This window comes from Halomonas sp. AOP27-A1-41, from assembly GCF_052378605.1.
Lineage (GTDB): Bacteria > Pseudomonadota > Gammaproteobacteria > Pseudomonadales > Halomonadaceae > Vreelandella > Vreelandella citrativorans.
This window is the reverse complement of the sequence record NZ_JBQSXT010000001.1, coordinates 230685-344580: the sequence shown is the minus strand read 5'-3', so window position 1 is coordinate 344580 and position 113896 is coordinate 230685. Positions and strand designations below refer to the sequence as shown.

111 protein-coding genes, 1 other RNA gene and 1 pseudogene (2 of these 113 only partly in view) are annotated in these 113896 nt (G+C 54.3%); 39 read left to right on the top strand and 74 right to left on the bottom strand.

From position 1 onward, the window contains the following. The 17 genes from lpxC to rsmI form a co-directional block, all read right to left on the bottom strand. On the bottom strand, window positions 1–858 hold the 5' portion of the coding sequence (gene lpxC, locus ACT3TC_RS01515; RefSeq protein WP_444638880.1) for a UDP-3-O-acyl-N-acetylglucosamine deacetylase. 54 nt of this gene lie to the left of the window's left edge; 858 of the gene's 912 nt are visible here — the first part of the coding sequence; it begins with the start codon at window positions 856–858; the stop codon falls past the left edge of the window. A gap of 135 nt (window positions 859–993) precedes the next feature. Continuing rightward, a complete protein-coding gene (ftsZ, locus tag ACT3TC_RS01510) occupies window positions 994–2172 on the bottom strand; it encodes a cell division protein FtsZ (protein WP_172116350.1) in 1179 nt (392 codons plus the stop codon). A 34-nt stretch (window positions 2173–2206) separates the two neighbouring features. Further along, the gene (gene ftsA / locus ACT3TC_RS01505; RefSeq protein WP_193053782.1) at window positions 2207–3496 is read right to left on the bottom strand and encodes a cell division protein FtsA; all 1290 of its coding nucleotides are present in this window, start codon (window positions 3494–3496) and stop codon (window positions 2207–2209) included. A 301-nt stretch (window positions 3497–3797) separates the two neighbouring features. Then, the gene (locus ACT3TC_RS01500) at window positions 3798–4511 is read right to left on the bottom strand and encodes a cell division protein FtsQ/DivIB (RefSeq protein WP_193053783.1); all 714 of its coding nucleotides are present in this window, start codon (window positions 4509–4511) and stop codon (window positions 3798–3800) included. A gap of 9 nt (window positions 4512–4520) precedes the next feature. Further along, entirely contained in the window at window positions 4521–5459 is a 939-nt protein-coding gene (locus ACT3TC_RS01495) for a D-alanine--D-alanine ligase (protein WP_287077841.1), read from the bottom strand. After that, on the bottom strand, window positions 5456–6868 hold the full coding sequence (gene murC, locus ACT3TC_RS01490) for a UDP-N-acetylmuramate--L-alanine ligase (protein WP_444638952.1): 1413 nt from the start codon (window positions 6866–6868) through the stop codon (window positions 5456–5458). The genes ACT3TC_RS01495 and murC overlap by 4 nt, the downstream gene beginning before the upstream one ends. A 53-nt stretch (window positions 6869–6921) precedes the next feature. Beyond that, the gene (gene murG, locus ACT3TC_RS01485) at window positions 6922–8019 is read right to left on the bottom strand and encodes an undecaprenyldiphospho-muramoylpentapeptide beta-N-acetylglucosaminyltransferase (protein ID WP_444630104.1); all 1098 of its coding nucleotides are present in this window, start codon (window positions 8017–8019) and stop codon (window positions 6922–6924) included. A gap of 17 nt (window positions 8020–8036) precedes the next feature. Next, a complete protein-coding gene (ftsW, locus tag ACT3TC_RS01480) occupies window positions 8037–9221 on the bottom strand; it encodes a putative lipid II flippase FtsW (protein ID WP_444638879.1) in 1185 nt (394 codons plus the stop codon). Next, window positions 9218–10597, bottom strand: coding sequence for a UDP-N-acetylmuramoyl-L-alanine--D-glutamate ligase (murD, locus tag ACT3TC_RS01475; RefSeq protein ID WP_444638878.1), 1380 nt, complete (start codon window positions 10595–10597; stop codon window positions 9218–9220). The genes ftsW and murD overlap by 4 nt, the downstream gene beginning before the upstream one ends. 45 nt (window positions 10598–10642) lie before the next feature. After that, on the bottom strand, window positions 10643–11725 hold the full coding sequence (gene mraY / locus ACT3TC_RS01470; protein ID WP_444638877.1) for a phospho-N-acetylmuramoyl-pentapeptide-transferase: 1083 nt from the start codon (window positions 11723–11725) through the stop codon (window positions 10643–10645). Window positions 11726–11734: 9 nt separating this feature from the next. Beyond that, entirely contained in the window at window positions 11735–13093 is a 1359-nt protein-coding gene (locus tag ACT3TC_RS01465) for a UDP-N-acetylmuramoyl-tripeptide--D-alanyl-D-alanine ligase (RefSeq protein ID WP_444638876.1), read from the bottom strand. Beyond that, on the bottom strand, window positions 13090–14586 hold the full coding sequence (locus tag ACT3TC_RS01460) for a UDP-N-acetylmuramoyl-L-alanyl-D-glutamate--2,6-diaminopimelate ligase (protein ID WP_444638875.1): 1497 nt from the start codon (window positions 14584–14586) through the stop codon (window positions 13090–13092). Before ACT3TC_RS01460 ends, ACT3TC_RS01465 begins: the two co-directional genes overlap by 4 nt. A gap of 19 nt (window positions 14587–14605) precedes the next feature. Then, entirely contained in the window at window positions 14606–16315 is a 1710-nt protein-coding gene (locus ACT3TC_RS01455) for a peptidoglycan D,D-transpeptidase FtsI family protein (RefSeq protein WP_444638873.1), read from the bottom strand. After that, on the bottom strand, window positions 16312–16647 hold the full coding sequence (ftsL, locus tag ACT3TC_RS01450; protein ID WP_444638872.1) for a cell division protein FtsL: 336 nt from the start codon (window positions 16645–16647) through the stop codon (window positions 16312–16314). Before ftsL ends, ACT3TC_RS01455 begins: the two co-directional genes overlap by 4 nt. Window positions 16648–16649: 2 nt before the next feature. Then, complete coding sequence (gene rsmH, locus ACT3TC_RS01445) at window positions 16650–17606, bottom strand: 16S rRNA (cytosine(1402)-N(4))-methyltransferase RsmH (RefSeq protein ID WP_444638871.1); 957 nt, start codon at window positions 17604–17606, stop codon at window positions 16650–16652. Between the two features lie 64 nt (window positions 17607–17670). Continuing rightward, window positions 17671–18044, bottom strand: an RNA gene (gene rnpB / locus ACT3TC_RS01440) — RNase P RNA component class A. Window positions 18045–18076: 32 nt separating this feature from the next. After that, complete coding sequence (gene rsmI, locus ACT3TC_RS01435; RefSeq protein ID WP_444638870.1) at window positions 18077–18934, bottom strand: 16S rRNA (cytidine(1402)-2'-O)-methyltransferase; 858 nt, start codon at window positions 18932–18934, stop codon at window positions 18077–18079. Between the two features lie 111 nt (window positions 18935–19045). Here rsmI and ACT3TC_RS01430 point away from each other — a divergent pair, with 111 nt between their 5' ends. The 4 genes from ACT3TC_RS01430 to ACT3TC_RS01415 are packed head-to-tail and all read left to right on the top strand — an operon-like array spanning window position 19046 to window position 22151. Next, complete coding sequence (locus ACT3TC_RS01430; RefSeq protein WP_444638869.1) at window positions 19046–20536, top strand: penicillin-binding protein activator; 1491 nt, start codon at window positions 19046–19048, stop codon at window positions 20534–20536. Beyond that, on the top strand, window positions 20536–20907 hold the full coding sequence (locus tag ACT3TC_RS01425) for a YraN family protein (protein ID WP_087109372.1): 372 nt from the start codon (window positions 20536–20538) through the stop codon (window positions 20905–20907). Before ACT3TC_RS01430 ends, ACT3TC_RS01425 begins: the two co-directional genes overlap by 1 nt. 24 nt (window positions 20908–20931) lie before the next feature. After that, complete coding sequence (locus tag ACT3TC_RS01420) at window positions 20932–21525, top strand: phosphoheptose isomerase (protein ID WP_172116335.1); 594 nt, start codon at window positions 20932–20934, stop codon at window positions 21523–21525. Window positions 21526–21578: 53 nt separating this feature from the next. Beyond that, the gene (locus ACT3TC_RS01415; protein ID WP_172116334.1) at window positions 21579–22151 is read left to right on the top strand and encodes a BON domain-containing protein; all 573 of its coding nucleotides are present in this window, start codon (window positions 21579–21581) and stop codon (window positions 22149–22151) included. A 93-nt stretch (window positions 22152–22244) separates the two neighbouring features. On the opposite strand, the gene ACT3TC_RS01410 is transcribed toward ACT3TC_RS01415, so the two are convergent. From ACT3TC_RS01410 to zapE, 8 genes are all read right to left on the bottom strand, one after another. After that, window positions 22245–22730 carry a ClpXP protease specificity-enhancing factor gene (locus tag ACT3TC_RS01410; RefSeq protein WP_193053794.1) on the bottom strand — a complete coding sequence of 162 codons (486 nt, stop codon included), beginning with the start codon at window positions 22728–22730 and terminating at the stop codon, window positions 22245–22247. A gap of 62 nt (window positions 22731–22792) precedes the next feature. Continuing rightward, the gene (sspA, locus tag ACT3TC_RS01405; protein WP_172116332.1) at window positions 22793–23419 is read right to left on the bottom strand and encodes a stringent starvation protein SspA; all 627 of its coding nucleotides are present in this window, start codon (window positions 23417–23419) and stop codon (window positions 22793–22795) included. A 148-nt stretch (window positions 23420–23567) separates the two neighbouring features. After that, window positions 23568–24308, bottom strand: coding sequence for a cytochrome c1 (locus ACT3TC_RS01400; RefSeq protein WP_444638867.1), 741 nt, complete (start codon window positions 24306–24308; stop codon window positions 23568–23570). Continuing rightward, on the bottom strand, window positions 24308–25558 hold the full coding sequence (locus ACT3TC_RS01395; protein WP_444638865.1) for a cytochrome b: 1251 nt from the start codon (window positions 25556–25558) through the stop codon (window positions 24308–24310). The genes ACT3TC_RS01400 and ACT3TC_RS01395 overlap by 1 nt, the downstream gene beginning before the upstream one ends. Further along, window positions 25558–26157: a ubiquinol-cytochrome c reductase iron-sulfur subunit gene (gene petA, locus ACT3TC_RS01390; protein WP_444638864.1), complete on the bottom strand. Its 600-nt coding sequence runs from the start codon at window positions 26155–26157 to the stop codon at window positions 25558–25560. The genes ACT3TC_RS01395 and petA overlap by 1 nt, the downstream gene beginning before the upstream one ends. A gap of 235 nt (window positions 26158–26392) precedes the next feature. Continuing rightward, a complete protein-coding gene (rpsI, locus tag ACT3TC_RS01385; RefSeq protein ID WP_444621412.1) occupies window positions 26393–26782 on the bottom strand; it encodes a 30S ribosomal protein S9 in 390 nt (129 codons plus the stop codon). Window positions 26783–26795: 13 nt separating this feature from the next. Further along, a complete protein-coding gene (rplM, locus tag ACT3TC_RS01380; RefSeq protein ID WP_172116327.1) occupies window positions 26796–27224 on the bottom strand; it encodes a 50S ribosomal protein L13 in 429 nt (142 codons plus the stop codon). Window positions 27225–27409: 185 nt separating this feature from the next. Further along, a complete protein-coding gene (gene zapE, locus ACT3TC_RS01375; RefSeq protein WP_444638863.1) occupies window positions 27410–28591 on the bottom strand; it encodes a cell division protein ZapE in 1182 nt (393 codons plus the stop codon). A 201-nt stretch (window positions 28592–28792) separates the two neighbouring features. On the opposite strand from zapE, the gene ACT3TC_RS01370 reads away from it, so the two are divergent. Then, window positions 28793–29257, top strand: coding sequence for a ZapG family protein (locus tag ACT3TC_RS01370; RefSeq protein ID WP_444638861.1), 465 nt, complete (start codon window positions 28793–28795; stop codon window positions 29255–29257). A gap of 57 nt (window positions 29258–29314) precedes the next feature. Here ACT3TC_RS01370 and ACT3TC_RS01365 read toward each other — a convergent pair whose 3' ends face one another. Continuing rightward, a complete protein-coding gene (locus ACT3TC_RS01365; protein ID WP_172116324.1) occupies window positions 29315–30076 on the bottom strand; it encodes a Nif3-like dinuclear metal center hexameric protein in 762 nt (253 codons plus the stop codon). Between the two features lie 138 nt (window positions 30077–30214). Here ACT3TC_RS01365 and ACT3TC_RS01360 point away from each other — a divergent pair, with 138 nt between their 5' ends. Then, entirely contained in the window at window positions 30215–31459 is a 1245-nt protein-coding gene (locus ACT3TC_RS01360; RefSeq protein WP_444638860.1) for a Do family serine endopeptidase, read from the top strand. A gap of 18 nt (window positions 31460–31477) precedes the next feature. Here the strand turns inward: ACT3TC_RS01360 and hisD are convergent, their stop codons facing one another. From hisD to ACT3TC_RS01315, 9 genes are all read right to left on the bottom strand, one after another. Beyond that, complete coding sequence (hisD, locus tag ACT3TC_RS01355) at window positions 31478–32809, bottom strand: histidinol dehydrogenase (RefSeq protein ID WP_444638859.1); 1332 nt, start codon at window positions 32807–32809, stop codon at window positions 31478–31480. A 12-nt stretch (window positions 32810–32821) separates the two neighbouring features. Then, window positions 32822–33475 (bottom strand): ATP phosphoribosyltransferase, encoded by a 654-nt coding sequence (hisG, locus tag ACT3TC_RS01350; RefSeq protein ID WP_444638858.1) that lies wholly within the window; start codon window positions 33473–33475, stop codon window positions 32822–32824. Between the two features lie 28 nt (window positions 33476–33503). After that, window positions 33504–34766: a UDP-N-acetylglucosamine 1-carboxyvinyltransferase gene (gene murA / locus ACT3TC_RS01345; RefSeq protein ID WP_172116321.1), complete on the bottom strand. Its 1263-nt coding sequence runs from the start codon at window positions 34764–34766 to the stop codon at window positions 33504–33506. 10 nt (window positions 34767–34776) lie between these two features. Further along, window positions 34777–35028: a BolA family protein gene (locus ACT3TC_RS01340; RefSeq protein ID WP_444630089.1), complete on the bottom strand. Its 252-nt coding sequence runs from the start codon at window positions 35026–35028 to the stop codon at window positions 34777–34779. Between the two features lie 96 nt (window positions 35029–35124). Then, complete coding sequence (locus tag ACT3TC_RS01335; protein WP_441677039.1) at window positions 35125–35457, bottom strand: STAS domain-containing protein; 333 nt, start codon at window positions 35455–35457, stop codon at window positions 35125–35127. Further along, entirely contained in the window at window positions 35454–36110 is a 657-nt protein-coding gene (locus ACT3TC_RS01330) for an MlaC/ttg2D family ABC transporter substrate-binding protein (RefSeq protein ID WP_444638857.1), read from the bottom strand. Before ACT3TC_RS01330 ends, ACT3TC_RS01335 begins: the two co-directional genes overlap by 4 nt. Before the next feature lie 26 nt (window positions 36111–36136). Beyond that, window positions 36137–36601, bottom strand: coding sequence for an outer membrane lipid asymmetry maintenance protein MlaD (gene mlaD / locus ACT3TC_RS01325; RefSeq protein ID WP_444638856.1), 465 nt, complete (start codon window positions 36599–36601; stop codon window positions 36137–36139). A gap of 16 nt (window positions 36602–36617) precedes the next feature. Further along, entirely contained in the window at window positions 36618–37418 is an 801-nt protein-coding gene (gene mlaE / locus ACT3TC_RS01320) for a lipid asymmetry maintenance ABC transporter permease subunit MlaE (RefSeq protein WP_172116316.1), read from the bottom strand. Further along, window positions 37418–38239 (bottom strand): ABC transporter ATP-binding protein, encoded by an 822-nt coding sequence (locus ACT3TC_RS01315; RefSeq protein ID WP_172116315.1) that lies wholly within the window; start codon window positions 38237–38239, stop codon window positions 37418–37420. Before ACT3TC_RS01315 ends, mlaE begins: the two co-directional genes overlap by 1 nt. A 255-nt stretch (window positions 38240–38494) precedes the next feature. Between ACT3TC_RS01315 and ACT3TC_RS01310 the strand changes: the two genes are divergently transcribed. The 10 genes from ACT3TC_RS01310 (at window position 38495) to ACT3TC_RS01265 (ending at window position 45618) form a co-directional block, all read left to right on the top strand. Continuing rightward, window positions 38495–39481, top strand: coding sequence for a KpsF/GutQ family sugar-phosphate isomerase (locus ACT3TC_RS01310; protein ID WP_444638855.1), 987 nt, complete (start codon window positions 38495–38497; stop codon window positions 39479–39481). 36 nt (window positions 39482–39517) lie between these two features. Next, the gene (locus tag ACT3TC_RS01305) at window positions 39518–40060 is read left to right on the top strand and encodes a KdsC family phosphatase (protein WP_172116313.1); all 543 of its coding nucleotides are present in this window, start codon (window positions 39518–39520) and stop codon (window positions 40058–40060) included. Further along, the gene (gene lptC, locus ACT3TC_RS01300) at window positions 40060–40632 is read left to right on the top strand and encodes an LPS export ABC transporter periplasmic protein LptC (protein WP_444638854.1); all 573 of its coding nucleotides are present in this window, start codon (window positions 40060–40062) and stop codon (window positions 40630–40632) included. The genes ACT3TC_RS01305 and lptC overlap by 1 nt, the downstream gene beginning before the upstream one ends. Before the next feature lie 8 nt (window positions 40633–40640). Beyond that, window positions 40641–41132, top strand: a complete 492-nt coding sequence (gene lptA, locus ACT3TC_RS01295) for a lipopolysaccharide transport periplasmic protein LptA (RefSeq protein WP_444638853.1) — start codon at window positions 40641–40643, stop codon at window positions 41130–41132. Between the two features lie 9 nt (window positions 41133–41141). After that, window positions 41142–41891 (top strand): LPS export ABC transporter ATP-binding protein, encoded by a 750-nt coding sequence (gene lptB, locus ACT3TC_RS01290; protein ID WP_087109427.1) that lies wholly within the window; start codon window positions 41142–41144, stop codon window positions 41889–41891. Window positions 41892–42014: 123 nt separating this feature from the next. Next, window positions 42015–43424: an RNA polymerase factor sigma-54 gene (locus ACT3TC_RS01285; protein WP_444638852.1), complete on the top strand. Its 1410-nt coding sequence runs from the start codon at window positions 42015–42017 to the stop codon at window positions 43422–43424. A gap of 98 nt (window positions 43425–43522) precedes the next feature. Further along, complete coding sequence (gene hpf, locus ACT3TC_RS01280; RefSeq protein WP_172116309.1) at window positions 43523–43831, top strand: ribosome hibernation-promoting factor, HPF/YfiA family; 309 nt, start codon at window positions 43523–43525, stop codon at window positions 43829–43831. Between the two features lie 4 nt (window positions 43832–43835). After that, complete coding sequence (locus ACT3TC_RS01275; protein ID WP_193053810.1) at window positions 43836–44306, top strand: PTS sugar transporter subunit IIA; 471 nt, start codon at window positions 43836–43838, stop codon at window positions 44304–44306. Window positions 44307–44373: 67 nt separating this feature from the next. Continuing rightward, window positions 44374–45288: an RNase adapter RapZ gene (gene rapZ, locus ACT3TC_RS01270; protein WP_444638851.1), complete on the top strand. Its 915-nt coding sequence runs from the start codon at window positions 44374–44376 to the stop codon at window positions 45286–45288. A gap of 60 nt (window positions 45289–45348) precedes the next feature. Continuing rightward, on the top strand, window positions 45349–45618 hold the full coding sequence (locus ACT3TC_RS01265; protein ID WP_172116307.1) for an HPr family phosphocarrier protein: 270 nt from the start codon (window positions 45349–45351) through the stop codon (window positions 45616–45618). A 10-nt stretch (window positions 45619–45628) separates the two neighbouring features. Here ACT3TC_RS01265 and pmbA read toward each other — a convergent pair whose 3' ends face one another. Beyond that, window positions 45629–46969, bottom strand: coding sequence for a metalloprotease PmbA (pmbA, locus tag ACT3TC_RS01260; RefSeq protein WP_444638850.1), 1341 nt, complete (start codon window positions 46967–46969; stop codon window positions 45629–45631). A 96-nt stretch (window positions 46970–47065) separates the two neighbouring features. Between pmbA and yjgA the strand changes: the two genes are divergently transcribed. Continuing rightward, a complete protein-coding gene (gene yjgA / locus ACT3TC_RS01255; protein ID WP_444621400.1) occupies window positions 47066–47587 on the top strand; it encodes a ribosome biogenesis factor YjgA in 522 nt (173 codons plus the stop codon). Window positions 47588–47590: 3 nt separating this feature from the next. Here the strand turns inward: yjgA and tldD are convergent, their stop codons facing one another. The 7 genes from tldD to ACT3TC_RS01220 all read right to left on the bottom strand — a co-directional run bounded on the left by tldD (window position 47591) and on the right by ACT3TC_RS01220 (window position 57547). Further along, window positions 47591–49045, bottom strand: a complete 1455-nt coding sequence (gene tldD, locus ACT3TC_RS01250) for a metalloprotease TldD (protein ID WP_444638849.1) — start codon at window positions 49043–49045, stop codon at window positions 47591–47593. Further along, window positions 49042–52908 carry a YhdP family phospholipid transporter gene (locus ACT3TC_RS01245; protein WP_444638848.1) on the bottom strand — a complete coding sequence of 1289 codons (3867 nt, stop codon included), beginning with the start codon at window positions 52906–52908 and terminating at the stop codon, window positions 49042–49044. The genes tldD and ACT3TC_RS01245 overlap by 4 nt, the downstream gene beginning before the upstream one ends. Before the next feature lie 4 nt (window positions 52909–52912). Beyond that, window positions 52913–54376: a ribonuclease G gene (gene rng, locus ACT3TC_RS01240; RefSeq protein ID WP_193053815.1), complete on the bottom strand. Its 1464-nt coding sequence runs from the start codon at window positions 54374–54376 to the stop codon at window positions 52913–52915. A 74-nt stretch (window positions 54377–54450) separates the two neighbouring features. Then, a complete protein-coding gene (locus ACT3TC_RS01235; RefSeq protein ID WP_444638847.1) occupies window positions 54451–55053 on the bottom strand; it encodes a Maf family protein in 603 nt (200 codons plus the stop codon). Between the two features lie 2 nt (window positions 55054–55055). Beyond that, window positions 55056–55544 carry a rod shape-determining protein MreD gene (gene mreD / locus ACT3TC_RS01230; RefSeq protein WP_441677028.1) on the bottom strand — a complete coding sequence of 163 codons (489 nt, stop codon included), beginning with the start codon at window positions 55542–55544 and terminating at the stop codon, window positions 55056–55058. After that, complete coding sequence (mreC, locus tag ACT3TC_RS01225; RefSeq protein ID WP_444630078.1) at window positions 55544–56485, bottom strand: rod shape-determining protein MreC; 942 nt, start codon at window positions 56483–56485, stop codon at window positions 55544–55546. Before mreC ends, mreD begins: the two co-directional genes overlap by 1 nt. A gap of 24 nt (window positions 56486–56509) precedes the next feature. Beyond that, window positions 56510–57547, bottom strand: coding sequence for a rod shape-determining protein (locus ACT3TC_RS01220; RefSeq protein ID WP_441677026.1), 1038 nt, complete (start codon window positions 57545–57547; stop codon window positions 56510–56512). A 233-nt stretch (window positions 57548–57780) separates the two neighbouring features. On the opposite strand from ACT3TC_RS01220, the gene gatC reads away from it, so the two are divergent. From gatC to gatB, 3 genes are all read left to right on the top strand, one after another. Then, window positions 57781–58068, top strand: a complete 288-nt coding sequence (gene gatC, locus ACT3TC_RS01215; RefSeq protein ID WP_444638846.1) for an Asp-tRNA(Asn)/Glu-tRNA(Gln) amidotransferase subunit GatC — start codon at window positions 57781–57783, stop codon at window positions 58066–58068. Window positions 58069–58180: 112 nt separating this feature from the next. Continuing rightward, entirely contained in the window at window positions 58181–59641 is a 1461-nt protein-coding gene (gene gatA / locus ACT3TC_RS01210) for an Asp-tRNA(Asn)/Glu-tRNA(Gln) amidotransferase subunit GatA (protein WP_444638845.1), read from the top strand. Beyond that, a complete protein-coding gene (gene gatB, locus ACT3TC_RS01205; RefSeq protein WP_444638844.1) occupies window positions 59641–61095 on the top strand; it encodes an Asp-tRNA(Asn)/Glu-tRNA(Gln) amidotransferase subunit GatB in 1455 nt (484 codons plus the stop codon). The genes gatA and gatB overlap by 1 nt, the downstream gene beginning before the upstream one ends. A 77-nt stretch (window positions 61096–61172) precedes the next feature. On the opposite strand, the gene sixA is transcribed toward gatB, so the two are convergent. The 4 genes from sixA to ACT3TC_RS01185 form a co-directional block, all read right to left on the bottom strand. Further along, window positions 61173–61655: a phosphohistidine phosphatase SixA gene (gene sixA / locus ACT3TC_RS01200; RefSeq protein ID WP_444638842.1), complete on the bottom strand. Its 483-nt coding sequence runs from the start codon at window positions 61653–61655 to the stop codon at window positions 61173–61175. Beyond that, a complete protein-coding gene (locus ACT3TC_RS01195) occupies window positions 61648–62715 on the bottom strand; it encodes an NAD(P)H-dependent glycerol-3-phosphate dehydrogenase (protein WP_444638841.1) in 1068 nt (355 codons plus the stop codon). The genes sixA and ACT3TC_RS01195 overlap by 8 nt, the downstream gene beginning before the upstream one ends. A gap of 101 nt (window positions 62716–62816) precedes the next feature. Next, window positions 62817–64721, bottom strand: a complete 1905-nt coding sequence (gene htpG, locus ACT3TC_RS01190) for a molecular chaperone HtpG (protein WP_444638840.1) — start codon at window positions 64719–64721, stop codon at window positions 62817–62819. A 102-nt stretch (window positions 64722–64823) separates the two neighbouring features. After that, window positions 64824–65171, bottom strand: coding sequence for a YkvA family protein (locus ACT3TC_RS01185; RefSeq protein ID WP_444638838.1), 348 nt, complete (start codon window positions 65169–65171; stop codon window positions 64824–64826). Window positions 65172–65272: 101 nt separating this feature from the next. Between ACT3TC_RS01185 and ACT3TC_RS01180 the strand changes: the two genes are divergently transcribed. Beyond that, window positions 65273–67222, top strand: coding sequence for a transglycosylase SLT domain-containing protein (locus ACT3TC_RS01180; RefSeq protein ID WP_444638837.1), 1950 nt, complete (start codon window positions 65273–65275; stop codon window positions 67220–67222). 55 nt (window positions 67223–67277) lie between these two features. Here the strand turns inward: ACT3TC_RS01180 and ACT3TC_RS01175 are convergent, their stop codons facing one another. Then, window positions 67278–67934, bottom strand: coding sequence for a LysE family translocator (locus ACT3TC_RS01175; protein WP_444638836.1), 657 nt, complete (start codon window positions 67932–67934; stop codon window positions 67278–67280). Window positions 67935–68069: 135 nt separating this feature from the next. Here ACT3TC_RS01175 and ACT3TC_RS01170 point away from each other — a divergent pair, with 135 nt between their 5' ends. Further along, the gene (locus ACT3TC_RS01170) at window positions 68070–68273 is read left to right on the top strand and encodes a cold-shock protein (protein WP_441677018.1); all 204 of its coding nucleotides are present in this window, start codon (window positions 68070–68072) and stop codon (window positions 68271–68273) included. 61 nt (window positions 68274–68334) lie between these two features. Here ACT3TC_RS01170 and ACT3TC_RS01165 read toward each other — a convergent pair whose 3' ends face one another. The 4 genes from ACT3TC_RS01165 to ACT3TC_RS01150 form a co-directional block, all read right to left on the bottom strand. Beyond that, window positions 68335–69096: a hypothetical protein gene (locus ACT3TC_RS01165; protein WP_444638835.1), complete on the bottom strand. Its 762-nt coding sequence runs from the start codon at window positions 69094–69096 to the stop codon at window positions 68335–68337. A gap of 43 nt (window positions 69097–69139) precedes the next feature. Then, window positions 69140–70099, bottom strand: coding sequence for a lipid kinase YegS (gene yegS, locus ACT3TC_RS01160; RefSeq protein WP_444638834.1), 960 nt, complete (start codon window positions 70097–70099; stop codon window positions 69140–69142). A gap of 38 nt (window positions 70100–70137) precedes the next feature. Next, window positions 70138–72768, bottom strand: coding sequence for an aminopeptidase N (gene pepN, locus ACT3TC_RS01155; protein WP_444638832.1), 2631 nt, complete (start codon window positions 72766–72768; stop codon window positions 70138–70140). 98 nt (window positions 72769–72866) lie between these two features. After that, on the bottom strand, window positions 72867–73352 hold the full coding sequence (locus tag ACT3TC_RS01150) for a YajQ family cyclic di-GMP-binding protein (RefSeq protein ID WP_444638830.1): 486 nt from the start codon (window positions 73350–73352) through the stop codon (window positions 72867–72869). A gap of 216 nt (window positions 73353–73568) precedes the next feature. Here ACT3TC_RS01150 and cobO point away from each other — a divergent pair, with 216 nt between their 5' ends. After that, on the top strand, window positions 73569–74168 hold the full coding sequence (cobO, locus tag ACT3TC_RS01145) for a cob(I)yrinic acid a,c-diamide adenosyltransferase (RefSeq protein WP_444638829.1): 600 nt from the start codon (window positions 73569–73571) through the stop codon (window positions 74166–74168). Between the two features lie 86 nt (window positions 74169–74254). On the opposite strand, the gene ACT3TC_RS01140 is transcribed toward cobO, so the two are convergent. From ACT3TC_RS01140 to ACT3TC_RS01090, 11 genes are all read right to left on the bottom strand, one after another. Continuing rightward, window positions 74255–75553 (bottom strand): adenylosuccinate synthase, encoded by a 1299-nt coding sequence (locus ACT3TC_RS01140; RefSeq protein WP_193053829.1) that lies wholly within the window; start codon window positions 75551–75553, stop codon window positions 74255–74257. Continuing rightward, entirely contained in the window at window positions 75553–76746 is a 1194-nt protein-coding gene (locus ACT3TC_RS01135; RefSeq protein ID WP_172116284.1) for an ATP phosphoribosyltransferase regulatory subunit, read from the bottom strand. Before ACT3TC_RS01135 ends, ACT3TC_RS01140 begins: the two co-directional genes overlap by 1 nt. A 184-nt stretch (window positions 76747–76930) precedes the next feature. Next, window positions 76931–77827, bottom strand: a complete 897-nt coding sequence (hflC, locus tag ACT3TC_RS01130; RefSeq protein WP_444638828.1) for a protease modulator HflC — start codon at window positions 77825–77827, stop codon at window positions 76931–76933. Then, a complete protein-coding gene (gene hflK, locus ACT3TC_RS01125) occupies window positions 77828–79102 on the bottom strand; it encodes an FtsH protease activity modulator HflK (protein WP_192526309.1) in 1275 nt (424 codons plus the stop codon). It lies immediately after the preceding gene. A 126-nt stretch (window positions 79103–79228) separates the two neighbouring features. Next, the gene (gene hflX / locus ACT3TC_RS01120) at window positions 79229–80539 is read right to left on the bottom strand and encodes a ribosome rescue GTPase HflX (RefSeq protein ID WP_444638827.1); all 1311 of its coding nucleotides are present in this window, start codon (window positions 80537–80539) and stop codon (window positions 79229–79231) included. A gap of 37 nt (window positions 80540–80576) precedes the next feature. After that, a complete protein-coding gene (gene hfq / locus ACT3TC_RS01115) occupies window positions 80577–80825 on the bottom strand; it encodes an RNA chaperone Hfq (RefSeq protein WP_009099947.1) in 249 nt (82 codons plus the stop codon). A gap of 150 nt (window positions 80826–80975) precedes the next feature. After that, a complete protein-coding gene (gene miaA / locus ACT3TC_RS01110) occupies window positions 80976–81914 on the bottom strand; it encodes a tRNA (adenosine(37)-N6)-dimethylallyltransferase MiaA (RefSeq protein ID WP_444638825.1) in 939 nt (312 codons plus the stop codon). Window positions 81915–81989: 75 nt separating this feature from the next. Then, window positions 81990–83921: a DNA mismatch repair endonuclease MutL gene (mutL, locus tag ACT3TC_RS01105; protein WP_444638824.1), complete on the bottom strand. Its 1932-nt coding sequence runs from the start codon at window positions 83919–83921 to the stop codon at window positions 81990–81992. A gap of 8 nt (window positions 83922–83929) precedes the next feature. After that, on the bottom strand, window positions 83930–85405 hold the full coding sequence (locus ACT3TC_RS01100; RefSeq protein WP_172116278.1) for an N-acetylmuramoyl-L-alanine amidase: 1476 nt from the start codon (window positions 85403–85405) through the stop codon (window positions 83930–83932). Further along, window positions 85399–85893: a tRNA (adenosine(37)-N6)-threonylcarbamoyltransferase complex ATPase subunit type 1 TsaE gene (tsaE, locus tag ACT3TC_RS01095; protein ID WP_172116277.1), complete on the bottom strand. Its 495-nt coding sequence runs from the start codon at window positions 85891–85893 to the stop codon at window positions 85399–85401. The genes ACT3TC_RS01100 and tsaE overlap by 7 nt, the downstream gene beginning before the upstream one ends. Before the next feature lie 11 nt (window positions 85894–85904). Beyond that, window positions 85905–87398, bottom strand: a complete 1494-nt coding sequence (locus ACT3TC_RS01090) for an NAD(P)H-hydrate dehydratase (RefSeq protein ID WP_444638823.1) — start codon at window positions 87396–87398, stop codon at window positions 85905–85907. Window positions 87399–87514: 116 nt separating this feature from the next. Between ACT3TC_RS01090 and queG the strand changes: the two genes are divergently transcribed. Next, window positions 87515–88597: a tRNA epoxyqueuosine(34) reductase QueG gene (queG, locus tag ACT3TC_RS01085; RefSeq protein WP_444638822.1), complete on the top strand. Its 1083-nt coding sequence runs from the start codon at window positions 87515–87517 to the stop codon at window positions 88595–88597. A gap of 14 nt (window positions 88598–88611) precedes the next feature. Here the strand turns inward: queG and orn are convergent, their stop codons facing one another. Next, the gene (orn, locus tag ACT3TC_RS01080) at window positions 88612–89193 is read right to left on the bottom strand and encodes an oligoribonuclease (RefSeq protein ID WP_444638821.1); all 582 of its coding nucleotides are present in this window, start codon (window positions 89191–89193) and stop codon (window positions 88612–88614) included. 88 nt (window positions 89194–89281) lie between these two features. On the opposite strand from orn, the gene rsgA reads away from it, so the two are divergent. The 3 genes from rsgA to asd are packed head-to-tail and all read left to right on the top strand — an operon-like array spanning window position 89282 to window position 92085. Beyond that, complete coding sequence (gene rsgA, locus ACT3TC_RS01075; protein ID WP_444630060.1) at window positions 89282–90301, top strand: small ribosomal subunit biogenesis GTPase RsgA; 1020 nt, start codon at window positions 89282–89284, stop codon at window positions 90299–90301. A gap of 17 nt (window positions 90302–90318) precedes the next feature. Then, the gene (locus ACT3TC_RS01070; protein WP_444638820.1) at window positions 90319–91161 is read left to right on the top strand and encodes a sulfurtransferase; all 843 of its coding nucleotides are present in this window, start codon (window positions 90319–90321) and stop codon (window positions 91159–91161) included. A gap of 51 nt (window positions 91162–91212) precedes the next feature. Beyond that, window positions 91213–92085 (top strand): archaetidylserine decarboxylase, encoded by an 873-nt coding sequence (asd, locus tag ACT3TC_RS01065; protein ID WP_444638819.1) that lies wholly within the window; start codon window positions 91213–91215, stop codon window positions 92083–92085. Between the two features lie 2 nt (window positions 92086–92087). Here the strand turns inward: asd and epmA are convergent, their stop codons facing one another. Both epmA and efp read right to left on the bottom strand, forming a co-directional pair. Further along, window positions 92088–93068, bottom strand: a complete 981-nt coding sequence (gene epmA / locus ACT3TC_RS01060) for an EF-P lysine aminoacylase EpmA (RefSeq protein ID WP_444627239.1) — start codon at window positions 93066–93068, stop codon at window positions 92088–92090. A 147-nt stretch (window positions 93069–93215) separates the two neighbouring features. Beyond that, window positions 93216–93782, bottom strand: a complete 567-nt coding sequence (gene efp / locus ACT3TC_RS01055; protein ID WP_172116269.1) for an elongation factor P — start codon at window positions 93780–93782, stop codon at window positions 93216–93218. A 138-nt stretch (window positions 93783–93920) separates the two neighbouring features. On the opposite strand from efp, the gene epmB reads away from it, so the two are divergent. Then, on the top strand, window positions 93921–94940 hold the full coding sequence (epmB, locus tag ACT3TC_RS01050) for an EF-P beta-lysylation protein EpmB (RefSeq protein ID WP_444628272.1): 1020 nt from the start codon (window positions 93921–93923) through the stop codon (window positions 94938–94940). A gap of 9 nt (window positions 94941–94949) precedes the next feature. On the opposite strand, the gene ACT3TC_RS01045 is transcribed toward epmB, so the two are convergent. From ACT3TC_RS01045 to dapA, 6 genes are read right to left on the bottom strand one after another with little or no spacing between them, the layout of a single operon-like run. Beyond that, entirely contained in the window at window positions 94950–95618 is a 669-nt protein-coding gene (locus tag ACT3TC_RS01045) for an SDR family NAD(P)-dependent oxidoreductase (protein WP_444638818.1), read from the bottom strand. 30 nt (window positions 95619–95648) lie between these two features. Continuing rightward, window positions 95649–96419, bottom strand: coding sequence for a DeoR/GlpR family DNA-binding transcription regulator (locus ACT3TC_RS01040; protein ID WP_444638817.1), 771 nt, complete (start codon window positions 96417–96419; stop codon window positions 95649–95651). A gap of 25 nt (window positions 96420–96444) precedes the next feature. Beyond that, window positions 96445–97335, bottom strand: a complete 891-nt coding sequence (locus ACT3TC_RS01035) for an NAD(P)-dependent oxidoreductase (protein ID WP_444638816.1) — start codon at window positions 97333–97335, stop codon at window positions 96445–96447. Then, entirely contained in the window at window positions 97335–98369 is a 1035-nt protein-coding gene (pdxA, locus tag ACT3TC_RS01030) for a 4-hydroxythreonine-4-phosphate dehydrogenase PdxA (RefSeq protein ID WP_444638815.1), read from the bottom strand. The genes ACT3TC_RS01035 and pdxA overlap by 1 nt, the downstream gene beginning before the upstream one ends. Before the next feature lie 45 nt (window positions 98370–98414). Further along, window positions 98415–99659 (bottom strand): four-carbon acid sugar kinase family protein, encoded by a 1245-nt coding sequence (locus tag ACT3TC_RS01025; RefSeq protein WP_444638814.1) that lies wholly within the window; start codon window positions 99657–99659, stop codon window positions 98415–98417. Between the two features lie 17 nt (window positions 99660–99676). Continuing rightward, complete coding sequence (gene dapA / locus ACT3TC_RS01020) at window positions 99677–100552, bottom strand: 4-hydroxy-tetrahydrodipicolinate synthase (protein WP_444638813.1); 876 nt, start codon at window positions 100550–100552, stop codon at window positions 99677–99679. Window positions 100553–100862: 310 nt separating this feature from the next. Here dapA and ACT3TC_RS01015 point away from each other — a divergent pair, with 310 nt between their 5' ends. The 4 genes from ACT3TC_RS01015 to ACT3TC_RS01000 all read left to right on the top strand — a co-directional run bounded on the left by ACT3TC_RS01015 (window position 100863) and on the right by ACT3TC_RS01000 (window position 105859). Beyond that, window positions 100863–101804: a Bug family tripartite tricarboxylate transporter substrate binding protein gene (locus ACT3TC_RS01015; protein WP_444638812.1), complete on the top strand. Its 942-nt coding sequence runs from the start codon at window positions 100863–100865 to the stop codon at window positions 101802–101804. 73 nt (window positions 101805–101877) lie between these two features. Continuing rightward, window positions 101878–103149 carry a tripartite tricarboxylate transporter TctB family protein gene (locus tag ACT3TC_RS01010; RefSeq protein ID WP_444638811.1) on the top strand — a complete coding sequence of 424 codons (1272 nt, stop codon included), beginning with the start codon at window positions 101878–101880 and terminating at the stop codon, window positions 103147–103149. A gap of 10 nt (window positions 103150–103159) precedes the next feature. Beyond that, window positions 103160–104665 carry a tripartite tricarboxylate transporter permease gene (locus ACT3TC_RS01005; protein ID WP_444638810.1) on the top strand — a complete coding sequence of 502 codons (1506 nt, stop codon included), beginning with the start codon at window positions 103160–103162 and terminating at the stop codon, window positions 104663–104665. A gap of 21 nt (window positions 104666–104686) precedes the next feature. Continuing rightward, complete coding sequence (locus ACT3TC_RS01000; protein ID WP_444638809.1) at window positions 104687–105859, top strand: sialidase family protein; 1173 nt, start codon at window positions 104687–104689, stop codon at window positions 105857–105859. Window positions 105860–105942: 83 nt separating this feature from the next. On the opposite strand, the pseudogene ACT3TC_RS00995 reads toward ACT3TC_RS01000, so the two are convergent. Together ACT3TC_RS00995 and ACT3TC_RS00990 are read right to left on the bottom strand one after the other, a co-directional pair. After that, window positions 105943–106299, bottom strand: a pseudogene (locus ACT3TC_RS00995) (transposase); the annotation flags it as partial. Window positions 106300–106447: 148 nt separating this feature from the next. Continuing rightward, window positions 106448–107479: a LacI family DNA-binding transcriptional regulator gene (locus tag ACT3TC_RS00990; RefSeq protein ID WP_444638808.1), complete on the bottom strand. Its 1032-nt coding sequence runs from the start codon at window positions 107477–107479 to the stop codon at window positions 106448–106450. Between the two features lie 111 nt (window positions 107480–107590). Here ACT3TC_RS00990 and ACT3TC_RS00985 point away from each other — a divergent pair, with 111 nt between their 5' ends. The 7 genes from ACT3TC_RS00985 to ACT3TC_RS00955 form a co-directional block, all read left to right on the top strand. Beyond that, window positions 107591–108595, top strand: coding sequence for a TRAP transporter substrate-binding protein (locus tag ACT3TC_RS00985; RefSeq protein WP_444638806.1), 1005 nt, complete (start codon window positions 107591–107593; stop codon window positions 108593–108595). 3 nt (window positions 108596–108598) lie between these two features. After that, window positions 108599–109099, top strand: coding sequence for a TRAP transporter small permease (locus ACT3TC_RS00980; protein ID WP_444638805.1), 501 nt, complete (start codon window positions 108599–108601; stop codon window positions 109097–109099). Beyond that, window positions 109090–110364, top strand: a complete 1275-nt coding sequence (locus ACT3TC_RS00975; protein WP_444638804.1) for a TRAP transporter large permease — start codon at window positions 109090–109092, stop codon at window positions 110362–110364. Before ACT3TC_RS00980 ends, ACT3TC_RS00975 begins: the two co-directional genes overlap by 10 nt. A gap of 8 nt (window positions 110365–110372) precedes the next feature. After that, window positions 110373–110918, top strand: a complete 546-nt coding sequence (locus ACT3TC_RS00970; RefSeq protein ID WP_444638803.1) for a VOC family protein — start codon at window positions 110373–110375, stop codon at window positions 110916–110918. Further along, window positions 110915–112162 (top strand): RuBisCO large subunit C-terminal-like domain-containing protein, encoded by a 1248-nt coding sequence (locus ACT3TC_RS00965; RefSeq protein WP_444638802.1) that lies wholly within the window; start codon window positions 110915–110917, stop codon window positions 112160–112162. The genes ACT3TC_RS00970 and ACT3TC_RS00965 overlap by 4 nt, the downstream gene beginning before the upstream one ends. Before the next feature lie 2 nt (window positions 112163–112164). Then, a complete protein-coding gene (locus tag ACT3TC_RS00960; protein ID WP_444638801.1) occupies window positions 112165–113376 on the top strand; it encodes a four-carbon acid sugar kinase family protein in 1212 nt (403 codons plus the stop codon). A gap of 440 nt (window positions 113377–113816) precedes the next feature. Continuing rightward, on the top strand, window positions 113817–113896 hold the 5' portion of the coding sequence (locus ACT3TC_RS00955) for a hypothetical protein (RefSeq protein WP_444638800.1). Its footprint extends 280 nt past the window's final position; 80 of the gene's 360 nt are visible here — the first part of the coding sequence; the start codon lies at window positions 113817–113819; the stop codon falls past the right edge of the window.

Below are 113896 nucleotides of genomic sequence, written 5' to 3'. Positions count from 1 at the left end.
AAACGTCACGATTTCATAAGCATCAGGCTGTGCCATCAATTCGCGGCAAAGCTGGTTATTCAGCGCATGGCCAGATTTTGTACCGTGAAACTCACCAATCAGGCTGTAGCCTAACTGATACAAATCGCCGATCGCATCCAGCACCTTGTGCTTGACGAACTCATCTTCGTAACGCAAACCGCCTTCATTGACGATGCGATAATCATCAACCACGATCGCATTATCCAGACTCCCCCCCAGGGCCAGGTTATTAGAGCGCAAAAACTCCAAATCCTTCATAAACCCAAAGGTGCGCGCCCGAGAAACTTCTTTCACAAAAGAAGTCGTCGAAAAATCGATAAGCGCGGTTTGTTTCTGCTGTTCGAAAACCGGGTGGTCGAAGTCAATGGCAAACGAGACCTTGAACCCTTGGTGCGGAAGGAAAACGGCTTCTTTATCGCCATCTTTAACCGCGACGCGACGCTTGATGCGTATAAATTTCTTTGCTGCATCCTGCTCAAGAATACCCGCCGATTGGATTAAAAACACAAACGGGCTGGCACTACCGTCCATAATCGGCACTTCGGGAGCACTTAGGTCAACGTAAGCATTATCGATGCCTAGTCCTGCAAACGCTGACATCAAATGCTCAACCGTTGCCACTTTCACACCTTCGTGTGAAAGCGCGGTGCAAAGTGTTGTGTCTTCCACTAACTCTGCGCGTGCGGGTATATGTACCACAGGCTCCAGATCGGTTCTAACAAACACAATCCCGGTGTTTGTCGGCGCCGGACGCAAAGCCATGTGGACTTTTTTGCCGGAGTGCAGACCCACTCCAGTGGCGCGGATGACGTTTTGTAGGGTGCGTTGTCTGATCATGGGCAGTGGTCGAACTCTAATGACGGTAGTACCGTAGGGGAAGGAAAGTTATCAAACAGTGTTCACTTTAACAGCAAACGAGCGTTTTAACCAATAAAACACTCGTTTGCTGGCCCGGTAAACCTATAGAAACAATCAATCGGCCTGACGGCGCAAGAAAGCGGGTATGTCCAGATAGTCGTCAGCATCGGCTGAGCGACTCTTTTCCGGACGCGGTTTGGGCGCGTGTTCAGGCGCCTCTGCACGGGCAGTTGCTTGCTGACGCATTACGGTAGGCTGCTGTAGCTTACGGTAATCAGAAGAGTCAGCAGAAGAGCGACGTGCAGGTTCACGTGTCGTCGCTTTGGCAGCTTTCGCGCCATCTAATCCAGCAGCAACAACAGTAACACGCAGCTCATCAGACATTTCCATATCGATGGAAGTTCCCACGACAATGGTCGCTTCTTGTGAAGCAAACTCTTGAACGGTGGCACCTACATCGTTGAACTCGCCAATCGACAGGTCCGGGCCTGCCGTAATATTGACCAGAATGCCTCGCGCACCATGCAGATCGATATCTTCCAGAAGCGGGCTACGGATAGCTTTTTCAGCTGCTTCGCGGGCGCGGTTCTCGCCGGTAGCACCGCCCGTACCCATCATCGCCATGCCCATTTCAGACATAACAGTACGCACATCAGCAAAGTCGACGTTGATAATACCAGGGCTTGTAATCAGCTCGGCAATACCTTGAACAGCGCCAAGCAATACATCGTTGGCAGCGCTAAACGCAGTTAATAGCGTCGCGCTTTTACCCAGTACGGATAAAAGCTTTTCGTTGGGTATGGTGATCAGCGAATCAACATGTTGAGAGAGCTCTTTCATTCCCTCTTCGGCAGCGCGCATACGCTTGGGGCCTTCAAACGGGAAAGGCCGCGTAACGACAGCTACCGTTAAAATACCCAGTTCTTTGGCAACTTGCGCAACCACTGGCGCGCCGCCGGTGCCTGTACCACCGCCCATACCAGCGGTAATAAAGACCATATCGGCGCCTTCAAGCAGCTCAGCGATTCGGTCACGATCTTCCATCGCGGCCTGACGACCTACCTCAGGGTTGGCGCCAGCACCGAGCCCCTTGGTGATTTCACCACCTAGCTGTAATACTGTTTTTGCGGATACGCGTTTAAGCGCCTGGGCATCGGTATTGGCGCAAATAAATTCAACGCCTTCAATGTTACTTTCAACCATGTGATTGACGGCATTGCCGCCACCACCACCAACACCGACTACTTTTATGACCGCACTACTTGAGGGTGCGTTATCTACCAATTCAAACATAAGCCCCGTCTCCTGAACCGCGCTTGCGGCCCTGTCAGAAATTTCCTTTGAACCAGCCCTTGATTCTGGCCAGCGCCGAATGGTCTTCCTTGATATCACGTCGAGAGAGCTCGTTGCGACCTTTATGAGGTGCAATGACTCCCCCGTGGCTTTCTAGACCCTGCCCATGCCGCGCTTCTTGCAGTGCATAGTGCAATAAGCCGACACCTGTCGCATAAATGGGGTTTCGCACGACATCCGCTAAACCTTTAACGTTTTGCGGACAAGCAATACGAACCGGCATGTGGAATATCTCTTCCGCCAGTTCGCCGACCCCTTCCATACGTGAGGTGCCACCAGTGAGCACAACACCAGCGGCAACCATGTCTTCATAGCCACTGCGACGTAATTCGTCTCTAACCAGTGTAAATAGCTCTTCATAGCGTGGTTCGACCACTTCTGCGAGCGCCTGACGCGACAAGTCGCGTGACGGACGATCACCCACGCTAGGAACCTTAATCATTTCATCGCTTGCGGCCAATTGCGTTAAGGCACAAGCGTATTTAACCTTGATCTCTTCTGCGTGCTGCGTCGGTGTACGTAGCGCCATGGCAATATCGTTGGTGACCTGATCACCAGCAATTGGTATAACGGCCGTATGTCGAATGGCACCTTCAGTAAAGATGGCCATATCAGTGGTTCCACCACCGATATCCACCATGCAAACGCCTAATTCACGCTCGTCTTCGGTCAACACTGCCATGCTGGATGCCAGCTGCTCCAGGATAATTGAGTCGACGTCCAAACCACAGCGTCGAACACATTTCTCAATATTCTGTACCGCGTTGAGTGCTGCCGTTACCAGATGAACTTGCGCTTCTAAACGTACACCGGACATGCCCAAGGGCTCGCGAATACCGCCTTGTGCATCAATTGCAAATTCCTGGGGCAGTACATGTAAAACGCGCTGACCTTCTGAAACCGCCCTTGCCCTCGCTGAATCAATAACGCGATCAATATCAGAAGGAGTAACTTCACGCTCTTTAATAGCGACCACGCCATCTGAATTCATCGAGCTAATATGACTACCCGCAATGCCCACATATACCGAGTGAATATCGCAGCCAGCCATAAGCTCGGCTTCTTCCACAGCGCGCTGAATAGATTGAACGGTTGATTCAATATTAATGACAACGCCTCGCTTCATACCCCGTGACGGATGCGAGCCGATACCAGCAATTTCAATGCCGCCATCATCGGTAGGTTGACCGACAATTGCGACGACCTTGGACGTTCCAATGTCCAGCCCGACCACCATATTCGATGCATTGGGTGAGCCTGCCATGAGTCGGGAATTCTCCTTGTAAACTTTTTAAATTAAAATAAATAGGGATACTTAAACCAACTTATTCTTTGCCTATTATAACTTGCAACCGGTAAGCGCTGATAGCTCAATAGCGCTGTACGCTGATGTGAAGTTTAAATCTACAAAATCACCGATATCCCATAGTATAGAAACAATTGGCATAATACGACCAGCCCAAGCCCACAATAATGGGCTTGAAGTGTAATTTAAACCCCATTAATGCGTTTTTACGCGCTGTCGGCGACTTATCATGGCTAAAGCGCGTTAATTAAAACTTGAGTTAGTCTTCTGATGCCTCAAAATCGCTCTGACCATGCCAGGCAACAGCGACACCGTTAGGATAGCGCAGATCAATATAACGAATATGCTCACTATACCTTGATAATTCGCGCTGCCAGGAGGCCGCTAAGCGTGCCAAACGCACTTCATGCTCGCGCCGGCCCAGCATAATCCAGGTACCGTTACTTAGCTGTACACGCCATGCACCGCGCGGCTCTAATCGAAACTGAGTAAGTGCCAACGACAAGTTTGCGAAATAAGGTGTTAGGCGATGATAGTAATTTAGCACCTCTTCACTGCTTCCGCTGGGGCCCGCAAGATCAGGAAGACCTGAAGGCACCGCCAGAGGTGCAAAAGCAAAGGGCTCGCCTTTCGGGTTAAGCAAAAAGTCATCATTCCAGCGCGCAACGGGCACTTGTTCCGCCAGTTCAAACACCAGCGCATTCGGCCACTCACGAGAAATACGTACTTCTTTAAGCCAGCCAATCTCCAGGGCCCGGTTACGCAGCACGCCTAAATCAGCCGATAACCAAGTGGCACCTTGAACCAAAGGGGCAAGCTGAGTGCGTAGGTAGTCTGCGCTTACGTAATCCCACTCCCCACGGATGGAAACACGCTCGATGGGCCGATCCAGCCATAGCCATAGCGCGCGCCCTCCTGCCACTAACAGTAACGCCAGAAGCAGGATACCAAACCAGGCATTACGCCTTTTCATAAGGCCTCATCATGATGCGTTCTGCTTTCCGGCAGAGTGGAGTATCTGCACCACCAGGTCATCAAATTCGATGCCCGCATAGGCAGCGGCTTGAGGCACCAAACTGTGATCGGTCATGCCAGGCACGGTATTAACTTCCAATAGCCAGAACTGGCCATTGGCATCCCGCATCACGTCCACACGCCCCCAGCCTTCACAACCAATGGCCGCAAACGCGTGCTGGCACAGCGTTGCCAGCTGCGCTTCCTCTTCTGCGGTAAGCCCACAAGGAAGATGGTACTGGGTCGTATTGGAAACGTATTTGGCTTCATAGTCGTAGAATCCGCCAGGCACTTCGACCCGAATAGCGGGCAATACACGCTCATCCAGCAGCGCCACCGTGTACTCCTCACCGACCACAAAGCGCTCGGCCATCACTCGGGCATCAAATTGTGCCGCTTCGCGATAGGCGGCCTCAAGCGCCTCCTGGCTTTTAACTATACTGATCCCAAGCGTGGAGCCTTCATGTACTGGCTTAACCATCATCGGCAACCCAAGCGTGGCGACCACTCCGGCCCAGTCTGCATCAGCCGTCAGCATAATGCTTTCCGGCGTGGGCAGCCCAATGGCTTGCCAAACCTGCTTGGTGCGCTGCTTATCCATTCCCAGTGCTGACGCCATAACGCCACTACCGGTATAGGGAATACCCAAGAGCTCAAGCGCGCCCTGCAGCGTCCCGTCTTCACCACCACGACCATGCAGAGCGACAAATATCGCCGATGGCGCCATAGCCTCAAGTCCGGCTAACCCCTTATCGCGTAAGTCATAGCCTTCTGCGTTAATCTTTTGGCGTTTTAGCGCCTCAAGTACAGCGGCACCACTTTTAAGGGAAACCTCACGCTCAGCAGAAGAACCGCCGTAAACCACCACCACACGTGAGCAATCAATATTGACGTCTTTCAGGCTCACAGTTCCACCTCACTCATTTGCAGCTTCGCCTTGGCCAAGCTGAGCGAGATACCACCTACGTCGCCCGCCCCCTGAGTAATTAGGATGTCGTCGGGTCTCAGTACATTGGCCAATAGCGCTGGCAGCTCCTGCTTATGTTCAACAAAAAGCGGGTCTACCTCACCGCGCTGACGAATCGAACCTGCAAGCGTGCGCCCTTCAGCGCCAAGGATAACCGCCTCGCCCGCGCTGTATACGTCTAAAAGTACCAGCGTATCTACCTGGGACAGTACTCGAACGAAATCTTCATAGAGATCCCGAGTCCGGCTGTAGCGGTGGGGCTGATAAAGCATCACTAAACGACGCTCAGGCCAGCCAGCGCGGACTGCTCTGATGACCATATCCACTTCGCGCGGATGATGGCCATAATCATCCACTAACATAATCTTGCCGGGCGCTTTAGGCGCAGGGAAATGGCCATGCACTTGAAAGCGCCGCCCTACCCCAGCAAACCCCGCCAGACCGCGCAAAATCGCCTCGTCACTCACGCCTGCATCCGTAGCAACAACAATCGCTGCCATCGCATTAAGCGCATTGTGCTGACCAGGCATGGCAAGCCGCACGTTTAAGGGCGCGGCCTGACCAGGCCGCAAAGCCGTAAAGGAAACTTCACCACTTTGCTGCACAAAATCGGTAATCCGATAATCGGCATCGTCTTCAAAACCGTAGGTAACGAACTGGCGCTTAATCTGAGTTCGCAGTGCCCGTACATGCGGGTCATCGATACACAATATAGCCAACCCGTAGAACGGCAGGTTGTGCAGAAATTCGATAAAGGTATCTTTTAACCGTTCGAAATCGCCACCATAGGTGCTCATATGGTCAGCATCAATATTGGTAACTATCGACACCATTGGCTGTAAATGCAGGAATGAAGCGTCAGACTCATCCGCCTCTGCAACCAGATAATCCCCTTCACCCAGGCGCGCATTGGTACCGGCACTGGTCAACTTCCCACCAATGACAAAGGTCGGGTCCAGGCCGCCTTCGGCTAACAGTGTCGCCGTTAAGCTGGTCGTGGTTGTTTTTCCATGGGTACCGGCAACCGCAATGCCGTGACGAAATCGCATTAACTCTGCCAGCATCTCGGCACGACGCACCACGGGGACACGGTGCTCATGTGCCCAGCGAATTTCAGGGTTGGTCGTATCAACGGCGCTTGAAACAACCACAACGTCGGCCCCTTCGACATTCTCCTCGGCATGGCCAATCTCAACCCGAACACCACACACGCGAAGCCGCTCAATAACCGAAGAGGCTTTCATATCACTGCCACTGACGCTGTAACCTTGATTGGCCAATACTTCGGCAATACCACACATGCCCGCGCCACCGATACCGACGAAATGAATATGCTGAATACGGCGCATACCCGGGCCGCTTGAGCTTATGCGTTGCAGCGACGATGGGGTTACTGAGTCGGTCACACGTTTTCTCCTTTGTGTAGTATCGCCAGGCATCCTTCGGCTAATCGCTCTGTGGCATCCAGGTGCGCAGCCTGGCGTGCACGGGAAGCCATCAGCGCCAGCGTAGCGGGCTCTAATAGGTCATTTAAATAGTGCGTTAAACGCTCAGGCGTCAGCGCGGATTGCACAACGCATAGCGCAGCACCCGCATTAACCAGTACATTGGCATTGACTCGCTGGTGATCATCGACCGCAAAAGGAAACGGAACAAGAAGCGAGGGCTTTGCCGCAGCCGCCAGCTCTGCAACCGTTAACGCCCCCGCTCGACAAACCACCAAATCAGCCCAATCATACGCTGCGGCCATATCATCAATAAACGGGGAAACATCGGCCTGTATGCCATGTTCGGCGTACCCTTGTGCCGTTTGAGCGTCCCGCGACTTCCCGGCCTGGTGGCGTATTTCCGGGCGCTTACCGGGTGGTAGCGCAGCAATCGCTTGAGGCAAGCGTTCATTTAATGCCACAGCACCTAATGACCCCCCCACCACTAACAAGCGCAGCGGACGCCCCTGTAATGCCTCGACCGTACGCGGCACTTGGCCAAGTGTCGCTATATCTTCACGCACGGGGTTGCCAATGACGTCTGCCCGCGTACCGAACGCTTCAGAAAAGGCAGCATAGCTGCGCGTCGCCAAGCGAGAAAGCACGCGGTTGGTTAAGCCGGCAACTGCATTTTGCTCATGAACGACCAGCGGAATACCCGATAGCCACGCAGCAAGCCCGCCCGGACCACTGGCAAAACCACCGAGGCCAACCACCAGCTGCGGCTTAAAGCTTTTTATGACGTCACGTGCCTGCCAAATAGCTCGACTAAGGTTCACAGGCGCTTTAAACCAGCCGGCCACACCATTACCGCGCAACCCGCTAACAGCAATGGTATGCAGCTTAATACCGGCCTCGGGCACCAGCCTGTTTTCAATACCTCTGGGGCTACCCAACCACTCAACGTCAATGTTTTGCGCCATAAGCGCACGCGCAAGGGAAAGCGCGGGGATCACATGCCCGCCCGTTCCTCCTGCCATGATTAAAACACGCCGATGTGCGTTCACCGTCACAAACGACTCCTTGAAAATTATTTCGATAACCGCGGCTCATGGCGCGGTTTATAGGGGGTTGGCGCACGGCTCGGCCGCTGTCGTGTTTCTGCGTCAACCCGCAAAAGCAGACCAATCATCATGCCAATAACCAGTAAGCTCGAACCACCATAACTTATCAAAGGCAAGGTCAGTCCCTTGGTGGGCAGTAGCCCCGAGCTTACCGCCATATTGATAAATGCCTGAGAGGCAATAACAAAACAAATACCGTAACTTACGTAAGCACCAAAAAGATGGCCCGCAAGCTCAGCCTTCCGACCAATCCACATGGCGCGACTAATCAATAGAGTAAACAGCAGGATAATCGCAATAGCGCCAATCATGCCCAGCTCTTCGGCAATAACGGCAAAGATAAAATCGGTATGCGCCTCGGGTAAATAGTGCAGTTTCTGGACACTATTACCTAACCCGGTGCCTGTAACATGCCCACGACCAAAGGCAATCAGCGCTTGGGTCAACTGATAGCCGGTTGCGAACTGGTCTGCCCACGGATCCAAAAAACTGGTCCAACGCGCCAGACGATAAGGCTCCAGCGCCACCATCATGACCGCACCAAATCCCAAAACAGTACCGCTGCCAATAAGTAACACGAGCGATGCACCACTCATCATTAACATGCCAATGACACACGTGGTGTAGACCACCATGCCGCCAAAGTCGGGCGCTAAAAACAGCAGTCCTGCGGGTAGCGCCAACACCGCAATGGGACGCCACATGGTAAAAACACGGCGGCGTAAATCATAGGTAAAACGCGACATAAACATCGCCATGTAAAAGATAAGGCCTATTTTACCAAGCTCAGATACTTGAAGACTAGGCAGCGGGCCCGGCAGCGCTATCCAGCGCTTACTGCCGTTAATTTCCTGACCAAACAGCAACACGCCTACCAACAATGCTATGCTTATTAAAAAAATCAGTGCCGCATTCTGGCGCCATACTTCAAGGGGTACGCTAAGCATAAACAAGCAGCCTAACGTTGAAATGAGCAAGAAAACCCCATGCTGCCGAAAATAGTAGAAGCTATTCTCCAGAAGTCCTATTGAGGCCGAGCTAACCATCACCCAGCCAATGCCTGCAAGCGCCACAGCAGCTGCAATGAGCCAGATATCACAGGGGAAGTTTCGCGTCGTTAATACAGTATGCAAGCGCTGTAATCGGCTCATAAGGATACTCCCGCCGCACTGCTTTCCACCCAGCGACGAAAAGCATCACCTCGAACCTGGTAGTTGGGAAACTGGTCCAGGCTTGCACAGGCAGGCGACAGCAACACACAGTCGCCAGGCTCTGCTTGGCTAAATGCGGCCTTCATTGCCTGCGTTAAGTCATTTACCTGCTGGACCGGCACATGCGCCGCTACCGCGTCTGAAATTCGCTCACTATCAGCACCAAATAGCAGTGCCAGCCGCGCGCAGCGCGCCAACGGCACCGCTAACGGCGAAAAGTCAGCGCCTTTACCTACACCACCCGCCAACCAAATCAAGCGACCTGTTAACGTAGCGCCCAACCCTTCAATAGCGGCTAATGTTGCCCCAACATTGGTGCCTTTCGAGTCGTTTATCCACGTCACCCCATTAATACAGGCCACTGTTTCGCTCCGGTGAGGCAACCCCGTAAAGGCTTTTAAGGCTTCTACCATGGCAAATGCATCAAGCGCCAACGCCTGCCCCATTGCCAGTGCCGCTAATGCATTCGTATAGTTGTGCTGGCCAGCCATTTTCAATTCACTTGCCGAAACCCATGGCGTCTGCCCCTGCATGAGCATAAGCTCGGCCCCTTGCCATACCAGCCCCCAGTTGGTGTCTATGGGCGGGTTCGCTGAAAAGCTGACAATGCCTGGCCCTGCTTGAAGAGGCCAGGTCAGGGGGTCGTCCTGATTGACAACCGCATACTGCGCGCCGTTAAAAATACATTGTTTTGCCAAACGATAGGCCGACATATCACCATGCCTATCCAAATGGTCTTCGCTCAGATTCAAGAAAGCCGCGACTTTTGCACCCAAGACAGGCGTGGTTTCAAGTTGAAAACTGGAAAGCTCAAGAACATACAGCTCTGCATCCGGCTGCTCGACCAATAAATCCAGCGCGGGCGTTCCCAGGTTGCCGCCAACCGCCACTCGCAAACCAGCCGCCCTGGCCATCTCACCCAGTAGAGTGGTCACCGTGGATTTCGCGTTTGAGCCCGTGATAGCCGCAATGGGGACTTGGGTCGCGCGAACAAACAGCGCCGTTTCACCAATCAGCACAGGCTCGCCTGTATGCGGATTAACGCGCCCAGCCAGGCTTTCAAGACCCGGCGAATCAGGGCCAACGCCTGGGCTAAGCACTACTTCATAAGCGTCCGTAAAATCGAGCGACGTCAGAGGGCCGCAGATGACGTCAACGTTTGGATGGGCTGCATAAAAAGCGTCAATCCTCGGCGGCTCGCTGCGCGTATCGACGACCATAAACGGCGTATGCGTGCGTGCCAGGTGGCGGCATATTGCTCGACCTGAAAGGCCCAAGCCAACGACCACCGTGACACCCTTGGGTACTCGCACCATCTCTGGCTCCTTTGCGGTTTACGCTTAAGGCGATAACGCTACCGATTAACGAACCTTGAGCGTCGCGAGGCCCAGCAACACCAGCACAACGGTAATGATCCAGAAGCGCACAATAACGCGTGGCTCAGGCCAACCTTTTAACTCGAAGTGGTGATGCAGCGGCGCCATACGGAAAATACGCCGACCCGTCAGTTTGTAAGACCCAACTTGCAGGATCACCGACAACGTCTCCACTACGAAGATACCGCCCATAATAAACAGGACGATCTCCTGGCGAACGATGACCGCCACAACCCCAAGCGCCGCCCCCAGGGCAAGCGCACCTACATCTCCCATAAACACCTGGGCGGGGTACGTGTTAAACCATAAAAAGCCGAGACCCGCACCTGCAATCGTGGCGCAGAAAATAGCCAGCTCACCGGTGCCGTTTATAAACGGGATATGCAAGTAGTTGGCGAACACTGCATTACCGCTAGCGTAGGCAAACACCGACAATCCCATCGCTACCAGCACGGTTGGCATAATGGCCAAGCCATCCAGCCCGTCGGTTAAATTCACGGCGTTAGAACTACCCACAATCACCAGGTAGGTTAATACGATATAGAACACGCCAAGCGGCAGTGCGACGTCTTTAAACAGCGGCACCAACAAGCTGGTTTCAACGGGCGTGGTTGCGGTGAAAAACAGCACTAACGCAGCGCCAAGACCTACCACCGACTGCCAAAAGTACTTCCAGCGTGCCGGCAGGCCTCGCGGGTTCTTTTCTACCACTTTCCGGTAATCATCGACCCAGCCTATCGCACCAAAGCCCAGCGTAACGGCCAATACCACCCACACATAGCGGTTGGTTAAATCACCCCATATGATGGTGCTGATGCCGATGGCCAGCAGGATCATCACCCCTCCCATAGTAGGGGTGCCCGCTTTTGATAGATGTGACTGCGGGCCATCATCACGCACGGCCTGGCCTATCTGGCCTTCCACAAGCCGGCGAATAACCCACGGCCCTAGCCAAAGGCAAAGCATTAATGACGTTAACGCGGCAAGAATGACGCGCAAGGTGAGATAGTTAAAAACCTGAAAGCCCGTATAGTACTGAGCTAAAAAACTCGCCAAGTAAAGTAACATGAACGGCGTTTACCTTATTTCATCCGAGCACAGCGCAGTAATGATCTTTTCCATACCGGCGCTACGCGACCCTTTAACCAACAACGTGGCATTGGGCGGCAAAGTATTAATGACATGACGCACTAGCGTCTCGTGGTCGTCAAAATGCTGCCCGCGACCGAAGGCGTCACAAGCTGGACGCGCGTTATCACCCAACGTCAACAGCCCGTCGATGCCAAGCTCAGCCGCGTAGCGGCCCATCTCAGCATGCAGTTTTTCCGTTTCGTCTCCCAGCTCACCCATGGCGCCCAGCGCGCACCAACGCGGCGCGGGGAAACGCATTAACGTCTCCATAGCGGCTTTGACCGCCCCAGGGTTGGCATTATACGTATCGTCTAACAGCGTGGCACCATTAAGCCCCAAAACGATACTTAGCCTTCCCTTCAACGCGCGTAGGGTCTGCAGACCTTCAATCACATCCGTGGGCGTTACGCCTATCGCTAATGCGGCCGCAGCCGCGGCCAGCGCATTGCTCACGTTGTGCTTACCTGGCATGGCAATCTGCACATCGCCCAGCGGTTTGCCATGTTGAACAAGCGTGAAAGCATACCGCCCCTGAGAGTCACAGGAAAGCGCCGAGGCATGAACATCCGCAGTACTATCAAACCCAAAACTGATCACACGGCGCGGCGACGCACAGGCAGCCCAAAAGGGGTAGTAACGATCATCGCGATTGAGCACCGCGATGCCCTGCTCACTTAGACCGTTCAGCAGCTCGCTTTTGGCTTGGGCAATATGACCCATGCCTCCAAACTCGCCAACATGCGCGCCCGTTACGTTGGTGATCACCGCTACATCCGGTACGGTTAATCGACTAGACCAGGCGATTTCGCCCAAGTGATTTGCGCCTAGCTCAATCACGCCTGCTTGATGCTCGGGCGCTAAGCGTAAAAGCGTGAGAGGTACGCCAATATCGTTATTAAGATTGGCTTTGGTGGCCAACACGTTACCCAACGGCGATAACAGCGCAGCCGTCATCTCCTTCACCGTCGTTTTGCCACTATTTCCCGTGATACCGACTAACGGAATCCCGCACTGACGGCGCCACGCGCCCGCTAAAAGCCCAAGTCCCAAGCGTGTATCAGGGCATACCAACTGAGTCAGTGGACTTTCAACAGCGGACTCAACCAGTGCCGCCGCCGCGCCTTTGTCGCGGGCCTGTTCGATAAAATCATGACCATCAAACCGCGGCCCTTTAAGCGCGATGAATAAGCAGCCAGGAACAATCTGCCGAGTGTCCGTCACAATGGAGGTAAATGCGCGCGATGCATCGCTGACGGGCACCATAATTCCCAGCACTCTGGCGGCATCGGCCAGTGTCCAGTTCATTGTGCACTACCCCGCAATGCAAACGCCTTCATGACTTCATCTTCATCGTTATAAGCGTGACGGACGCCGTTGATCTCCTGGTAGGCCTCGTGGCCTTTCCCAGCGACCAGAATCACATCGTTTTGAGCTGCCTGTTGAATCACTTGGCTGATCGCGTGACGACGGTCCGCTATTTCGAGCAGTGTTGCCGTTGAGGCGAGCCCGGCAATAATGTGCTGACGAATCTGCGCTGCTGACTCGCCCCGTGGATTATCGTCAGTCACCACTACCACATCCGCCAGCGCCTCCGCCGCTTTTGCCATTTCTGCGCGCTTGCCTGTGTCGCGCTCACCGCCACAGCCAAACACACACCACAGCTTGCCCGCCTTGCTTAAATGGGCGCGCAGCGCTGTGAGCGCATTGTGTAACGCATCAGGGGTATGGGCATAGTCAATCACCACGCCCGGAACGCCTTTTGCGTGATAAAGCGCCATACGGCCAGGCACCGGGGTAAGCGCAGCGGCAGCCTCGAAAAGTGAGTTAATCGAATGGCCCCATCCATAAAGCGTCGCCATGGCCAACAACACATTATCCAGGTTGAAACGCCCGACCAGACCCAGCACTAACATGCGCTCGCCTTCGGGCGTGGCAATAAGTGCTTGCTGGCCTGTTTCGCTTGTCTGAACGTCCATCACCCGTAGCGTTACGGCCTCATCCTGACCGACCGCCAATACGCGAACGCTTTGATCACAACCAGCCAGCATCAATCGCGCTAGGGGGTCATCGGCATTAACCACTGCAAGCTCAAGCTCGCTACGTCTGAATAGCTTCGCCTTGGCCGCGGCATAAGCCGCCATGCTGCCATGATAATCAAGATGATCTCGCGTTAGATTGGTAAACACGCCCACCTTTATATTGGCAGCATCTAAACGATGCTGGTCAAGGGCATGGGAGGAAGCCTCAAGCGCTACTCGCTTAATGCCCTGAAGCGCCAGCTCTCCAAACGCCGCCTGCAGGGCTAAAGGCCCCGGCGTGGTGAGCCCAGTATCCACTAGCTGGCCCGAGCGGCCTACACCCAGCGTTCCTACCACACCCGCCGGAACACCTAGCGCTTCGCTAAGTTCTGCAATGTAATGAGTAACGGAGCTTTTACCATTGGTACCGGTGACGCCAATAACCTCAAGGTCATCCGGAACATTAAAAAGTTGTTTACCCAGCGCTCCCAAACGGACAGCCAGATGTGGCAAGTAGAGTACACGCCCATCCCAGGTCGCATGGTGCTCCGTGGTATGCGCCAGCACCAGCGAAGCGCCTTGCTCAAGCACTGCGCGAATAAAATCGCGCCCGTCACGCTGACTACCTGGAACAGCTACAAATATATCGCCGACTTCCAGCGCGCGTGAGTCGGTGGTCAGACGTAAAGACGCGGGTAGTTCGGGAAGCGGCTGCTCAAACGAAGCACCCGGCCATACTTTGCTCAGCGCACTCCATACATCGGTGGGAGCCAACGTCATGCCATCTCCTTAGCCATTCTTACTCGTCAACTTCATGGTCTGGCGGTACGTCCAACAAGCGCAATGCGTTGCCTGTCACGCTTGAAAAGACCGGAGCGGCCACTGCACCGCCATAAAATTCACCCGCTTTAGGGTGATCAATCATCACCACGGTCACAATACGCGGGTCGGAAATAGGCGCAATGCCTGCAAATACGCTGCGATAAGCATCCGTGGTATAGCCGCCCTGCCCCGACTTACGCACAGTCCCGGTTTTGCCTCCCACACGATAACCTTCAACGCGTGCGCGCCGACCACCGGTATAGGCGGCAACGGATGTCTCCAGAATATTCAGCAAATCATTGGCGACGGCGGGCTCAATGGCAGGCAGTCCTTGGGGCGGTTCAGAAAGGCGCAACAATGAAGGCGGTAAGCGCATGCCACCATTAGCCAGTGCGGTATAAGCACTGGCTAATTGAACAGCCGAGACAGACAGGCCATAGCCGTAAGAGAGCGCTGCCCGCTCACTACGCGACCAGCGCACCGGGGCCGGAAGACTACCCGTTGACTCCCCTGGAAAACCCGTCCCTGGGGATTGCCCCAACCCTAGCTGGTTATATTTTTCCCACATAGCCGTATCGCTTAACTGCAACGTTAAACGGGACATACCCACGTTGGATGAGTGCTCCAAAATACCGGCAAGCGTCAACTCGCCATAATCGCGAAAGTCACGAATGGTAAATTGATCGAGACGCATCCAGCCAGGCGACGTATTCACAACCGCATCGCGATCAACAATGCCGCTTTCAAGAATGGCAGCCATGGCCAGCGGTTTCATAACAGAGCCTGGCTCAAATACATCAACCAGCGCCTGGTTACGCAACCCACGGGGATCAAGCCCGGCACGATTATTAGGGTTATAAGAAGGCAGGTTAGCCATCGCCAACACCTCACCGGTGCGGGCATCCATAGTGACAAGCACGCCACCATCCGCTTCATGCTCAGCCACCGCCGCTCGAAGCTCCCGGTACGCCATATATTGAATGCGCTGATCAATTGAAAGCACCAAGTCGCCGCCTGGCTGCGCTTCACGTATGACGCCTAGCTCGCGCACCAAACGCCCACGTCGGTCTTTAATGACGCGGCGCTGGCCAGGATGACCGGCCAGGAAAGGCTGATAAGAGAGTTCCAACCCCTCCTGCCCCCTATCATCTACATTGGTCACGCCAAGTATCTGTGCGGCGACCTCGCCAGCAGGGTAGTAACGCTTGTGCTCGCGCTGGGGATACACGCCGGGTGTGCGTAAATCCAGAATCCGCTGGGCCGCTTGTGGCGTCATCTGGCGGCGAAGGTACATAAACTCACGGCTGCTATAAAGTTCAACCCGCGCCTCAAAGTCATCCGGCGACATGCCTAGCGCCTGCGCCAGCATTACGCGCTGAATACCATCTTCGGGTAGCTCTTGAGGATTGGCCCACAGCGTAACAACCGGTGTTGAGATCGCGAGCGGCTCGCCGTTTCGATCCGTGATCATGCCACGGTGCGCAGGGATCGCTTCATGGCGAAGTGTTCGCGCATCTCCTTGGCTCTGTAGAAAGGGTCGGTCAATCACCTGTAGCAGTGTGATGCGCCCAATAAGGATGCATGCCACTACGCAAAATACGATCAATATAAAGTAAAAACGACCGCTACCTAACGGGGGGGCAACAGGTAGGTGGCGGGGCATCCCTCCCCGACGTTCGCCTCTCATGGTCGTATCACCTCAACATCGTGCACATCAGGAATACGCATATCCAGGCGCTCCGTCGAAATTTGCTCAATACGAGCGGGTGTCGACCAAGCGCCCTCTTCCAAAAGCAACTGCCCCCATTCGGTCTGCAACTGATTTTTCTCCTGCCCAAGCTGTTGCAACTGAGCATACTGAACGCGCGTTAAATGAGTAACAACAACGGTAGCTAAGCCACTAACAATGCAGGCAAAAAAAAGCAGGCAAATAACCAGCGGCCACGTGCGAACACGTAGTTTAAAGGGCCATTCGGTGCGTAGCGTTGAGCTCCAACGCTCAATCCGATCCATGCTCATGGTTATACTCGTTTTCGGGCAGCCCGCATAACGGCGCTGCGCGCACGTGGATTGCCGACTACCTCTTCATCACTAGGGCGTACGCCTTTGCCCAACGCTTCAAGACGGCGATTTAACTGATCATCTCGGATAGGCATACCACGCGGTAGATGCGAATCGCCACGCACATAATGACGTATAAAGCGTTTTACACGGCGATCTTCCAGCGAGTGGAAACTGATAACCACAAGATGACCACCGGGCGCTAGCGCTTCAAGGGCTGCGTCTAAGGCAGCATCAAGTTGATCTAGTTCACCATTTAGATAAATTCGTAACCCTTGAAATGCTTTGGTCGCAGGGTGCCGCCCCTTTTCCCAAGCAGGATGGGCTTTTTTTAGCACCTCGGCCAGGTCGACCGTATGCGTAAACGGCGTTTCGACACGCCGCTCGACCACTGCACGGGCCAAGCGCTTTGCATAGCGCTCTTCACCGTAGGCTTTAAACACGTGAGCGATATCCGCCTCTTTAGCACGTGCTAAAAATGTGGCTGCACTTTCGCCTTGCGTCGGGTCCATACGCATATCCAGCGGACCATTGCGCATAAAGCTAAACCCACGCTCAGGGTCATCCAACTGCGGAGAAGAAACACCTATATCCAACAACACGCCAGACAGCTTGCCAAACACACCCTGCTCACGCGCATAGTCAGCCAGGTGGGCGAATTCACGCTGGGTAATTTGAAAACGCGCATCATCGATTTCAGCGGCAGCAGCAATAGCCTGGGGATCGCGGTCCATGCCCATCAAGCGCCCTTGGTCGCCAAGGCGAGACAGGATTAACCGTGAATGACCGCCACGACCGAAGGTACCATCTAAATAAATACCGTCAGGAGTATGTACAAGGGTATCAACCGCCCCTTCCAGTAATACGCTGGTATGGCGAAAGGGTGAAACAACCTGGTCAGCGTCAGGAGAAGGCATGTTACTCTCACACAAATCTCATAGAAAAATAAAAGGGGCTCGCTACTGCGGGCCCCTTATGGAAATGGGGAGTCGGCCGATAAGCCGGGTTCTGTCGTGGACAGTCATTCCTCTAGGCACTGCGTCACCACAGCGCTCAAGCAACCTACCCGGACCCAGCGCGGGCCACGCCTTTGGGTCCCTATTTGGTCTTGCTCCGAGTGGGGTTTACCATGCCACGCACTGTTGCCAGGCGCGCGGTGCGCTCTTACCGCACCCTTTCACCCTTACCGGCCCTTTGAGGTTTATTTCAAGAGGCTTAGGCGGTCTACTCTCTGCTGCACTTTCCGTCGGCTTACGCCGCCCAGGCGTTACCTGGCACTCTGCCCTATGGAGCCCGGACTTTCCTCCCCCAGCCCATCAAAAAGATGGGCTAGCGGCGACTGTCTGGCCAACTCCGGCGGCAAGCATACCAGCGCCCTCGCTTCGCCTCAATGCTCAGTTTTAATTGCCTGCAACCTTGCATACCACTCTTGTTTGCGACCGCCCAGCATTCGAGCCACTATCGCTGCTCCTTGCTTGACACCTACGCCCTCATCCAGCAGCACTTTCATCAACGCATCTGCACCAATATTCTGATGTTCGCTTTGAGTGACGGGCGGGGCGCCTGCCACCATCACCACAAACTCGCCTCTTGCCTGGTTAGGATCTTCTGTTAGCTGCGCCAGCAGGGCTTCCGGAGTGCCCTGAAGAAAGGTCTCAAACGTTTTAGTCAACTCCCTGGCCAATACCACGCTACGTTCAGGCATTTGGTCACGCAGCGCCTCTAGGGTATGCACAATGCGGTGTGGGGATTCGTAAAACACCAGCGTTTCTTCCCGAGCTTGCCACTGCTCCAGCGCCTGGCGGCGCGGGCCTGGCTTGGCGGGTAAAAAACCGCAAAACGTAAAGCGATCAGTCGGCAGACCCGCCCCAGAAAGCGCCGTTACAAAGGCACAAGGCCCGGGCAGCGCCACCACATGACGGCCACGCACGCGCAGCTCTCTCACCAGCACAAACCCTGGGTCACAAATAAGCGGCGTTCCAGCATCACTAATCAATGCGATGCTTTCACCTGCCTCCAGATAAGCATCCAGGGTATCCACTCGGCGCGCCTCATTATGTTCATGAAGCGACAGCATGGGTGTACTAACCCCCAAATGCGCCAATAAGCGGGCGCTATGACGCGTATCCTCTGCCGCTATGCGCGATACTTCCGCTAATACCCGAGCTGCACGCGGCGATAAATCGTCCAAATTCCCAATTGGGGTGGCAACCACGTACAATGTGCCCGGATTGTGGTGTGTCATCGTGACTCCCGATTTGTTAATGGCTTGCTCTGACGGTGCGCTATGCTTGTGCTATGCCAACCTACCCACTGACATGCGGCGACAGCGCAAATGAAAACTAAGGAAGGATACATGAAACAGTCTCTGCGTGGCGTACTCGCCACAGGCCTCTTGGCACTTCTTATGACTGGCTGTGCGGTGCAATCGCCCAGCGTAGTCGACCGCGCGGACGATCAGGAAGCGGGCCGTTTGCTCAATCAGGCAGAACAGCAGGCCCCGGATCAAGCGGCTAAAACTCGTCTCGAAGCAGCCACCATTTTTGCCCAACAAGGGCAGCGGCAACGTGCTTTTGAGACAGCCGATGCGCTTGAGGAAGTCAGGCTTTCAGACACGGATCGCGTTCGCTGGGCACTGCTTTTCTCTGAATTAGCGCGCGGCATGGATGATCCACGCGCTGTGCTGCGTGCCACACAAGTGCTCAACGACGACCTACCCATTCAGGATGATCAACGCGAAACGCTGACAGAGCGCCAGCGCTGGGCGCGTACCGCGCTTGATGAACCCGATATGGAACAACTGACACTACCAAGCCTTGAGGGTCAGGACATAAGCCGCATCATTGTGGCCCTGCCCGAATCTGGCCCGCTTAGCGGCGTCGCCAATACGCTATCGACCGCCATGCGTCGCCATCACGAGATTCGCGGTGACAATGTACATCTCAGCTTCATCGACGCATCACAATATTCGATGGATGAGATTTATAGCCGTGCAGGACAGATGAACGCGCAGCTGATTATCGGCCCCCTCGCCAAAGACGAGGTTAGCCAACTCGAACAACGCAATAGCGTACCGCTTCCCACCCTTGCGCTGAACTATGGAAGCGGCGAACAGAACCGTGCCGCGGGTCTTTTCCAGTACGGTCTTTCCGCTGAAGATGAGGCCCACCAGGCAGCACGCCGCGCATACCAGGACGGACATCGCCAGATGTCGGTAATGGTGCCGGATAATGACTGGGGACGCCGAGTCGGCGAAGCATTCTGGAATGAGTTTCACGGCCAGGGTGGCGAAGTGACGACGGCGGTACGCTATAACCCGAACAGCGCGGTCACCAATGCCGTACAAACCGCCTTAAACGTGAGTGGCGAACGTGCCCAACTGGGCAATATTGATGCCTTGTTCCTACTGGCCTTGCCTGACTACGCTCGCCAAGTCCCGCCCACCATGGATTACTACTACGCGCCCAACCTGCCTATTTACGCTACCTCCCACCTGCATGAAGGGCACTTACAAGCGCGTCGTGACCAAGACCTTGACGACGTCATGTTTATGGATATTCCATGGCAAATTCCTGACGCCGCTGTCGGTGGTGAAGAAGTACTTCCGTTCTACCCTACCTACCAGCGCTTGAGCGAAGAGTCTGACGCTTCCATGTTCCGCCTAATGGCCATGGGCGTAGATGCCTATGAAATTGCGACCGAGCTTTCAGACATTTCAGCGCTAAATGGCCTACGTGGCAGCACAGGAACGCTCTACCTGACGGGCGACGGCCGCATATATCGCGAACTGCCGTGGGCGAAGTTTCAAAACGGTGTCCCGGCGCCCATCTTAATCCCTGGGCAATAATGGCAAATAACGCCCAAACCGCCCGTAAACGCGGCGCAGCCATTGAGCAGTTAGCTGCTCAATGGCTGCAGCAAAGGGGTCTTACCCTCGTTACCCAAAATCATCACGTAAAGGGTGGCGAGCTTGACCTGGTGATGCGCGACGGTGACACACTGGTGTTTGTTGAAGTAAAGCACCGGGTGACTACGCGATACGGACACCCTCTGGAAACCATCACGCCGACAAAAAGAAAGCGCCTAATTCGGGCCGCTCAGCTATATCTTGGCAATTTCGGCCTTACATCGCCTTGCCGCTTTGATATTCTTGCCATTACGGGCGCTCCGCCCACTCTCGAGTTCCACTGGGAGAAAGCGGCTTTTGATGCCTACTAATTCCATTTTAACCAGGAAGCCCTAATGGACTTTCAATCGCGCATTCTTAACCACTTTAACGCCAGCATAGACACCAAAACCTATGCGAGCGAAGTACTCCCCCCCTTTATCGAAGTCGCCAGTCAAATGATGGTTCAGTGCCTGGTTAATGAGGGAAAAATTCTGGCATGCGGTAATGGAGGCAGTGCGGGCGACAGCCAACACTTCTCTTCTGAACTGCTCAATCGGTTTGAGCGGGAACGGCCAAGCTTGCCTGCCCTTGCGTTAACCACCGATACATCAACGTTGACATCCATTGCCAACGACTACAGCTATAACGAAGTATTTTCCAAACAGATACGCGCCCTGGGGCAGCCAGGCGACGTATTGCTGGCGATCTCTACCAGCGGTAATTCGGCTAATGTCGTGCAGGCGATCCAGGCAGCTCACGACCGTGAAATGACGGTTGTAGCATTAACCGGGCGAGACGGTGGCAACATGGCTTCCTTGCTGGGTCAGGATGATTGCGAGATTCGCGTCCCTGCCACATCAACAGCAAGAATCCAGGAGATTCACCTACTGGTCATTCACTGTTTATGTGACCTTATTGATGAACAGTTATTCGGCAGCGCTGACTAACGGGGCAGTACCCTACCACTCATCATTTTCATTAAGATAAGGAGTCATCCAACATGGCCCTGCGCTTTTTCTCTCGTCCGTTATTAGTTGCGACACTAGTAGCTGCTGCTCTGATCAGCGGCTGCGCCACGCACAGTGCTTCCAACCCCTCTAACTATGGGCAGCTCAGCAAGGACGTTAAAGCGGTCGATGCGACCATTGAGCGCGAATCCAAGCGTGCGCTGGACCAGGCCGATGCTCGACTGGCCGATGCCCGCATTCGTACGCACAGCTATAACGGTACATTATTATTGGTAGGCCAGGTCCCCAGCGAAGAACTACGCACGAAAGCGGGTAATGTTGTGCAAAACCTGCGTGGCGTTAATCAGGTGCACAATGAGCTCACCATTGCGGGCAATCTGCCCGCCACCCAGCGCCTAACCGACACATGGATAACGACCAACGTTGTAAGCACACTCGCCACCAACGACCGCATCGACTCCTCCAAGATCAAAGTGACCACTGAAAATGCCAATGTTTACTTGATGGGCTCGGTCTCCCACGAAGAGTCTGATCGAATCGTTGCTGCGACCTCTTCAGTTGGCGGTATTCAGCGCATTGTCAAAGTATTCGAATACATTGATTAACCGGCTCTTGGGCCTATAAAAAAACCTCGCATAGTCACTATGCGAGGTTTTTTATGGCCTGACCTTTTATAGCCTGGCCAGATAGCACTGGCGCTATTTTACGACGCGCAGCGTTGGCTTCTTCTTGGACGTCGAAGACGTTGAGGACGCTTCAGAAGCATCTTCAAGGTTGCCGCCAGAAACAGGCTCCGTCACCGTCAATTCAGGCTTGGAAGGTGAGTCAGGCGCCTCATCAAACTGCTCCTCTTCATCCCCTTCTTCAGCAAGCTCAGGCTCGTGACCAAACACCATGCCCACACCATTTTCACGGGCATAAATAGCAATCAGCGCAGGAATGGGCACCATCACCTGCATGGGCTGACCGCCAAAACGTGCGTTAAAGCCAATTGCCTGATTCTCCATAAACAAATCACGCACGGCTGTTGGCGCCACGTTCAACACAATCTGACCATTCTGTACAAACTGGCGCGGCACTTCGACCCCGGCCTGCGTCGCATCAACGACCAGGTAAGGGGTTAGTTCATTATCCAGCAACCACTCATAGAGCGCTCGGGCGAGATAGGGGCGACTCGATTTCATAAGACTCCCTCCTCCTGACAAGTAAGACCCCAGCCCTTACCGGGCGATGGGGCCATGTAAATTCAAGTACGCATCTCTTTTTCGCGCTCACTCAAAGATGCTTTGAACGCTTCCCGCTCAAACACTCGCGACATGTAGCTTAAAAGTGGCTTAACCTGCTTTTCAGGCAGCTCAATATTAAGATCTGGCAAACGCCACAAGATCGGCGCGAGACAGCAGTCCACCAGAGTGAACTCTTCGCTCATAAAGAAAGGCATATCTTCAAAGATCGGTGAAATACCAATCAGGCTTTCACGCAGCTCTTTACGCGCCTTGTCCGCCTCTTTCTTCCCACCGCTACGGATCTGGTCGACCTTGGGGCACCACTCTCGCTCAATGCGGTGCATCCAAAGACGGCTCTGCGCACGGGCCACAGGGTAAACTGGGAGTAACGGTGGATGCGGGAAACGCTCATCCAAATACTCCATCATGACTTTTGACTCATAGAGCACTAAATCACGATCCAACAACGTGGGCACACTGTTGTACGGGTTGAGGTCTGCTAAATCTTCGGGCGGCTGCTCTTCGTTAACATCAACAACATCAACGGCCACCCCCTTCTCAGCCAGAACAATGCGCACACGATGACTAAAATGATCATCACTACCTGAGTAAAAAATCATCGACGACCGCTTGGCCACAACACCCATGAAAGCATCCTCGCATTAAAACAATTATGGATAATAACACGCCAGAGCCACCTTATGGTAAGGCAGCCTGTTTTGGGTTACCGCTTAACAACAACGCAACCGCCATGTGATTTACACGATGGCTTAACTCTATTTTTAGCATTCGACGCTAACGGATATCTTTCCAGTACTCACGCTTCAGCAAGTAAGCAAATACGCTAAAAATAAATATAAAAAACAAAACTTTAGGACCAATACTCTGCGCCTTCAGCCTAGAAGGCTCGCCAACATAGGCTAAAAAATTGGTAATATCGTATACGGCTTTTTCAAACGCTTCGGGCGATAGCTCTCCAGGCGCCGCCACGCTTAATTGCTGACACCGCCCGCCACCTAGTGCTAAAGGCCGAGCCTGACGACAGTCGAGCTCTTGCACACCTTGAAGAGGCTCAAGCACATTCGGCATTGCCACCGACTCATAGACCGTATTATTGACGCCTGTAGGGCGCGCGGGATCTCTGTAGAACCCCAACAGAAAGCTGTACACCCAATCGACCCCACGCACACGTGTCGTTAGGGATAAATCTGGCGGTGCAGCGCCCCACCATTGCGCGGCATCGTCGTCGCTTAGCGCATTATGCATAGCGTCGTTAAATGAAAGACCTGATGAGAACATAACACTATCTTTCATCAACGCCTCAGGAATACCCAGGTCGTCCGCAGTGCGCGAAAATCGCTGATAACTCAGCGTATGACACCCAAGACAGTAGTTAACATAAAGCTTGAGACCATTTTGCAGAGACGCTCTATCCTGCAAGTCGGGCGACATTGAAGTCACGTTACGTGCTTCTTCTTGCGCCGTAGCCGTCATCGGCAATAGCCATAAAAACAGAGCCATTACGTATTTTTTCATTAGCCAGTCACCCTTTTCGGCACGGGCCTGGTTTTTTCCAACCGGGTATAGAGCGGCATCAATAAAAAATACGCAAAGTACAGCACGGTAAATAGTTGCGCCAATCGTGTCCGAACAGGGGTAGACGGCAATACACCCAACACGCCTAACGCGACAAAGCTTGCAACAAACACGACCAGCATCAGCTTCGACATCCAGCCTTTATAGCGCATGGATCGCACCGGGCTACGGTCCAACCACGGCAAAACAAACAGCACTGCAATAGCACCACCCATAAAAACAACGCCCAAAAAGCGAGCATCCAGACCCAACAGCGAGAAGTTCACTCCCCGTAAAATGGCATAGAAAGGCGTGAAGTACCAAACAGGCGCAATATGGTCGGGCGTATTAAGCGGATCAGCCGGCGCAAAGTTCGGCTGCTCAATAAAAAAACCGCCGCCTTCCGGGAAGTAAAACACAACGCCACAAAAAACGAAGAGAAAGATGGCCACGCCAACCAGATCTTTAACGGTATAGTAGGGATGAAAGGGAATACCATCTACCGGCTTGCCCGCAGCGTCTTTCAACGCGTTAATTTCAATACCATCAGGATTATTCGACCCCACCTCATGCAGCGCGACAATGTGCAGCACCACCAGCCCAAGAATCACCAGCGGCAGTGCAATGACATGCAGCGCGAAAAAACGATTCAAGGTAGCCCCTGACACCACATAATCGCCGCGCACCCACTCGGCAAGCCCGGGGCCGATACCTGGAATAGCTGAAAAAAATGAGGTAATTACCTGCGCTCCCCAATAGGACATTTGCCCCCACGGCAGCAAATATCCCATAAACGCTTCGGCCATCAGAATCAAATACAGCGCCATACCGAACACCCACACAAGCTCACGCGGCGCTTTATAAGAACCGTACAAAAGCCCCCTAAACATGTGCAGATAAACAACAATAAACAGAGCGGATGCGCCCGTTGTATGGAGATAACGAATCAACCAGCCCCACTCAACGTCGCGCATTATATATTCGATGGACGCAAACGCCTCTTCAGGAGAAGGACGATAGCTCATGGTCAACCAGATACCGGTCAACAGCTGATTGACCAGCACCAGTAGCGCAAGCGATCCAAAGACGTACCAGATATTAAGATTTTTAGGTACGTAGTAGTTGGCCAGATGGTCGCGCCATAGCCTGCTTACTGGAAACCGAGCATCCAGCCAGCCCAGCAAACCGCCCGACTTCTCGCGCACCGCCATCAAACAGCCTCCTTATCTTCGCCCACCACGATAATAGTATCGTTCAGATAATGATAAGGGGGCACTTCTAGATTCGTCGGTGCAGGCATACCGGTATATACGCGCCCCGCCAAATCAAAACGCGAACCGTGGCACGGGCAAAAAAAACCACCTGACCAGTCATCATCACTATCGGCCTGTGCGTCTGGCTCAGGCCGATACAGCGGCGAACAGCCAAAATGCGTGCAGAGGCCAATCAACACCCCCACTTCCGGCTTAATCGAGCGAAGCGCTCCTTGCACATAGACAGGTTGCTGAGGGTGATTTGAATCAGGGTCTGCCAAGCGCTCTGTCGCCACGATTTCAGTGCGCGCTATCATTTCAGGCGTTCGGCGAATGATCCATACGGGCCTGCCCCGCCACTCAACGGTCATACGCTGACCAGGCTGCAGCTTGGATATATCCGCTTGAACCGGCGCACCCGCCGCTCGCGCCCTCGCACTGGGTTGCCACGATGCCACAAAGGGAACGGCCACGCCGACCATGCCTACTGCTCCTATAACGGAGGTAGCGCCAATAAGGAAACGTCGTCGACCTTTATTGATGCCGTGCTCTGCCATGCAAGGCTTCTCCCATTAACGTGATACGTGGCCACCCGATACATAAAAGAACGAATCTGCGAAATACTATACGATAAATAGAGGGATATCTTTGACAGCCGTCATGCTGCTCCAGGACCGCCAAAATAACTTGATGCTAATATAATTTGATACTAATGCATTATGATTTTTGATTTTACAATAAAAAACGCCCAGGCCGATGGCCTGGGCGTTTTGCCGCATAAGCGTTGAAAAATTAACGCTTGGAGAACTGCGGACGACGACGTGCTTTACGCAGGCCGACTTTCTTACGCTCAACTTGACGCGCATCACGCGTTACGTAGCCAGCGGCACGCAGCGTAGGACGCAGGTCTTCGTTATAGCTCATCAGGGCACGAGTAATGCCGTGACGGATAGCGCCAGCCTGAGAAGAACCACCGCCACCAGCGACAGTGACAAAAATGTCGAACTGGCTCAGGGTTTCAGTCAATTCCAGCGGTTGACGAACCACCATACGACCAGTAACACGACCGAAATACAGGTCGAGTTCTTGGTTGTTAACGGTGATTTTGCCAGAGCCCGGCTTCATAAACACGCGAGCGGTGGAAGTCTTGCGGCGCCCGGTACCGTAATACTGCTGTGTCATGGCGAAGATTTCCTCAGATGTTCAGTTCAAGCGGCTGCTGGGCAGCATGCGGATGCTCGGCACCGGCGTACACTTTTAACTTGGTATACATGGCACGACCCAACGGACCTTTCGGCAACATGCCTTTAACGGCAAACTCAATGATGCGCTCGGGCGCATGATCAAGCATTTTGTCGAATGTCATGGTGCGCAGGCCGCCCGGGTAACCGGTGTGGCGATAATAGGTCTTAGCCTTCGCCTTGTTGCCAGTCACTTGGACTTTCTCAGCGTTGATGACAACGATGTAGTCGCCAGTATCAACGTGAGGAGTAAATTCGGGCTTATGCTTGCCACGCAGGCGGCGAGCAATCTCGGTTGCCAGACGACCGAGCGTTTTGTCCGTAGCGTCGACAACATACCAGTCGCGCTGGACGGACTGCGGCTTAGCACTGAACGTCTTCATGGATGAAATCACCAGATTAAGTGTATTGGGTGGCTAACACCGTCAAGCGGTGAAGCACCTTCCCTATTTTTTTTGGTTGCCAAGCTTAGCCTGACAACATGTAGCGAGGCGGCATTCTACAGTATGGCACGGGACAAGTTAAGCCCTAATCGTGGCTTTTCTTAACGACTGGGCCATAAACCTCATCACGGCTTATGGGGCAGCGCCAAATATTCACGCGACTGCATTTCCTGAAGGCGCGACAGCGTACGCTGAAACTCAAAGGTTAGCTTACCGTCACTATAAAGCTCTTCTACCGGCACCTCTGCTGACATTAATAGCTTTACCCCGCGATCATAAAACTCATCGACCATATTGATAAAGCGGCGCGCCTGATCGTCATGCCTGGCTTCCATCCGCTTCACATTCGACACAAGCACCGTATTGAAGCTACGCGCTATTTCAATATAGTCATTCTGGCTACGCGGCCCATCACAGAGCTCCAGGAATTCAAACCACGCCACATTTTCATGCAGCCTGCGCGCTTTCAGCACCCGATGATTGATTTCCAACGGCGCATCCGTCTCACCCTCGTGACCAGCAATCTCGCGAAAGCTACGCGTAAGCTCCAGCTCGGCCGCCTCATCCAGCGGTGAGTGAAATATCTCCGCGCGCTCCAAGGCGCGCAGCCGGTAGTCGACCCCGGAATCAACATTGACTATTTCACAGTGACGCTTGACCAGATCGATGGCAGGGAGAAAGCGCGCCCGCTGCAGGCCATCCTTGTACAGGTCATCCGGCACGATGTTGGAAGTAGCGACTAGCACAACACCCCGCTCGAACAGCGCCTCAAGCAGGTTGGCCAGAATCATGGCATCCGTAATATCCTTGACGAAGAACTCATCAAAGCAGATAACCCGAGCCTCTGAGGCAAATTTACCAGCAATCAGCGTGAGAGGATTCTTCTCACCCTTATAGTGGGTTAACTCGTTATGCACCCGCTGCATGAAACGATGAAAATGGGTGCGCATCTTTTCAGGAAAGGGCAGCGACTCAAAAAAATTATCAACCAGATAGGTTTTACCACGCCCTACACCGCCCCAAAAATAGAGGCCTTGCACTTGGGGCAACGTCGGCTCGTTTGACGATGAGGCTTTACCGAACAGGCCCTTCATTTTGGCCTTCAAGCCGCCATGTGCCAGTACGGCCTTGGAAACCGTGGTGGGCGTCGCCATTAGGTCGTCATAAAGGCGCTGCAAATGCTCAACCGCTAACTCCTGCGCCGCATCATGCTGAAAGTCCTCGCGCCGTAGATCTGCACGATAGCGCTCCATGGGCGTTGGCCGAGATGACGAACCTGCCTTTTGGTTTGCAGAAGTAGCTGACATTTACTCGCTCCAATGCGTATTACGACGGCCCTCTAAATCCGACCAGCCGCCTTCAAAAAGCTGGGATTATACGCTGCACATCGTCTAAGCGCATGGTTGGATTGACCTAACCTGCCAATCGACGCCTATAATGAGGCTTGATCCGTTCGCAAACCGTCCACTCAAGCGTGACGGGGCGCTCCAAGTATCAGGGAGAAAACTGTGGAAGCAAGCTCGCCTTATACCTTTGCCATCATTGGCATTATTATTGGCTTCATCCTCGGCTTGGGATGCTATCGGCTGTTTAGTAAAGGAGAGCGTCATAACGCGTCTTTACGCCAAACAGTGCTGGAACGAGAACATCAAATCGCCGAGCTTAAAAAAGGCATGGGAGGCCATTTAGAGGGTGTCTTCGAGCATTTGAAGTGCATTCTCGCCGAGGCCGACCAGCTTGAGCAGAAAATCATCGAGGATGCACAGCAGTGGCATTTGGGCAGCAACACGCCTGCGGCCATCAAAGAGCGACAGCAACCAGCGCAGCATCAAGCCGCCACACCCACAGGGCCTGATTCGGAGGGTAGCCTGGCCACCCCCCGTGACTATGCGGATGGTAAAAATGGCACGCTGGCAGAAAACTTTGGCTTAAAAGGCGATAACGCCGATACGCCCCAACCGCCTCGCTATTAAGCCTGCACCTCACGCCATCGCCCGTTACCGGTGATTTTCAACCCCGTCGTCAAAAGGTCAGGCGGGGTTATCGATATCGACAAAGCGGTGCTCAATATCGTACTCATCGGCCAGCCACTCCCCCAGCGCCTGCACGCCATAGCGCTCGGTTGCATGATGACCCGCGGCAATGTAGTGAATGCCCAGCTCGCGCGCCAAATGGGTAGTACGTTCAGAAATCTCACCTGACACAAACACCTGTGCACCTGCTTCAAAAGCAGCTGTAATCATGTCTTGCGCGCCCCCTGTACACCAGGCGATCCGCTCAATATCCCCCATGTTCGGCGCCTCAATCACCAAAGGCGCACGTTGCAAGACATTCGCCATTTGTTCTGCCAACGCGGTCACGCTTTGTGCTTGAGCCAAGCGCCCCGACCACAAAAACCCCTCTCCCAACTCACCATCCAGACAACCCTCTACCCGCCAGCCCAATCGCCTGGCAAGCTCTGCGTTATTCCCCATCTCGCTATGGGCATCAAGCGGAAGATGATAGGCAAGCAAATTGATATCGTGGTTAATCAGCGTTTTTATACGCTGATGCTTCATGCCTGTAATGGCCACTGGCTCATTTTTCCAGAAGTAGCCGTGGTGAACCAACAGCATGTCGGCCTGCCAAGCGACTGCTTCCTCCAGCAACGCCTGGCACGCAGTGACCCCACTCATTACGCGCTTAATATCCGGCCGCCCAGCGATTTGCAGGCCATTGATCGTAAAGTCCTTAAACGTTGAAGCACGCAGCTGATGGTCGCAAGCAGCTACGATTTGATCGCGATGAGTCACAAGGGCTCCTTTAATGATTCGTCGACTATCATGAGGATGAGCATCAGAAAGTGTTACCATAATGCCATAGTAAAACCCGCTTCGTGTGATCGCGAACCTCACGTTTGACAAGACCACTACCCGCTGAGGAATTTTTGCATGCACCGCTTTGTGCTGCCTTATTTATGGCCTATTTTGACCGGGGTATTATTAGCTGCCCTGCTACTGTTTGCATTCCCGGACACGCTGCCCAATCCCTTTACCAACGCGCCCTCCACGACATCACAAGCACCCACCTCCCCTCTGGTGAATGTCAGCGACGAGGTTAGCAGCCGCCCGGCCCCCGAAACTCGCCAGGCCGCTCCGCTTTCGCGTGACCAAGGGCCTGCCAGCTATTCAAGCGCGGTCAGCCAGGCAGCGCCTGCCGTCGTTAATATCTACTCATCGCGTATTGTCGAGCGCGATCAACACCCGCTGATGTCTGACCCTTTTTTCCAGCAGTTTTTCAGCGGTGACGATGCGACAACCCACCAGCGCATGCTATCCAGCCTCGGCTCAGGGGTTATTATCAGTCACGATGGCTACGTACTAACCAACCATCACGTGATAAATGGCGCTGATGAGATTCAGGTGGCACTGCGTGATGGGCGTGAGACACTCGCCGAGGTCATTGGCACCGATCCCGAAAGCGACCTCGCCGTATTGCATATCGACCTTGAGGATCTTCCGGTCATTGAAATAGCCGACTCAGCGGATGTGGCCGTTGGGGATGTTGCGCTGGCCATCGGCAATCCATTTGGTGTAGGGCAAACCGTTACCATGGGCATCATCAGCGCGACCGGCCGTAATCATTTAGGCTTAAATGCCTATGAAGACTTTATTCAAACGGACGCGGCAATTAATCCGGGTAACTCAGGCGGCGCACTGATCAACCCCGACGGCGCCCTGGTGGGCATCAACACAGCGATTTTCTCACGCTCCGGCGGCTCGCAAGGCATCGGCTTTGCGATCCCGGCCAACCTGGCGCACAGCGTTCTGGATGAGCTAGTGACTCAGGGGCGGGTTATACGTGGCTGGCTGGGAATTGAAGCGCAAGCGCTGTCACGCGAACTCGCTGCCTCGTTTGGGCTACGTACACCTCAAGGGGTTATTGTTGCGGGTGTGACGAGCGGAGGCCCAGCAGACAAGGCAGGGCTAGAGCCTGGCGACATCCTGTTCTCGGTTAACGGCCAAACCGTGCTGGACGCTCGCGCTACGATGAGCAATATTGCCTCTATCCCCCCCGGCACAACGCTGCCTATCACCATTGTTCGTGGCGGCGAGCGCATCGATATCTCGCTTGAAGTGGGCGAGCGCCCGCTGATTCCCAACGCACCATTGGGCGAGCGACCTAAAGAATCCTAGCACTCGCCCGCAGGCTAATTACGGCTTAACCCGATACTCCGCTGACCGCGCATGCGCGGTCAGCGACTCTCCGCGAGCCAATACTGACGCGACCTCGCCCAATGCTGATGCCCCCTCACGCGAGCAGTGAATAATGGAGGAGCGCTTCTGGAAGTCGTAAACCCCTAAGGGAGATGAGAAGCGCGCCGTACCGGACGTGGGCAGAACATGGTTTGGGCCTGCGCAGTAATCCCCTAGCGCTTCTGCCGTGTAACGCCCCATAAAGATCGCACCGGCATGACGTACGTCAGCAAGCCAAGTGTCCGGTGCATCGACAGAAAGCTCAAGATGCTCGGGCGCGATACGGTTAATAATATCAACCGCCTCAGCCTTGCTCTGACAAAGCACCAACGCCCCCCGCCGACTCAGCGATTCACGCACGATTGATTCGCGATCAAGCGTGGGCAACAAACGCTCAATAGAGGCGGACACCGCATCCAGGTGTTCACTATCCCAACTGACCAGAATCGCCTGAGCATCTTCGTCATGCTCCGCCTGTGAAAACAGGTCCATGGCCAGCCAGTCCGGGTCGGTCTGCCCGTCGGAGACCACTAAAATCTCGGAAGGCCCCGCAATCATGTCGATACCGACCTGACCGAATACTGCCCGCTTAGCCGTCGCGACATAAATATTGCCGGGCCCAACAATCTTGTCCACTCTCGGCACGGTTTCTGTGCCGTATGCCATCGCAGCGATAGCCTGAGCGCCACCAATAGTGAAGACGTCATCGACCCCCGCCAAATGCGCCGCCGCCAATACCAACTCATTGACCACGCCGTCAGGAGTAGGAACGACCATCACAATTTCGCGCACGCCCGCCACATGGGCAGGAATCGCGTTCATCAATACAGAAGAAGGATAAGCCGCCTTGCCCCCCGGGACATAAATACCCGCGCGATCAAGCGCCGTAACCTGCTGCCCCAGCACCGTGCCATCAGCCTCTTCATACTGCCAAGAGGTTGGCTTTTGCCGCTCATGATAGAGCCGAATACGCTCGGCGGCGCTGGCTAACGCATCGCGCTGCACTGCGGGCAAGTTTTCGAAAGCGTGCTTTAGCTGCTCGGGTTTTAAACGCAGTTCGTCCATGCGTTCAACCGAAAGCCGATCAAAACGATTGGTCGCTTCAATAACCGCTGCGTCGCCGCGCTTTTTAACATCCGCCAGAATTTCATCAACCCGTGCTTTTACCGCCGTATCCGAGACCCCCTCCCAATCCAACAGCGTATCAAGGTGGTCATCGAACGAGGCATCAAGCGTTGAAAGCCGGGCGATCATGGGCGTGGAGCCAACCGCTGAAGACATAGTGCTCATAAAGACCCCGCGTTATGTGGAAGGCTGTGCTTGGCGTTTTTTCACGGCGCACTCCAAGCGCGCCAAAAGCGGCTTGATACGCTCATGTTTCATGGTCATGGCGGCCTTATTCACGACCAGGCGTGTGCTGATATGAGCAATTAACTCACGTGGCTCCATGCCATTGGCACGCAGCGTATTGCCCGTATCGACAATATCAACAATTTCATCGGCCAGATTCATTAAAGGCGCTAATTCCATTGCCCCATAAAGCTTAATGACTTCGGCTTGAATACCCTGTTCGGCATAGTAGCGCCTGGCAATATTCACAAACTTGGTAGCTACGCGCCGACGCGCATGAGCAGGCCGCTCCCCTGTCACCCCGGCGGTCATCAGCTTACAGCGAGCAATATCCAGGTCCAGCGGCTCATAAAGACCTTCAGCACCATGCTCCAATAAAACATCTTTCCCCGCGATACCTAGATCAGCTGCGCCCAGCTGTACATAGGTCGGCACATCGGTGGCACGAATAACCACCAGTTTTACATCGGGCAGGTTGGTATCAAACAACAGCTTACGGCTCTTGCCCAAATCTTCTGCCGGTGTAACACCGGCATCAGCGAGTAACGGCAGCGTCTCATCCAAAATACGCCCTTTGGAAAGGGCTAAAATTAGTTGCTTACTCATTATAATGGCCAATGGTTAATAGCATGGCTTAGCCAGGAATACGGCGAATACGTGCACCCAGCAGCTGCAATTTCTCTTCGATACACTCGTAGCCACGATCAATATGGTAGATACGGTCAACCAGCGTTTCGCCTTCCGCCATCATGGCGGCAATCACCAGCGACGCGGAAGCACGCAGATCAGTGGCCATCACAGGCGCGCCTGAAAGCTTTTCAACACCGTTAATTAATGCGGTGTTACCTTCAAGGGCTATGTCCGCCCCCATGCGGTTAAGCTCTTGCACGTGCATGAAGCGGTTTTCGAAGATGGTTTCCACTACGCGTGAATGGCCAATGGCGACGGCGTTCATGGCCACAAACTGGGCCTGCATATCGGTAGGGAACGCCGGGTACGGCGCGGTGCGGATATTAACGGCCTTGGGCCTTTTACCGTGCATATCCAGCGCGATCCAGTCATCACCACTGGTAATCTCGGCGCCCGCTTCTTCAAGCTTGGCAAGCACGGCTTCCAAAATGTCCGCACGGGTGCGCTTTACTTTCACCCGCCCACCGGTCATGGCGGCTGCCACCAGGAAGGTGCCGGTCTCAATACGGTCGGGCATAACATCGTGGTGACAGCCATGCAGCTTCTCGACACCTTCAATCACAATGGTGTCAGTGCCGTGGCCACGAATATTGGCGCCCATTTTGATCAAGCATTCGGCCAGATCAACAATTTCTGGTTCACGCGCCGCATTCTCAAGGACAGTCTTACCCTCGGCAAGGGTGGCGGCCATCAACAGATTCTCAGTGCCAGTTACCGTGACCGTATCGAAGAAAATAGTCGCGCCTTTCAAGCGACCATCAACGCGAGCACGGATATACCCGGCTTCAACCCGAATGTCCGCCCCCATGGCCTCCAGGCCACGGATGTGCAGATCAACAGGCCGAGAACCGATGGCACACCCGCCGGGCAGCGACACATCTGCTTCACCGAAGTGGGCAAGCAAGGGGCCTAGCACCAGAATGGAGGCACGCATTTTCTTCACTAACTCATAAGGAGCGTGACAGTGCGTGACTTGAGAGCCATCCAACTGAATAGTGAGCCGTTCACCCATGACAGGTTCAACGCCCATACGGCCCAACAACTCAAGCGTCGTGGTAATATCCTGAAGATGTGGCAGGTTGCCGACAACCACCGGGCCATCGGCCAAAAGGGTGGCACATAAGATAGGCAGAGCCGCGTTTTTGGCGCCGCTTACCCAGACCTCACCATCCACCGACCCATTGCCGGTAATAATTAACTTATCCATGCAGGCGCCGTTATTGAGCGTTTTCCGACGCAGTGGACCACTGCGCCGGAGTGAACGTTTTAATACTGATGGCGTGTAAAGCGCCCGAGGCAATTTCATCACTTAATGCGGCGTAAACCAGCTGTTGGCGCTTAACCGGAGAGAGGCCTTCAAAGGCGTCACCCACCGCAATCACCTGAAAATTACAGCCTTCGCCCTGGATATGAAAGTCACATCCGTCGATACGGGATTCAAGCAGTGCTTTTACCTCATTGGGTTGCATGAGACAGGAAACTCCTTCAGGTCGATGTGAATAGTACTAATAAGGCAACATAATAAAGAAAAGCGACACGCTTGGCGATGCCAAGGGTGCCTCCCCCTAACGGGCGAGGGTTGGCGGATGAATAAGGGATTCAATTTCTGAAAGAAGCGCTAAGCGTTCAAGGGGCGCTGAAAGGGTCACCGCATTGACGGTAATGCTGCGCGACTGGCAGGTACGCATCCATTCAAACAGCACGCTTATAACCGCACTACTGGCTTTATGGACGCCATTAAAATCAAACGTAACATCACGTTGCTCTGTCGCCTGGAGCCATTTTTTACCCGCGGCGGCAAGCTCTGCCGCCGCGTCCATGCCAACATCGCCCGTAACGCACAATGTATTTTGCGAAGCCTCGAGGCTTAGCTGGGGCAGTGACAGTAAACGTGTCACGCATCGCCCCCCTGCTCCAGCTCGTCGACACCAATTTCAGGTGCCCAGCCACGAATAACCGCATCATAATCACGATTGTTTTCACGCATTGCTTGGTCAAACTGGTTGCGGAACGTCAGGCCCAGGTTAATACCGTTAACAATCACGTTCACTACGCGCCATTCACCGTCAGACAGGCGCAGGCTATAGCTCACCGGATAGACCTGTCCGTTATTGGCCACCACTTCCATATCGACACTTGCCTGGTCTTCGTAACGCTGACCGCGCTGATTATTCAACACCCGCAGCTCACGATAATCGAACGTTACCAAGCCACGTGCATACGTATCAATCAAGGTCTGGCGAAACACGTTTGCAAAGCGACTGCGCTGCTCCGGGGTCGCGTTACGAAAGTAGCTTCCCATCACGCTGGCACCGATATAGCGAAAGTCCGCCACGCCTTCAAGGCTAGTGTCGACCAACGCTTCAAGCTCACCCATATGATTGGCGTAATACTCCCTCTTGCCCTCGATCTCTCCCATCAGAGCATTGACGTTTTCCCGAACCATCGCTTCAGGCGACTGGGTTTGCGCATGCGCCTGAAGCGGTAAGACCAGTACCAACATCATGAACGCAAAAAGCCAGCGCATCGGCGTCAGTGTCGTGTTTCGCATTACATTCACCTCTACTAATAGAATGTTTAATTACTCGCCATATTGGATACAAATTGCTGGATTAGTTCTTCAAGCACCAGCGCAGACTGGGTGTCACGAATGGTATCGCCATCTTCAAGCACTTCAGGGGCGCCACCCACGCTTAAGCCAATATACTGCTCGCCCAACAGGCCGGAGGTTAAAATGGCGGCTGTTGTGTCTTCGGAGAGCTGCCCTTCCAAGTCCTTATCCAGGCGTAGCGTGACCCGAGCGTCAAACCAGTCGGTATCTAAATCAATCGACTCCACGCGCCCAACGGTCACGCCCGCCATGGTGACTCTAGAGCGCGGCTTTAATCCGCCAATATTGGAGAAATTGGCGTCAAGGTGAAACGTTTCAGAAGAGCTAGCAAGGCTTAAACCACTGACGCGCAGGCCCAGAAAAATCAGCCCAACAATCCCCGCCAGCATAAATAGACCCACGCCAAATTCCATTGTTTTACTGCGTTTCATGAAACCACTCCACCTATTAAAGGCCGCCGAACATTACGGCGGTTAATACAAAATCAAGCCCCAATACTGCAAGCGATGAATAAACGACGGTGCGCGTTGTGGCCCGCGAAATCCCTTCAGACGTCGGCATTAAGTCATAGCCTTGAAACACCGCGATCCAGGTAACAACGACGGCAAAGACAAGACTCTTGATGATGCCGTTACCTACATCGCCGATAAACGATACGCTGGCCTGCATGTTGCTCCAGTAAGAGCCTTCAAAAACGCCAAGCCACTCCACACCGACCAGGTAGCCACCCCAAATACCCACGACGCTAAAGCCAACCGTTAGAATGGGCAGCGAAACGAACCCAGCCCAGAGCCTGGGCGCAATAATTCTACGCAGTGGGTCTACGCCAATCATTTCCATACTGGTTAGCTGCTCGGTAGCTTTCATTAAGCCAATCTCAGCGGTGAGTGCCGACCCTGCCCGCCCGGCGAACAGCAGCGCAGCGACAACCGGCGCCAATTCCCGCAGCAAGGAAAGCGCAACCATTTGCCCTAACGCCTGCTCCGCGCCAAAGTCGACCAAAATAGTGTAGCCCTGCAGCGCCAGCACCATGCCAATAAAAAGTCCCGATACGATCACAATCGCCAGCGAGAGCACGCCCACAAAATGCATTTGACGCAGCCAGAGGCTCCACCCTTCACGAGACGGCACGCCGACCGCTGACTGGCCAAGAAATAGCCCGGCACGGCCCAGCGCTTCCATTACATCGCACCCTTTACGCCCCAAACGGGCGATATAGCCGATGCCTTGTTCAAATTTCGACTGCATTACCCTGCCCTTGTCGCGGTAACGGGGCCAAGAATATCGCTGTACAGCGTCTCGGCGGGATAGTGAAATGGCACCGGACCGTCTGGCTCGCCATGCACGAACTGGCTAACGCGTGGGTCCTGATTGGCATTCAGCGTTTGCGGTGTACCCTCAGCGACGACCTGACCATCAGCGAGAAGATAGAGATAATCGGCGATGCTTAGTGTCTCTTTAATATCGTGAGAAACCACCACCGAGGTAAGCGCTAGTGCCTGGTTAAGCCGTTTAATCAACTGCACCAGCACGCCCATGGAAATAGGATCCTGCCCGACAAAAGGCTCATCATACAAAATGAGCTCCGGGTCTAACGCTATTGCCCGAGCCAGCGCCACGCGCCTGGCCATACCGCCCGAAAGTTCTGCAGGCGTTAGATGACGAGCCCCGCGCAGCCCCACCGCTTGAAGCTTTAGCAATACCAGATCTCGAATCATGGCATCGGGCAGGTCGGTATGGACGCGCAAGGGAAACGCGACGTTCTCGAACACATCCAGGTCAGAAAACAGAGCGCCGCTTTGAAACAGCATGCCCATACGTTTACGCAATGCAAACAGCGCTTTTCGCGACAGCCGATGAACGTCCTGGCCATCGACGATAATACGTCCACGATCCGGCGTTAGCTGACCACCAATGAGTTTTAGCAAGGTTGTCTTGCCGGTACCGCTAGGCCCCATAATGGCGGTGACGTTACCCTGAGGAATAATCATGCTGATTCCACGAAAGATCTCATGGCTCCCACGTGAAAAATGCACGTCTTCAATTTCGATGAAGGGAACGTCTGTCATGGGTTCGTTGACTCCCATTGTTACTTAATAGTAGCGGGTGCGTTTATCGGTTGGATATTCTACCGTTTAAAAACAGCGTTTTCTAAATATTCTCGAACATCAAGCTTGGCTTCAATGGCACTTATGGCAAGACGTGCGTTCCAACCCACCCTAAAAACCCGTTAAAGCGCTATGCTTATAGATGCCCACAAAATGGTATTCTTGTCAGTTAATCGCACTACGTTTGCACTGTATTTCTATTAAAACGAGATGTTCATGCCCCAGCCCTCACCCACTGTTAGCCCGTTGCGTGAAAGCGCCCTACGCACGCTGCAAATAGAACAAGCCGCCATTGGCGGTCTTCAAGGCAAGCTTGATGAAAGCTTCGACCGTGCATGTGAATTGATGCTGGCGTGTCAGGGCCGGGTCGTCGTGACGGGAATGGGCAAGTCTGGCCATATAGCAGGAAAGTTGGCCGCCACGCTTGCCAGCACCGGCACACCTGCTTTTTTTGTTCACCCAGGTGAAGCTAGCCACGGCGACCTGGGGATGATTACGCGCAACGACGTGGTCCTGGCACTTTCAAACTCCGGAGAAACCGCCGAAGTGACGGCGCTACTGCCTCTGTTAAAACGGCTAGGCACACCGTTAATTAGTATGACAGGCCGCCCTGGCTCAACACTTGCCAAACATGCGGATGCTCACCTGAACAGCGGTGTTGAACGCGAAGCGTGCCCTCTGGACTTGGCCCCCACAAGTTCCACGACGGCCGCCCTTGCCCTGGGCGACGCGCTTGCCGTTGCGCTACTTGAAGCACGCGGATTTACCGCTGATGATTTTGCCTTATCGCATCCCGGTGGCAGTCTGGGAAAACGACTGCTATTGCGCGTTAAAGACCTTATGCATAGCGGCGCACGCTTGCCGCAGATAGCACTAGGCAGCCCGCTGCGTGATGCGCTCTTGGAGATTACCCGCCAAGGGTTGGGATTTACCTGCGTTGTCGACAGCGAAGGGCGACTTGCAGGTGTTTATACCGATGGCGACTTACGCCGCACCCTCGACCAGTTTCATGATCTGCGTAAAGTAACTGTGGACGATGTAATGACCCGACCCGGCAAACGCATTGGCCCCGACCTACTGGCCGCCGAAGCGGTGCGCATCATGGAAGATAGCCGTATTACTGCGCTAGCGGTCGTCGATGACGAACAGCGCCCCATCGGGGCGCTCCATATGCACGACTTGCTTGCCAGCGGCGTTATCTAACCACTTTACCCAACAGTTTACTGACAAGGAGTCTCTATGGCCCTCCCCACTGCGCTACTTGACCAGCTTCGCCATGTGCGACTACTTGCCCTCGATGTTGACGGTGTGCTCACCGATGGACGGCTATACTTTCAAGCCGATGGTATCGAGATCAAAGCCTTCCATACACAAGACGGCCATGGCTTAAAGTTGCTTAAACGTGTGGGCATTCATGTGGCGTTAATTACAGGACGCGACTCCCCCATGGTGAGCCAGCGTGCTGCGGCGCTGGGAATTAACCTTGTCCATCAGGGCTGCGAAGATAAGCTCACTACTTTGAAAGCGCTGTGCGAGCGCCTCAATCTGAACCTAAGTCAGGTGGCTTACTGCGGCGATGACTTGCCTGATCTTGCGCCTATCAAACGCGCAGGCGTTGGCATTACGGTACCCAACGCACCCGATTACATGCATACCCACGCTGACTGGATTACCGACCGCTTGGGTGGTCACGGCGCCGTACGTGAAATTTGCGATACATTGCTTGAAGCGCAGGGCCACTGGAGTACTGTTCTTGAGTCGTATTTGAATGGTCGCGTGTAATGTTTCAAAGAACCAAGAAACGCGTCGGGTTAGCGGCCCTGGTGGTCGCTTTAGGGGGGCTGCTGGTATGGCTGGACCCACGCGGCCCGGAAGACCGGCCCGTTGACGAAGAAGCGCAGGCTGAAGAGCCTAGCCACGTGCTGGAAAATGCCGAGATCACGCTGTTTGGTGAAACAGGGCATATCCAGCAGTCGCTGTCCGCGCCTTTATTGGTTTACATACCACAAAGCACCCAGGCCGAAGTCACTCAACCCGAAGCGACGCTGTTTGATAGTGATAACCGAGAGTGGCTCGCTCACGCCAACGAAGGCGTTCTGAACACGGCCACCCAAGCGCTAACACTGTCTGGTGATGCACAGCTTCTGGCGCCTACAGAAGGCTGGCAGCTTGATACTGAGTTATTACATTATGATGGGGTAGCGCGTCATGCCTGGAGCGAGGCGCCCGCCGTGTTTCAGCAGCCACCTCAACAAATGAGCGCATCACGTATGGATGTTTGGCTTGATGATAGCCAGGTCCGACTAACCGATAACGTCCGCGGCCATCACCCCCCCGCAACACAAAATCCTTAGGAGTCGCTATGAACGCTTTTATTCGCACCGCGCTTTTCGCCCTTGCGGTGCCGCTATCGGCAGCGGCCCAGACAAGCCAAGCTCCCATTGAAGTAGAAGCCGACCAGCTAGACCTTGATCAGCGTGCAGGCACTGCCGTTTATTCAGGCGATGTCAATATTCGCCAAGGCAATATGCAGCTACGTGGGGATCGCGTTGAAATTATCCGTAACGACGCGGGTGAGCTTTCTCGCGCTATTGCCACCGGAGAGCGCGCCTATCTACGCAATCAACTCGATGATCAGGACACTCCGATGGAAGGATGGGCACGACGCGTGGTTTATCACGTAGCAGAGCGGCGTGTAGAGCTTATTGACCAGGCCGAACTGACCCAGGCGGGTGATCAGTTTACCGGTGGCCGCCTGGAATACTTCATTGACCGCGAAGTGGTGCAGGCACGCTCCGATGCAAACGGTAGCGAGCCGCAGCGTATTCGCATGACGCTTCAGCCAGCGCAATAGGAGCCAACCATGTCTATTGCGGAAGCACCGCCCATAAAAACCCTTTACGCCAATCACTTGGCAAAAAGCTATAAGCGCCGCCGCGTGGTTAAAGACATTAGCCTGGAGATTGCTCAAGGCAGCGTGGTAGGCCTGCTTGGCCCTAACGGCGCGGGCAAAACCACATCGTTTTATATGATTGTGGGCCTGGTGAAGTCTGATGCGGGTACGGTGCGTATCGACGAGCAAGACTTAACCCGCGTTCCCATGCACGAACGCGCGATGGCCGGCATTGGCTATCTACCCCAGGAAGCGTCTATTTTTCGCAAGCTATCGGTTGCGGATAATATTATGGCGATTCTGGAAACCCGCAAAGATCTGGACAGGGCAGGACGAGAGCAGCGGCTTGAGGCCCTGCTTGACGACTTTCATATTACCCACATCCGTGACAGCTTGGGCATGAGCCTTTCCGGCGGCGAGCGGCGACGCGTCGAAATTGCCCGCTCCTTGGCCACAGAGCCCGCGTTTATCTTGCTGGATGAGCCATTTGCAGGTGTCGACCCCATCTCGGTTGGTGAAATCAAGAGCATTATTCGCGCCTTAAAACAGCGCCACATTGGCGTGCTAATTACTGACCATAACGTCCGAGAAACACTGGATATTTGCGATATCGCCTATATTGTCGGTGACGGCCACATCATTGCTGGCGGCAGCCCTCAGACTATCCTTGATAACCAAAAAGTGAGGGAAGTTTACCTGGGTGCTGATTTTCGCTTATGAATTTAATTTCACCGCTAAACAGTGATCTGCAGTAAAAATTTTATCAGTGGCATGCTTATTGCACTTGCACAACAACATGACTCGCACTAGGGTGAAGCTTTCCGATTAACGAGTGGTTCTCAGATGGTCATGAAAGCTTCTCTCCAATTGCGTATCGGTACGCAGCTGACCATGACACCTCAGCTGCAGCAAGCGATTGCACTGCTACAGCTATCGACATTGGATCTACGTCAGGAAATTCAGCAGGCACTGGATGCCAACCCAATGCTGGAGCAGGAAGACGAGTTCGGCGAGCAGGCGACCGTCGAAACACCCGACGAGGAGTGGTCAGAAAGCATTCCCGAGGAACTGTCTGTCGATAGCGACTGGTCTGACACTTACCAGGACATGGGTAGCTCTGGCAGCGAAGGCCCTGATTTTGAACGCCAGGCCGCGGAACAAAGCCTGCATGGACATCTCCTTTGGCAGCTGGCGATGACCGATTTTACGGCTCGTGAGCAGCTAATCGCCGAAAGCCTGATTGATGCACTGGATGCCAATGGCTACCTGACGCAGCCGCTCAACGATATCCGCGATGGGTTACGTGCTCAAAGCATCGAAGGTCTCAGCCAGCGAGAGTTGGAAACCACTCTGATGCGCTTACAGCAGTTCGAGCCAACGGGCGTCTTCGCCCGTGACTTGCGCGAATGTTTGATGCTTCAGCTTGCAACGCTCCCCGACGACACGCCCCTACTGGTTCCCGCGCGCCGATTGGTTCGCCAGTTTCTTGAAGCGCTGGGCAAAAATGACATGCGCCTATTAAAGCGCCGCCTAAGCCTGGACGATGAGCAGCTAGACGATGTGATCGGTCTGATCCGAAGCCTGGACCCACGCCCAGGCAGCGCTTATGGCGTCACCGACGATAGCTATATCACGCCCGACCTGGTCGTACGTCATGATCATGAAGGCTGGCACCTGGAGCTAAACCCTGAAGCCCTGCCCCGGCTGCGTATCCAGCCCGACTACGCCAGTTTAATCAAGCGTGCAGACAAGAGTCAGGATAACCAGTTTTTAAAAGAGCACTTGCAAGAAGCGCGCTGGCTAATCAAAAGCCTGTCCAGCCGCAACGACACGCTTCTACGCGTAGGGCGCGAGATTATCACTCGCCAAATCGGTTTTTTAGAGCACGGTGAAGAAGCGATGAAGCCGTTGATTCTTGCCGATATTGCCGAGGCGGTTGAGATGCACGAATCAACCATTTCTCGGGTCACCACACAAAAATATATCCATACCCCACGGGGTGTCTTCGAACTTAAGTACTTTTTCTCAAGCCAAATTAGCGGGCAAGATGGCGCAGACAGCCACTCAAGCACCGCGATTCGCGCCCGGCTTAAAAAGTTGATTCAAGATGAGCCTCCCGGCAAACCTCTTTCGGACAGTCGTTTGGTGACATTACTGGGAGATGGCGGCATCACAGTGGCACGCCGTACGGTGGCGAAATATCGTGAGTCGCTGGGCATTCCCTCATCAAGTGAACGTCGTCGTTTGCGTTAGTCGTTACAAGAGAAATGGCAAAACTCGCGACAGGGGCTTTGCAACACCGTAAAAAGGGTTACAATCGAAATTCAGTCCGATGGATAAGGAGCACGTCAATGCAAGTAAATATCACGGGTCATCATGTAGAACTGACTGACGCCTTGCGTGACTACGTTAATGAAAAACTTGAACGCATCGAACGTCATTACGACCACATCACCACGGTACAAGTCACCTTATCTATTGAGAAGGAGCGCCAACATGCCGCGTGCACCCTTCATGCGGCAGGCGCCGACTTACATGCCGACGCCGAAGATGTCGATATGTATGCCGCTATTGACGCCTTAGCAGACAAAATTGATCGTCAACTCGTTAAGCACAAGGAAAAAGCACAAGCTCGCGCCCAAGGCGCTGGCGTGCGTTAATTCAATGACGTTGGAAACCATCCTCCCCCCGGAGCGCGTACTTTACGACGTGCCCGGGGGCAGCAAAAAGCGGGTGCTGGAGTTTTTCAGCACCTTTATCGCTCAAAATACACCCAGTCTGGATAGCCAGGAAGTTTTCAGCCGACTGATCGGCCGGGAACGTCTTGGCAGCACGGGGATCGGTAACGGCGTCGCCATCCCCCATGCGCGCAGCCCACATTGCGTTACGCCTATTGCGGGTTTTTTAAAATTATCAGAACCTATTGATTTTGATGCTATTGATGGCGACCCGGTCGACCTCGTCTTTGTGCTGCTTGTTCCCGAAGAGGCTGACGACACGCATTTGTCGCTTTTGGGCCAAGTGGCCACCATTATGAATGATGCGAGCACACGCCAGGCATTACGCAAAACCAGCAGCCAGCACGATTTGCTTGACCTGCTAATGGGCAAGATTCGCGAACAGGCCGCTCCATAATCGCCCATAACGACTAACACATTTTCATGCGTTATCCCTTTTATACGTTCAATCAGAGAGAGCCACTATGCAACTGGTGATTATTAGCGGCCGCTCTGGCTCTGGCAAATCAATCGCATTACAAGCGCTGGAAGATATTGGCTATTACGCCATTGATAATCTCCCCGCCATGTTGCTTGGTTCTTTGGTTGACGAACTCCGTGACGAGGGTGAGCGCACGCATCTAGCGGTCAGTATTGATGCCCGCAACCTGCCAGCGGCGCTTGAGCGCCTTCCCGCACTGCTTGAAGAGCTGCGCGCGCGGCCTATAGATTGTCAGGTTATCTATCTAACCACCGATTCACGTATTTTACTGGAACGCTATTCTGCGACACGGCGACGCCATCCGTTAACGCGCAACAGTGATATGACGCTTGAAGAGGCGATAGAGAAAGAGGAAGAGACGCTCAACGAAATACGTGATTTGGCCGACCTGCGGATTGATACATCACGCTTATCGGTCCACGACCTGCGTCGGCGCATTTCAGACCAGGTAGCCCACCAGCGCAAAGACCAGCTAACACTCACCTTTGAGTCGTTCGGCTACAAGCATGGCGTACCCATGGATGTAGATTTAGTCTTTGATGTACGCTGCCTGCCCAACCCTTATTGGGACCCAACGCTACGCCAGTACACAGGACGTGATGCCACGATTATTGCGTTTCTGCGCGGCTACCCGATTGTCGAAGAGATGAGCCATGATATTCAGGCAATGCTTGAGCGCTGGCTGCCTGCTTACCAAAATAGTCAGCGCAGCTATATGACGGTGGCTATTGGCTGTACCGGCGGGCAGCACCGTTCTGTGTATATTGCCGAACAGCTGGCGCAAAAGCTGGCACCGCTCATCGGCGAAGTCCAGTTGCGTCACCGAGAACTGGAGCTGCAATACACGCTACGAGGAACCCGGGCAGAGCCACCGACGGCTCCTCCATTTTCCGAGTAGACGCCCAGCCCTACGTAAACGCTTATGCCTAATGACACCACTCGGAAAAAAGGAACCAGGGTGCCAGAAAGAACCTTAACGCTTACCAATCAGCGCGGCCTACATGCCCGCGCCGCCACAAAACTGGTGAAGTGCAGCCAGCACTACTCCGCCAGCATACAGGTGTATAAACAGCAGCAAATGGCTGATGCAGCCAACATCATGTCGCTATTGATGCTGGCCGCACCCTGCGGCACCCAACTGCGGATTTGTGCGGAAGGCGAGGATGCCGAACAAGCGCTTGATGCAATCCAAGCGCTGTTCGACGCCCGCTTTGACGAAGATCAGTAGTGCGGCTTTTTTAGCTACCGGCGACGGTCATCGCATCCACTAACCAGCTGCCCGTATGAATGCTGCCGCGCGTATCGATATCACTTCCGATACCAACAAGGCCTGAGAACATACGCTCAAGGTTTCCAGCGATGGTAAATTCTTCAACCGGATACTGGATTTCTCCATTCTCGACCCAGAAGCCCGCCGCACCACGCGAGTAATCCCCGGTTACGCCGTTCACGCCTTGGCCCATTAGTTCGGTAACCCAAATGCCTCGACCCATCGTTTTAAGCAGCGCATCACGCGTCTGCAAGGGTGCGTCTAAACGCACGTTGCGGACACCGCCAGCATTCCCCGTGGTTTGCATGCCCAAGCGACGGGCACTGTAGGACGAAAGCATATAGCTTGCGATACGCCCCTGTTCGATAAAGCGGTTATTACGTGTCTGCACACCTTCTCCATCAAACGGCGTACTGGCGGTCGCTCCTATTTCCATAGGGCGCTCTTCCAGACTAAACCACTCAGGAAATAACGGCGTGCCCAAACGGTCACACAAGAAAGAGGATTGACGATACAGCGCGCCACCCGCCAATGCGCCCAATAAATGCCCAACCAAACCACTAGACAGCGAAGGATCAAACAGAATGGGAAAGGTGCCGGTTGGCGGCCGCTTGGCACCTAACCGGCGCAGCGTACGGGCCGCAGCCTCGCGCCCTACTTCGCTCGGGTCGCGCAAATGCTGAGGATTACGCGCAGAGGTATAGTCGTAGTCCCGCTGCATACCGTCTTCATCCTGAGCAATGAGCATGCATGAAAGGGAGTGACTACTGCCTTTTTGGGTACCTAAAAAACCATGGCTGTTAGCATAAACCCGTACGCCCTCACCGCTTGAAAGCGACGCGCCTTCTGACTGACTAATACCCTCAACGTCGCGACCCGCCTGCTCGCAGGCAAGCGCAAGGTCGATTGCTTGCTCAGTTGTCAGCGCCCACGGGTAATGAACCTTAAGGTCCGGCAATTCGGTCGCCATCTGATCGGCATCCGCCAAGCCAGCCACCGGGTCTTCACCGGTATAACGCGCAATGGCTAATGCTTTCTCAACCGTTGCTTGAATCGAGGCACTGCTGGCGTCACTCGACGATGCACTTCCTTTGCGCTTGCCGACGTAAAGCGTGACGGCAATGCCCTGGTCTCGTGAAAGCTCAACCGTCTCCACATCGCCCAAGCGCACGCTAACGCCCACGCCCTGGTCAACGCTTGCACCCACTTCCGCCGCATCGGCTCCCAGGCGCTTGGCCAAGGTCAACGCCTCTTCTGCACGCGCGGTTAGCAGTGCCTGCTGCGAGGATGCATCAAATGCCTGTGCCATATAGCCTCCTTTTTCGTACGAATCTCATCGCCGAATCAATGTTCTTGTCGCAGCCTGATATAATGCTGCCAACGAATCTTGTCTGTGAGCCTTACTATGCCGAAGAAACGCCCCGAGCCCCTTGATACTCAAGAACCCGAAGAGCGCCCCAGTAAGTCGCAGCTCAAACGCGAAATGCATGCGCTCCAAGCACTCGGCGAAACCTTAATCGCCATGAAACCTGCTGAGCGTGCCCGCTTTCCTCTCTCCGACGACATGCTGCGTGCCATCGAAGAGACCTCTCGTATTCGCTCCCACGAAGGGCGCCGCCGTCATATGCAGTATGTCGGCAAGCTGGTTCGCAAAGAGGACCTGACCGCGATTCAAGGTGTCTTTGACTCAATTGAGCAGGAAAAAGAGCAGCGCGACCATGCCTTTCATCGTCTTGAAAAGTGGCGGGACCGGCTTATTGGAGAAGGCGATCCTGCCATTGACCAGTTTATGGCAGACTATCCCAATGCGGATCGCCAAGCGCTACGTCAGCTAGTTCGCAACGCTCAGCGTGAGCGCGATCAGGACAAGCCGCCCGCCAGCTCGCGTAAGCTGTTCAAACTTCTCCGCGACACGCTGGCGCTTTAATACTTACGAGGACTGCGTACCGCCAACGGTTAGCTCATCCAGTTTTAGTGTGGGCTGACCCACCCCAACCGGTACGCCTTGACCCTCTTTGCCACACACGCCAATGCCTGTATCCAGCGCCATATCGTGGCCGATCATGGAGACACACCCCATCGCCTCCGGCCCATTACCAATCAGCGTGGCACCCTTAACGGGCACCGTAATGCGACCATCCTCAATCAGGTAGGCTTCGCTGGCGGAGAATACAAATTTGCCCGAGGTGATATCCACTTGTCCGCCACCGAAGCTAACAGCGTAAATCCCTTTCTTGACGCTTTTGATAATATCCTCGGGTGCATCCTGACCTGCCAGCATGACCGTATTGGTCATGCGCGGCATGGGCAAATGCGCAAACGACTCGCGGCGAGCATTACCGGTTGGCGCCATGTTCATTAATCGAGCATTCAGCTTGTCCTGCATATAGCCAGTAAGAATGCCGTCTTCGATCAACAGCGTGTTTTGCCCGGGCGTGCCCTCGTCATCGACACTTAACGAGCCGCGACTATCAGCAATCGTGGCATCATCGACCACCGTCACACCCTTGGCAGCGACGCGTTGCCCCATACGACCCGAGAATGCCGAACTGCCTTTACGGTTGAAATCACCTTCCAGCCCATGGCCGACGGCTTCGTGCAGCAAAATACCCGGCCAGCCAGAAGCCAGTACCACCGGCATTTGCCCGGCTGGCGCATCGACCGCTTCAAGATTGACGAGCGCTTGGCGTACGGCCTCTTTTGCGTATCGCTCGGCAACACCTTCATTACGCAGGCGAGCCATGGAGTAGCGTCCGCCACCGCCTGCACTGCCGCGCTCTCTGCGGCCATTTTTCACGGCAATTACGCTAACGTTAAAGCGCACCAGCGGGCGAATATCCGCGGCCAAGGTACCATCACTGGCACGCACCAGAACCACTTCGTAAGTGCCAGAAAGCGAGGCGCTTACCTGAGAAACGCTAGGGTCAGCCGCGCACGCGATGCGATCAGCTTCTTTTAGCATGGCGACCTTCTCTTCAGCAGTCAGCCCCGCTAAAGGATCAACACCAGCGTAAAAAGGGGCCACTGAAACCGGCTGAACGGCTTGCCCAGGCAGACACTTGCCACTACGCACAATGCCTGACGCCGTGCGCCCGGTATCGATCAGCGCATCCGCACTAATCTGATTGGAGTAGGCAAAGCCGGTTTTTTCTCCGGCCAGGGAGCGGACGCCCACACCGCCATCAATGTTGTAACTTGCCTCTTTTACCTCCCCATCTTCCAACACCCAGCCCTCTGTCCAGGTGCGCTGAAAGTAGAGATCGGCGTAATCCACACCCGCGCCCATGGCGTACTCAAGGCCTTTATCAAGCCCATCAAGGTCCAAGCCACCCGGCGTAAGAAGAATGGAAACGGCGGAGTCTATATCGCTCTTAAATGCGGTCATTCGGAGCCTTCTAAAGTAACCTGCGGCGAAGTCCAGGGGCCTCGCGCGCGATAATGAATGGTCGTCGCTCGGTCCAGAGCGCTGCCAAAAAGCTGATCAGCAATAAATAGTGCGCCACCTACAACAGGAGCGCCCACCGCAATGGCGGCAATGGGCAGTGTTTGCGTCACCGGCATCACAACGCCAAGGCGCAAATCAAGCTCTCGATGAAGCAAGTTAACATTACCGGTTAGGGTTAAATTGGCGGCAGGTGCTTTAATTTGCAATGGCTCGCTCAACGCAAGCTGGCCATTTTCGACATCTGCCGTGCCGTCAACGCGATCAAAAGCGGTGCCCGTGCCGGTGACGTCAGAAAAATCCAACCGCAATCGACGCAATATATTATCGAAATTCAGCAGGCCAACGAGACGCACCGGTGCAGAGTCCAGATGCATAAAGCGCCCATCCTGCACGTCGATGCCTATGTCGCCCTGCGCCTGATTTAACGAGAACTGCCATGGTGCGCCCGCCCAGCCAAGATTGGCGGTTGCGGTAGTACGTCGGCTGCGTAAGGCAACGGGTTGATCCATGCGCTCAAGAGCGGTACCTATATCGCCGCCTTCGATGGAAATATTGGCCTGGGTTCGACTGGTCGAGGCATCGCCCTCCCAATAGAGTTCACCACGAGCAGAAAGTTGCCCAAGCGTTAACCCAACCGGCATTAGCGAAAACCGGCCTGGTTCAGTGTGCCAATAGGCGGATAAAGGCCCGAAACGGCTTTCCCCCATGCTCATTTCCGCCAACCGAAGTCGCCCATCGGGTAGCTCAGCCAGCCACTCAGGAATAGCCGCAGGCACTGTGCGCTGCGTCTCCACTTCACCGAGCCAGGAATCCGGCGAGGTCGTTTCTGACTCACTACTCGCACCTGCCAAATTAGTCAGCCGATCCAGTGCTAACTGGCTAATGGTGATATCCAGAGGGTGCTGAGCTGCTTGCTGATAGCGAAGATGCCCCGCCACCAAGTCGCTCTCAAGCGCTGCGGTAACTGTGCCATTCTGTACACTGCCGATTAATGCCGCACCACCAACGCATGCTTGCTGATAGACAAGGCAAGCGGTATCCAGGGAAAACTCCAACGGCGGATGCTGACCGGATAGTTGAGCGGTTAGATCACCGCTCACACCCTGGTCGCCTCGAAACAGTGGAGCGACGGCTTGTTGCCACGCCATCGGGTCAATGCGAGGAAGGTTTGCCTGTAAGCGAAAGCCTGACTGCATCGGCCACTCGGGTGCGCTTACCTCAGCATCCGCCACATGCAGGTTTCCTGACACGTCATCTAACCGATCCTTTAAGCGTAAATGCGCGATATCGGCCAAGCGACTCTCCACCCGGCCACTGTCGAAATCAGCATTAAGCGTCCAGGGCCAAGGCTCGCCTACAGCCTTGGCAAAAGGTTCAGGCAGATCAAGCCGCACCCCTTCAAGCTGGCTTTCTAGAGATAGCGCAGGGCTTGGCTCAAGCGTTACGCGCCCTTGCCACTGCATCGTTCCATCAAGCAGCTGCTTGCCTTGCTCGGCAGGTATATCCACCAATGAGAAAAGTGACGCCACCGGCGTTGTCCCCCGCAAGCGGATACCGTCTCGCTGGGTATGCATGTCAGCACTAATATCGCCGCCCAATAGCTGTCCATCGACACTGCCTATTAGCGCCATGCTGTCACCGTACTGCTGCCAGGTTAACTGGCCCTTTACCGCCCGAAGCGCCTCGCCCACGGGGGCGTAAGCGACACGGGTGAGCGCAGGGACTGCATTGACTTCCAGCTGGAAATTATCTGGCGCTTCCAGAGGAAGCAATATGGCTAAATCAGCCTCTACCTCGCCTTCAGCCTGAAGGTCGTTGAGAATATTCATATCGACATCAGGTATCGATGTTAAAAATGCAATCAGGGCGGAGCCATCGCCATGCAGGTTACCCGACACATTGAGTATCTCATCTTGCATGGTCAGCTCGCCTTGTGAAGCGGTTATACCGCGACTCTGGGCATGCTCAACCCGCGCTTCAAGCACCTGATTTTGCCACGTTAAACGCCCTTCAACATCCTCCAGGCGAGGCCAGCCGGGGGCAATAGGCAAATGCCCTTCGGTTATCTTAAGTGCCAGCGTTGCGGATATATCATCAGCGCTAATGTCGCTCTCGATAGGCAGACTCAGTTTGAGCGAACCATTAGGCACCTTGCCGCCAATATCATCTAACAGCCAGTCACGCAGTTCCTCATCGAATACATGCAAGGGCAGCCATTGACCCAGAGGGCGCTCAAGCGCATCGACATTGGCAAAATCGATATCCAGTCCGAACCGACCTGTCTCCTCTGCAACCACTAACCCAAACCCACCGCTTATCTGGGCATCGTCCCAATCCACGTTAATTTGACGGCCGCTGACCATCGTATTAGGTCCATCGTAGACCCACTCTACGATGCCCTCAGCCTGCTGAAGCTGCATGGATTCGGTGAACAAGTCGGGGAAATAGAGCGAACTGTCACCGGCACTATTAAACGTCACCCGGCCACGGGAGTCCCGAGCTTGAACCCAGGCATCCATGGGGCCGCCACCTGGTGCGCCTTCCCAGGGCGATACTTCGACGCTGGTTAACGCCGCATCGACCTCCCAGCTACCCTCCTTCTGGCCTAAGCTCAGCCCTTGCACCCGCCCCCTCGGAGCCAGCGTTTCCAGTACACGCGTCACGGATTCGGGTAACAATACGTAGTCTCGCCAAGCAGTGAGCGAAGCCAGCTCAAAAGCACTGGTACGCAGCGCCCACTGGCCTGGCCGATGAGACAGGTACCAGTGATGCGGCAGTGCTGGGCCCTCTATCGCCTCGCCAGGTTCGGCCCAATCAACACTCTCTGCGTTACCGCTTAACCACGCTTCACCGCCCTCTCCTTCGCGTTGCCACTCACCCTGTGCTTGTATGTTTCTTAGCACGGCGAACTGAATATCCTGGCGCAGCACTAGCTCAGGGATATCGATGGCAAGGCGCACCTCCTGAAGCCCGCCTTCATACCAGCGGCCCCACACGCGTGCATCGCCTCCGGCCTGCTCCAGGTTCGGCACATGTTCTGGCCGAAACAGCTCAACCAGCGTCAGTAACTGATCAAACTGGGCCTCCAGCTTCAACGTGGCAGAGAAGTCGTTCAGGCCATCTCGGCCCGGCTGCATTTCCGCTAGTAGCTGTACAGCGGGTATTGGTGGCGCTTCGCTACGCTCCGAATCAAGAACGTCGACCGTACCCTGAAGTTTTGCCCCTTGCTGATTGCCGGCTAATAACAGCGCAGGAGCTTCGAGCATGACGCGCTCTTGCTTGCCGTGCAGCACAACACGCGTGTCATCAATCCAGATTTGCTGGCGCAATACCCATTCCGTCCAGGCATCAATGGTTGGCAGGTCAACATCCTGCTCTGGCGCTATATGCACCGGCAGCTTGGCAGGGTCGGGCCACTGCCAAACGTCGTCCACTCCTTGATAAAGGTGAAATTCGGTTTGATGTAATCTGATATCGCTAAAAATAGGCAAGAGATTACGTAGCGATGCGCCAATATCCAGGCGCAGCTCGGCTTGGCGCAGTGAAAAAAGCGGCTGACCGCTCGGCGTTTCGGCCCCAAAGCCTTCAAGCTCCACGATCAGCTCACTGCGCGCCATTGAAAAGGAGAGGTTTTCAATCGTGACCGGCACACCAATCTGAGCTTCCAAAAAAGCTTCAACATGCGGCGTCAAAGTATCTGCCTGACTGACCATGAGCCGGAAAAGCAGCGCTACTACCGCAATACCGCCCAGTCCCCAGGCAAGCAGAAGTAAACTCCAACGCGTCAGCGAGCGGATCGTCATGGCATCACATCAACACAATGTCGTACTGCTCTTGTGAGTAGTGTTGCTCCACCTGAAAACGAATCGTTTTATTAATAAACGTTTCCAAGTCTGCCACTGCCGCCGACTCCTCATCCAGCAGCCTATCAACGACGGCCTGGGAAGCAAGCACGGTATACGTTTCAGGGCTATAGGCGCGTTCTTCACGCAGAATCTCGCGGAAGATCTCGTAGCACACCGTTTCAGGGGTTTTGAGCGTGCCGCGTCCGCTACACGTAGGACAGGCATCGCACAACGTTTGCTCGAGGCTCTCACGAGTACGCTTGCGCGTCAGTTGCACAAGCCCTAACTCGGTAACACCGGTGCATTTGGTCTTGGCATGATCACGCTCCAGCGCTTTTTCAAGCACACGAATAACCTGGCGCTGATGCTCTACCTCCGCCATATCGATAAAATCGATGATGATGATGCCGCCCAGATTGCGTAACCGAAGCTGGCGGGCAATGGCCGTTGCTGCCTCAAGGTTGGTCTTGAAAATGGTCTCTTCGAGGTTGCGGTGCCCAACGTACCCCCCCGTATTGACATCAATGGTTGTCATCGCCTCGGTCGGGTCAATGACCAGATATCCGCCTGACTTCAGTTGCACCTTGCGGCCCAGCGCCTTCTGAATCTCATCTTCTACACTATAGAGATCAAAAATGGGCCGCTCGCCTGGGTAGTACTCAATTCTATCCACGGCATAGGGCATAAACTCTTCGGCAAATTCGACCAGCTTGACAAAATTTTCCCGAGAATCGATACGCACTTTCTCGATGTCATCACGCATCACATCGCGCAAAGTACGCATAAACAGCGGCAAGTCGTCATAAATGACGTTGGACGGCGCCGCGCTAATTTTGCGCTCGGTAACTTTACGCCAGATACGCAGCAAAAAGTGCATATCGCCCGCCAGTTCCTCATCACCGACGCCTTCAGCGGCCGTGCGTACGATAAAGCCGCCGGTAACTTCCAATGTTTGCTCAGTAATGCTGCTATCCAGCAGGGCCTTCAGGCGCTCGCGTTCACGCTCATCTTCAATGCGCTGTGAAACTCCATGATGAGGAGAGTCGGGCATATACACCAGATAGCGAGAGGGAATAGAGAGGTGCGTGGTAAGACGCGCCCCTTTCGTACCAATGGGGTCCTTGGTTACCTGTACGACCAGCGCTTGCCCCTCGTGCAATAACTGCCCAATGGTTTGCTGCTCATCAACGGGCGTGCCGGAGGGCATAACTTCATGGGCATGGATAAACGCCGCGCGCTCAAGGCCAATATCGACAAAGGCAGCCTGCATGCCAGGCAATACGCGAACCACTTTGCCTTTGTAGATATTACCTACAATGCCACGTCGTCGTGAGCGCTCTATAAGCGCCTCTTGCAAAACGCCATTTTCAACGAGCGCAACCCGTGTTTCCATGGGCGTTAAATTGATGAGGACTTCACCGCTCATGCAAAATTCCTTCTCGGTTCACGTATATCACACCCGTTACAGGGGGCATGAGACGACGAATAAGTGTGCGAGTATTAATGCCCCATCCAAATAGGCACTCCCTGCTGGCCAAGCAACTGCGCCGTTTCATAAAGCGGCAAACCCACAACGGCAGAGTGGCTACCCTTGATTTCTTCGACAAAAATGGCGGCCAAGCCTTGTATGGCATATCCGCCCGCCTTGTCCGCTGGCTCACCCGTTAACCAGTAATCGCTAATTTCCTGAGCGGTGACCTGTCGCATCTTGACGTCCGTCGTTACGCAACAACACAGCACCCCCTTGGGCCCCGTAACAGCCACCGCCGTCAGCACCTGATGTGTCCGATCCGACAACTGCCTCAGCATGGCGGCGGCATCGTCTGCATTAACCGGCTTGCCCAGAATAGTACCGTCTACCACTACGGCGGTATCCGACCCAAGCACCGGTAACAGCGTCTTCGGCGCAGCGGCCAAGGCCTTGGCAACCGCAAGACGCTTTACATAAGCCGCTGCTGACTCTCCCGGCTTTGGCGTTTCATCTACATCGCTGGGTATAACACTCACCGTCACCCCAATGGACGCCAGCAGGTCTCGCCGCCTGGGTGAAGCAGACGCCAAACAAAGCATGGGCGATGATGTAGTAGCCAGCGTTGACTGCATGCCTAAGCCCCCAGTAAGCGTCTTTCCAGTGCCTTAAACATGGTAGCTAACCATGGCCATAAAAAGGCACTGATTAACGCCGACATCAGGAAAGAGAGGTGTATTGAGAACTCCCCGGTTAAGGTACGTAACCACTGCTCGACTAACTGCACCAGGCCAAGCAGCACCAGCACCAGCAGCGACTGTTGAACCAGTGAATACGCTCGAAAGCGCGGATACACCAGGGCGCATAGAAACGCTAATAACGACAATATCAGCGCATGTTGGCCAAGCGCCGTTCCCTCTATCAGATCAAGCAGCAGCCCAAGCACAAAGCCATGGAAAACACCGACTCGGTCAGGTGATCGCATACACCAGTAAATCAGCATCAGCCCGATCCATTCAGGCCGATAAACTTGCCACCCCTCGGCCAGTGGCATGACTTGCAAACACAGCGCCAGAATCAAGCTAAACCACACCACTACCAAAGGTACAACAGGTGCGCGCGCCATTAGCGAACCTCCTGAGGATCAGCAGGTACCGTTGGCGCAAGGCGCTGGGCTGCATGTATCGCGCTGGCTGAGATATCCATGGACTCATCCCAAATTGAATCTTCGATGTCTTCGCGCGGCGGTGGGAAAAGCAGCAAGAAATGACGAGCACGCTGCAACTGGGCAGTAGGTTCAGCCGTTACATGCGCAAATGGCTGGCCGGGGTCATGATAAACGTTGGTAACGCGCGCAACGGGGTATCCTGGTGGAAAACGACCGGCAATCCCTGAGGTGGTGAGCAAGTCGCCTTCCCGAATATCCGCCGTGTCTGGCACGTGTAATACATTGACGCTGCCATAGCGACCAGCCCCCTGGACAATAAAGCGCAATCCGTTACGGTTAATCTGAACAGGCAGTGCATGGCTTGCATCTGCCAGCAACAGCACACGACTAGAGTACGCTGAAACGGCTGTCACTTGGCCTACCAGCCCCGACGCATCAATCACAGGCTGCCCAACATACGCCCCGTTACGATGCCCACGATCAACCACCATTTGATGGCTAAACGGGTCATTATCCAGGGAAAGCAGCTCTGCACTGATATAAGGAATTTGGCGCCGTTCTGCGGCGTTTAATAGATGACGAAGCTCGGTATTTTCAGCCGTCAGGTTGGCCATGCGCTGCCCACGATGAGACAGCGTCAAAATTTGTTCGCGCAGTCGGCGGTTTTCGTCCACCAATGCCTGCTGATCAGACAGCGCGAGCGCGCCCCAATTCAATAGATCGCTAGGCACGCTAACAATCCATTGAACAGGCGCAACAACCATCGTCATTTGGGCGCGCACGCCTTCCATGCGTGTAAACCGGTGGTCGGCAAACATCAAGGCGCTTGCCGCCAGCACGCAGAAAAACAGCCGGTAGCCCGGCAGCGACCCGTGTGAAAATAGCGGTTTAATAGGCAATCCCCCGCGATAAACCGCTAAAAATTAGTCGCTTGAGAGCAGCTCAAACGTGTGCTGATCGATCATTTCAAGCGCTTTACCGCCGCCTCTTGCCACACAGGTAAGTGGGTCTTCGGCAACGATGACCGGCAATCCCGTCTCTTCAGCAATCAGCTGATCGAGGTCGCGCAGCAACGCGCCACCGCCTGTTAACACCAAACCGCGCTCCGCAATATCAGAAGCAAGCTCTGGAGGCGACTGCTCAAGTGCGCTTTTAACAGCGGCGACAATCGAGCCAAGCGTTTCCTGCAGCGCTTCCAGAATCTCGTGCGAGTTCAACGTGAAACTGCGCGGTATACCTTCCGCTAAATTACGCCCACGGACGTCGATTTCACGCAGCTCACCACCGGGGTAGGCGCAACCAATCTCTTCCTTGATTCGCTCAGCCGTGGCTTCACCAATCAAGCTGCCATAGTGGCGGCGCACGTACGCGGTGATCGCCTCATCAAAACGGTCACCGCCTACGCGGATCGATTCTGAATACACCACGCCATTAAGCGAAATAATGGCAATTTCGGTGGTACCACCACCAATATCTACCACCATCGAACCTTGTGCTTCCTCAACTGGCAGCCCAGCGCCAATCGCAGCAGCCATTGGCTCTTCGATCAGGAACACTTCACGGGCGCCAGCCCCTTCAGCCGATTCACGGATCGCTCGCCGTTCAACCTGCGTTGACATGCACGGTACGCATACCAGTACGCGCGGGCTAGGCGTCAGGAAGGTGCTTTGGTGCACTTTACGAATAAAGTGCTGAAGCATCTGCTCGGTGACCGTAAAGTCGGCGATGACGCCGTCTTTCATGGGCCGGATGGCGGTAATATTGCCAGGCGTACGCCCCAGCATACGCTTTGCGTCGGCACCTACCGATGCCACGCTACGCATACTGCCAGACTGGCGAATGGCGACAACGGACGGCTCATCGAGCACGATGCCACGACCGCGAACATAAATCAGTGTGTTGGCCGTACCCAGATCGATCGACAGATCGCTGGAAAACAGCCCCCTCAAACGTTTGAACATGGATGTTGTTACCTAGTGCAGACCGGGAACCCTGTGCGGATGCAAACGGTATCACCGCAACCCCTTGGCAGCAAGCACGAGTCGCGCTGAACACTGCCCGCGGGGGTCAAAATGTGCTACCTTTTGCGGCTATTTTCCACGTCTGCTACACAAGACGTTTTTTCGATGACTGATTGTATACCGTATAACGCGGAATATGTTCCATCTCACGTTTTAGCGAGGAATTTTCGATCATGGCGCTTGAAGAATCTCATGTGCGCCGGGCTGCGCACCTGGCCCGACTCGCCGTCAGCGATGACCAGGCTATTGGCTTTGTAGACGATCTAAGCCGCATTTTGGACATGGTCGACCAATTACAAAGCATTGATACTGAGGGGATTTCTCCGCTTTCACACCCATTGGACGCCACCCAGCGCCTGCGTGCGGACGAAGTAACCGAAACCAACCAGCGCGACACCTTTCAGCGTTGTGCTCCGGCAGTGGAAAACGGCCTATATCTGGTCCCCCGTGTCGTTGAGTAAGAAAGCCGTGTTTTTAAGGCTGTTTTAACGACAGTTTTAATGACGGCTTTAAAGACAGTTTTAGCGACGGTTTCCACACTTTTCATACGTTCTCGAACGGAGCTTTCGGGTCATGCTTGATAAAACGTTAACGCAACTCACTGCCGCCTTAAAAAGTGGTGAGTTTTCCAGCCGCGAGTTAACCTCGCACTATTTACAAAAAATTGAAAAAACAGATAGCAAGATCAACAGCTTTATTACCGTGACCGCTGAACAGGCGCTTAATCAGGCCGAAGCGGCCGATAAAGCACGCGCAGCCGGTAATGCCGGGCTGCTTACCGGCATTCCTTTGGCGTTAAAAGATATTTTTTGTACACGCGATGTAAAAACCAGCTGTGGCTCCAAAATGCTGGATAACTTCATCGCGCCGTATGATGCCACCGTCGTAGAGAAGCTGAATGCGGCCGGCACCATCAGCCTGGGTAAAACCAATATGGATGAGTTCGCCATGGGCTCCTCCAATGAGAATAGCTACTACGGTGCGGTTAAAAACCCTTGGGATTCAACCGCTGTTCCCGGCGGCAGTTCCGGCGGAAGCGCTGCAGCAGTCGCCGCCGGCCTTGTGCCTGCGGCCATGGGTACCGATACCGGCGGCTCTATTCGCCAGCCGGCGGCTTTTTGCGGCATTACGGGCTTGAAGCCCACTTACGGGCGCGTTTCGCGCTACGGCATCATTGCCTACGCATCCAGCCTGGACCAGGCAGGTCCAATGGCCCGTTCGGCTTCCGACTGCGCGCATTTGATGAACGTGATTGCGGGTCACGACGTACGCGACTCCACTAGCGTCGCTCGCGGCGTGCCGGACTACACCGAAACCCTCAATGCGCCGCTTTCAGGTCTAAAAATCGGCCTACCAAAAGAGTATTTTGGTGATGGGCTAGACCCCGAGGTCGAAAAAGCCGTGCGTGACGCGGTAAGCGTGTATGAGTCACTGGGTGCGACGGTACGCGAAGTGAGCCTTCCGCATACTCACTATGCGATTCCGGCCTACTACGTCATCGCCCCTGCGGAAGCTTCCTCCAACCTGTCGCGCTATGACGGCGTGCGCTTTGGTCACCGCTGCAATGAGCCGGTCGATTTAGTCGATCTTTACATGCGCAGCCGTGCCGAAGGCTTCGGTGAAGAGGTCAAACGACGCATTCTGATTGGTACGCATACTCTTTCTGAAGGCTTTTTTGACGCCTACTACACCAAAGCGCAGAAAGTTCGCCGCTTGATTCGCCAGGATTTTTTAGACGCGTTTGAAGATGTTGACGTCTTGATGGGCCCGGCCTCACCGACGCCGGCCTTTGACCTGGGTGCCAAAAAAGATCCGGTCTCGATGTATCTGCAGGATATTTATACGATTGCCGTGAACCTGGCGGGCATCCCCGGCATCAGCGTACCCGCAGGCTTTGCCGGCGGCCGCCCAGTAGGCTTACAGATTCTGGGTACGCACTTTGCTGAAGCGCAGCTTTTAAATGTGGCGCACCAGTATCAGCAAGCGACCGACTGGCACCTTCAACTTCCTGCTATTGCCGAGGAGCACGCCTAATGCAATGGGAAACCGTAATTGGGCTGGAAGTCCACGTACAGCTCGCGACTCGCTCCAAGATTTTCTCTGGTGCTTCTACCGCGTTTGGCGCCGAGCCAAACACTCAGGCGTGTGCAGTTGATTTGGGCCTTCCAGGAACGCTGCCTGTGCTCAACGAGCAGGCCGTGGCCATGGCCGTTCAGTTTGGTCTAGCGGTCCATGCGGATATTGCTGAAGTATCGGTATTTGATCGCAAAAACTACTTCTACGCGGACCTACCCAAAGGCTATCAAACCAGCCAGATGTATCAGCCCATAGTGGGCCCTGGGGACGTGGAAATTACCCTGGATGACGATACTACCAAGCGTATTCGCATTCACCATGCGCATCTGGAAGAAGACGCTGGCAAGTCGCTGCACGAAGACTTTTTAGGCATGACCGGCATCGATTTAAACCGTGCAGGCACCCCGCTGCTAGAGATCGTTTCCGAGCCGGATATGAGCAGCGCCAAAGAAGCCGCCGCGTATCTTAAGGCGATTCACTCCATCGTTACGTACCTGGGCATTTCCGACGGCAATATGGCCGAAGGCTCAATGCGCTGCGATGTAAACGTGTCCGTGCGCCCGAAAGGTCAGGAAGCCTTTGGCACTCGGGCAGAGATCAAAAATGTTAACTCGTTCCGCTTTGTCGAGCGGGCGATTGCGTTTGAAGTAGAGCGCCAGATTGAGCTCATCGAAGACGGTGGCACCGTTGTCCAGGAGACACGCCTGTTTGATCCTGAGCGCGATGAAACCCGCAGCATGCGGACCAAAGAGGAAGCCAACGACTACCGCTACTTCCCCTGCCCCGACCTACTGCCCGTCGTACTTGATAACGCTTACCTGGACCACTTACGCAGCCAACTGCCTGAACTGCCCGCCGACAAGCGTGAGCGCTTCAAGAGTGAGCTAGGCCTTTCTGCTTATGACGCCTCGGTGCTGTCTGCCAGCCGTGAAATGGCCGAGTTCTTTGAGGAGGTTCACCAAGGTTGCGGTGATGCCAAGCAGGCCGCAAACTGGGTACAGGGCGAGCTTTCCGGGGCGCTTAACCGTGAGAACCTCGCCATCAACAGTAGCCCGATATCGGCGCGCCAGCTGGGCGAGCTACTTAGCCGAGTGATTGACGATACGATCAACGGCAAAGCCGCTAAGCAGGTCTTCCAGGCGCTTTGGAATGGCCAGGGCGAAAGCGCCGACGCCATCATCGAAGCCAAAGGGCTTAAACAGGTCACTGATACCGGCGCGATTGAAGCCATGATCGACCAGGTGATTTCTGAAAGCCCGGCTCAGGTCGCGCAGTATCGCGACGCAGAACCTGAAAAACGCGGCAAGATGATTGGCTACTTTGTGGGTCAGGTAATGAAAGCCTCGCGCGGCACGGCTAACCCCCAGCAGGTTAACGGCGTGTTAAAAGAGAAGCTCGACGCGCTGCTGTAAGCATCAACGTTTGGCTCGTGCAGCAACGCGAACGGTGGCCCAGGGGCCGCCGTTTTTATTACCTTAAAACGGTTCTTTCAAGCCAACTGACCTGGCGACATATAACGCGCTAACTGAGCGCAGCCTGCTGCCCATACATCTGCCTCTAACTCCGCAATGCCCGCGGTGTCGAACCCCAGCCCCTGGCCCGGCCTGCCCTCCACCAGCAGTTCCGTCAGATTACCCACCAGCGGCATATGGCTGACCAGCATTATCGGCGCGCAGTCTGGCTGTGTTAACAACCAATCGCTTACCTTGGCCGGGTCATCCTCTGGGGTTATAAAGTCCAGCGTGCTTAGCGAACAGCCTAATGCCTCAGCGACAATACGTGCCGTTTGTTGCGCACGGGCGTAGGGGCTTGCATAGAGAACCGGTACGAAAAGCTCCCCTTTTGCCAAGCGTGCAGCCAGCCATTGCACCATCATGGCGGCTTCGCGCTCCCCCTGCGGGGTGAGCAGCCGTTTGCTATCCGGAAAGCCGGGCGCGGCTTCTCCGTGGCGCATAATGAATAAGCTACTCATGCCAGCCTCGATTATCCAAATGAGCCTGCTGAACTGCCTCGCGGGGCAGAATAAATTCTACATCACTGCTCTGCTCGCCCATCATCAGCGTACGCGCCATCTCCTGGGCAGGCACACCGCCGAAGAGAACATGGGAGAGGCCTTCGGCAAGCGGCATATATACGCCCATTTCCTGCGCCTTGGCACACACCAGCTTAACCGTATTGACACCTTCAGCCACTTGGCCAAGCGCGGAAACAGCCTCTTCAAGGCTGCGCCCCTCGCCCATGGCATACCCCACGCGATAATTACGCGACAGGTTCGACGAGCAGGTCACAATCAAGTCGCCCACCCCGGCAAGGCCAAGGAATGTCATGGGGTTAGCCCCCTGGGCCACGGCAAAGCGGCTCATTTCAGCCAGCGCCCGAGTCATTAGCATGCTGCGGGTATTTTCCCCCATACCCAACGCAGCGGCCATGCCCGCCGCAATGGCGTAAATATTCTTAAGTGCACCGCCCAACTCCACCCCGTGGCGATCATTGCTGGCATAAACACGAAAGTAGCGACAGCCCAATGCTTGCTGTACACGGGTGCGCGTTAGCGCATCGGCACTGGCAATCACTGTCGCCGTTAGCTGCTTATCGGCTATTTCTGAGGCAAGGTTGGGGCCTGCGATGACGCCAATATGGGAAAAGCCGGTTTCATCCGCTAACACCTGACTCATCAGCAGAAAGCTATCCGACTCAATACCTTTGGTGGTACTGACCAGAATTTGGCTGGCCTTTAGCCAAGGTTTCGCGGCCTGCACCACGCTTCGAAACGCCTTTGAGGGAATGGAGATAAGCACAAGCTCGGCATCGTCCAGCACCGTGTGCAGGTCCGTTGAGGCTTGAACGGCAGGATTCATCGCATAGTGAGGCAAGTAGCGACCGTTACGGTGCTCTTGATTAATTTGTGCGACCAGCGCTTCGTCTCGCATCCATTGACGCACATGGGCACCGTTATCCGCCGCGATGCTGGCAAGCGCCGTACCGAAACTGCCACCTCCCAGCACCGCGACCTTGATTTGCTGCTCAGCCATAAGGATGTCCTGAAAAAATCACGCGAAAAGTAACAGCTACTTTATCAAAACAAACGGCCCGCTTGGGAATCCAAACGGGCCGTGAAAGGTAGCAACGACGATTAAGCGGTCAGTACGCTGTTTAGACGCTTCACATAAGCGGCTGGGTCGTCCAGATGACCGCCCTCGGCGATAATCGCCTGGTCAAGCAGGATATGCGCTAGCTGTGTGAAGATCTCGCCTTCTGCTCCTTCCAGGCGTGTTACCAGTGGGTGCTGCGGATTGAGCTCTAAAATGGGCTTAACGTCCGGCATTTTTTGCCCGGCGGCTTCCATAATGCGGCGCATTTGAAAGCCCATCTCATGCTCAGGCAGCACGACGCAAGCCGGAGAGTCGGTCAAACGATGGGTAACCTTGACGTCCTGAACGCCATCGCTAAGCGCTTCTTTAACACGCTTCAACAGATCTTCTTTCGCCTTGGCTGTCTCTTCCTGAGCCTTTTTCTCGGCTTCGTCTTCGACATCACCAAGGTCCAGCTCGCCTTTGGCAACATCCGCAAAGGATTTACCGTCAAACTCGGTCAAATGGCTCATCAGCCACTCATCAATACGGTCAGACAGCAGCAGAACTTCGATACCTTTCTTGCGGAAGATCTCCAGGTGCGGGCTGTTTTTCGCCGCATTGAAGCTATCTGCTACCACGTAGTAGATCTTCTGCTGGCCTTCTTTCATGCGCTCGACGTAGTCGGCAAGCGATTGATCCTGGGTAGCTGTGTCGCTGTGCGTCGACGCAAAGCGTAAAAGACCGGCGACTTTCTCGCGGTTGGCGAAATCTTCGCCTGGACCTTCCTTCAGCACGCTGCCGAAGGTATTCCAGAAGGTTTGGTACTCTTCGCTGTCCTTGGAAAGCTTTTTAAGCATATCCAGCGCACGCTTGGTCAGCGCCCCTTTGATCTTGTCGACCTGCGGGTCCTGCTGCAAAAGCTCGCGGGAAACGTTGAGCGACAGATCGCGCGTATCCAATACGCCTTTGATAAAGCGCAGGTAGAGCGGCAGGAACTGTTCAGCGTCATCCATGATAAATACGCGCTGCACATAAAGCTTAACGCCGCGAGCGCCATCACGCTCATACATATCAAAAGGCGCCCGGCCCGGCACGTAGAGTAAACTAGTGTACTCAAGTTTGCCCTCTACCTTGTTGTGGCTCCAGGCAAGCGGGTCGCTAAAGTCATGGGCAACGTGCTTATAAAACGCCTTGTACTCGTCATCAGAAACATCGCTCTTGGGGCGCGCCCAGAGTGCAGTGGCTTCGTTAACGGTTTCCCACGTGGTGACTTCGCTGCCTTCGATGTCGTTGCCTTCATCATCCTTGGCCGTTTCGGTCTTGGGCATGCGCACGGGCACTTCAATATGATCAGAGTACTTGCGCACCAGGTTTTGAAGGCGGTAATCGTCAGCAAACTCTTTCGCGTCTTCTTTCAGATAAAGCGTAATTTCGGTGCCGTGAAGCTCGCGCTCAATATCAGCGACGGTAAACTCACCTTCGCCTTTAGAGCGCCACTCAACGCCTTCAGAGGCGGCCGTCCCGGCTTTGCGGGTACGCACTGCCACTTCATCAGCCACAATAAAGCCTGAGTAGAAACCTACACCGAACTGGCCGATCAACTTGGCATCTTTTTGCTGCTCGCCTGACATCTGCTTTAAAAACTCAGCGGTGCCTGAGCGGGCGATGGTGCCCAGATTAGCGATAACGTCTTCGCGGTTCATACCAATACCGTTGTCGCGCAACGTAATGGTATTGGCTTCTTTATCGTGCTCAATTTCTACCCGAAGCTCGCTGTCGCCTTCGTACAGCGCATCGTTATCTAGCGCCGCGTAGCGCAGTTTGTCACAGGCATCCGCGGCGTTAGAGATAAGCTCACGCAGGAAAATCTCCCGGTTGGAATACAGGGAGTGAATCATCAGGTTGAGAAGCTGCTTAACTTCTGTTTGAAAGCCTAACGTTTCTTCGTGGGTCGCTGTTGACATTCGCCTAGCCCTCATCAATCACGTTTGTTTAGAGTTCCTGCCTCCCAATGAGACAGGAACGAAAAAATGTGTGAGTTGGATATGGGGATAAGCAGAGCGATTTCAAGAAGGTGAGTGTTGAGAAGTAGCGATATCAATATCGCCGTACTTCCAGACGCGGTAATCTGCCAAGCGCTGGTCGATACGGTTGAGAAGCCAGCCAACGATAATGACATCGTCAATCAGACCTATGAAAACGAGAAAGTCCGGAATTAAATCGAACGGCATTGCAAGGTAGGCAAGCGCCAGTGCCATCATGCCAAAGGCAGCCCAGGGCACAGGTCGAAAGCGACCGCTCAGGACATCAGACGTCATGGGCACAAACAGTTTCAGTGCGCGTCCGATACGTTTTACAGCCCAGAGGCGGGATTTAAGTCGACGAAATAGCCACAACGTGGATAATCGAGCCATCGTAATTGAATCCTCCAAGTGTCACGATTGTCTGAACACTATTTGCCCATTTCGTTCACTATTAGCGGTTGCCAATCCGTTAGCGAGAAAGAGAGAAAATTATGCAGGCATCGCCATTCAGATCCCCTTTTCGCACTTTATGCGCGGCAATCCTGGTGGGCTTACCCACTGCCTCATGGGCCGCTTCTGATACCGCTATGCGCGATGCGTTAGAAGCCGCTCGTCAACAACAGTGGAACCACATCGACGAGCGCGCTATTGAAGGTCATGTGCTGAGCGGCTATGTCGATTACCACCGATTACGCAATCAACTACCCAACGTCTCGACGGCCCAAGTACAACGCTTTATTGACCAGCATAACGACTCTCCGCTTTCTGAGTGGCTACGCGGTCAGGCCATTGCCCAGTATGGCCACGCGGGGCGTTATAGCGATTTGCTGGCCGTTGCCGATGGCGAACCTGCAGGCACCGCTCGCCAGTGTTATTACTATACGGCCATACTGGATTCACAGCCCCAGCAGGCCGCCGAGGCAGGCCTTGCACTTTGGCTTGAAGGCAGCTCTCAGCCCGATGCGTGTGACCCCCTGTTTGACCGCCTGTGGGCTAACGGCACGATTGATGCAACGGCTATCTGGGAGCGAAGAATGCTCGCTTGGCAAGCCGGTGAGGATCGTCTCTCAGCCTATTTAGACGGGCTGCTCAGCGGCCAGTGGCACACCGCGATTGAAACCGCCGACCAAGTGAATACCAATACCCGCGCGGTCACCTCAGCGCCCGCTTGTCTTGGTCCTGAATGCGCGGCAACCGCCAGTTTCTACAAAGCTGCGATGCAACGGTTCACCCGTGAAGATACCCCGGCCGCATTGAGTAGCTGGCAAACCATCGCGCCCAACTTGAACCTTCTACCCAGTGATCAGCAAACCATTGAAGAAGAGCTGGCTTTCTATGCACTGGTACGCAATGTACCCGGCGCCTTAGGCTGGGTAGATGACGTTCTTCCCTCCTTGGATAGCGAGCGCGTGCTTGAGCTACGCGTACGCCGTGCATTGGCAGACCGGCAGTGGCAGGAGGTGATTCACTGGATTGCGGAAATGCCCACCAGCCAACAAGAAAACAGCCGCTGGCAGTACTGGCTGGGGCGTGCCAACGAACAGCTGGGCAGCCAGGAGGCAGCCACCGCTCGCTACCGTCAGGCGGCGACCGACCGCAGCTTTTATGGGTTTGCGGCCGCTGAACAACTTGGCCAGCCTTACCAACTCAATCTTGAGCGCAATCATTTTGATGAGGCTTCACGCGAACGCACTGCACGCCTCCCCGTTGTCCAGCGTACCGAAGCGCTGCTACGCATTGGCGAAGACGGCCTTGCCAATAGCGAATGGCTGTATGCGGTGAAAAATGGCACGCCCCAGCAGGCGCGCGCCCTGGCCGATTATGCAGCCCATCAACAGTGGCATGCACGCCTGGTACAGACCACGATTGCTGGCAGCATGTGGGATGCGCTTGATTGGCGTTTCCCCGAGGCTTACCGGGAGAGCTTTATGCACTGGGGCCACCAAACCGGTGTAGACCCGTATATGCTAATGGCGATTACCCGTCGTGAAAGTGCCTATAACCCAGTAGCACTCTCTCCAGCAGGCGCCCGCGGTTTGATGCAGTTAATGCCCGGCACGGCAAGCCTGGTAAGTCGCCAACTGGGTATTAGTGACCCAGGGCCTTACGGCATTCTTGACCCTGAACTTAATATTCGCCTGGGCAGCACTTATCTGCGCGACAAGCTTAACCGCTATCAGGGTAACCGACTTGCCGCCGCTGCGGCCTATAATGCTGGTCCTGGGCGTGTTGATCAGTGGCTGGGAAGCGGTATGGAGTCATTTGATCTGTTTGTGGAAAGCATTCCCTTTAAAGAAACACGCGATTATGTGCAGGCGGTGCTTAGCTATCGGGTAATTTTTGAAAGTTTGGCCAACGGTGGTAACAGCGAAGGTGTTTCACTGTTGAGTGATAGTGAACAACAGGTACGTTACGACCGCGCTTTGCTGGCTCGTCAATAAGCGTACAAAGGTAATCACGCTTACTGCCTGGTCAGTTTACTTACCAAGCGCCCAGTTATACTGGGCGCTGCTCCATCGCCAAACGAAGCCCAAACGCGACCAGCACCGCGCCTGTCGCGGCATTTAACACCTGCGCAAAGCGCACGCTGGCGAGCCACTTGCTGGCGCCTCCCACCATGAATACCACGCTGATTTGCCAGATATTGGCAATGATAAAGTGGACACCTGCTAGCCACAGGGACTTGACCAACGCCGGATCACCCGGCGCAATAAACTGAGGCAAAAAAGCCATATAAAAAATAATCGTTTTTGGATTCAATACATTGGACAGCAAGCCTTCCTTAATGGGCTGCCAAAGCGGAACAGGAGAAGCAGCACCGATCACCCCTTTGACCGGTAATGGCTGGCCACGCCTTGCGGCTAACAAACTGGTGCCCCCTAGCCATACCAGATACCCCGCCCCGACCAACTTTAATAGATGAAATGCCCAGGCCGACTGAAGCAGAATCAGTGAAATACCTAATGCCGAGATGGTCGCGTGTACAAACAGACCGCAGCAGATCGCTAAGCTGGTGGCAATGCCGTCCCGAGTCCCGCCTCGGGCAGTGTTACGGATAACCAGCAAGGTATCCACGCCAGGCGTAATCGACAACAGCGTAATAGCGACCAAAAAGGCCACAAACTGAGAATCTACAAGCTGTATTGACAACATATACGTGGCTCAACAAAAGTTAAGAAACATTAGATTGTTACTGGACGACCCATTTTTTTGCATCTACATTGATTTTGGCGGGCGAATCCTATGCAGGTTCGCTTGATCATTATAGGCACGTTAAGGAAACGACTAATGGCAACTGGCACCGTCAAGTGGTTCAACGATACGAAAGGTTACGGCTTCATCTCACCCGATGATGGCAGTGACGACCTGTTTGCGCACTTCTCCGAAATTCAAGCGGAAGGCTTCAAGACCCTGCAAGATGGTCAAAAAGTCAGCTTTGAGGTAACGCAGGGTAAAAAGGGCCTTCAGGCTTCTACCATTCGCCTTGCTTAATCATGGCCGAATGTAGCGAGGCCCGCCAAGGCGGGCCTTTTTATTGCCTGCTCAACGCGCCTTATTGATGAGTAGCGTTAGTATTATCGCTGCCTGCGTCTTCATTCAGAATAACCCCACGGCTACTACTGCCATTATGTTCACGCTCGATTTCCTGAAACTGCTCTTCAAGGCGCTTTTGGGCTTCCTCAAAGCGGCGTTCGGTATCCTCAATCAATGCATCAACATCGGTAGCTTCCCGGTTATCTTCCAAGCGAGGGCTTTCGGGTAGGCTGCTCTGTGTTTCCCACTCATTGGACAATGCTTCTTGCTCAATAGCATCGTACTCTTCGGCTTGTTGCTCTGCTTCTTCAAACTGCTCATTTAAGCGCCGTTGGGCTTCCTGAAAGCGCTGCTCAGTCTCTTCAATCATTTGATCGACGTCGGAGCGCGTTGCCTCTCCTGGCAATGCGCCACCCTCTTGCAGTATCTCATCAGGGTCCGCCGCCAGAGTGTCTTCGCCTGCCGTTACCTCTTGGGCCTCTTGGGCCTCGGACTCGTCAGCGTTGACCGCATCATCTTGCATGTCATCACGCAGCGCCTCGGCCTGCTCTAGCTCTTCAGCGGCCTGGCGCGCCTCAACGTCATCCTCTACCTCCGCAGGACTTGGCATATCCGCGGCATTTTCAGCGGCGGCCGGCGCTTCTTCCTCTTGCACAACGTCTTCATCAGAAACCGATGAAGGCTCATCCGGTGTCGCATCAGTCTCTTCTTGAGAGTCACCACATGCGCTTAGCAATAGTGCCAAGGTGGCAACAACCGGTATCCATAAACGGTTTACCATTAGATTCCCCTTCTTAAATAACGCTTTTAAAGACAGACTACGATCAGTGTCGGTCATTTGCTGACAGTAACGAGCAACCCTCAGGCAATAAAACGTGCAGCGCCAACGGCACCACTTCAACGCAAAAACGATCATACTGACACATTTCGCCGTCCAGCGTTAAGGGCCAAGCGGGATCATCTTTCTGAGTTGTGACCGTCAGCTCAGTCGCTGTGAAATAGCGTACATACTGCCCATCAGAGGGAAAGCTCTGAAGCTCGCTAATCAGCGTCGGCAGTTCCGTTACGGAGCTAAAATCCTTCACCAGAAGAACATCCAAGCGGCCATCATCAAGCTTGGCACGTGGGGCGAGCACCTGTCCGCCGCCTGATTGCCGGCCATTACCTAACGCCAATAACAGCAGCGAGACATCCTGCTCTTTATCGCCCCAGTGAAGCGTGCCACGATAGCTGCGATGCCGCCAGGCTTTAAGCGCTCCCATTAAGGAGTACGCACCTCCGCCTAACAAGCGTTTCAGCGTCTTCGGTGTTGAAGAGGTAATTTCCGCCCCAAATCCGCCCGTGGTCATGTTGACGTAGTACTGAACGACGGTTTTATTATTAGCCTCAGCCGTTACTCGTACGACATCAACAGGGTATGCGCTTAGTGTCCTTGCCTCTGCCAGCGCAGGGCTTGGCTCCAACGGTAACCCCGTGGAGGTAGCAAAGTCGTTGGCACTGCCCAGCGGCACAACGCCCAAAGCGGGACGCTTATCATGAGCGACACGCATTAGCCCGTTAACCACTTCGTTAACAGTGCCATCGCCGCCGCAGGCGATGACATGGGTGATGCCCATATCACATGCCTGCTCGGCAAAGAGAGCGGCGTCACCGCCCTCCCATGTTGAGCGCACGGTAATCGGCATCCCTGCCTCACGCTGCTCTTCAACGGCTTCACGCAGTGCCGGGTTCCCGGCTGATTTACCATTTATAATCAGTAAAAAATGCGGTTGTGAATCGTTCACCAATGGCTTCCCTTTCATGGTTGGAACGCTAGGAGTGCTTACGCCAGCGCTTTTTCAACTACTTCATATACGTTCGAAGATAGCGGCTCTTTTTTGATACGTTGCAACTGCGCATGCATTAAGGCCTGGCGCGCTTCGTCAAAACGCTGCCAGCGTGTTAGCGGGGTAACCAATCGCGCGGCAATTTCCGGGTTTAGCCGATTAAGCTCAATCACCACATCGGCAAGCAGCGCGTAACCCTTACCATCCAGGCGATGGAAATTAACCCGATTTTGCGTAAAAGCACCCACTAGCGCACGTACTTTGTTTGGGTTCTTGATTGAAAATGCCGGATGCTGCATCAAGAACTCGACACGCTCCAGCACATCAGACTGCGGCCGCGTCACTTGAATCGTAAACCACTGGTCCATAACCAGCGAATCATGCGCCCATTTTTCACCAAACGCTTTTAAAGCGGGTGACGACACGTCATCACGTTCGCTATGCACCAGCAGCGTTAGCGCATGGCGCACATCGGTCATATTGTGGTCAGCGGCAAACTGGGCCTGACAAAATGCAATCGCCTGCTCATCCTCAATCGACATCAAATAGCTAAGCGCTATGTTTTTGAGACTACGCTGGGCGATTTGCTCAGGCGTTGGCGCGTAAGCCTCCTCCGAGCGATTGGCTTCAAACGTGGCCACAAATTCAGCGCGAAGTGCTAACGCCAATGATTGGCGCACAAACTCACGCGCCGCGTGAATCGCATCGACATCGACAATAGGCTGCTGCTCGGCAATGTAGGCCTCAGAAGGTAGGGTTAGCATCTCGGCAAGCACCGCCTTGTCAGACGTCGAGCTTGTCAGCAGCGCTCTAAAGGCTTCCGTAACGCGGCCATCCATGACTTTTTCAACGCCATTACGATGCGCCGCGATCAGATCGTCCAACGCCAGCATGGCCAAGCGCTGACCGGCATCCCAGCGGTTAAAACCATCACTATCATGGGTGAGCAAAAATGCCAGTTCTTCACGTGAATAGGGGAAATGTAGCTTCACTGGCGCCGAGAAGTCACGCAGCAGTGACGGTACTGGCGCTTCGGCCACATCGGTAAAGACAAAGGTCTGCTCGTTATCGCGTAAATGGATCACCGCATCCTTGCCCAGTACTTCCCCGGCCATGGTCAGCGTTAAGTCCTGACCAGACTTGGTTCCCACCAGCCCCATCCGCACAGGGATATGCAGTGGCTGCTTCTCGGTTTGGCCGGGCGTGGCAGGCGTGCGTTGCCGAAGCGTTAGCCTGTATTCACTATGTACATAGTCGTATTCGCCGTGGACATCAATCTCTGGCGTACCTGCCTGCGCGTACCAGCGCATAAATTGATCAAGTGTTTGGCCCGACGCCTCTTCCATACAGCCAACAAAGTCTTCAATGGTGACCGCCTGACCATCAAAGCGCTCAAAGTAGGCATCGGCCCCTTGGCGGAAATTTTCCCACCCCACCAGGTTACACAGCATACGCACTACTTCTGCACCCTTTTCATAAATAGTCAGGGTATAGAAATTGGTGATTTCAATGTAGTGGTCGGGGCGCACAGGATGCGCAGTGGGCCCTGCATCTTCTGCAAACTGCGCCGTACGGAAAAAAGACACATCTTGAATACGCTTAACCGGCGCCGAGTTGGTATCAGCGGAAAAACACTGGTCCCTAAAAACGGTAAAGCCTTCTTTCAGCGATAGCTGGAACCAGTCACGACAGGTCACTCGATTGCCGGACCAGTTATGAAAATATTCGTGGGCCACAATGCCTTCCACGTTTTGAAACGTGGCATCGGTAGCGGTATTGGGATGCGTCAGTACAGCGGCAGAGTTGAAAATATTCAGCCCCTTGTTTTCCATCGCTCCCATATTGAAATCGTTAACGGCCACGATCATAAACAGATCAAGGTCATATTCGCGGCCATAGGTCTGTTCATCCCACGCCATGGAACGTTTGAGCGAAGCCATGGCGTGTTCGGTTTTATCCAGATTTTCCTCCTCTACCCAAATTTGCAGCGTGACATCACGGCCGCTCATGGTAGAAAAGTGGTCCTCAACCTTGTGTAAATCACCCGCTACCAACGCAAACAGGTAGCACGGTTTAGGATGCGGATCTTCCCATTTCACGAAATGGCGACCATTTTCCAATATACCGCTGTCCACGGGGTTGCCGTTGGCCAGCAAAACGGGTTCGTTGTTTTGATCACCAATGACCGTGACGGTAAAGGTGGCCATCACATCCGGGCGGTCTGGGTAGAACGTAATGCGCCGAAAACCTTCCGCTTCACACTGGGTACAGTACATACCACTCGACTGGTAAAGTCCCTCCAAAGCAGTGTTAGCACCAGGCGCAATTTCTACCTCACTTTCAAGGCTGAACGTTGCCGGCACCTGCATAATACGCAGGCTGCCCTCATCCAACTGGTAATCCGCTTCCGCTAGCGGTGTGCCATCAATGGCCAACGAGATTAGCGACAGCTGCTCGCCATTCAGCACCAGAGGCGTTTGGGCGTCTACGTTTTCGTTACGTTCAATCAACAATCGTGCTTTTACACGGGTGGCAGCAGGGTCAAGATCAAACGTCAGCTCGGTATGGGTGACCTGGTAGGCGGGCGGCTGATAGTCGCTTAAATAAACCGGCTGCGGATCAGACATAGTGCGTTAGCTCCTGTAATAAACGATGGTTGCGAGTAGACAAAAAGAGTGGCAAAAAATGGGGCAGCGCATAGACACCGCCCTACACGTGATAAGGCTTAATCGCGGAAATTATCAAACTGCAGAGGTAGTTCAGGCCCCTCTTCACCCCGTAAAAGCGCCGTGACGCCTTGTAAGTCGTCACGTTTTTTCCCGGTCACGCGAACTTTTTCACCTTGAATTTGCGCTTGGACTTTAAGCTTACTCGCCTTGATACGCTTTACCACATCCTTGGCTTCTGCCGCATCAAGCCCCTGCTTCAAAACGACTTCCTGACGCGCCTTCACCCCGGAAAGCTCGGGGTCTTGAACATCCATGCAGCGCGCATCAATGCCTCTGGCAATTAACCGACCGCGCAGTACATCCAGCATCTGCTTGAGTTGAAAATCGACCTGGGCCTCTAACTGCACTTTTTCGCCTTCAAGGGCGAAGCTTGCGTCAACGCCTTTAAAATCAAAACGCGACTGCACTTCACGATTCGCCTGGTCAACGGCGTTAGACGCTTCGTGCTGATCAAATTCCGACACAATATCAAAAGAGGGCATGGCATTTTTCCTGACAAGTTATGAAGGGTTATTTTAGAGCAGTAAGCTGCCTATCGGCCAATTCTGTTATTGATTAGCCACAAAAACCTCGATTCCTACGGAAAAGCTTAACAACTGTATAAATTTTATTCACATTTAAGCCATCATCACGGCATTGCAAGCTCTATATGGCGTAGGCTAGAAATCTTCATGCAGCCTTTTAAGAGGAAAGCGACGGTGAAAGACCGCGATACACGCCATAAAACGTCGATGGAAAAACTCAAAGCCCGCGTGGATGAAAAAGTAGCCAGCGCTACAGAACAGCGCGGACTGCTGCTGGTGAATACCGGGAATGGTAAAGGCAAGACCACGGCCGCCTGGGGCACCGTCACCCGTGCGTTGGGCTATGGCTATCACGTGGGGGTTATTCAGTTTATTAAAGGCTTATGGGAGTGTGGCGAACGCAACCGTTTGGAAGATGACCCTAATCTTGACGTCGCAATTATGGCAACGGGCTTTACCTGGGACACCCAAAACCGTGAAGCCGACACTCAAGCCTGCTTGGCCGTTTGGAAAGAGGCTGAGCGCATGCTGGCTGACCCAAACACTTACCTGGTCGTGCTGGATGAAATTACCTACATGCTCAAGTTTGGCTACCTGGATATCGCCACCGTTAAAGCGGCGCTTGAAAATCGCCCCAGCGAGCAGACGGTAATTATTACGGGGCGTAATGCGCACCGTGAACTGATAGCCATGGCGGATACCGTCACCGAAATGCAGGAAGTTCGCCACGCCTTTAATAATGGCCTACAGGCACGTCGCGGCATTGATTTTTAATCAATATTTACCAAAAAGGGGCGCCAAGGCACCCCTTCTCATACATCCGACGATATTCTCAGCGAGTGTTATTCGACGACAGCGGATTATTCGCCGTCAAACGGATTGCGCAGTACGATGGTTTCAACACGGTCTGGACCCGTTGAAATAATATCAATACTGGTGCCCACTTGCTCTTCCAGGAAACTGATGTAAGCGCGGGCATTGGCCGGCAAGTCGTCGACGTTTTTAGCACCCAGCGTCGACTCTTTCCAGCCTGGTAAATCCTGATAAAGCGGCTCTATGGCTTCGTAGCCTTCAGAATCAACCGGGTTGTCCAGCACGTCACCATCTTTACTGCGATAGCCCACGCACACCCGAATATTTTCCAGACCATCGAGCACGTCAAGCTTGGTCAGGCAGATGCCGGATATTGAGTTAATTTGTACCGCATGACGCAGGGCCACAGCATCAAACCAACCGCAACGGCGTGGACGACCCGTGGTGGCGCCAAATTCGTGGCCACGCTCAGCCAGGTGACGGCCATGGTCGTCGAACAGCTCAGTAGGGAACGGCCCCGAGCCCACGCGCGTGGTATACGCTTTGGTAATACCCAGCACGTAATCCAGGTAAAGCGGGCCGACACCAGACCCCGTGGCCGTGCCGCCAGCCGTGGTGTTGGAGCTGGTAACAAACGGGTACGTGCCGTGGTCGATATCCAGTAGCGAGCCTTGGGCGCCCTCAAACAGAATATTCTCACCCGCCTTGCGCAGGTCGTGAACCATGCTCACGGTATCGCATACCATCGGACGAAGCTCATCAGCCATTTGCATGGCGCTGTCCAGCACTTCCTGGAAGTCGACGGCGGGTTCACCGTGGTAGTTAACCAATACGAAGTTGTGGTAATCCAGCACTTCGCCCAGCTTGGAGGCAAACCGTTCCCGATGAAGCATATCGCCCAAGCGCAAGCCACGGCGTGCCACTTTATCTTCGTAAGCCGGACCAATGCCTCGACCCGTTGTGCCAATCTTGGCAACGCCACGGGCTTTTTCGCGGGCCTGATCAAGGCGCACGTGGTAAGGCAAAATCAGCGGGCAGGCGGGTGAAAGGCGCAGGCGCTCACGCACCGGTACACCTTTATCTTCAAGCTCGCGGATCTCTTTGATCAGCGCTTCAGGCGAAAGCACCACCCCGTTGCCGATTACGCAGGTTTTACCCGGACGCAGGACACCCGACGGAATGAGATGAAGCACCGTTTTTTCACCGTCGATTACCAGCGTGTGGCCCGCATTATGGCCACCCTGAAAACGCACTACCGCCGCCGCTGACTCGGTGAGCAGGTCAACAATCTTGCCTTTGCCTTCATCACCCCATTGGGTGCCCAGGACTACGACATTCTTACCCATTATGCACTCGTCTCTTGTGTCAGGGCCGTTGTCTGCCAACAGCCATCGATAAACTCAAGACGGCGGTCACACTTGTGCTCCGCCGGCCCAGTACGCTGCCCAGGCAGCGCTTGAATAACGCGTTCTCCCTGCTCTCGCAGTGCAACTATGGCAGCGTTGAGAGACTCTTCCTCTTGGGCAGGCGCCCAAATGGCGCCGTTGCCTGGCGATGCCAAGGCCAATGATGCCAACTGCTTTAAATCCATCGAAAAGCCAGTAGCCGGACGTGCACGCCCAAAGGCGCGCCCCGTATCATCATAGCGGCCACCCTTTGCAAGCGCATGGCCGTAACCTGGCACATAAGCGGCAAACATCATGCCTGTGTGGTATTGATACCCACGCAACTCGGCAAGATCAAAATAGAGCGACACGTCAAAGCGAGCCAACACGCCCTGATACAGCGCACTTAACTGATCAAGCGCGGCGGTTACAGAGGCCGGAGCACCTGCAAAGCGCTCGCGTGCTTGCTCAAGTATACTGGCGTCGCCGTGCAACTCACCTAGCGCCATAAACATATCGGCCAGTACCGGGTCGCTGACGCTTGCGTTAACTTGCTCCGCCAATTGTCCCGGCGACTTGAGTGCCAGTGCCTCAAACAGCGTGCTCTCCTGCTCATTATTAAGCGCGGCAGCGTCTACCAAACTACGGTAAATGCCGATGTGCCCAAGAGCCAGATGTATTTCACCTGCGCCTGCGGCTTTTAAACTGGCGAGCGCCAAATGAATGATTTCACTATCGGCCTCTAACCCAGCATGGCCAAACAGTTCGACGCCGACCTGAACAGGGCTGCGTCCGCCCTGATGCTGATCAGCTTTAGCGCGCAGTACGTTCGTGCAGTAGCACAGCCGAACGGGCCCTTGGCGTTTGAGCGAGTGGGCATCCATACGCGCCACCTGCGGCGTAACATCTGCCGAGGCGCCCATCATACGGCCGGTTAATTGGTCTGTTAGCTTAAAGGTTTGCAGATCAAGGTCAGTACCGGTACCGGTCAACAAGGAGTCTAGAAACTCCACCGGTGGTGGCATGACCTGGTCATAGCCCCAGCAATGATAAAGATCAAGCAGCGCGCGGCGCAGCTCTTCCATGCGGCTTGCCTGAGGCGGTAGCACCTCATCCATGCCGTCGGGCAACAGCCAGCGGTCAGCGATGGTCATGTAAACAATCCTGCAAGACGATGAAGGCCCTGGAGTCGATGAATACGCGCTTGACGCATTAACGTTAAATGAGGGCCACAAAAAAACCGGGCGACGCCCGGTTCAATTAAGTCTACCACGTTTGCTCAAGGGATGAACCCCGCCATGCGTTCTGCTTCATGGCAAAATTCACCCCTATGCCAACTTACTCTTCTCCGCCTGCTTGCCCGTTAGGATTAGCACTGCGCAGGTAACGGAAAAAGTCGCTGCTGGGGTCTAATATCAGCATATCACCGTCGCCCGAGAAGCTGTCGCGGTAAGCATTCAAGCTACGCCAAAAGGAGAAAAATTCCTGATCCTGGCCATACGCTTCAGAAAAGATACTGGCCGCCTGAGCATCACCTTCACCGCGCAGCGTCTCTGCACGCTCATTTGCCTGAGCGATAAGTACGTGGCGACGACGGTCAGCATTAGCGCGAATACGCTCCGCTTCTTCCTGCCCCTGGGCACGCCATTCGCGGGCTTCGCGCTCACGCTCAGAGCGCATCCGCTCAAAGACTGCCGCTGATACGTCTTCAGGTAAATCAATACGCTTGATGCGAATATCGCGGATAGCGACACCCAGCTCATCACGCATCAGGCTATCCAGCTCTTCGGTAGGGCCAATCATCAGGTCATCACGGCGCTCGGCAATGATTTCCTGCAGATTAAGACGGCCAAACTCGTTACGTAAGCTCTCGTCAACACGTGGCTGAATAAGGCGGATCGCCATCATTTCATCGCCTGCCGTTGCCTCGTAGTAGCGGGTAGGATTAACCACCTGCCATTTAACGTAGGAGTCGACGATAACCGCTTTTTGCTCAAGCGTCAGATAACGGCTGGTATCGGTATCCAGCGTCAGCAGGCGCGTATCAAACTTACGGATCGTTTGAGCAACCGGTATTTTGACATGCAGGCCAGGCTGAATATTCTCTTCAATAACCTCACCAAAGCGCAGTTTTACGGCACGCTGTGTCTCATCAACAACATACAGCGAATTACTTGCCAACCACGCGACAACAGCCAAGCCACCAACGATCAGCAGGGATCGATTATTAATCATTTACCGGCCCTCCCTGCGAATAGAGCTACTACTTGAAGATGAAGAATTCGTCGTTTGGCTTCCACGTAAACTTTCTACAACACGCGGATCCAACTCCTCACTGCCTGAGCCACTGTCATTAGCGCTTGATGCGCTATTGCTGCGCCCACTATTGCCACGCATTTGATCAAGCGGCAGATACATTAGCGGTGCATTTTCACTTACATCCATGAGTACCTTGGGCGTACCGCCGTAGACGCTTTCAAGCGTATCCAGGTACATCCGCTCACGCATTACCTCTGGCGCATTTTGGTACTCTGTTAACAAGGCATTGAAGCGATTCGCTTGACCCTGAGCTTCGGCCACGACTGACTCACGATACCCTTGGCCTTGCTCAACCACGCGTTGGGCTTGACCCTGAGCGGCCGGGATAATGGCGTTAGCGTAAGCCATGCCTTCGTTAATGGTACGCTGGCGGTCTTCGCGAGCACGAATTACGTCATCGAATGCGTCGATAACCGGCGCAGGCGCGGAAGTCGACTCAATGTTAATGGTTTGTAAACGGATACCCGCTCCATACGCATCAAGATAGGACTGCAAGCGGCTAGCGACCGAGCTGCCCAGGATTTCACGCCCTGAGGTCAGGATATCGATCATGTCTGTGCCACCTACAACGTGACGCAAAGCAGAATCAAGCGCATTTTCCATGGACAGTGCAGGATCACGCACATTGAGAACAAAATCTTGCGGATTTGCGACCTGGTACTGCGCCGATATTTCCACTTCCACGATGTTTTCATCGCGCGTCAGCATCGCCTGGGTTTGTGACACAGAGCGAACACGCGTGACATTCACCATGCGGACATCGTCAATCAACGGCGGATTCCAGTGAAGGCCCGGCCCAACAACGCTCTGGTACTCACCAAAACGTAAAACAACGCCACGCTCAGACTGATCCACCAGATAGAAGCCGGAGGCTGCCCAAATCGCTAGCGCAACCACAACTAAAAGGCCCGGCAATGCAAGCGTATTACGTGGTTTACCACCACCGCTTCCACTGTTCCGCTTGTTTCCGTTGCCTTTTTTACTGCCGCCGCCCAGCATGCCGTTCAGCTTGTCTTGAAACTTCTTGAGCGCTTCATCAAGGTCAGGAGGGCCTTGGTTATTACCCCCATTATTCCCGCCCCGATTACCGCCGTCGTTGCCACCACGGTTATCACCGTCGTTGCCACCCCGTCGACCACCACCACTCCATGGGTCGTGCTGGTTGCCACCACCAGGCTCATTCCAGGCCATACTTCGTCTCCACTAAGGTGCTCATCTGCGCATGGCATGCCTTCGGCAAGCTCCATGCGCTTTATTGAAATTATTGCTATATCAAACTGTTATTACCATCCCTTACACGAGTAGAAAAGCAAGGACCTACCACTCGTCAACTTCACGTAATGCTACAGGCAAATAGGTGTTAGCGCGCTCATCCAGCTGCGCCATTAATTGGTTAAAGTCGCGACGCGGTAGTCGAACATCCAATACAGAGCGCCCCTGCTCATCAAATATCTCCTGACGCACGGCGTTTAGCTCATGAAGTCCTGCCCGCAGCTTGCCCTGTTCTGGCGTCAGTGTCAGCGAAAATCCGATGACATCGCCAGCCAAGCGCTCAGTAAGCGCTTCATGAAGTAGCTCAAGACCTTGGCCTTGTTGAGCAGACAACCACACCACTTCAGGCACACCATGCCCATCACGCTCAATACGCGGCGCGCTATCAAGCTTGTCGATTTTATTCATTACCTTGAGAACCGGCACTCTATCGGCGCCAATCTCTTTCAATACGTGCTCTACCTGGCCAACGTTTAGCTCGCGATCAGGGTCAGCTGCATCAATCACATGCACAAGCAAGGTGGCTTCCGCTGCCTCCTGAAGCGTCGCCTGGAACGCCTCAACAAGCTTATGGGGCAAATGCCGGATAAACCCTACTGTATCCGCCATCACCACCGGGCCCACGTCTTCGATCTCAAGGCGCCTCAGTGTCGGGTCCAGTGTTGCAAACAATTGGTCAGCGGCATACACATCGGCATTGGTTAACGTATTAAACAGCGTCGATTTGCCTGCGTTGGTATACCCGACCAGCGACACACTGTGGATTTCCGCACGTGCACGGGCGCGGCGGTTCTGCTCACGCTGGCTACGCACTTTATCCAATCGCTTATTGATTGACTTAATACGCCCTCTTAATAAACGGCGGTCGGTTTCCAGCTGCGTTTCGCCGGGCCCACGCAAGCCAATCCCGCCTTTTTGGCGCTCAAGGTGCGTCCACCCACGCACAAGGCGAGTAGACATATACTCTAGCTGAGCAAGCTCGACCTGCAGCTTACCCTCATGGGTTCGTGCCCGTTGCGCAAAAATATCGAGAATCAGACCCGTACGGTCAAGGACTCGGCACTTGAGTTCTTTCTCAAGGTTGCGCTGCTGGGAAGGACTTAAACTATGATTGAAGATCACCAGCTCCGCCTCATGAGCCGCGAGCATCGCTCGCAACTCTTCCAGCTTTCCCGAACCCACAAAGGTTCGTGAATCAGGGCGCTGACGACTAGCGGTGAGCAGCGTCGCGGGCTCTGCACCTGCAGAGCGCACGAGCTCTAAGAACTCACCCGGGTCTTCACGTGCTTGTTCGTCATGAAAATCAACGTGGACAAGAACTGCCGTTTCACCGGCTTCTGGGCGTTCAAAAAACAATCAATACCTCGAGGACTCTATTGCTCATCCAGCGGTGTTAAATATCCGCATCAGGCGCGGCCGGGTCTTGTGCCGGCAAACGCACATTACGCGAAGGCACCACCGTGGAAATAGCATGTTTATAAACCATCTGACTAACGGTGTTACGCAGCAGAATAACAAACTGGTCAAACGATTCGATCTGGCCTTGAAGCTTAATGCCATTTACCAAAAAGATGGAGACCGGAATGCGCTCTTTGCGCAAAATATTCAAGTAAGGATCTTGAAGGGACTGCCCTTTGGACATGTTGCTCTCCCTAAACTGTCGTTGGGGTTGGTTGTTAAATGGCGTGCCCTACTGGTGCTACGCCGCAATCTATTTGCCCGAAAGGCCCGTGTGGTTGAAAGCGCCCTTCGGCTACTCAAAAACACACGCTCACGAAACCACTATCTTACGCTAAGCACCGCTTTCACGCACGAATTTCAGCGTCTTATCCACCACGTCCAACTGCTGCGAATCAATCCAGGTAAGATTAGACCAGCTTCTTAACCAGGTTAGCTGACGCTTGGCGAGCTGGCGAGTAGCAATTACGCCGCGCTCCTTTAAGACAGCATAGTCGTACTCACCGTTCAGATACTCCCACACCTGACGATAACCAACGCTTTTCATGGCGGGCAGTTCCAGCTGCAGGTCACTACGCTTTTTGAGGGCGGCCACCTCATCTATCAAGCCCTCCTCAAGCATAGCGGCAAAACGTTTTTCAATACGTGCGTGTAAAACACGTCTGTCGTCTGGCGCCAACGCAATGGATAGCACGCGCCAAGGGAAAGGCTCTGGCTGCTGCTCACCCCACAGTTCACTCATTGAGCGCCCACTGGCGTAATAAACTTCGAGTGCGCGCATTAAGCGTTGAGGATCATTGGGATGGATGCGCTGAGCCGACACAGAATCCACATCCATCAGCTTTTTATGCAGCGACTCCAGGCCTTCACTTTCACGCTGTTTGGCTAGCTGCTCGCGAATAGCGGGGTCCGCCGCAGGCATATTTGCGACCCCTTCAACCAGGCGCTTGTAGTAAAGCATGGTGCCGCCCACTAGCAGTGGCACCTTGCCCGCTGCGCTGATTTGCCGCATCTCACTAAGCGCATCTTCTCGAAAATCAGCGGCTGAATAGGGCTCTGCAGGATCACGTAGATCTATTAACCGATGGGGTGCACGGGCAAGCTCAGCAGCACTGGGCTTAGCACTACCAATATTCATACCGCGGTAGACCATTGCGGAATCCACGCTGATTAGCTCATGCCCTAGCCGCTCGTGCAGCGCGATTGCCGTATCGGTTTTTCCGGCCGCTGTGGGACCCATTAAAAAAATCGCCCAAGGGCGTGTATCAGCCATACCGTGGCAAACTCCGCCAAAAAATAACAGGAATTAATTCAGCCAGCCGCCACTTGGCAACATCTGGCAGCACCGCTACTGTCCGCGCAAAAACAACCGATCAAGCGCTTTTAGGTTCATTTGTGTCCAGGTAGGCCGACCATGATTACACTGATCGCTACGCTCGGTGCGCTCCATATCACGCAGCAATCCATTCATCTCTTCAATGGTTAGCCGTCGATTCGCACGCACGCTACCGTGGCATGCCATAGTGGAAAGCAGCTCATGAATACGTGTTTCTACCTGATGGCTGCGCCCAAAACGGGCAAGCTCTTCAAGCATTTCTCGCACCAGTGCTTCCGGGTCAGCCTGGGCCAAAAGCGCGGGTAACTGGCGCACCAGCAGCGTTTCCGGCCCTGCAACATCCAGCTCAATCCCCAATTGAGAAATGGCTTTCTGCTCACTTTCTGCCGTTGCCACTTCCGTGCGGCTGGCGGCAAGTGATACGGGCACCAACAGCGGCTGCGTATCAATGCCACTGGCGGCTGCCAGCTGATTTTTCATCCGCTCGTAGACAATACGCTCATGGGCGGCGTGCATATCCACCAGCACGAGTCCTTGGGCATTTTGTGCAAGAATATAAATCCCATGCAGTTGCCCCAATGCAAAGCCTAGCGGCGGTGCACTGGTAGGATCACTTTCAGGCATTACCACAGGTGCTTCGCGCACCTCGCTGACAGACTGGTGACTACCAGCCCATGCACCCGGCGGCTGCGGCGTAAGCAGCGTATCCTCATGATTAGGGTGCAAGGCCTGATAGCCCTGCATAAAGCGGCGTACTTTTTCAGCCCCCGGGTGACGGTCAGGCGCTTGAGAAAGCGCCATGCCTTGCTGCTGCCACCGGGTAGAATCGGTCTGCTCAGGTTCGGCAGCGGCACCATTCACGCCTTCTGCTGAATGCTCCGAGGCATCACTGGCATCACCATCACTTTCTTGCGCTGGCTTAGACGCCGCCAGGCAGTGGTGCAGACTTGAGTAGAGAAAATCATGCACCATGCGCCCATCACGAAAGCGCACTTCATGCTTGGTGGGATGAACATTCACGTCGACCACATCAGGGTCCAGTGTCAGGTAGAGTACAAACACAGGATGGCGGCCGTTATAGAGCACGTCCCGGTAGGCCTGGCGCACGGCATGGGCCACCAGGCGGTCACGCACCACACGCCCGTTAACAAAAAAGTACTGCTGATCGGCCTGAGAGCGTGAATGTGTGGGCAAGCCCACCCAACCGCTTAGGCGCAGACCACCAGCTTCGCGCTCAATATAGCGTGCATGCTCAATAAAATTCTTACCCAGCAGCGAGGCGATACGCCGCTCCTGAGCCGCCGCCGTATGCCCAGCAGGTAGCTGGTGGACTACCTTCTGGTTATGACGGAGCACCCAGGTGATGTCGTAACGCGACAGTGCCTGACGCCGAAAAGCCTCTTCCACGTGGGCTAACTCGGTCTTTTCAGTACGTAAGAACTTGCGCCGCGCAGGCGTATTGAAGAACAAATCACGCACCGCAACGCTGGTGCCTCGTGGGTGTGGTGCAGGCGTTACTCGCGCCTCCATCCCTCGCCCTTCGGCCACCACTCGCCAGCCGGTTCGCGGGTCCTCTTCCGCATTGGACACAAGCTCCAACCGAGAGACAGAGCTTATTGAGGCCAGCGCCTCGCCACGAAACCCCAGAGAACCGACGCCCTCCAAGTCCTCAAGACTTCCGATTTTGCTGGTGGCATGGCGTGCAAGCGCCAGCGGCAAGTCCTGCTCACGAATACCGATGCCGTCATCGCGTACTTTAATTAATCGCGCACCGCCCTGCTCGATCTCAACCTCGATGCGCTGACTTCCCGCATCAATGGCATTTTCCACCAGCTCCTTGGTTACCGACGATGGACGTTCGACAACCTCCCCCGCGGCGATTTGGTTGGCCAAGCGGGGGTCGAGTACATGAATACGTGATGGCAAAGAACTCGACTCGGACACCAGACACCTCAAGAGTTGGGAATACGTAATACTTGGCCCACGCGAATAACGTCGCCATTCAAATCATTAGCTTGGCGCAGCTGGCCCACTGGCACACCGTGGCGCAGCGCAATCGAAGAGAGCGTATCGCCTGACTGAATACGGTACTCATTCCCCGTAGGCTGGCGATGATTATCGCGCTGCCAGGCAAGCAGGCTCGCCGGTGGCGGGTTACGTTCAAAATGCGCGTTTAACCCGGAAAAAATCGCATCCGCAAGCCCCTGCTGATGAACGGGATCACGCAGTCGACGCTCTTCACTGGGGTTGGAAATAAAGCCAACCTCAACCAATAGCGAAGGAATATCAGGCGATTTAAGTACCATAAAGCCGGCCTGCTCAACGCGGGATTTGTGCAACCGATTAATCCGCCCCAACTGCTCAAGTACCTGCCCGCCAATAGACAGCGAATCGTTCAGCGTGGCGGTCATGGTTAAATCAAGCAAAACGCCGCGGAGCACTTGATCCTTATCACGCAGCGAAAGGTTGCCATCCACCCCTCCAATCAGGTCAGCGCGGTTTTCGCTGTCGGCAAGCCACTGGGCTGTTTCTGACGTAGCGCCACGCTGCGAAAGCGCGTATACCGAGCTGCCCTCGGGGCGCGGACTGTTAAATGCATCGGCGTGAACCGACACAAAGAAATCGGCCTTTTGCTCACGGGCAAGCTGGGTACGTTGCCGCAAGCCTATGTAATAATCACCATCACGAATAAGCACCGCTTTATAGCCCGGCGTGGCATTGATTTTGGCAGCCAACCGACGCCCGATATCCAGCACGACGTCTTTTTCTCGCGTACCGCCAGGGCCAATAGCACCCGGATCTTCACCACCGTGACCAGCATCAACGGCAATAATAACATCGCGTTGGGGGTGCGGCTGGGCGGGCTGAACTTCGGCCGGCTCAGGGCTTTGCGTTCCAGGCGACGCTTGGCTATCCGGCAATTGAGCCTGAACATCGTTTCGCTGCGCCAGCATTTCCTGATCACGAATCATCGCTTCTATCGGATCAATCGGGTTTTCAACGGCACTCTCGCCGGGATACTCAAGGTCTACCACCAAGCGGTGACCATATTGGTCATTAGGCGGCAACACAAAGTGGCGCGGTTCCACTAAGCGATTGAGTTCCAGCACCACGCGCAAACCACCCCCATCCCGCGGTCCGGTCCGCACAACCTCAATCGCGCTGCCATCTAGCGGCAATGTGGAGGCATCCGTTTTTAGCTGGCTCTCCTCCAAATCAATCACCAAGCGCTCGGGGTCCGACAGGGAAAAAACATTCGCCTGAGTGACGCCGGAAAGATCAAATACCAGCCGCGCGTGGTCGGGGGCGGCCCATAATCGCATGCTTTCAACATCAGCGGCCTGTACAGAAGAAACGCTCGCCATTAGCGCCATCAGCCCAGGCATGAGATACCGGGCCAGGCCGGTGAATTCGTTGCTAGTTACCATGAAGTGGCACCGTCTTCTGACTGCTTAAACGATTGTCTTGACTGCAGCCCATTAAGGACGCACTCACCGTACTCACTGAGTGCGTTCAACGTCGCCTCGCGCCCTGCACCCGCTACCGTAAGTGATAAGAAAATATCGGGAGCTGGCAGCCATCCCTCGCCGCGACTTGGCCACTCAACAATACATAGAGCGTCGTCCGCCAGCACATCACGACCGCCGATAAACTCAAGCTCCTCAGGGTCAGATAAACGATAGAGATCTAAATGATAAATGCGCTGTGTGCCCAGCTCATAAGGCTCCACGAGGGTATAGGTAGGGCTTTTGACTGCCCCCAGATGCCCATAAGCCCTTAAAACTCCACGTGTTAATGTCGTTTTACCGGCGCCCAGGTCACCTTCCAGGTAAACACGCCCACGCCCCTGCAATGCACTTCCCAGCGCTTCACCAAAAGCGACCTGCGCTTCTTCATTTTCCAATTGCACCTGCATGTGGGCTGCCTTCACGGGTTGATCAATACTCGTGCATAGGATGCCAGATCACTTGCCAGCAAGCCACGTTCTCCTTGTGCCTGTGCGGCGCGGTCGGCGGCTAGCGCATGCACCATAACGCCTAGCCAGGCACTACTCTCTATCTCTGTTCGCTGGGCGACCAAGGCGCCGAGCATACCGCTGAGCACGTCACCCATTCCACCACTGGCCATACCGGGGTTTCCGTAAGGACATACAACCAAGCCACCGGGCCCGGCAATCAAGCTCCCCGAGCCTTTTAGAACAACAACGCCTCCTCGTCTACGCTGCAGCTCACGCGCAGCGGCAGGCCGGTCAGCCTGCACATCGGCGACGCTACACTCAAGCAACCGGGCAGCTTCGCCAGGGTGCGGCGTTAAAATCCAGTTATCACGACGCTCGCTCGGCCAGTGGCTGGCGAGTAAATTAAGCCCATCGGCATCGACGACCAGCGGAGAGCCCGATGCCAGCGCGTGCTGCAACACAGCCTGCCCCCAAGCGGCTTGCCCCATCCCCGGCCCCACCACCAGAACATCGGCTTTTTGCGGAAGTTCGTTTAAATCAGCGCCGCCGCGTACACCGTGCGCCATTACTTCCGGGCAACGCATCAAACTCGCGATGGTATGCTCTGGTGCGGTTGCCAGGCTTACTTTGCCAGCGCCTAAGCGTACCGCCGCTTGGGAAGCCAACAGCGCTGCACCACCAAACCCCGGAGCACCGCCCAAGACCAGCACATGTCCCATATCGCCTTTATGGCTGGTGCGGGAGCGCGGCGCAAAGACGTCTGTTAACCAGCCTTCGTCCAGCCGCCACGCACAAGGAGGAATATCAAAAAAGGCCTGCGCTTTAACGCCCAGGGGGCGAAAATCAATCTCCCCCGTATAGGCAGGCGCTTCACCGGTATGTAGCCCTATTTTATCGCCAATAAACGTGACGGTAGTATTGGCGTGAACAGCATCGCCAAGGACCGCACCCGTATCCGCGGCTAACCCAGAGGGTATATCGATCGCCAGCACAGGACATTTAGCGGCGTTGATCGCCTTAATCGCCTGTTGCGTTGTCCCTGTCACCTTGCCGGTAAGGCCGATACCGACCAGAGCATCAACAATCACCTCGCCCGAGAACACACAATCGGCATGCCACGCTTCGCAGGAAACACCGGCAGAGGTTGCAAGCTCGGCAGCCCTGGCGACATCACCTTTCAGTGTATCCAACGGCTTTAGCGTAATACGCTGCACTTTAAGCCCTGACTGAATGGCAAGCGCTGCCAGTACATGACCATCGCCAGCGTTATTTCCCCCACCACATAACACCGTTACGCTACGCGCATGGGGCCAGCGCGCGCGAAAGCTATGCCAGGCACTGGACGCTGCCCGCTGCATTAGGGCAAACCCTTCGATACCACCGGCAATGGTACGGCGGTCCAGTTCACGTACCTGCTCCGCTTTGAATAGCGGGCGCAGCGAGGAAGTACTTAAGGTGGACACGATATCTCCTTTCGCATGTTGTGATGGCGACCAATTGCGTTAGCATAGCGCGACTAATGCTCGACCGTAGACTGATAATGCCCTGTTCCACTGCTTCTTCACTTTCAAGCCATACCATGACCACTGAACAACTGACCCATCTTGCTGACCTCATCAAAACCTGGGGCCGCGAGCTGGGCTTTCAGCAGGTTGGTATTACCGATACGCAGCTCGATACGCATGAGCAGCATCTCAACGCATGGCTTGAGAAAGGTTATCACGGTGAGATGAGCTTTATGGACAAGCACGGCACCAAACGTACACGCCCGGCCGAGCTTGAACCGGGCACGCTGCGAATCATCAGCGTGCGTATGGATTATTTACCTCCCGAAGTTGAAACGACTCGGCTGCTGGGTCAGCCGCAAAAAGCCTATGTATCACGCTATGCATTGGGCCGTGACTACCACAAGCTAATACGTAAGCGCCTGGCTCAGCTGGGTAAAAAAATCGAACAGGAAGTAGGCCCTTTTGGCTACCGTGCCTTTGTAGATTCTGCCCCAGTAATGGAGCGCGCCCTGGCGCAAAAGGCAGGCCTTGGCTGGTTCGGTAAAAACGCCATGCTGCTCAACCCAAAAGCAGGCTCTCTGTTCTTTTTGGGTGAGCTTTATACCGACCTGCCCCTCCCCGTTGACCCGCCCTACGAGCGTGAGCATTGCGGCAGCTGCGATGCTTGTCAGACCGCCTGCCCAACAGGGGCGATTGTTGACGATAAAGTGGTGGATTCGCGCAAGTGCATCTCCTATTTAACGATTGAGCTACACGGAGCGATCCCGGTTGAGTTTCGCCGCGCCATGGGCAACCGCGTATATGGCTGCGACGACTGCCAACTGGTATGTCCGTTCACACGCTTCACCCGCGTGAGTAACGAGCAAGATTTTGCCCCCCGCCACGACCTGGACCGCGCCTCCCTGCTCAGCCTGTTTGGCTGGAGCGAAGAGGCATTTTTGGACAAAACCGCCGGCAGTCCCATTCGTCGTATCGGCTACGAACGCTGGCTACGCAATATTGCCATTGGCCTGGGCAACGCACCGTGGAGCGAAGCCGTTGAAGCCGCGCTGTGGGCACGGCGCGCTTACCCCAGCGCTCTGGTACGTGAACACGTTGCCTGGGCGCTTGATGAACAGCGCCTCAAGCGCGATGCACGCATTGCGACAAGCTAACGTTCAACCGAGGCTTACTCTTCTTCGTCCTGCCCGCCTGCCACGCGCAAAAAGGTGTTGCGGTAGTGGGCAAGTTCAGCAATCGACTCTTTGATATCGTCCATTGCCAAGTGCACGTTGCGCTTGCTAAAGCCTGCCAGCGCGCCCGGGTTCCAGCGCTTGGCAAGCTCCTTCACGCTTGAGACATCCAGGTTACGGTAGTGGAAGAAACGCCACAGCGCTGGCATCTCACGCTCCAAAAAGCGTCGGTCCTGATGGATGCTATTACCGCACATGGGCGACGAGCCTGCCACCACGTACTGGCGCAAAAATTCCAGTGTCTGCTGTTCGGCACTGGCCGTATCGTTCTGGCTGGCTTTTACGCGCGCGACCAAGCCGGACTCGCCGTGGGTCTTCTGGTTCCAGTCATCCATTTGTGCCAACAGACTATCTGGCTGCTTAACGGCAATTATCGGCCCTTCCGCCACGACGTTTAAATCCGCATCGGTAACGAGCGTTGCCACTTCGATAATGCGCTCTTTATCAGGATCAAGGCCGGTCATTTCCAGGTCGATCCAGACCAGCAGATCACTGCGCGGTTCGTTACTATTGCTCATGCTTTTCTCCAGGATAGCCAACGGGTCGAGTTACCCGGCGTCAGTTAACAGGTACACTATCCCCTATTGTACCGAGCATCGAGTGGTCATGAGCAAACGTAAATTAAGCCGCCAGCAGCAGTGGCGAGTCGACAAAGTCCAGGCAGAGCGTGCTAGCCGCGCTGAAAAGCGTGATGTACGCGACGCAGAAAAGCTGGCTGCTGGCGAATACGGCGCCGAACAGCCCGGCCGGGTGATGGCGCATTTCGGGCGAACGCTGGAAGTACGTAATGCCGAGGGCACACCGGTACGCTGCCATCTACGTGCTAATCTGGACGGTATGGTAACCGGCGACCGAGTAATCTGGCGGGCAGGCCAGGAGGGCTCCGGCGTTGTTGTGGCCCGCGAAGAGCGTGACACCGTGCTCAAGCGCCCTGACGCGCGTGGCCAACTCAAGCCGGTCGCCGCCAATATCGACCAGATTTTAATCGTTTTTGCCGTTGAGCCGGCGCCGCACCCTAATTTGATTGACCGTTATCTAGTCGCCGCTGAAGCCACCGCTATCGCACCGGTTCTGGTACTCAACAAAATCGACCTGCTGCCAGACGATGGCGGCGAGCTTGGCAAGTTACTGGAGCGCTACCGTGCGCTAGGCTACCCGGTGGTGCGCACCACTACAGCCAATGAAGAAGGGCTTGCCCCTTTACGCCAGCAACTTGAGGGCCGTACCTCGGTGTTTGTGGGCCAAAGCGGCGTGGGTAAATCATCGCTAATTGACCTGCTGTTGCCCGGTGAGTCATTGCGTATCGGCGCGCTTTCCGAAGATTCACGCAAGGGCACGCACACCACGACTACCGCGCGGCTCTATACCATGAACCGCGATGAAGTCACCGATGGCGAACTGATCGACTCTCCCGGCATTCGGGAATTTGGCCTGATTCATTTGACCGAACAGGACGTGACCGACGGCTTTATCGAGTTCCGCCCTTTCCTGGGCTACTGCCGTTTTCGTGATTGCCGTCATCGGGAGGAGCCAGGCTGCGCTTTACTTGAAGCGGTTGAGGAAGGCAAGATTCACCCGGAACGTTTTGCCAGCTATCGCCGGATTCTCGATAGTTTAGACGCTTGATTTTAAAGGAGCTAACCATGAGCACCGAGCACCCATCGTCAGAGTCAAATCTTCTACCGCTGATCGTTGAGCCAGAACAGTTACAGGGTCACCTGGATCAACCAGCGCTTTTGATCATTGATGTGCCGGTGAATCCGGATAATTACCGACAGGGGCATGTGCCGGGCGCGGTATATCTGGATTTTCGCTACCTGATGCGCGGCGAAGGCCCGGTGCCCAATGACGTTCCCGATGTAGGCTTCTTATCGCAACTATTCAGCGCATTGGGGCTTACTCGCGACACTCACGTTGTGGCCTATGATGACGAAGGCGGCGGCTGGGCAGCGCGCCTTTTATGGACGCTAGAGCTGATTGGCCACACCCGCTACTCCTATTTAAATGGCGGTATTCATGCCTGGCGTGATGCCGGTATGCTCGAAAGCACGGAGCAAACCCGCCCCTCGCCTAGCGAATACCATGCACAAATTTTAAACCCGCAGGCACTCATCACCTGTGATGAGATTAAAGCCAAACTGGGTGACAAGCAGTTTGCAGTTTGGGATGCGCGCTCCAAGGGTGAATATGACGGCGAGCAAGGCAATAATAAGCATCTTGGCCACATTCCAGGTGCGGTCAATATGGATTGGCTAAACGCCATGGACCGGACCCGCTCCCTGCGTATTCGCGACTACGCCGAGCTTATAACCGAACTTGGGGCCATGGGCCTAACGCCCGATATGGAAGTAGCCACCCACTGCCAGAGCCACCACCGCAGCAGCTTTACCTGGCTGGTGGGTAAAGCGCTAGGGTTTAATATACGCGGCTATGCGGGCTCCTGGGGCGAATGGGGCAACCGCGACGATACGCCGATCGAAAAGTAACGTAACCGGCTTGGCTGGTACGACGTTTAACCACTGCTAAAAGTAATTAATGTGACGCTACCTCAAAAAGCTTTCTCGTTACTCCAATACCCGCTTCCCCATCATGCCATCTCGCGCCTGACCGGCACGTTTGCGCAGAGTGAGGTGCCTTGGCTGAAAAACATGCTGATCAAGGCCTTTATCAAGCGGTTTAACGTCGACATGAGCCAGGCACTTGAGCCGGACCCAACGGCGTACGCCAATTTTAACGCGTTCTTTACCCGCGCTTTAAAAGCGGATGCTCGCCCGCTGGGGCAAGGCATTTTAAGCCCGGCCGATGGCTCGCTTTCGCGCCATGGCCGCCTGCAGGCGGGTCAGCTGGTTCAAGCCAAGGGCCATACCTATTCGGCACAGTCGTTACTGGGCGGGGATGCGGCGCTTGCAGAAGAGTTTATGGGCGGCAGTTTCGCGACCGTTTATCTCTCGCCACGCGACTATCACCGTGTACATATGCCCATGACCGGTACGCTGCGAGAAATGATCTATGTGCCTGGGCGTATTTTCTCGGTGAATAAAGCCACTGCGAGCTACGTGCCGAACCTGTTTGCACGCAACGAACGCTTGGTATGCATTTTTGATTCAGAGCACGGCCCATTTGCCATGGTATTGGTCGGCGCGATGGTGGTTGCCGCCATTGAAACCGTGTGGTCTGGGCAAGTTACACCGCTGGCGGGCGTGCCTCAACACACACGTTTTGACAACACCATCACCCTTGAGCGCGGCGAGGAAATGGGACTATTCAAACTCGGCTCTACCGTTGTGATGTGTTTTGCCAAGCCGGTTACGTTTAGCAATCCAGCAACGCGTGAGGATTATCGGCCAGAAGCCATGGTGCAAATGGGCCAAACCCTCGGTGATTTTCCGCCAGCCCCGCCTATCGCTTAGCGTTAGCAATTAGGCGTCGAAAAGGTGAGCACGTCTTCAAGGCGTGCTTTACCCAATGCCAATTGAATTAAACGGTCAATTCCCAGCGCTACGCCCGCGCATTCGGGCATGCCATGCTCAAGCGCTGCCAGTAAACGCTCATCAACATCGACCTCGGGTAACCCCAGGCGTCGCCGTTCAGCGTTATCGTCGCTAAAGCGAGTGCGCTGCTCCGTGGCATCGGTTAGCTCGTGATACCCATTGGCCAGCTCAATACCGTTCAGGTAAAGCTCAAAACGTGACGCGACCCACTCTCCATCCACATCCTGGTGTCGGCGGGCAAGCGCCGCCTGGCTGGCGGGATAGTCCGTTACCACGCTTAATTCGTTCTGGCCCAACGTGGGCTCAATCACCATGCTCATCAAAAGGTCGAGGCAGGTATCGCGGCCTTCGTTCACCAACGCCCCGGTAGGCATCCGGCCTCGCTCAGCGGCCAGCGCGCGTAGCTTATCAAGTGACGTTGTGAAGGGGTCGACAGCCAAGCAAGTATGAAACAGCTCGCGATAACGATAGTGCACTACCGGCCCGGCAAAAGCAGGTAACAGCGTGGCCACCAGCGTGGTGGTCTCGTCGATCAGTTCGCCAAGCGACAACCCTGGCCGGTACCACTCAAGCATCGTAAATTCAATGTTATGGCGCGAGCCCACTTCACCATCACGAAAACTACGCGCCAGCTGAAAAATGGGCCCACTGCCCGCGGCCACTAAACGCTTCATATGAAATTCAGGTGAGGTTTGCAGCCATAACCGCCGCTGACCTTTATCAGTGCGCGCTTGAGTCGCAAGTGACACCAGGTGCACATCGGTACTTCCGCCCTGCCCAAGCACCGGCGTTTCAACTTCCAGCACGTCACGTTGGGAAAAAAATGCTCGCACTTTTGAAAGAAGACGTGCTCGCTCGCGTAGCGTTTCAATTTGCGCATTTGGTCGCCACTCAATGGCCATCACTGCTCCTTGAATAAAATAAAGCCACGCAAATGCGTGGCCCTAAGGTAGTACAAATGTCGCCAAGTACGTAATAAAGCCTACCGCTTTATCCACTTGGCTAAGCACTTAACTACTCACTTAACGCTTAGCTTAAAAACGTACTTATCAAGCGCGAGAAACGTACTCGCCGGAGCGCGTATCGATTTTGAGCACTTCGCCCTGGTTGATAAACAGAGGTACACGAACAACAGCACCCGAAGAGAGCGTTGCGGGTTTAGAGCCGCCCTGCGCCGTATCGCCCTTCAGGCCTGGGTCAGTCTCGACCACTTCAAGCTCAATGAAGTTGGGCGGCGTCACCGAAATTGCCTTGTCGTTCCACAGTGTCAGCGTATAAGGCACCTGCTCTTTGAGCCATTTGACAGTATCGCCCAGCGCTTTTTTCTCTACGGCGTACTGCTCAAAAGAGCCGTCCGTTTTCATAAAGTGCCACATGTCACCGTCGGTGTAGAGGTACTCCATCTCCAGGTCCATGACATCTGCACCTTCCAGTGAATCACCCGATTTAAAGGTACGCTCGCCTACACGGCCGGTCATCAGGTTACGCAGCTTAACGCGGTTAAACGCCTGACCCTTGCCGGGCTTGACCAATTCGTTCTCAACGATTGAGCAAGGATCACCGTCGAGCATTACTTTTAAACCGCCTTTGAATTCATTGGTAGAATAGTTAGCCATGTTGCCTCTCTGTGATCTATTTCAGTTAGCTATTACAGTGAGCGATGCAAGATAGCCTACGTCGCCGCAGCGTGGATAGCATCGTCAAATAAGTGCGCGCATGATAACCCGAAGGAGGGCTTTTTGCAGGAGAACATTATGATCGTTGCCTCGGATAATCACGAGCGATTCAACGAAGCCTCAAGCCCTACGTGGCAACAGCAGCTTTCCAGCGCCATTCGTGACCCACAAGAGCTTTGCAAGCGGCTTGGACTAAAGAGTGAATGGCTCTCTGGCGCACATACCGGGCATAGGCTGTTTGAAACCTGCGTACCCGAGGCCTATTTGTCACGCATTACTTACGGCGATACGTCCGACCCGCTGCTGTGCCAAGTGCTGCCCGTCAGCGACGAAGCGCTCACGCCTAGTGGTTACGTGCTTGACCCTCTTGAAGAGGCCGATCATCGCCCTGCCAAAGGGTTGATTCACAAATACGCCGGTCGGGTGCTATTAATCGCAAGCCCAAACTGCGCAATTAACTGCCGCTACTGTTTTCGTCGCCACTTTCCCTACAGCGATAATTCACCATCCCGCGCCCAGTGGCAAGATGCGCTTGATTACCTGCGCAGCAGCCCCACCATTCATGAAGCCATTCTTTCCGGCGGCGACCCGCTGGCCGCCAACGACCGTCAGCTAGCCTGGCTAGTCGGCGAGCTGGAAAAAATCCCTCATCTTAAGCGGCTGCGCATTCACACACGCTTACCCGTGGTGATTCCTGATCGTATCGATAATGCGCTACTTGCCTGGCTGGGCAATACCCGGCTGCAAAAAGTCGTGGTACTGCATATCAATCATGCCAACGAGATAGATCAAGCCGTCGTTGAGGCCTGCACCCGATTAAAAGAAGCCGGTGCCACGTTGCTTAATCAAAGCGTACTGCTGCGCGGCGTTAACGACGAAGTGAGCACACTCACCGCCCTTTCAGAGCGGCTTTTTGAGGCAGGCATCCTGCCCTACTACCTGCATGTATTAGACCCAGTGCAGGGCGCCGCTCATTTTGATGTACCGGATGATGAAGCACGTGCGCTCATCACCCAACTACGTGAGCACCTACCCGGTTTTCTGATGCCCCGACTTGTGCGCGAAGTACCTGGGGAGGCGAGTAAAACGCCGCTGTGAGGGGTATGCTTAAAGCGAGGCGCCCGCACAGACCGTTAGCGTCTGTCCAGTGATAGAGCATGCCGACTCACTGAGTAAAAACGCAACGCTTGCGGCGATTTCTTCGGGCTCGATAAAGCGGCCCATAGGAGGGAGCTTGGGCGCCACACCTACCCGATTGGGATCTTCAAGCATGGGAGTACGCGTTGCTCCTGGGGCAACCAGGTTGACGGTGGTATTTTTGGCTACCAACTCCATTGCCCAAGAACGTATCAGCCCCTGCTGAGCCGCTTTCGAGGCGGCATAAGCACTTTTACCCAGAGCGCCCTGCTGGGTTCGGCTTCCAATCAGGATAATGCGCTTTAAAGGAGCATGTTCAGCAAGGAGCTTTTTAACCAATAACGCTGGCGCATCGACGTGAAGCCGCCACATTTCTTGTGCCTGCGTCTGTTCATACGCCTGAATATCTCCGATATGCATGACCCCAGCAGCGTGCACAAAAGCATCAAATACGGATAAATCAAGCTCAAGTACACTGGTTGCAAGCGCGCCCAAGTCGGCGCTGACCCACCGAAACCGTCCACTTTCGATTGGCGGTGGACGCCTTGAAAGCCCTGTCACGTCCAACCCTTGATCAATCAAGCGCTGACAGATCGCCAGACCAATGCCCGAGCTGCACCCTGTCACTAATATATGCATTGAGTAACTTCCTGAATTTTGACTGTACGGCTAGACGTTGACCACTTCGAGAGTGACGGCACGACTACGCTTAAACACTTCAAGCTTGTCACTTCCGGCCTGATCATCGGTAATAAGCGTCCAGTGGCTTAGCATAGGCGTCCAGTGTTGTTGTCGTGCGTTACCCAACTTACTGGAGTCAGCGAGCACTACCACTTTCAGAGCGCGTCGGATCATCATCTCTTTTAAATAAGCCTGCTCAGCGCTGGCTTCACACAGCCCCAAGTCGGCCACTACACCATCAGCACTTACAAAAAGTTTATCTACCGATAAGCGTTCAAGAGCGGCCTGAGCCGTCACGCCGTAGGTCGTCATACTAGCCGCCCGCAGGTCTCCACCTAAAAGCGTCACTTTGCAGTCTTTGATAGCCGCCAGAGCGGGCAGAGCAGCAACATTATTGGTAAACACATGAAGCCTGCGCCGCTGCCCTAACACCTTAGCCAGCGCCGTAGTGGTGGACCCACCGTCAAGCAGCAGCGTATCACCGTCCTCAATATGACCAAGTGCTGCGAGCGCAAGATGCGCTTTGACATCGCCCCGCTCGTGCTGGCGCTGAACCAGCGAAAGCTCTGGCTCACGCTTGCCAACCACTGCGGCGGCACCACCATAGGTGCGCACGATGTACCCCTCGTCGGCCAGCGATGACAAGTCTCGCCGAACGGTGGCCTCGGAGATATTAAAACGCTCACAAAGCGTCTCCACATCGGTCATTCCATTGTGGACTGCTTCCAGCATGGCGCTGCGGCGCTTGGCGACTTTCATTGAGACTCCTTAAGGCAGAGCGCTTTTACGATGAGAAGGACACACCGTGTCGCTTAGCGACGATATCGGAAAGCTCAGGTACAAAGCTTTCTCCAGCACCTTCTTCCAGTGCGCTTGCGTATAAATCCTTAATGGCATGAGCGACTCCCGCTTGAACGTTCAAGGCATCCGCCAGGTTGGCTACGTAGCGGATATCCTTGCCAGCATTGGCCAGCGAAAAACGGTGGGCGTCGCGGTCGCGCTCCAGCACGTACTGGAAGAACGTCTGATAAAAACCACTATCCATTCGACTGCCGCGTATAACGCTGTCAAATACCGCAGGAGTTACGCCCGCTTTGGCGCCGATGGTAAGCGCCTCAGAATAAATCGCACCGTAGCCCATGGCCAAAAATTGATTGAGCAGTTTCATGGTATGGCCTGCGCCTGCTGGGCCTACGTGCAGGATTTTACCCGCCCAGCACTCCAGCACCGGGCGTATGGCTTCAAGCGTGGCATCATCAGTACCGACGATAGCCTGTAGCTCGCCTGATTCCGCTTGGGTCGGCGTACCGCCCAAGGCAGCATCCATGAAAGTGACGCCCTTAGCGGCGAGCGTTTCGTTTAAGCGGCGCGTCAGGGTCGGGTCGGACGTTGAACAGTCCACAATGACAAGCCCTTCGTGAGCACCCAACGCCAACCCCTGCTCACCTTCAACAATCGATTCGACCTGCGGAGCGCCAGGTACACAAATAAACACAATATCCGAGCACTCTGCCAGCGCCTTGGGAGAGTCCACCGACTGAGCCCCCTGTTTCAGTAGCGGCGCGATGCTGTCCTCTCGCGGATCAAAAACGGACATTGAGTAGCCACCTTGCATGATATTACGAGCAATGTTGGCACCCATCAGGCCCAAGCCGATAAAGCCGATACGTTTCATTATGCGTTCTCCTTTACGGTGGTTGATGTAGCGGGTTTTTCACGACGATTGGCGAGATCAACGGCTTGCTTAAGCGCCTCAAGCAGGCTGCGCTCGTCAGCCACGCCCTTCCCAGCGATATCAAATGCCGTGCCATGATCCACTGAGGTACGAATAACGGGCAATCCCACGGTCACATTAACGCCGGCCTCAAGCCCCATCACCTTAACGGGGCCATGCCCTTGGTCGTGATACATCGCTACCACTACGTCAAAGTCACCTCTGCCAGCGCGGAAGAACAGCGTATCGGCAGGAAGCGGGCCTTGAACATCCCACCCACGCGCGGTGAGCTCTTCAATCGCAGGGACAATTTTCTCTTCTTCTTCGCCATAACCGAACAAACCATTCTCACCAGCGTGAGGGTTAATACCACAAACACCGATGCGTGGGTTATCGATACCCGCGCGGGTAAGCGTTTCATGGGCACGCTCGATAGTACGTTTGACGAGTCCCGGCTCAATACGGTGAATAGCGTCTAGCAGGCCGATATGGGTGGTGACATGAATGACGCGAAGATTAGGCGCCACCAGCATCATCGAAACTTCGTCGATGCCGGTCAGGTGCGCCAGCATCTCCGTATGTCCTGGAAAGAGGTGCCCGCCAGCGTGTAGCGCCTCTTTATTTAGCGGTGCTGTACAAATGGCATCAAGATCGCCCCTATGCGTCAGCTCAACGGTATGCGCGATGAACTGATAAGCTGCATCACCGGCAACCGGGGATACCTGTCCGTACGGTAAATCTTCAGGAATCAGCCCAAGATCAATGCAGTCCAGCGTGCCTGGCACAAATTTCGCCGCACTGACGTCATCGATCACATTCAGGGTCAGCTGGCTGCCAACAATCTGTCCTGCTTTTTTCAAACGACCCGCGTCGCCGATAACGAGTGGTCGGCAGGTGGTGTATACGCTCTCATGGGCAAGAGCCTTCATGATGACTTCAGGGCCGACGCCTGCGGCATCCCCCATGGTGATACCTACAACAGGAAGGTAGCTCATTGGTAGTATTACTCCGAAGTAACTAGGTGCAGAACCTGGCAAGGCTCAACAACGACATGAACTGGAAGGACGTTTATCGACCAGCGTGCGCCAAGCCTCATAAAGCGTCGTCTCGCTACCAAAGGCGCCCGCCTTGGTCACTACCGGCATGCCTTGGCCGTTAACCGAGAGCGCAACACCCGGCTCAAGCTCATCAACGAGATGCAGATGATTGATACCGGCTGCGCTAAGCAAGGCTTTAGCTGTTTCGCCACCCGTCGCGACGAGCGCTCCAAGCAGGCTTATATGGTTGCCCAAGTGGCTAGCTAGACGCTGCGTCAGCGCATAACCGTCAATGGAAGGGTCCGGGGCTTGCTGAGTCAGACTTACAAGTACATCGTGCCCTGCTTCAAGCGCTTGTTGCGCTCTTTTCAGCGCAAAAGGCGCATCCTGGAGGGTCAGTAGATCGGCGATATCCACTTGGAAGTGTTCAAGCGCTTTGCCACGTTTCGTTAACAGGTAGTCAACCTGACGATGTGAAACGGACGACATGCTCCCCACCACCATCAAAACCGGCCCTTCTATCGTGATGGGCGGCATTAAAGCCGTACCTGCGTCACGACCAAGATAGGGGCAAAGCGCTGTTGAAAGCCCTGCCGAGCCTACCCAGAAGATGCGGTCAAGGGTATGCGTTGCTTCAGCGAGATGCTCAAGGTCTGCGTCACTTTCAGCGTCGCACACCACGGCCTCTATCTGATTTTGCTGATGTTTTAAAAGCCACTGACGTAGCACGTTCGTAGAGGACTCACGCAGCGTGGCAAGCGACAAGTGAGCGACGTTAATCTCCGCCTCGACCAGCATATCGCTCAATGAAGCCTTGCCGCTCCGCTCCTCATTGCCCCACACCGGTGTCTCTTCGACAGGCGTATGGTCAATGAACTGTCGTGCGTCTCGAGTAAAGCGCTTCATCGCAGGCATGGCCGGAGCTACCACCGCCATTCCCACCTCAGGAATCAGCGCGGCAACTTCCTGAGCCCAGTTGCCACGAAGTGTTGAATCGATTTTTTTATAAAGACGAAGACCTGGCTGGCGTACTGCGCGCCAGGCCTCAACATTCAGCTTAGCTGCCTCGGTTGCGTCCAAATGGCGAGAATCCGTATCGAAAACCAACACCTGCGCATCTACGTTGTTTTGTAGAGCAAGCTCAATAACCGTCGCTGAACCGCTCCTGGCGTAGCTCACCGCGCAGTCAGCAGCACCTGACAGATCATCCGCCAGAATAATAAGCCGCGCCGTGTCCGATAAAGACATTGATGGCCTCTCAAGCATTAGCGATAAACCTGCATCAACTCATCAAGCTGCTGGCGCTGTTGATCGCTTAGCGGGAGCGCGGGAGCGCGTGTAGGGCCTGCTGGCATGCCCATCAACTCGGCTGCTGCTTTCAATACCACCGGCATAGTCGCCATGCCGAAAGCCGTGCGCAGCACGCGAAGCTTTTCCTGTGCTTCACGGGCTGTTTCAATGTCGCCTGCCTGGAAGGCGTTATAGATGGTCATCACGACATCGGGTACTGCGTTGGTGGTAGCCGCTACCGCGCCATCGGCACCCGCCAGTAGGCCCCAAAGGATGAGTGAGTCGGTACCCGTGAAAACAGCAAAATCGTCGCGCTTCAAGCCAACCAGCTGCGTCAACCGGTCAAAATCGCCGCCGCTGTCTTTAATACCTTGCACCATGGGCAGGTGCGAAAGCTCGGCCACAGTATCAATGGTAATCGTGCCGCCAGTTTTAGCGGGAATGTTGTAAAGCATAAAGGGCAGCGGTGCTTGTTCGGCAATCGCCGAATAATGAACGACAAGCTCACGCTGGGAAACCGCGTTGAAGTAAGGAGTAATGATCGAACATGCATCAACCCCAATCTGCTCCATCCTGGCGTTCATGTCGATCACGCCTTGGGTGGTAAACGCACCAGTCCCCGCAATAACCGGCACTCGCCCTTGCGCTTGTTCAACGACTATCCTAGCGACGTTCAGTTTTTCGTCATCACTTAGCGCGAAGAACTCGCCGTTAGTGCCCAGCGCGAAAAGCCCATGGACGCCCTTATCAATCAAAGTATCCACCAATGTACGCAGTGCGGCTTCATCAACTGCCTGGCGATCGTTCATTGGAGTAATCAAGGCGGGGATAATGCCTTTAAATAGCGTCATGGCGTCAGTTTCCTCAGCTCGTTTGCGATCAAATCGATCATAAAAATGATTGATTCAAAAAAATATCGCAAGCAAACCAAGCAAATATAATTGACCAAAACGATCAAAAAACAATTAACCTATTGAATCTTAACAACCAATACACAACCTGACTTTGGTATATGCAACGAAAGTGTAAATGCATAAATTGATTGTTACGATCATTTTATAGCCATGGAAAGGTTCATAGCTGAAAAATAGCCAAGTTGGCCGCGTTGCTTATGACCCCTTAAACATAAATGCGCTGCACAATAAAAACACGGAGACTGATATGACGGTACGCAAAACACTCGGAGCACTTCTCGCCACTTCTTTTCTTTTTCCTATGGTGGCTCATGCCGAGTATCCCGAACGGTCGATCGAACTGATCATTCCGTTTGGGCAAGGAGGGGGTAACGACTTGGTTGGACGCGCCTTTTCTCAATCGCTGGCCGAATATTCAGGCGTAGATGTACTGCCGGTCAATCGTACAGGTGGTAGCGGTGCTGTAGGGTTCCACGCTGCCTCATCGGCACAGCCCAATGGCTACACCATTGCCATGATCAACAGTTCACTGGTTGGTAATCCACATATTATCAATGGCTTTCCAACCAGTGCGGAGGATTTTACGCCAATTTGCCTACTCTCAGCAGAGCCTGTCGGTATCGCCGTTAGCGCCAGCAGCGAGATTGAAACTCTTGAAGACTGGGTCTCTATTGCTCAGGAAGACCCTGACCGCCTTGCACTAGGGTATACCTCCATTGGTGAGCTGATTGCGCTTTCGGCTGGAAATGTCACCGACACTGACCCGACTCTCATCCCTTACTCAGGCTCAGGTGATTCTATTACTGCCGTTATTGGGGGACATGTGGACGGAGCTATCGTTTCAGATGCTGAGGCATATTCTCAAGTACAAGCCGACCAGCTCCGGATACTCGCCTTCTTCAGCGAAGAGCGCTCTAAAAGTCTACCTGATGTTCCCACTTCAGCCGAAGCAGGCTACCCACTGGATATCGGGTTATTCCGTGCTATTGGAGCACCCGCCGATATCCCAGAGGACGTAGAAAGTTATCTGATTAATGCATGTACCGAAATCGCCCAAGAGGAAGAGTTCATTGAGCGCATGAATCGTATTGGCTTTAACGTTCAACTGCGCACTGGCGCCGATTTCAAAGAGTGGTTAACACGCCAAAGCGAAGCTTTTGCAACCGCTGCCAGTCTGTTAAAGCAGTAAACCACTCCATATGAGCAAGAGCATTCAGGTGCTGTCATCTGGATGCTCCAACGTTTTTAGGGATAGCACCTTGATGACATATCAGACCCTTAAATACCGGCTAAAAACCATTGAGTTCTGGACACTACTCCTACTGCTGTTAGTGGGGGGCTATTTTTTTATCCAAGCATTCGATATGCCGTTCGAGATGCGTCGCACCATCGGCCCCGGTTTTATTCCCACCATTGTGCTGTTTGGCTTGATCAGTTGCACGCTCGTTGCACTTACCCAATTTTTAACTAATAAGAACTATAAAATTTTTACTAATTTTCCAGAGGGTTCCGAGGATGACACAACGTTCAAAGCCTTGACAGAGGCACTCAACACTCAAGCTGGCACCCATTTTGCGCTTTCGAGCCACACAGGGCTTGGCCGTTTTTCTGCATTAAGTGTCATCAAGCAAAGTCATCCAGACACCTCACTTCTCGCCGCTTCATCCCGGGCAACTCAGGTCAATGCTGAGTTGGCTGCGCAAGAACACTTAAGCGGCTTCACACCACTAAGCCTTCTCTATTTTGATGCTTTCATTTTGGCCGCACGCACGGGTACGAACACTTCGACCAATATGTTTGCCCAACTCAAAATTGGCTATGACAGCCTAATTGAAGACACCGTTTTTTTAGAAAAGCTACGTCAGCGTTCAGATATACAGGTACTGCCCAACGAACAATGGCAAGCAATGGATATCAAGGCGCTACGCGATGCGCTGTCTAAAGGAAAAATAGATATTATTCTCGCTGCCCGGTCCGAACTTTCAGAGTTATTGCAGAACGGTGAACTCACGATCCTGGAAGCCTTCGATGGCAAAACTCTTGGAAAAAGTGAGCTAATTTATGGCGAATGGGCTGCTCTCTTCGTACCTGACAACCAAGCAATTGACATCCGCCAACAAAATGCCGAGCGCTTAGAGGCTGCCATTTATGCACCACCTTTTACCGCCCAACTCCAACACGTTCAAGTACCTTGGCAATTCACAGCCGCAGACCAAGCGAAAGCTCTTCTGGGCGCACTGGCAACACAAGGTACTCAGGGTGTAGCAGTAAAGGCGCAACCAGCCCGTGGGCGCGCATATGCTATTCCCATCACCTTGTTAGCGATTGCCCTCTTTCCATTTCTTATGAACATTGTCGGCTTTATTGCTACCTCCATTCTGATCACTTCCCTGATCATGGCCTTGCTGCGCGCCGAGCTAAGCCTTGTAGGACTTGCCAAAATTGGTGTGATCAACGTTGGAATCGCCGTGAGCACCTACATGGTTTTTTACCACATATTTAGTATTCCTCTCCCATTAGGTTCAATCTGGTAAGGAGCCCGGTATGTTTGAGCTATTAATACAAGGGTTTGCATCCCTTTTGGACCCATTACTTTTACTGCTGCTAGTAGGTGCGGTGGCGATTGGTATTGTGGTCGGCGCCATGCCGGGAATATCTCCTTCGCTTGGAGTGGCGATTGCCAGCCCGCTGACGTTTGTATTCGACCCCTTCACCGGAATCAGCTGCCTGTTAGGTATCTATATCGGTGCCGTTTTTGGTGGCTCGATTCCTGCCACGGTGATCGGTATTCCCGGTTCAGCGATGGCAGTCACCACAGTATTTGACGGCTACCCGATGGGGCGCAAGGGGCAAGCGGGACTGGCGTTGGGGCTCAGTACCATATCGTCATTCATCGGCGGCGTGCTTGCTTCGCTGATACTGATCGTCCTCGCCTATCCGATCTCGCAGTTCGCACTTTCGTTGGGCCCGCGCGAGTATTGCGCCATTGCCGTGCTGGCATTGATGGCCGTCGCCTCACTCTCTGGCGGGTCGTTCCTGAAGGGAGCTATTGCCTGTCTGCTCGGGCTTTTTCTGGCCACTGTCGGGCTTGATGAAATCAACGGACAGCCCCGCTTTACGATGGGCATGCCCTACCTGATGGGTGGCATCCCGTTCATTGCGGTGATTATCGGTTTATTCGCGATCCCGGAAATCATGCAGCGCTTCGAGCGTATTTCTCATCGCACTCAGCCTATCGTACAGGTATCCAAAGTCTTGCCCTCTTGGCCGTTACTGAGACGGCTGATTCCCGCTCAGCTTCGTTCAACCGGCATCGGCACTATTGTAGGGGCAATACCCGGCGCTGGCGCTGATGTGGCCTCACTTATCTCCTATAGTCAGGGGCGTAACCTTTCCAAATACCGAGAACGTTTCGGCTCGGGTGAACCCGAGGGTATTGCCTGCTCTGAAACCGCCAACAGCGCTTCGGGCGTGGGTGCCCTGATCCCTCTCTTGACCCTTGGCCTGCCCGGAGGTGCCGTCACCGCAGTGATCATCGGCAGCTTCATGATTCACGGTCTACAACCTGGCCCGCTATTAATGCGAGACCATGCGCCACTGGTTTATCAGTTTTTTGCCACCACCGTCATCGTCAATTTTATCGTGCTGCTGATTGGCCTGCCCGGCGCCAAGCTTTTCTCGCGAGCGCTCCAGGTAAAAGAAAGCATTCTTCTGCCGATCATTTTATTGATATGCATCATCGGCTCCTATGCCTTACGTAATAACCCTTGGGATATTCTGGTCATGCTCGGCGTTGGAGTCTTTGGCTACTACATGGCAAAAGCAGGTATTCCTCGTGCCCCTATCGTGATTGGCATGACGCTTGGTCCAATCATCGAAAGCGAGATTGCGCGCGGGCTTTTGATCACCCGTGGTAACTACCTGGATTTCATTACACCAATCAGTGCCATTATCTGGGCTATTGCATTACTGCCCCTTTATTGGCCTTTGCTGCGCTTCACATTTCGCCGCATTAAGACCCACCCAACCTATCGCAACAAGCACTCCTGATACCGTAAAAAAGGACGACGTATGAGCGCGCTCACACAAGACACATTCACGGGTAGCTTGCATACCGCCACTATCGACGGTGGCCGCCTGGAGGCCTACCTTCCCACTCCCTGCCTACAAAACCATGCCTCGTTTCTCCACGAGCTGCCCAACGGCGATCTGCTCTGCGCTTGGTTTGGCGGTACCCAGGAGGGCGTTCCCGATATTTCTATTTACGTTTCGCGGCTTGCAAAAAGCAAAGATCAGTGGTTAGACCCGGTGAAGCTCTCCGACGATGAAACCCGTTCCGAGCAAAACCCAGTGCTGTTTACAGCACCTGGCGGCGCGCTATGGTTACTTTACACAGCGCAGCTCTCCGGGCACCAAAACACCGCCATCGTTCGCTACCGGATATCCCACGATAACGGCAATCAGTGGAGTGAACCCCGAGCCCTCTTCGAGACACCGGGTGTCTTCATTCGCCAACCGCCGGTTTTTACGCCCCAAGGCAGTTGGGTGCTGCCGGTCTTCTTGTGCCGTGTGGCCGAGGGCGAGCGCTGGACGGGCAACGACGACATCAGCGCCGTTATGGTTTCTGAAGACAGCGGCAAAACGTGGCATCAACATGACGTACCCGATAGCGTGGGCTGTGTGCATATGAACATTCAGCCTCTCAAAGATGGCACTTATCTGGCGCTCTATCGTAGCCGCTGGGCCGACGCTATCTATTCAAGCCGCTCCGACGACGCTATTACGTGGAGCGCCCCAAAGACGGTCGAGCTACCCAACAATAACTCTTCTATTCAGTTTACCTGCTTAGATAACGGCCACCTCGCGTTGGTTTACAACCACCGTCGAGCGGACCCCGAAGGAGAGCGCCGAACCTCGCTTTATGACGATATTGAAGATGCCGAAGACCATGGGGAGCTCGTCGAACAGACAAGCAACAATGGAAAAGCTGCATTCTGGGGCGCCCCGCGTGCGCCTATGACGCTTGCCATCTCCACCGATGGTGGACGCAGCTGGCCGATCAAACGCGATCTGGAAATCGGCGATGGCTACTGCATGACCAATAATTCAGCCGAAAAGAAAAACCGTGAATACTCCTACCCGACAATCATTCAAGGTCAGGATGGTGTGCTACATATTGCATTTACCTATTTCCGACAACGCATCAAGTATGTGCAGATAAGCGAAGCGTGGGCATCCGCCTAACCGCTTGGCATGCCAAGCTATTCACATTCAGCAATAAAAAGCCCACGACTCAGTTGTGGGCTTCAGGCTACTCTAAGCACACCGTCCTGGCTCCCCTGAGCTTGATACCAGTACGCTGTTCGGGATATGCCTACAAGGCGGCAGGAAGCTCACTGATCTGTTGGTAACCAACCAGATGCCTAGCAGTCGCTTTACGTGTTGTCGCCATTATCACTTTTTTGACAGTACATCCTTCATGGCCTCTTCCAAGAGCTTGTCAGCTAGAAGCTTTTCAGTTTACTGGTTTCCATTTCAAGCTCCCGCAAGCGCTTCGCTTCATCCACTTCCAAGCTCGTATACTTGCTGCGCCAGTTGTAGAAGGTACCACTGGAAATGCCCAACTTGCGGCACAGGTCGCCTATCTTGGCGCTTGCCTCATGTTCTTTAATAGCGCCGATGATCTGCTCTTAGGTATAGCGTGTCTTTTTCATAGCGAGATTTCCGTTAACCACAATTAGCTGGAAACCTTATCGAGTTCATAGTGTTAGTTTTGAGGGAAGGTGAAACCGCCTAGTTTTGCCTATATTTTTTGGTAATATGGTTATCAACCTAAAAACTCGCGATTGGCAGATTCTCTGAAAAATAGATTTCCATCGAGACAGCGCCGCTATCGGTTTTGTCACTACTTACCATGTCTATTGCCCGGGCATAGATAGCGCTGGGATTCTGGGTAATGACCATATCCATAATGCCCTCGATCAGCATGCTGCGCGTATCCGGGGTCAGACCATGTCCTATAAAACATATCTCTTTATCACGTTTTGATTCATGCAACGCTCGACCAATCCCATCAGACGAGCCGCCGACATTATAGATCCCTACAATATCGGGGTGCTGCTCCAGCAAGCGGCACGTATTATGGTAGTTTTCATCCCGGTTATCGTGCCCTTCCTGAGGCCCAATCACCGTTAAATGGGGAAAGCTTTCCTCAATCAGCGCCAAAAACCCCATCTCCCTTTCCATATGCGCGCGATAAGCGCGGCTCGCCGCCACAAGTGCAAGCTTACCTTGAAGTGCACGGCAAAAGCGTCCCATTACTTTGGCGGCAGTACGCCCTGCGGCAAAGTTATCAATTCCGATATAGGCATGCCGGTTCGAGGTGGGCAAGTCAGAGATGATGGTAACGACTCGTTTTCCGGCATTAACCAGTTCATCAATTACCTGGCGCACCTTTGGGTGTTCGATGGCCATGAAAATGATTACATCGGAGGTTTTGCCGTAACGCCGCAATGCCTGAACCAATGCCTCTGGATTGAAGCTTTCGATAAAGTGGCTGCGCACTTTAAGAGGCTCCATCGACTGTTCTGCCAGAGCTCTTACATAGGTATTTAGCCCAGTGAGATAGGGGTTGGTACCCTGGGGCAATAAAAACACCACCTTGGAAAAGGCGGGCCCAAGACGAGCTTTAACCTCCTCTTCGCCTAAATAGCCCACCTCAACCGCCGCTTGCAGCACGCGATGTAGCGTAACTCTGCGCACGCCGGGCCGTCTGTTCAGAACGCGATCTACGGTTGCCGTTGAGACCCCCGCAGCCATTGCAATGTCGGGTATCAAGGGGCGTTTTACATCAAAAACCATCATGAATTCCTCATTGCTTAGAAGAGCAGCCCTGCCCTAGCCTATTGGTTAGTAGCAGGTGGAAAACACTTGGCTACAAAACAATAAAAAACAATCATCGTCTGGAGAATAACAATGCTAGTTAAACTAGTTCGCAATAGCCATCTCGCTTTAATAGCCGGCGCCTTGGCGCTAAGTGCAACAAGTGTGGCCGCGCAGGAAGTCACCCTTCGCTACGGACATATGCATACGCCCAATTCGATTGCGGGTATGCAGGCCGAATGGCTGGCGGAAGCCATTGAGGAAAAAACGGCCGGCGATGTGGCCGTTGAGATCTACCCCAACTCCCAACTAGGCCGCCTACAGGAACTCGCCGAAGCCGTTTCTACCGGCTCCATTGCGCTTTCTCACAATACCGCGGGCGCTATTGGCTCTCTCTACGCCCCTTTCGCGGCCTTTGATACGCCCTACCTTTATCGCGACGTTGATCATCTTATGAAGGTGATGGATGTCGACTCCCCGGTTATGAGCACTCTGAACGAAGAACTAGCCGCCGCTTCAGGCGTACGTTTGCTGTATGCCTTCTACTTCGGCACCCGGCATCTTACGGCCAATCAGGAGATCCATACGCCTGACGATTTAGCCGGTGTAAAAATTCGCTCGATCCCCTTCCCCATATATATGGCGACCGTAGAAGGAATGGGTGCCATTCCTGTGCCGGTTGATTGGTCAGAAGTACCGACAGCACTCGCCACCGGCGTGGTTGAAGGCCAGGAAAACCCGGTCAACGTCGTGGTCAGCGCCAAACTGAATGAAGTGCAAAGCCACATGATGCTGACGGGGCATATTAGTGCCGCGCAGGTCATCGTCATTAACGACGATACCTGGCAGTCCTTGTCACCCGAGAATCAAGCGGCTATTGCTGAAGCGGCTCTGGAAGTACGCGAACGCGCTACGACCGCCATGTTGGAAGCAGAAGCCAGCGATCTTGCTCAACTTGCCGAGGCAGGCATGCAGATTATTAGCCCGGAAGAAGGCCTGGATGTAGATGCCTTCCGCACCCGTGTGCAAGCGCGAATTACAGAAGAGTTCGATAGCCAATACGGCGATTTCTATCAACTCATCAGCGAAACGCGTTAAGCCATGAACGGTCAAGCACCCCTATTAGAGCGAAGTCTTAGCCGGCTGTCCGAAATTCTTGTCGGTATTGCGATGCTACTGCTGGTGATCATCACCATGCTAGTCGTCGCTCAAGTACTCGCCAGAAATCTCTTCAATACTGGGCTGCCATGGGCGGATGAAGCCTCCCGGTTTGCGGGTATTTCCATGGTGTACCTGGCGACCCCTTATTTACTGTTCCATGGCCAGCATGTGGCAGTGACCATGCTGGCGGATGCGCTATCAGGCGTTAAGCGCACCCTGTGTTTAGCGATAGCAGAACTGGCAACGTTAGGCTTTTGCGCCCTGACTCTCTACGGTTTTTATCGCTTTCTGATGCGCGCAGGGCGCTTTTCCTCACCCGCTATGGGCATCCCCAATCTGTGGCTATACATGCCAGCGTTTATCAGCATCGGGTTGCTGGCGGTGATATCACTCTACCGTCTAGGGCGGATGATGCAGCGGAGGGTTTTAGTATGTCCCTAACGTTACTGCTCATTTTCGCGGGGAGCTTGCTGATTGGCGCGCCGGTCGCGGTCAGTTTGGGTTTGTCAGCGGGGCTGGTGATTTTTCTCTACGACCTGCCGTTCACGGTTATGGCGCAGCGCGCCATTAATACGCTGGACAGTACGCCACTATTGGCGGTACCACTTTTCATACTCGCAGCGTCATTATTGGGCGCCACCGGTGTCACCACGCATTTGTTTGAATTGATGCGCATGGTGGTTGGGCGTATTCGTGGCGGCATGGCGCATGTTAACGTGCTCACCAGCCTGATTTTTTCCGGCATGTCCGGCGCAGCATTAGCGGATATCGGGGCATTGGGTGGCATTCAAATTCGTCAGATGGAGCAACAGGGCTACACCAAGCGCTTTGCATCCGGCCTTACCATTGCCGCAGCGACTATTGGGCCTATTTTCCCTCCGTCTATTCCTCTTATCATCTTTGCCACGGCGGCTGAAGTTTCCACTATCCGTGCGCTGCTGGCAGGTGTCATTCCCGCACTCGTGGTGGCAGTGGCGCTAATGATACAAGTCGCGGTTATGGCAAGGCGCTCTCAACTGCCGCGTGATGATGTACAGCCAAGCTTTGCAGCCTTTCGTAAAAAAACCCTGATCTCGTTGCCCGCCCTGCTCGCCCCAGTGCTGTTAGTGGGCGGCATGATCAGCGGCTTTTTTGGGCCCACGGAGGCAGCGGGCATGACCGCTGCCTATGCCATTCTTATTGGCGTGATCATTTATCGCACCTTAACGGTACGCTCTTTCCTGACCTGCACCCGGGAAACCGTGTTATCGACCGCCAACGTGCTGTTTGTTGTCGCCTCTGCGGCCTTGTTTGCCTGGGTACTCACGATGGATCGTGTTCCAGCCCACGCAGGTGAGTGGTTGCTAAGCGTATCGGATAATCCGCTCGTTCTTCTGCTTCTGCTGAACCTGCTCTTATTGGTCGTGGGCATGTTTCTGGAAGCTATCGTCGCAATCCTCATTATTGCCCCGATTGTGGCACCTGCCTTGCTGCAAGCCGGCGTTCCCCCAGAACAGCTAGGTGTGGTTTTCGTGCTCAACCTGATGCTTGGGCTGCTGACCCCGCCTGTGGGCATGAGCCTTTACATGGTATCGATCATTACCAAGATGCCGCTTTCCTCGATTATTCGTGGTGTGGCCCCCTTCTATCTTTCCCTTTTTGCAGCCTTGGCGTTGGTCACATTGGTGCCCTCTTTGTCCACCTGGTTGCCTAACCTTGTTATGTAGGAAGTGTCATGAGCCAATATCTTGGAGCTATTCGTCAGTTAGGTTATGTGGTCAATGATATCGAAGCAGCCATGGAGTACTGGAACAAAGTGATGGGCGTGGGGCCTTTTTTCTACAACCCGCGCGTACCTATCGAGAACTATACGTATGACGGCAAGCAATATGACGTGCATAACTCGGTGGCCCTGGCCAACTCCGGCTTCATTCAGGTTGAGCTGATTCAAACGCGTAACGATGCCCCCTCCATGTACCGTGATTTCCTACAAGCGGGCAATACCGGGTTACAGCATGTCGCGTTTTGGACGGAAGACTATGACACCGACCTTGCCGCCATGCAGGCCCGCGGTTATCACGTCAAAATGAGTGGCGAAGTGGGTGCCAATGGGCGTTTCGCGTATTTTGATCGTGAGTACCACCCCGGTACCGTTATTGAGCTTTCCGAGGTGCTGGGTCCCAAAGGCAAAATGTTCCGCATGATCCGTGAAGCGTCGGAAAACTGGGACGGAAATGATCCCGTGCGGCCCTTCCCGAACCTGAAAGAGGCAGAAGCATGATCCGCGCTGCCTATCAGATCGAGACACCGCTTGATCCATCGCTCGTCGCAGAGATGATGGCCGGTGAGCAAAGCTCAGGCACCTTTGTAAAAGTAAAGGGCGAGACCGACGCCATCAGGGCACGCTTTGGTGCCAGGGTCACTCACTTAAACGTTCTGGAAGAACTGGGCTCCCCCAGTCTTCACAGCGCCTATCTTGAGCGCAAGGGTGTTAAAGGCCCATGGAAAAAAGTGGCGGTGGAGATTGACTATCCCGAAGACAACGTCGGGGTTAACTTACCAAACCTTGCCGCGACCGTTGCCGGTAATCTTTTCGACTTAGGCGAACTCACCGGTTTACGCTTAATGGCGCTGCAGCTGCGCCCGGAGTATCGCGACCGCTACTCGCTGCCGGCTCACGGCATTGCAGGTACGCGCAGCGCAACAGGCGTGGCAAATCGCCCTCTGTTTGGCACTATTTTAAAACCTAATATCGGCATGAGCCCTACCGAGACCGCCGACCTTGTCGAGCAGCTTTGTAAGGCGGGTGTCGATTTCATCAAAGATGACGAAATTGCAGGTAATCATCCGTATGCGCCGGTCGAAGAACGCGTCAGCGCGGTAATGCAGCGTGTCAGACAGTTTAGAGAGCGTACCGGCCGCGATGTCATGATCGCATTCAATATCACCGACGAACTGGATGCCATGCGTCGGCACGCCGATCATGTTCAGGCCGAAGGCGGCAGCTGCGTGATGGCGAGCCTTAACTGGTGTGGGCTTTCCGCGCTGCAAAGCCTGCGCGCCTCAACTCCACTGGCCATTCATGGCCACCGTAACGGGTTTGGCGCCTTCGCACGCCATCCTGCTTTAGGCATTGATTTTTCCGCCTATCAAACGCTCTACCGCCTGGCAGGAATTGACCATATGCACATCCATGGCATGGGCGGAAAGTTCGCCGACCAAACCGACGAAGTAGCCCACGCCGCCAAGCTTTCGCTCACCGCGCTAGGCGATACGGATGATCGCGTGATGCCGGTGTTTTCCTCTGGTCAGTGGGCAGGTACCCTGCCACTCACCTGCACTAAAATCCAAAGCGCTGACTTTATGTTTTTAGCCGGCGGCGGCATCCTGGCGCATCCTGACGGCGTGGCGGCCGGTATGGCAAGCCTTCAGGAGGCTTGGCAAAGTATTGAGTCGGGCACGCCGTTAGACTGCGCCGACCGCCCCGCGCTTGCTAGGGCGCTCGACTTCTTCGGCGGGCGCTAGACATGCGCTATATATTCGTCGCGGATGACTTTACTGGCGCCTCCGATACCCTGGCGACCCTGCGGCACGCCGGATTAAAGGCTCGGCTCTATCTGGCGGTGCCTTCTTGTGAAGAAGTGGCCGACCTTGATGCCTTTGGTATCGCAACGGCTTCGCGAAGTATGGGCCAACAGGCGTTAACTACGGAAATGCAGCGTATCGGCCATCAGCTTTTGCCACATCAGCCAGATACTCTGCACCTGAAGGTATGCTCCACCTTTGATAGCAGCCCAAGCACTGGCAATATCGCGACCGCCGTTACCGCGCTTTCTGAACAGCTAAAACCGGCCACCACCTTGATGGTGGGCGGCCAGCCAAGCCTTGGGCGTTACTGCGTGTTTGGCAATTTGTTTGCTAAAAGCACTGATGGACAGATATACCGCATCGACCGCCATCCGGTCATGCAGCAGCATCCGGTTACACCTATGCAGGAAGCTGACCTGCGCCGACACTTTAGCACCATGGGTCTTTCCAACATTACCCTTTTGGATAAGATCGCACTGCATACTAATGACGCCAGCCCCAGCTCCCCAGTGTTGTGTGATGTGTTTGATAACAACGATCTCAAGCGTATTGGCGAACGTTTTAGCCATACTTTGAAGCCCCAGCTGTGGATCGGCTCCAGCAGTGTGGTAGAAGCACTTTATCCCAGCCCTCAGGATATCGAACCACCCAGCAGCCTGCCCGGTCCGCTTCTCGTCTTTGCGGGCAGCCGTTCTTCCGTCACAGCCGCTCAAGTGGCGGCCACTAGCAACATGACAAAAGTGACGATTTCGGCTCGCCAGCTGGCAACCCACTCACACACCGAGTATGAGCAGATTTTGCGCCACCTGCGTGAAGAAAAGGCAACCCTTGCCGTGTTAGATGAAGATACAACACATGGTCTTACAGCATTGGAAATTGCCCAGCATTCCGCGAAGCTAATCGCCTCACTTATTCACTCAAATAGTATTGGCACGTTGCTTATTGCGGGAGGCGACACCTCTAGTCTAGCCATCCATCACTTGCAGCCTCAAAGCATCGACTATATCGGCCCGCTCGAGGCGGGTGTGCCGGTTTGTGCGGCAAACTTTGCCGATAACCATCAGCTACCGGTGATTATGAAGGGAGGCCAAATGGGTTCAGTTACGCTTTTTGATAGAGTTTGCGCGCTAACCTGTCAAAAAGAAGAATAAGTACTCTGGTCAAAATGCCCAGAGATAAGAGATAGTAAAGGATGGGCATAGCGGCATCAATGCCAAACCAGACCCGCAACTTTTTAAGTAACATTAACAGGACACACTCAACCAACACTTCACAGGCACTATTATCATAGTGCATGTATGCCTATTTTAAGCGTCTGCTTGCAGGGCATTCAAAGAAGGTAAAACTTGCTGCCCTGCAAGGCGTACTAGCTCTGGACTCAAAGGATTCGTTAAAGGCCACACCTACTCGTCAACGCACCAGCCCTTACCAGCACCGTTAATCAGGCGCGCATTCCCTCTCTCGTCTCCTCGCAACCGCCTCGTACATAAACCTTCTGTCAGCGCCACCTCAATTACCGGCGTCTGCTACGCTTAAACGAACAATTAGGTAAACATTGGGGCCATCTATTCATCACAGGAGTGATAATGCAATGTCGCGATTACAAAGACGCCGTACGGGCGCAGGGGTACTGCTTTTAGCCGCTCTAGCGGGTGTTGTGATTTCTACTTA

What these genes read in the sequence shown, in the direction of transcription:
- ACT3TC_RS01360 (WP_444638860.1), top strand. Translation starts at nt 30,215, where the DNA reads ATGCACCGCTTTGTGCTGCCTTATTTATGGCCTATTTTGACCGGGGTA.
- ACT3TC_RS01420 (WP_172116335.1), top strand. Translation starts at nt 20,932, where the DNA reads ATGGACTTTCAATCGCGCATTCTTAACCACTTTAACGCCAGCATAGAC.
- ACT3TC_RS01245 (WP_444638848.1), bottom strand. Translation starts at nt 52,908, where the DNA reads ATGACGATCCGCTCGCTGACGCGTTGGAGTTTACTTCTGCTTGCCTGG.
- ACT3TC_RS01330 (WP_444638857.1), bottom strand. Translation starts at nt 36,110, where the DNA reads ATGCGAAACACGACACTGACGCCGATGCGCTGGCTTTTTGCGTTCATG.
- ftsL (WP_444638872.1), bottom strand. Translation starts at nt 16,647, where the DNA reads ATGAGCATGGATCGGATTGAGCGTTGGAGCTCAACGCTACGCACCGAA.
- ftsW (WP_444638879.1), bottom strand. Translation starts at nt 9,221, where the DNA reads ATGAGCCGATTACAGCGCTTGCATACTGTATTAACGACGCGAAACTTC.
- ACT3TC_RS00990 (WP_444638808.1), bottom strand. Translation starts at nt 107,479, where the DNA reads ATGATGGTTTTTGATGTAAAACGCCCCTTGATACCCGACATTGCAATG.
- lptB (WP_087109427.1), top strand. Translation starts at nt 41,142, where the DNA reads ATGTCTATTGCGGAAGCACCGCCCATAAAAACCCTTTACGCCAATCAC.
- ACT3TC_RS01425 (WP_087109372.1), top strand. Translation starts at nt 20,536, where the DNA reads ATGGCAAATAACGCCCAAACCGCCCGTAAACGCGGCGCAGCCATTGAG.
- mraY (WP_444638877.1), bottom strand. Translation starts at nt 11,725, where the DNA reads ATGTTACTTTACTTGGCGAGTTTTTTAGCTCAGTACTATACGGGCTTT.
- pepN (WP_444638832.1), bottom strand. Translation starts at nt 72,768, where the DNA reads ATGTCTGATCCGCAGCCGGTTTATTTAAGCGACTATCAGCCGCCCGCC.
- ACT3TC_RS01500 (WP_193053783.1), bottom strand. Translation starts at nt 4,511, where the DNA reads ATGAAAAGGCGTAATGCCTGGTTTGGTATCCTGCTTCTGGCGTTACTG.
- ACT3TC_RS01220 (WP_441677026.1), bottom strand. Translation starts at nt 57,547, where the DNA reads ATGTTCAAACGTTTGAGGGGGCTGTTTTCCAGCGATCTGTCGATCGAT.
- ACT3TC_RS01040 (WP_444638817.1), bottom strand. Translation starts at nt 96,419, where the DNA reads ATGAAAGTCGCCAAGCGCCGCAGCGCCATGCTGGAAGCAGTCCACAAT.
- ACT3TC_RS01455 (WP_444638873.1), bottom strand. Translation starts at nt 16,315, where the DNA reads ATGAGAGGCGAACGTCGGGGAGGGATGCCCCGCCACCTACCTGTTGCC.
- pdxA (WP_444638815.1), bottom strand. Translation starts at nt 98,369, where the DNA reads ATGAGCTACCTTCCTGTTGTAGGTATCACCATGGGGGATGCCGCAGGC.
- ACT3TC_RS01415 (WP_172116334.1), top strand. Translation starts at nt 21,579, where the DNA reads ATGGCCCTGCGCTTTTTCTCTCGTCCGTTATTAGTTGCGACACTAGTA.
- mlaE (WP_172116316.1), bottom strand. Translation starts at nt 37,418, where the DNA reads ATGCAGTCGAAATTTGAACAAGGCATCGGCTATATCGCCCGTTTGGGG.
- ACT3TC_RS01175 (WP_444638836.1), bottom strand. Translation starts at nt 67,934, where the DNA reads ATGTTGTCAATACAGCTTGTAGATTCTCAGTTTGTGGCCTTTTTGGTC.
- queG (WP_444638822.1), top strand. Translation starts at nt 87,515, where the DNA reads ATGACCACTGAACAACTGACCCATCTTGCTGACCTCATCAAAACCTGG.
- ACT3TC_RS01310 (WP_444638855.1), top strand. Translation starts at nt 38,495, where the DNA reads ATGCCCCAGCCCTCACCCACTGTTAGCCCGTTGCGTGAAAGCGCCCTA.
- ACT3TC_RS01010 (WP_444638811.1), top strand. Translation starts at nt 101,878, where the DNA reads ATGACATATCAGACCCTTAAATACCGGCTAAAAACCATTGAGTTCTGG.
- hfq (WP_009099947.1), bottom strand. Translation starts at nt 80,825, where the DNA reads ATGTCCAAAGGGCAGTCCCTTCAAGATCCTTACTTGAATATTTTGCGC.
- ACT3TC_RS00965 (WP_444638802.1), top strand. Translation starts at nt 110,915, where the DNA reads ATGATCCGCGCTGCCTATCAGATCGAGACACCGCTTGATCCATCGCTC.
- rsgA (WP_444630060.1), top strand. Translation starts at nt 89,282, where the DNA reads ATGAGCAAACGTAAATTAAGCCGCCAGCAGCAGTGGCGAGTCGACAAA.
- ACT3TC_RS00985 (WP_444638806.1), top strand. Translation starts at nt 107,591, where the DNA reads ATGCTAGTTAAACTAGTTCGCAATAGCCATCTCGCTTTAATAGCCGGC.
- rplM (WP_172116327.1), bottom strand. Translation starts at nt 27,224, where the DNA reads ATGAAGACGTTCAGTGCTAAGCCGCAGTCCGTCCAGCGCGACTGGTAT.
- pmbA (WP_444638850.1), bottom strand. Translation starts at nt 46,969, where the DNA reads ATGGCACAGGCATTTGATGCATCCTCGCAGCAGGCACTGCTAACCGCG.
- epmA (WP_444627239.1), bottom strand. Translation starts at nt 93,068, where the DNA reads ATGGCCATTGAGTGGCGACCAAATGCGCAAATTGAAACGCTACGCGAG.
- rpsI (WP_444621412.1), bottom strand. Translation starts at nt 26,782, where the DNA reads ATGACACAGCAGTATTACGGTACCGGGCGCCGCAAGACTTCCACCGCT.
- hisD (WP_444638859.1), bottom strand. Translation starts at nt 32,809, where the DNA reads ATGAGCACTATGTCTTCAGCGGTTGGCTCCACGCCCATGATCGCCCGG.
- ACT3TC_RS01430 (WP_444638869.1), top strand. Translation starts at nt 19,046, where the DNA reads ATGAAACAGTCTCTGCGTGGCGTACTCGCCACAGGCCTCTTGGCACTT.
- ACT3TC_RS01015 (WP_444638812.1), top strand. Translation starts at nt 100,863, where the DNA reads ATGACGGTACGCAAAACACTCGGAGCACTTCTCGCCACTTCTTTTCTT.
- htpG (WP_444638840.1), bottom strand. Translation starts at nt 64,721, where the DNA reads ATGTCAACAGCGACCCACGAAGAAACGTTAGGCTTTCAAACAGAAGTT.
- ACT3TC_RS01150 (WP_444638830.1), bottom strand. Translation starts at nt 73,352, where the DNA reads ATGCCCTCTTTTGATATTGTGTCGGAATTTGATCAGCACGAAGCGTCT.
- ACT3TC_RS01275 (WP_193053810.1), top strand. Translation starts at nt 43,836, where the DNA reads ATGACGTTGGAAACCATCCTCCCCCCGGAGCGCGTACTTTACGACGTG.
- rng (WP_193053815.1), bottom strand. Translation starts at nt 54,376, where the DNA reads ATGAGCGGTGAAGTCCTCATCAATTTAACGCCCATGGAAACACGGGTT.
- sspA (WP_172116332.1), bottom strand. Translation starts at nt 23,419, where the DNA reads ATGGGTGTTGTGGCCAAGCGGTCGTCGATGATTTTTTACTCAGGTAGT.
- efp (WP_172116269.1), bottom strand. Translation starts at nt 93,782, where the DNA reads ATGGCTAACTATTCTACCAATGAATTCAAAGGCGGTTTAAAAGTAATG.
- ACT3TC_RS01185 (WP_444638838.1), bottom strand. Translation starts at nt 65,171, where the DNA reads ATGGCTCGATTATCCACGTTGTGGCTATTTCGTCGACTTAAATCCCGC.
- hflC (WP_444638828.1), bottom strand. Translation starts at nt 77,827, where the DNA reads ATGATTAATAATCGATCCCTGCTGATCGTTGGTGGCTTGGCTGTTGTC.
- mreD (WP_441677028.1), bottom strand. Translation starts at nt 55,544, where the DNA reads ATGGCGCGCGCACCTGTTGTACCTTTGGTAGTGGTGTGGTTTAGCTTG.
- ACT3TC_RS01100 (WP_172116278.1), bottom strand. Translation starts at nt 85,405, where the DNA reads ATGGTAACTAGCAACGAATTCACCGGCCTGGCCCGGTATCTCATGCCT.
- murA (WP_172116321.1), bottom strand. Translation starts at nt 34,766, where the DNA reads ATGGATAAGTTAATTATTACCGGCAATGGGTCGGTGGATGGTGAGGTC.
- ACT3TC_RS01340 (WP_444630089.1), bottom strand. Translation starts at nt 35,028, where the DNA reads ATGCAACCCAATGAGGTAAAAGCACTGCTTGAATCCCGTATCGACGGA.
- ACT3TC_RS01045 (WP_444638818.1), bottom strand. Translation starts at nt 95,618, where the DNA reads ATGCATATATTAGTGACAGGGTGCAGCTCGGGCATTGGTCTGGCGATC.
- hpf (WP_172116309.1), top strand. Translation starts at nt 43,523, where the DNA reads ATGCAAGTAAATATCACGGGTCATCATGTAGAACTGACTGACGCCTTG.
- sixA (WP_444638842.1), bottom strand. Translation starts at nt 61,655, where the DNA reads ATGAGTAGCTTATTCATTATGCGCCACGGAGAAGCCGCGCCCGGCTTT.
- gatB (WP_444638844.1), top strand. Translation starts at nt 59,641, where the DNA reads ATGCAATGGGAAACCGTAATTGGGCTGGAAGTCCACGTACAGCTCGCG.
- yjgA (WP_444621400.1), top strand. Translation starts at nt 47,066, where the DNA reads ATGCCGAAGAAACGCCCCGAGCCCCTTGATACTCAAGAACCCGAAGAG.
- ftsZ (WP_172116350.1), bottom strand. Translation starts at nt 2,172, where the DNA reads ATGTTTGAATTGGTAGATAACGCACCCTCAAGTAGTGCGGTCATAAAA.
- ACT3TC_RS01140 (WP_193053829.1), bottom strand. Translation starts at nt 75,553, where the DNA reads ATGGGTAAGAATGTCGTAGTCCTGGGCACCCAATGGGGTGATGAAGGC.
- ACT3TC_RS01025 (WP_444638814.1), bottom strand. Translation starts at nt 99,659, where the DNA reads ATGTCTTTATCGGACACGGCGCGGCTTATTATTCTGGCGGATGATCTG.
- lptA (WP_444638853.1), top strand. Translation starts at nt 40,641, where the DNA reads ATGAACGCTTTTATTCGCACCGCGCTTTTCGCCCTTGCGGTGCCGCTA.
- ACT3TC_RS00980 (WP_444638805.1), top strand. Translation starts at nt 108,599, where the DNA reads ATGAACGGTCAAGCACCCCTATTAGAGCGAAGTCTTAGCCGGCTGTCC.
- ACT3TC_RS01400 (WP_444638867.1), bottom strand. Translation starts at nt 24,308, where the DNA reads ATGAAAAAATACGTAATGGCTCTGTTTTTATGGCTATTGCCGATGACG.
- murD (WP_444638878.1), bottom strand. Translation starts at nt 10,597, where the DNA reads ATGGTGCGAGTACCCAAGGGTGTCACGGTGGTCGTTGGCTTGGGCCTT.
- ACT3TC_RS01315 (WP_172116315.1), bottom strand. Translation starts at nt 38,239, where the DNA reads ATGACAGACGTTCCCTTCATCGAAATTGAAGACGTGCATTTTTCACGT.
- tldD (WP_444638849.1), bottom strand. Translation starts at nt 49,045, where the DNA reads ATGACCGCATTTAAGAGCGATATAGACTCCGCCGTTTCCATTCTTCTT.
- murC (WP_444638952.1), bottom strand. Translation starts at nt 6,868, where the DNA reads ATGCGCCGTATTCAGCATATTCATTTCGTCGGTATCGGTGGCGCGGGC.
- ACT3TC_RS01000 (WP_444638809.1), top strand. Translation starts at nt 104,687, where the DNA reads ATGAGCGCGCTCACACAAGACACATTCACGGGTAGCTTGCATACCGCC.
- ACT3TC_RS01070 (WP_444638820.1), top strand. Translation starts at nt 90,319, where the DNA reads ATGAGCACCGAGCACCCATCGTCAGAGTCAAATCTTCTACCGCTGATC.
- ACT3TC_RS00960 (WP_444638801.1), top strand. Translation starts at nt 112,165, where the DNA reads ATGCGCTATATATTCGTCGCGGATGACTTTACTGGCGCCTCCGATACC.
- ACT3TC_RS01135 (WP_172116284.1), bottom strand. Translation starts at nt 76,746, where the DNA reads ATGACCATCGCTGACCGCTGGCTGTTGCCCGACGGCATGGATGAGGTG.
- ACT3TC_RS01465 (WP_444638876.1), bottom strand. Translation starts at nt 13,093, where the DNA reads ATGAACTGGACACTGGCCGATGCCGCCAGAGTGCTGGGAATTATGGTG.
- ACT3TC_RS01305 (WP_172116313.1), top strand. Translation starts at nt 39,518, where the DNA reads ATGGCCCTCCCCACTGCGCTACTTGACCAGCTTCGCCATGTGCGACTA.
- ACT3TC_RS00975 (WP_444638804.1), top strand. Translation starts at nt 109,090, where the DNA reads ATGTCCCTAACGTTACTGCTCATTTTCGCGGGGAGCTTGCTGATTGGC.
- hflK (WP_192526309.1), bottom strand. Translation starts at nt 79,102, where the DNA reads ATGGCCTGGAATGAGCCTGGTGGTGGCAACCAGCACGACCCATGGAGT.
- ftsA (WP_193053782.1), bottom strand. Translation starts at nt 3,496, where the DNA reads ATGGCAGGCTCACCCAATGCATCGAATATGGTGGTCGGGCTGGACATT.
- ACT3TC_RS01460 (WP_444638875.1), bottom strand. Translation starts at nt 14,586, where the DNA reads ATGACGTTGGCTCCCACCGATGTATGGAGTGCGCTGAGCAAAGTATGG.
- ACT3TC_RS01395 (WP_444638865.1), bottom strand. Translation starts at nt 25,558, where the DNA reads ATGGCGGTGCGCGAGAAGTCGGGCGGTTTGCTGGGCTGGCTGGATGCT.
- rapZ (WP_444638851.1), top strand. Translation starts at nt 44,374, where the DNA reads ATGCAACTGGTGATTATTAGCGGCCGCTCTGGCTCTGGCAAATCAATC.
- dapA (WP_444638813.1), bottom strand. Translation starts at nt 100,552, where the DNA reads ATGACGCTATTTAAAGGCATTATCCCCGCCTTGATTACTCCAATGAAC.
- ACT3TC_RS01235 (WP_444638847.1), bottom strand. Translation starts at nt 55,053, where the DNA reads ATGCAGTCAACGCTGGCTACTACATCATCGCCCATGCTTTGTTTGGCG.
- ACT3TC_RS01005 (WP_444638810.1), top strand. Translation starts at nt 103,160, where the DNA reads ATGTTTGAGCTATTAATACAAGGGTTTGCATCCCTTTTGGACCCATTA.
- hisG (WP_444638858.1), bottom strand. Translation starts at nt 33,475, where the DNA reads ATGAGTAAGCAACTAATTTTAGCCCTTTCCAAAGGGCGTATTTTGGAT.
- miaA (WP_444638825.1), bottom strand. Translation starts at nt 81,914, where the DNA reads ATGGCTGATACACGCCCTTGGGCGATTTTTTTAATGGGTCCCACAGCG.
- gatC (WP_444638846.1), top strand. Translation starts at nt 57,781, where the DNA reads ATGGCGCTTGAAGAATCTCATGTGCGCCGGGCTGCGCACCTGGCCCGA.
- petA (WP_444638864.1), bottom strand. Translation starts at nt 26,157, where the DNA reads ATGGCAGAGCACGGCATCAATAAAGGTCGACGACGTTTCCTTATTGGC.
- ACT3TC_RS00970 (WP_444638803.1), top strand. Translation starts at nt 110,373, where the DNA reads ATGAGCCAATATCTTGGAGCTATTCGTCAGTTAGGTTATGTGGTCAAT.
- ACT3TC_RS01035 (WP_444638816.1), bottom strand. Translation starts at nt 97,335, where the DNA reads ATGAAACGTATCGGCTTTATCGGCTTGGGCCTGATGGGTGCCAACATT.
- gatA (WP_444638845.1), top strand. Translation starts at nt 58,181, where the DNA reads ATGCTTGATAAAACGTTAACGCAACTCACTGCCGCCTTAAAAAGTGGT.
- rsmI (WP_444638870.1), bottom strand. Translation starts at nt 18,934, where the DNA reads ATGACACACCACAATCCGGGCACATTGTACGTGGTTGCCACCCCAATT.
- ACT3TC_RS01180 (WP_444638837.1), top strand. Translation starts at nt 65,273, where the DNA reads ATGCAGGCATCGCCATTCAGATCCCCTTTTCGCACTTTATGCGCGGCA.
- lptC (WP_444638854.1), top strand. Translation starts at nt 40,060, where the DNA reads ATGTTTCAAAGAACCAAGAAACGCGTCGGGTTAGCGGCCCTGGTGGTC.
- orn (WP_444638821.1), bottom strand. Translation starts at nt 89,193, where the DNA reads ATGAGCAATAGTAACGAACCGCGCAGTGATCTGCTGGTCTGGATCGAC.
- ACT3TC_RS01165 (WP_444638835.1), bottom strand. Translation starts at nt 69,096, where the DNA reads ATGGTAAACCGTTTATGGATACCGGTTGTTGCCACCTTGGCACTATTG.
- zapE (WP_444638863.1), bottom strand. Translation starts at nt 28,591, where the DNA reads ATGTCAGCTACTTCTGCAAACCAAAAGGCAGGTTCGTCATCTCGGCCA.
- epmB (WP_444628272.1), top strand. Translation starts at nt 93,921, where the DNA reads ATGATCGTTGCCTCGGATAATCACGAGCGATTCAACGAAGCCTCAAGC.
- ACT3TC_RS01285 (WP_444638852.1), top strand. Translation starts at nt 42,015, where the DNA reads ATGGTCATGAAAGCTTCTCTCCAATTGCGTATCGGTACGCAGCTGACC.
- ACT3TC_RS01170 (WP_441677018.1), top strand. Translation starts at nt 68,070, where the DNA reads ATGGCAACTGGCACCGTCAAGTGGTTCAACGATACGAAAGGTTACGGC.
- ACT3TC_RS01195 (WP_444638841.1), bottom strand. Translation starts at nt 62,715, where the DNA reads ATGGCTGAGCAGCAAATCAAGGTCGCGGTGCTGGGAGGTGGCAGTTTC.
- rsmH (WP_444638871.1), bottom strand. Translation starts at nt 17,606, where the DNA reads ATGCCTTCTCCTGACGCTGACCAGGTTGTTTCACCCTTTCGCCATACC.
- mlaD (WP_444638856.1), bottom strand. Translation starts at nt 36,601, where the DNA reads ATGAAACGCAGTAAAACAATGGAATTTGGCGTGGGTCTATTTATGCTG.
- tsaE (WP_172116277.1), bottom strand. Translation starts at nt 85,893, where the DNA reads ATGCAGGTGCAATTGGAAAATGAAGAAGCGCAGGTCGCTTTTGGTGAA.
- ACT3TC_RS01410 (WP_193053794.1), bottom strand. Translation starts at nt 22,730, where the DNA reads ATGAAATCGAGTCGCCCCTATCTCGCCCGAGCGCTCTATGAGTGGTTG.